Consider the following 115,343-nt stretch of genomic DNA (forward strand, 5'->3'; position numbering starts at 1 on the left):
CGTCTCGTTCGTACGACCATTAATAATTTTCGCTCCATATGCTCTACTTACACCATCATATAAACCGTAAGTCTTCGGCACATCCTCGAAATTCGAATCAGCTTTCGGTAAATTTAAAGACCTTGCTATGAATGTAGCAAACTCTGCTCTTGTTACTAATTTATCAGGCGCATATACATTCTCACCATACCCCATTAAAACTCCTTTAGTAATAAGTGAGCGCATATGCGTCTCAAACATATGTCCTGTAATATCATCATTTGCCGCATAACTTGAAATAGGAGTTAAAAGTAATGATCCCGTTAATGCCACTGCTGTTATACCTTTTGAAAAAGTCTTCAAGGTTATCCTCCTCGTAATCTACGAATTTATTATCACAAATTTGATTATATAATAATCACAATCATTTTAGCATAATAAATAGGAATTAAAATAAAACGTTTTTATAATTATAATTTTCATTAAATTCAAAACAAAAGACACTTTACTTTTTTAATAAAGTGTCTTTTTCCATATGATCAATGAGTTTCTTTGTTGCCTGTTTGCCTTGCAACCGAAGCTCATCTATTATTAATTGTAACTCTTGCTCCACAGTTCCTTGTTGCATTAATTGCTTTTTCGCAATTTCATATAAATACTGCGCACTCCATTCGCCATCCACACTTCCTATAACTGGCTGATTCACTTGACTTAAAAACGAATCAATTTTCGGATCGTACGAAATCCCGACCATTGGAGTTTTGGCTACAGCAGAAAAAACAAGTGCATGAAGACGCATACCAATTAGTAATGAACATTGTGATAAAATGAATATTTTCTCGTCGATATCCATTTTATATGGAAGCATATACGTCTCTTCTCCCATTAAGTCTACTACTTCACGCGAAGCTTTTTGATCAAATGGCTCATGCATTGGAACAAATAGAATTTGGTATCCTTCTTGCTTTAATTTTTTTAATGCCGTAGCTAATTTTTTTACATAATCTTCTTTTGAATTCCAATAACGCACACTAACCGCGATTACTTTTCCATGTATCGAATGCTTTTGCAACCAATCCGATTGTTTTGTCCGTTTCCATGTTAAAACAGGGTCTGGAACAATTTCAATATCGTTTTTTATGCCAAGTTCTTTTAAATATAAAAACGAATCTTCATCTCGAACTGATACATAGGAAGCTTTTGACAAGTTCCATTTTACCAATAGACGATTATATCCTTTTGTAATTGGACCTATTCCTTGTGAATAAATATAATATGGCTTTTTTAATAATCGAGCGAGTCCCATAATACCCGTATAATATAGAATACTCTTCGTACTTGTCTGATCTTGAAGAAGGCTCCCGCCACCGCTAATAACTCCATCACTGTTTTTGATTGCATGATAAACAGCTTTTATATTCCAGCGATCTACCGATTCTACACCATACCTTTCCTTTGTATATTTAGAATCATTTGATAGTACTACTAGTTCTATATCCGGGTTCTCTTTACTTAACGATTCAATAATTGATTGTAGAATCGCCTCGTCTCCAACATTATAAAAACCATAATATCCTGATAAGACTAAACGCACCCTAAATCTCCTCCAAAACTAGGTAACCGTTTATTTCATCTAACATAAACTGGTACCCATTCCTTACCTAAACACTTAATACCCTACATAGTTTCCTCTTTATCAGCTCATATGAATTTTAATAAAAAATTAAATTTCTATATTTATCTTTTCAAAAATGGTATTTTTTTCATTGATATCCATTTTAATTTCAAAGCACATACACCATACAAAATGGTTGTAATACTTAATGCTATACCGCTGAATAATAACGTCATAATTCTTGAAGATGTAACATCTATCACATTACATAGTTCATACAATCCTAGTCCGAAAATACATGCTATTGCTAGCACACCGAAAAAGTTTTTGAAATGAATAGAATAGGCAATATAGCTTCGAATATACAAATGATTTACAATACAAATCAATACGTAAGTAATTAATGTACTATACGCCGCTCCATCTATGCCAAACTTCTGCACTAACATAATGTTTAACACGACTTTCACACAACTCGCGCCAATAACAATCCATGCAGCTTGTGCAGAACGATTAATCCCCTGTAAAACACCTATTGATAATACCATAACCGCAGTAAAATACGAACTGCCAATCATAACTGTTAACATACTACTGCCTTTTACGTCTGTGAACAATCCGACATTTAACGGTACTGTTAATGCCATCAACCATACTGTTAATGGTGCTGTCAAAACATGCGCTAGTCGATTTGTATTTTGAATTGTTATTTTCGCCAAATTTATATCTCTTTTGGCCAATGCGGAAGTTAAGAGTGGTATTAACGGAAATACAATTGCACTTGCAAAAATAACAATTATTTGCGTGAATGCAAAACCGCGACTGTATATTCCAAATTGTTCTTGAATTTCTGTTGATGATCCTTGTAATACATGCGGTATTGTAAGCGAGTCTACTAAATTTAAAAGCGGCATTGATAAAGCTCCGATAGCGATTGGGATCGATACCCGCAATATCTTTTTGCCGTTTTCTCTTAAATCTCGGAGCGAATAGGAATTGCTTTTATTGTAGTATGGACTTCTATTATATTTTATACGCAAATATATAAGCGAACTAATGACTCCAAGAAAAGAGCCAACCATCGCACCACTAGTAATAACAGTATTACTCTTATCCCACGATACTAGTATGTAAGCAATTATTAACATAAAAAACACACGGACAAATTGCTCAATGACTTGTGATACTCCTGTTGGTTTCATATCACCGAAACCTTGGAAATACCCTCTATACACCGCCATGTATGGCGCAATGAGTAATGCTAATGAAGTAATAAGCAACGGCATTCTAGTTTCTTGTCCACCGAGCATATTTGCAATTTCAATAGAAAATAATACAATGACTAAACAGCCGAAAACGCCAAATGCTATCCCTATAATTGACGCTGATTTAAATAATTTCGCAATTTCCTTTTGCTTATTTTTTTCGTTCAACTCTGCAATTAGTTTCGAAATTGCAAGTGGAACTCCGGCTACCGATAATGTAAGAGCAATCATATATACAGGAAAAACAAGGCGGAAAATACCTAGCACTTCATCTCCTGCAATATTTTGTAATGGAATTTGAAAAAAACTACCAAGCAATTTCGACAAAAAAGTTGTAATGGTTAAAATTGCTGCTCCTTTTACAAATGTTTTATTCATATTTTTTCTCTTTTCTTTTATACATATACTCTCAAACATATTGTTTTAAACGATAGGGATTCACTTTATCCCATTGGTTATCATAACAAATTTATTATAGGTTGAATACTTGGTTTTTTTTTCAAAATAGAAAACAGAACCAATTCAAACCTATCTCTTCACAATCTTTTTCTAATTCCTTCCATTATATATATGTACACATTATAACCGTTTCTGTTACGCAAAAAGAGCTCTTCCTCTCTATCACTGCGATACATATTACTAAAAACATTATAAGAATATCCCACAACTCTACATTATAATTTATGTAAAGTTGTGAGATATTCTAATTGCCATCTAAACACTTAAGATTTTCAATTGCTCTTTCTGTTCATCGCTTGCCATTACTACAATTGTTTTTTCAATACTTGGATGTACTTGCTCAAGCTTTACACTTGCCCCTACTTTATTTGATTGCTCAACAAAATTTAATAATGCCATAGCTCCTGATACATCCATATAACGCACATCTTTCATACGTAATACAACTGGTGACTTCACATCTTGTAAAGTAGAGAAAATACGATCTACTGATAGGAAAGAGAGCGGTCCTTGAATTGTATACGTTTCTTCTCTTTCTTTTACGATAGAAGTTTTACGTTCTTTACATTTCACCATATATATGATGAACGAAAGAATAATACCGAATGCAACGGCAATCATTAAATCGAACTTCACCGTTACAATCATCGTTACGAGCATAACAACGACATCACCTTTAGGAGCGACATGCATCTTTTTCATGCTTTCCCAATCGAACATTCCAATACCAGTTAAAATTAAAATACCTGATAATACAGCAAGTGGAATATATTGTACGACCGAACCAAGACCCATAATAAAAATAAATAAGATAACACTATGCATACATGCCGAAAGTGCCGTTTTACCACCACTTCTTATATTCACAATAGATCTTACAGTCGCACCTGCACCTGCTAATCCGCCAAACAATCCGCTCATCATATTACCGATACCTTGTCCAACAAGCTCTTTATTACTTTTATGACGCGTACCAGTCACATTATCCATTACGACCGATGTTAACAACGAGTCAATCGATCCTAATAAAGCAATACTAAGCGCTGGTAAAATAAGTGCTGCTATTCCTGTTCCACTTAAAGATGGAATATGAAGCGTAGGCATCGCTTCTGGAATGGTTCCAATCTTTTCAATTACTTTATTTAGTGAAAGATTTCCGATAATCGGTAACTTTACTGCAAGTCCTTCGAGTAGAGAAGAAAATAAAGGAAGCAAAGCTGTCACACCGACTAGTGCTACTAAACTAGACGGAATCGCCTTAATCCATTTGCCAGAAACAATCATTACAATAATCGTTAACACAACAAGTAGAAAACTATTTTGTACATGCTTTATTTCACCTAAAATAATGATTAATGCAATACCATTCATAAATCCTGAAACGACAGGATACGGAATATATCGAACGTAAGAACCGAGCTTACATACACCGAATAAAATTTGAAATAATCCTGCCATCATAAAGGCAATAAAACTTGCCTCTAACCCGTGCGTCGCAATAACTCCAGTTGCGATAACGGTAATTGGTCCAGTTGGCCCCGTTACTTGCCCAGGTGTCCCGCCAAATAACGCTGCGAATAAACCTGCAAAAATCGCACCATATAATCCAACAAGCGCTCCCTCAGACGTTCCTGTCGCGGCAATACCAAATGCAATCGCAAGTGGTAACGCAACAATCGCAACAGTAAATCCTGCTAAACATTCCTTTGCTATTTTTTGAAACATAAAAAAACCACCTTTGTATAAAGTCCATGTTCCATTGTACACCTAAAAAGATACATTCGTTAGCTCACTTTTTACATTCTCGTGACGTAAACGGATTTAATGAAAAGTTTCCCCCTTATCTTTGGAAACAATTGCAACTATGCTATAATGAACAAATTAAATCTTTTACTATATACTTGGAGGCACTATGCTAACTTTTGAAGAAAAATTATCGATTATTGAATCTTTCCCAGAACTAGAAAGAAAGAACGTATCATTAAAACGTGTAAACTTCCACTTTGAAGAAAGTCGTTTAGATAAAAAGAACGTTGTATTTCATTTACACCCAAATGGAAATGGATTTGTGTATGCAAGCGGTATTAAAGGTTACAAAACGGATGATAAAGGTATGGTTAACATCCGCGAGTTTTCAGCAGAAGAGTTACGTTCAGTAATTGAGAAATCAATTGACCTTCTATCACAAGAAGAAGTAGTAGCACCTGTAGAACCTGCGAAAGAAGAAGAATGGCAGAACGAAGATGGTCATATTCTTACTCTTATTTCAGAGGATGACATGTGGAACGTGTACGCTGGTGTAAACTTAGACGGTACATTCAACTCTTATCCAGAAGCTGCGGAATACCTTGATGAAGAAGGTTTTTCACGCAAATAAAAATAGAAACCTATTTCATTCAACGACTTTTATAGTAATCAAAAAAGACACTTAAGGTGTCTTTTTTTGTTATATAAACTCCTTTCTCACACTATCTCTATTAATTTTCATAAAATGATTCAGAGGAGGTTTATATGAATACAACTGCTAAATTAATAAATTGGAAAGAACATGGCGATATGATTATTCTAGAATGTGAATTAAATGGAAAACGCTTCGAGATATCAACATATAAACAACGAATATATAATGCACACCTTTTATCAGCTGACGTTTATATTCGTTTAGATTCATCTGATAATATAATTGGAATAAATATCTATAAAAAGTAAGAAAAGCCCCCTATTCCGTAAGCGGGCTTTATCTTTATTACAAAATGTTAGAGTATACTCTCTTTTTTTTCATACAGTTTATGTAATTATACATATTCATTAAAAAATACACTAAATGAATATTACATGTAGTAAAATATAACTTGTGGGCACGTTCTATAAAGCAGATTCTTTTAAAAGGCGTAACATATCAATTATTATAGGGGATGTGGCGTCACTTCGATATTGATCTCAAATCTCTTGTCTTTTGTGAACTAACAATCTAGTGTATATAGACGATTCTGCTTTATAGTGTGTGTTTACACTCATAACAAAGGGGTAATGGTAATACGGATAGATTCCGATTCGTATGAAATGAAATGGTTCAAGTCGGAGAGAGGCACCTTAAGGTGTCTTTTCTTTTTGGACATTACATCCATTTTGTTTTTCCACCTTATTTCAAATGCGCTAATTAACCTTCACCAAGAAGAAATGAGAATTAAGTAAATATAAAGTGATTGATATTTACTTAATTCCCAACCTCTACAAAAGAACAGGACATTTAAGAATTAACAAAGATATTGTTTCTTCTGTTTAATCTCTTACAGAAAAAGAGACGAAAACCCCATAGATATGGGGTATCCTTCATTTTCTATTTTTTCGCACCTTTCAGTGACTCCCTCAGCACAAACTTCTGCAACTTCCCGCTCGCATTACGAGGGAGTTCATCTACAAATAAATAATGACGCGGACGCTTATAATCTGCTAATTCGTCACTTTCTTTGCAATACGTTTCTAAATCAGCTTCTGTTATTGTTTCATCTTTCTTCACAATAACTGCCACCACACGCTCTCCCCATAATTCATCTGGCTCACCAAGTACCGCCACATCTAATATACCGTGATGACTATGAAGGAAATCTTCAATTTCACGAGGGTAAATATTTACACCACCGCTAATTACCATATCATCAACGCGATCTGCAACGAATAAATAACCATCTTTATCGAAGTATCCTAAATCACCAGAATGATACCATCCTTTATACATCGATTTTTTATTTGCCTCTTTGCGATTATGATAGCCAGCCATCATAGTTGGGCCACGTAAAATAATTTCTCCCACCTCATAAGGAGGTAATACATCATCTGGTTCTGCCGGTGCCTCCTCGTTCGGTTTCACAATACGAACTTCGTGGCTAAAGCATGGCGTGCCTGCTGAACCAGCTTTCGTAATTTGATCCTCCTCTACGAGAAACGCAACAACTGGTCCCATTTCTGTCATTCCGTATATTTGAACAAGGTCAATATAAAGACGTTCTTTACATTCCTTCACTAACGCCGGCGCCATTGCCGCTCCGCCATATATACCAATTTTCATTGAAGTTAAATCATACTGAGTTAAATCTTTTTGCAACAACATATTCCACATCGTCGGTGCTGCAAAGAACGTCGTAATCTTTTCTTCTTGAATCGTATGTAATACTGTTTCTGTATCAAAATGATGCAAAATAACATTCTTCCCGCCAACTTGAATGCGTGGTATGATTCCGGCATTTAATTCACCACAGTGATATAAAGGCGCAACAACAAGCCCCACACTATCTCTATTATATTTTAGGAAATACGTACAAATCATACTATGCTCAGCCATTTCACGATGACGATGTAACACACCTTTCGGATGACCTGTCGTACCGCTCGTATAAAGCATAGAACAAAAGTCCATTTCATCAATTTCGATATTTACTTTCTCAGGAGATGCTGCATTCACTTTTTCATGGTAGGAACTTGCATAGGAAGGTTTATCGTTTTCTATAGACCAAAAAGATGTATTTGGAAAATCTCGTTCAATGATAGCAACAGTTGACTCAACTGCTTTTTCAAAGACAACGACTTTCGAGGATGCGTCCTGAAGAATATAAGATACTTCTTTCGCCTTTAAACGAAAGTTAATTGGGTTAAAAATCGCACCAATTTTCGCACAAGCTAAGTAAACGTTTACAAATTCATGGCAGTTATATAAGTAAACAGATACCGTATCTCCCTTTCTTACTCCGTCTTCTAATAAAGCGTGTGCCGTTTTATTTATTTGTTCGTCCCACTGTTTATATGTCCAGCGAATATTTTTTTCAGGTTCCACTAACGCCTCTTTATTCGGATACTTACCAACAGATAAATCAAAAATTCTCCCTATCGTCATGTACATGCCAACAATTTCCCCCTTTTCTCTTTCATAAATCTATCATTTCGTCCATAAGTAGACATTGTCCTTCAATGTTTTGACTAATTTTTCTGATTATTATCGACATAGTTTTACAACACGTGCAAACCTTTGGTACATGAAATTATATTGGCGATTTTTCAAATATATCGACCGCAATTCAATTTATAGCAGCGATTTTTCGAATATATCGCCTTACTGACAAAAGCTGACAATATAAAAAAGAGAGTGTTCCGATTTGGAACACTCTCCTTCTTATACAAATAGCTCTTCTAAAATTTTCAGTTTATCTTCTGTATATTTTACAAAGCCATCGTTATATGATTTTGGATCTTTCGGATTTGCGAAGTGCGTAATTGCCCCCGTCTTCGGATGAACAAATTTACTTGATGCACCGCAACCAAGTCCGATAATTGATTGTACTTCTTCCATAATGACAATGTTGTAAATACTTTCTTGCGTCGGCATTGCATAACCAACGTTCTCTAAGTTACCTAAAATATTCTTTTGACGATATAGGTAATATGGTACGTAATTATGCTTTTGCGTCCATTCTTCTGCTTCGTGCATCATCGCTGTAATTTCTTCGCGACCTGCTACTTTATATTTACGTTTGTTTTGCGTCATTTCAGAAGCACGTTTAAATGATAACGTATGAACTGTTAATGATTCTGGCATTAACTTTTCTGTTTCATCTAACGTATGCTTGAAGATATCTAACCCTTCACCAGGAAGACCAATAATTAAGTCCATATTAATATTGTTCATTCCCATTTCACGAGCTAAATGGTATTTCTCAATTGTTTCTTCTACAGTATGGTGACGTCCAATTGCTTTTAGTGTCTCTTGATGATATGACTGCGGATTAATACTAATACGGTCAATGTTCCATTTATTTAACACTTCTAGCTTTGCTGGCGTGATCGTATCTGGACGACCTGCCTCAACTGTTACTTCACGTACATTTTTCACGTCTGGGAACGCTTCGTACATTTCTTCATACAGCATATCCATCTCTTCTGCTGTAATACTTGTAGGTGTACCGCCGCCATAATAAATCGTCGTAACTTTCACACCTTTTTCTTTTAAAAACTTACCAATTTCACGAACTTCATAATGTAAACCACCTAAGAACGAATCAACAGACCCTTGGCGTCCATTAATCGCATAAGCCGGGAATGTACAGTATGCACATTTCGTTGGGCAGAACGGAATACCGATATAAATACTTACTTCTTCTTTCAAACGGTATAAATCCGGAACAACTGCTAATTGGCAATCAACAATGCGCTGAAGAAGTTCAATTTTCTCTTCATGAATTAAATAACTTTCACGAAGTTCTTGATGCGCTTCTTCCTTTGACATACCATTTTGAAGCATTTTATGAAGAAGTTTCGTCGGACGTACTCCCGTTAAAATACCCCAGCTTTGTTCAAGTCCAGTTAACTGCTGAAGAACAGAAAGATATACATAAGAAACAACGTGCTTCACTTGCTTCATACGCTCTTTTTCATCTGTGAAAGCAGATAAATCTTTCGAGAATGTTTCTTCATACACATTTCCTGTGCTAACATCCGTTAATCGAGCGGATGCTTTCACATTATCCTCAATGTGTATATCAACGATCAGATTCGCTTCCTCTTGTTCAAATCCAATCGTACTATCTTCAAAAAATAAGCCGCCAATATTTTGTAGCGGACGTAAAAAACGATCATCTTGTAACGTTTTAATTGAAATTAACACATTATCACCTTTTCATTTGCAAACTCTCTTTAGTTTACTTGAAGGGCGTTTACAGGTCAATACAGAAGGTTTTACCTGTTTTTCTTACATTTTTTCAAATAATTCTTTTTATATGAATATCGCTCATGTATATAGACATCATGATTTTCTCTTGTTAAAATTTATTAGTGTTAAAATTGATACATAGTGAAAATACAATATAAAAAGGAGGAATGTTAACACTAGATTCCATAATCTAATGTGTTAAAAACAAATATGAAAAAGAAATTTTATAGTGTTTTAACTCTCTCTCTTGCATTACAAACTGTTCTTGCACCTACTTATTCATTTGCAGAGAGTGCTGAAAAATCCGCCGAAGTATATACGGAGGATCAAGTTTTTAAAAGTATTAAAGAGCATGTTAATGAGCATAGTACTCATGAAGAAGATATCGAGGTTACTGGTCAATTCCTACTATACACTTCAAAAAAACATTCATTATATACCGCGAATGATTTAAAAAACAAATCGAATATCGAGATTACAGAACAAGTCGTAACGGCGACAAAGAAAAAAGGAAATGCTTACTACATAACGACGTCAACTGGCGCTGGATGGATAGATAACAATGATAATAGCTTAGAAGTTCAAGAGATTCATAAACTATCTAACCAAAAATTAATCGTAAAAGAAGAAGCTTCCATACATGCACTTCCGTTCCAATCGTTTAACGAAGAAGGGAAACTACAGCCACAAGTCATTACTCCTACTGAACAAGCTGGAAATTGGTTTAAAGTCCAAATAAATGAAACAGCAAAATGGATTTATGCACCTTCTGCTACATTTGAAGGTACAAAAGCTTCATTATTAAAAAACAGTCGTACTGCTAAAAATAGTTTATTGAGAGCTCCGGAAGCTCTACAAACAAACAATATTTATGGCGTTACATTTAAAGAAATGATTGTCCCAAAAGGAAATGACGATATTCGCCCTGGCTACCCGATGGTACCTAAATATATTACGATTCACGAAACGGCTAATACAGCGAAAGGTGCCAATGCTCTAAATCATGCAAAATTCTTAGATAATCAAGCACGCGGAACAGCTGATCGCGCCGCATCTTGGCATTTCACAGTAGATGATAAAGAAATTTATCAACATCTTCCAGTAAATGAAGTTGGATGGCATGCTGGAAATAAAACTGGAAACTATGAATCTATCGGAATTGAAATTGCCGTTAATCAAGATGGAAACTATGAAAAAGCGGTAGAAAATGCCCGTAAATTGGCAGCTTATTTAATGAACGACTTAAATATTTCTCTAGATAAGGTCCAAAAACACCAATTTTGGTCAGGAAAAAACTGCCCTGCGTTTATGATTCAACGCGGACAATGGAATGCTTTCTTAAAAGGAACTGAAACATACTATAAGGAAAACCAAAAAAATCCCGTAACTGATGACATTACAGGTGGATGGTATGAACAAGACATTCGTCAATTAGCAGCTAGAGGCATTATGCAAGGAGAAGGGAACGGCAAGTACTTCCCAGAACGTCTTGTAACGCGTGCTGAATTTGCTACACTAATTACTCGTGCTTTACAATTACCAAGTGGAAACGCTAAGTTCACAGACTTAGAACAAGTACACCCATCTTTAAGAGACGGTATTAATCGTGCAGCAAGCGCAGGCATAATCCGCGGACGTGGTGATAATACATTTGATCCAAATACTACAATTACACGCGAAGAAGCTGTTATTATGATTGATCGTTCTCTAAAACACGCTGGTATTTTTGCAAAACAAGTTGAACTACCATTCGTAGACCAAAACTTAATTTACGCTAAAGAAGAAGTACAAAGAGTGTATGGATATGGAATTGTAAAAGGTAATGAATTTAATCAATTCGTACCAAAAGGACCATCACAACGTGCACACGCAGCTGCATTTATAAACAGAATGCTTAGCGTAATTGAAGCTTAAAATATTTATCTGTATTAATTTAAAAGGCATCAGAGATTGTATAATCTCTGATGCCTTTTATACATCTTTTAACTATTTTTAGCCATGAATCTTAAACGTATTCCTAGTAACAGAAGCATAAAACCGATGAATGGAACGTAATTCGTATTGTGTCCTGTAGCTGGAAGTTGTTGATTATTAGAAGAACCTTGTCCTTTTTCTGGTAAATTAGGTTTTTCTACTCCCTCACCTGGTTTTTCTGTTCCTTCACCCGGCTTCTCTGTTCCTTCACCTGGCTTCTCTGTTCCTTCACCCGGCTTCTCTGTTCCTTCATCTGGCTTTTCTGTTCCTTCACCTGGCTTCTCTGTTCCTTCACCTGGTTTCTCTGTTCCTTCACCTGGCTTCTCTGTTCCTTCACCTGGCTTCTCTGTTCCTTCACCTGGTTTTTCTGTTCCTTCACCTGGCTTCTCTGTTCCTTCACCTGGTTTTTCTGTTCCTTCACCCGGCTTTTCTGTTCCTTCACCTGGTTTTTCTGTTCCTTCACCCGGCTTTTCTGTTCCTTCACCTGGTTTTTCTGTTCCTTCACCCGGCTTTTCTGTTCCTTCACCTGGTTTTTCCGGACCTTTTTCTGTATCTTTTTTATTTGTAATTTGAAGCTTTACAATTTCAATTTTTTCATTAGAAATCGTAAATTTCATTTCCTTATTGGATAAAGTGTATCCTTCTGGCGCTTGGATTTCTTTTAAAGTGTAATCTCCTGGTTCTAACTTCTCAGAAGTCGCTTTACCGCTCTTGTTTGTTGTTAATGTGTCGATTTTTGTTCCGTCTTTCCAAATTTCAAACACTGCGCCTGCTAAAGTTTTATTTGTATTATTGGCATCTACCTTTGTAATTTCTAATTGACCTGTAATTTCTTCTTTCACTTTTTCATTCATAACTTCTTGTTTTACTACTTCGTTCGCTATAACATTTACTTCTACTGTTACTTCTAACGCCTTATAACCTTCTGGCGCTTTTGTTTCCTCTAACGTGTACTTTCCTGGCACTAAGTTTTCGAATTTCACAACACCTTCTTTATTCGTTGTTTTCGCTTCTTCAACTACTTGACCAGCTTCGTTCTTTAATTTAAATTCTGCACCCGCTAGAACTTTTGCACTCTCTGCATCCTTTTTGATTACTTGTAAGCTTCCTAGTTCTTTTGCGTTTTCTACTTGTACTTCTACTACTTTGTTTGCTTCCACAACGACTTCAATTTCTTCTTTTAACAACTTATATCCTAGTGGTGCTTTCGTTTCTTTTAATGTGTACTTTCCTGTTTCTAATTTCTGTGAAACTACTTTACCAGTTTTATCTGTTCGTAACGTATCTACTTTTTTACCATCTTTATACACTTCGAATTCTGCGTCTGATAATACTTTCGTTTTATCTTCCGCATCTACTTTTACAATTTCGAATTGACCAAGACTCTTACTGTTCGTTACTTTTACATCAACAACTTTTTCACCGTCAACTGTTACATGAATTATTTGTTTTGTTAACTCATAACCTTCTGGTGCTTTTGTTTCTTCTAACGTATATTCACCTGGCACAAGTCCGTCTACTTTAACCGTTCCAGACTTATCTGTTGTAATTCCTTCTTTTACAACATTTCCTTTCGCATCGTTCAATGTAAATTCTGCGCCTGCTAAGCGTTTCGTTTGATCTTTATCATCCATTTTAATAATTTGTAGAGAACCTAAGATTTTTTCGTTTTCTGCCTCTACTTTTACTACTTCTTTCTCGTTTTGAATTGTTACTTTCCATTCTTTATTTGAAAGCTTGTAGCCCGCTGGTGCTTTCTTTTCTTTCACTGTGTATTCACCTAGCGGTAATTTCGGTGACATCACTTTTCCACTCTCATCTGTTTTTAGTTCTGCTACCTTTTTACCATCTTTATACACTTCGAATTCTGCACCTGATAACAATTTCGTTTTATCATTCGCATCTACTTTCATGATTTCGAATTGACCCATTACTTTTTCATTCATGACTTCTTGTTTTACTACTTCGTTCGCTACAACGTTCACTTCTACTGTCACTTCTAGCGCTTTATAACCTTCCGGCGCTTTCGTTTCCTCTAACGTGTACTTTCCTGGCACTAAGTTTTCGAATTTCACAACACCGTCTTTATTCGTTGTTTTCGCTTCTCCAACTACTTGACCAGCTTCGTTCTTTAATTTAAATTCTGCACCTGCTAGAACTTTTCCACTCTCTGCATCCTTTTTGATTACTTGTAAGCTTCCTAGTTCTTTCGCATTTTCTATTTGTACTTCTACTACTTTGTCTGCTTCCACAACGACTTCAATTTCTTCTTTTAACAATTTATATCCTTGTGGTGCTTTCGTTTCTTTTAATGTGTATGTTCCTGGTTCTAATTTCTGAGAAACTACTTTACCAGTTTTATCTGTTCGTAACGTATCTACTTTTTTACCATCTTTATACACTTCGAATTCTGCATCTGATAATACTTTCGTTTTATCTTCCGCATCTACTTTCACGATTTCAAATTGACCCGTTACTTTTTCGGAGATCTTTTTATTCACCACATCTACAGTCACTACTTTATTAGCCTCTACATCAACAGAAACTGAACTAGATGATAATTCATATCCTTTCGGTGCTTCTACTTCTTTTAATGTATAGCTTCCAACTGGAAGTTGTTTCGATAAGGCTTCACCTTTATCATCTGTAACAATTGTTTCCACAACTTTCCCATCTTTATCGATAACATCAAATTTTGCACCTGGTAGAAGTTGACCAGATTCACTATCTTTTTTCAATAATTTAAATTGGCCATTCTCTACTTTTCTCGTATTCTTCATAACAAGTTCAATTACGTTTGTATTATCAATTGTTACTTTGACTGGTGTATCAACTTTTATATATCCTTCTGGTGCATTTATTTCTTTTACAAAATAGTCACCAAGTGGTAAATCTTTAACTTCCGCAATACCCTTTTCGTTTGTTGTAACAGTAGCCACAACGTTATTATCTTTGTCTATAACATCAAATTTTGCATCTTTTAAAACAATGTTTTCATCATTTTCATCAACTTTTTTAATTTGTAAATGTCCTTTTTCAGCTGCTGGCTTATTCCACTTTGGCCAGTTAAATTTAAAGTTATGAACCTCAAAACCATCTCTTTGGTGTAATCCTCCAACATAGGCTTGTCCATTAATAGAACCACCTTTTGTTTCTACAACTGCATTAGGTGCAAACACACTACCTACTACACCATAACCTTTAGTTGTTATCTTTGTAGCATTAGGAAATACCCAAATTACCTTACTAGCTAACTCAGTAAAAGATGAATTAGGATCGTATGCTTGAGATGTATTAATTAAATCCGTCGCCATCCCAGTATTTCTTGTATCATACAAAATTGCACCGCCACCAAAACTCACTTCTTCTGCATCTGAATAAATAACAATAAAGTCTTTATTCTCTACATTCGGAAGAAAAACGTCTTTTACATCAAATGTTTTCTTTCCAGTTTGGCCTGAAGAGACATAAATATTAGGGTTATTTACATCTTCACCGATGCCAAAGCTCATATTAGGTTTTGACTTATCAGTCTGTAGTTTACTTGCATCCCCGATTACACCATCAACGTCTTTTCTAAATTCTTTAAACTTAGCATCAATCTCCGCTTGCTCTTTATAAGAGATACGGTCATATGATGTTTTCATTGCGCCATCTGGGTCACCGTCTTTTGTCATCGCCACTGTTCCATCTTGAATAATTACTTGTCCTGCTCCCGCTTTCGTAAATTGACCGCCTAGTAATAATGATGGATATCCTTCATCTACCCAAGTTGCTCCAGCTAAGTTATTTGCTCCAGTTGCAGCCGCTACGACTGTATAACTTGATGCGTTCATATTTTTCTGAACAGCCATCGCACCTTCAATATCCGCACTCGTTGCACTATGATCTCCAAAAATGATGGCGTTGTAATAAGATACATCACCTAAACCCTTTAATTCTTTTGTAGCTGCCTCTGCTTTAAATGGTAAGTGGATTAAAAAATTCATACATATTAGTAATACAACTATCAAACTACTACTTAACTTTTTAATTTTTTGATTAAATGATTTCCTCAAGAAATTCATTCCCCCTTTTAAACTTCCTAAAACCACAAAAAGAAATACATATCATATGTACCAAACCTTACTCACATTAACTTAAAATAATCCATTTAAATAAAACAAAGAAACACTACAACTACTTAATAAGATTGCTACAATTCATTTTTGAAATAATACGTGAACTAAACTGTCATGCGGAAATACTTTTACGTATGGGAGCCCAATAAAATTAATCTGAAGAATATTTCATGTGGTGTAACTATTTTGGCAACATCATTCACTTTACATTAGTTTTCTAAAGGATTCAAGTGAATTGTATAGATTTCATACACAATTCATATTTTAAAACGCTTTCACTGTTTTTAATAAGATAAACAAAAAAACGTAGCCAAAAAGCTACGTTTTTCTGTCATCGTTTCGGTGTATTTTTATGATTCTTCAAAAACGGAAGCGGGAATTGCTTACGGAAATGCTCTTTAATCATATACTCTACACCGTTTTCACTATTTGAACGTGTGATCCAATCTGCTGCTTGCTTTAATTCTACAGGCGCGTTCCCCATCGCTACCCCAAGTCCCACGTTTTCAATAACCTCTAAATCTTCCATACTATCTCCAATCGCAACCATTTCATTTAGCGAAATATTTAAATGCTCTCCAAGCAATTGTAATCCACGTAACTTTGATACATTTTGCGGTAAAATTTCTATTCGTTTTGAATCACATTCAACATACTCTACATCTTGGAATGCTTTTCTTAATGTGTTCAGTCCTCTTTCTTTTTCACCTTTACTTTGGAAAAGAACATCAATTTTTGGCGCCGCTACCGGATGGTCCCGAAGCGCATCACCTAACGAATCTACAAATTGAACTGGATAAAATAACGGATCTGCGCTTGATAATACAGTGCGCGCAATTAAGTTTGGTGTATTTCTCTCACGATTTCCTATCGAAAACCGTTCATGAGAAATACGTACGTTACAATCAAAGTGCTCTAACACTTGCACAATGTTAAAAGTCTTCTCTTCAGACAATCTTCTTTGAACGTACGGCTTATCTAACGTTGCTGAAACGAAAGCACCACCATGTGTCACTAATATAGAATCTAATTTTAACGCCTTTGCTACTTTATGAGCGGATTGAAAATTACGACTCGTAAATAACGTAACGTATACATCTTTTCTTTTCACAAATTCAATTGTTTCTCGTAATCCTTTTGCAATTTTTCCATTGTTGTATAGTAGTGTCCCATCTATATTAAGAGCTAGTAAGCGATAAATCATGTCGCACTCCCCCTCTTCGCTGTTGTACTCTATCCATAATTTATGAAATAAACCCGATAAATAGAACGAGTTAGAATTACTACTGAAAATTTGGTTTACTATATACATATACACTTAGCAAAGGAGATAGTACAATGCAGGCACCTCCTTCTTTTTATGAAGGCGATACGTTAGAAGTCGCAAAAAAATTACTCGGACAAAAACTTGTTCATATTGTAGACGGAATAAAGCGAAGCGGAATCATTGTAGAAGTAGAAGCATATAAAGGCCCCGATGATAAGGCCGCACATAGTTACGGAGGCAGACGAACGGACCGCACAGAAGTTATGTTTGGTGCACCAGGGCATGCTTACGTATATTTAATTTACGGTATGTATCATTGTTTTAACGTTATTACAGCACCAGCGGGCACCCCGCAAGGTGTTCTCATTCGAGCCCTTGAGCCGGTAGATGGAATAGAAGAAATAAAACTAGCGCGCTACAACAAAACAGACATTACAAAAGCGCAATATAAAAACTTAACAAGCGGTCCTGGCAAACTATGCCGTGCACTCGGAATTACTTTAAAAGAACGAGGCTTATCATTACAAAGTGACACATTGCATATTGAACTGGTCCCAAAAGATGAACATATATCATCACAATATAAAATAGCAGCAGGACCTCGTATTAATATCGACTATGCAGAAGAAGCTGTACATTATCCGTGGCGTTTTTATTATGACGGGCATCCGTTTGTTTCAAAGAAATAAACATATGTAAAGGGAGAGACTATGAGAGGCAAACCTGAACTAAAAATAGAATCAGAAAAAGTATATAAAACGAAGAAAAATCCAAATGGAATGTTTATAGCAAGAATACTACAAATTCCGAAACAAGAAGATAAACTAGACTTTGTCCTTATTTTACAAAATAAAAAAACGAAAAATATTATTTATAACAAAGTTTTAGTAACAACAGATAACGACTATTATTCTTTCCGACTCGCTCGTGGGAATATTAAATGGTCATCCTTATATACTGTTACAGTATGGGATGGGCTTGGACATCAATTAGTAGAAGTATCAGCCTTAACTGGTAAAGAGAACTATTCTATTTCTGATGAGCATTATTCCGCATATCGGGAGTAACTCAAAATAAAAGAGAAGCCGAATTGGCTTCCCTTTTTACTCTGCACCTTCCGCAGTTGTAATATTATCCTCTAAATTTTCTCTTGATAATTCAGCCTCCATAAAATCTGCTGTTTCTGGAAGTGCTAAATGCATATGAGCTTTTTGACAAATTTGAATCGTGCAGTTTTCTACAACATAGTCGAAAACATGTCCGCCTCCGCTTCTTTCATCATCAATGTAATGTAAGTGGAATCCAGCTACCCCAATACCTTGTGCATAGTCCGGTGTCCAAAATCCAGCAAGCGTACCTTCTGTATTTTCAAACGAAAAGATTGGTTGCGATTTCGTCACTTCAACGAGTGGTGTATACGGTTTTTCTTGTCTTGGAACAGTTCTCGTTCTTACTTCACGGAACGTACCGTCCATTCGAATAGCGTAAAATAAGTTTTTACTTGGCATTAATTCATGTAATAACGCTTCAACTTCTTCACGATTCATCGGACGCTCTACCTTATAACTCATTTCTTTTTCAAAAAACGTTACAGTCGCAAATGGCGTTGTTTCTTCTGGCTCTACTTTTTCCGCTGAACCGTCTGAACGTAAATGATAAAATCCATTATCAAATGCAATCATTTCACCGTCTAATTGATCAAATGTGCCGATGCCGAAATCACCATGTTTTTTCAAATCTTCAAAGCTAATCACACCATCATATATACCATCTAATAGCGCAAGCATTGTAGATGTTTGATATACTTCATTACTCATTTTCGTTTTTTTTGCATCAATATCAATTAATTGCGCAACAGTCATCTCAAATCTGCCTCCATTAGTTTAGTTGGTTTGGTAATAATTTTTCGCTTAATTTAATGTTATCACGGTAGTCGATTGGAATATCAATAATGACAGGGCCGTCTGCTGCTAATGCGGATTTTAATACCCCTTCTAATTCATCAGGCGTGTTAACACGAAGACCTAACGCCCCGAAACTTTCCGCATATTTCACAAGATCAACATCGCCAAACTCTGTAGCTGATGTTCTGCCGTATTTCATCATTTGTTGGAATGCAACCATATCATATGTGCCGTCTCTCCAAACAAGATGGACGATTGGAGAATTTAAACGTACCGCCGTTTCTAACTCCATCGCTGAGAATAAGAAACCACCGTCACCTGATACGGAAACTACTTTTTTACCTGGTTCTACTAAAGTAGCTGCGATTGCCCAAGGAAGTGCAACACCTAACGTTTGCATGCCGTTACTAAATAATAATCTACGTGGTTCATAAGAACGGAAACATCTTGCCATCCAAATAGAATGGGAACCGATGTCACATGTAACGGTTGTATCGTCACTAATTAAAGAACGAAGTGTACGAATCACTTGAAGTGGATGCGTAACACCTTCTGCAGGACGATTTGGAACTTCTGCTTGTTCTGATAATTTCGCGCGTAATCGTTCTAATACCGCTTCTGATTTCGTACTTAATACAAGTTTCGGTAATTTCTCCGCGATGCTATTTACCGTTAAGGCAATATCACCAATTAATTCACGCTCTGGTTGGTAATCATGGTCGATATCTGCTTGATGGTCGTCAAGATGAATAATCGTTCTGTCGCCAAGTTTATTCCAGAACTTTGGATCATACTCGATTGGATCATAACCAATTGAAATAACAAGGTCTGCTTCTTCTAGTAAAATATCACCTGGTTGGTTACGGAATAATCCAACGCGGCCGAAGAAATGATCTTCTAACTCACGTGAAATCGCACCAGCTGCTTGATATGTTTCAACGACAGGAAGTTCTGTATCCGCAATTAATTTACGAACAGCTTTCGTCACTTCATTTGTGCTCGCTCTCATACCGAGTAAAATAACTGGTAATTTCGCTGATTTTATTTTTTCTACTACATATGTAATATCATGTGTGGGAGCGATTCCAAGCTGTGGCTTAGAAAGCGCACCGATAGACTCTACAGTTGTTTCCGCAGTCATAACGTCTTGCGGCAGACTTACTAAAGTAGCGCCTGGATTTGTGGAAGTTGCACTTCGGAATGCATTTGATAATGCTTCTGGCACATTATCAGGATGCTCTACTTCTACGCTATATTTTGTGATTGGTTCGAATAGTGCAGCATTATCCATAGATTGATGCGTACGTTTTAATCGATCCATACGAGGTACTGCACCAGCTAAAGCAACAACGGGATCACTCTCCGCATTCGCAGTAACAAGACCTGTCGCTAAATTTGATGTCCCTGGTCCTGAAGTTACAAGACATACGCCCGGTTTCCCTGTTAATCTACCAATAGCAGCTGCCATAAATGCTGCGTTTTGTTCATGACGACAAACGATTAACTCTGGTCCTCTTTCTTGCAATACATCAAATACAGAGTCAATCTTCGCTCCTGGAATACCGAAAACATGTGTAACACCTTGTTTAATTAAACAATCAACAACAAGATCTGCTCCTTTTGTTTTTGTCTTCACGTCGTTTGCTTTTACATCTGTACTCAAAACTAATCACCCTTTATTTCATAATGTGTGTAATAAAGATTTTAATTTCACCTAGTTAATTAATGTGGTGAAGTATCGTTATCATTATATTACAAATGCATTATTTTTCCAACAATATGAATTCAACATTATTTTGACAAGATTAAAAGAATGCGCTTACAACCTTTTGTTTATCTTAAAATAACATTTTTATATCTCTTCTAAAAATACGCAAAAATATTTCCATCCATTTATAATATTAAAAATTTTATAGTACCTTGCAAAGAACAATAGTAAGTGATATATTTGTAAATAATGGAATAACCATTATTTGGAATGTTATTCACAATCTATATCTCCTTTCAAAAAGGAGATATAGATTGTGTGTGCTGTTTAGAAAAAAGATAGGATTTTCAGCCATAATTCATCATTTTATAAAGGAAAGTGATTGTTATGAACAAAAGTGAATTTTTAGAGCAACTTAGTTCTTCCCTACGGAATATGCCTAATTTAGAAAAGGAGGATATTATCTCGGAGTACCAAACTCATTTTATTAGTGGTAAACAAGATGGAATTTCTGAAAAGGAAATTTCTAAAAAGCTAGGAAACCCTAAAACTATCGCTAAAGAACTTAATATTTCATATGTAATAAGTAACGCTGACAATAGGCGCAGCCTAAAAAATATTATGACAGCACTGTTTTCTGTTATGAGCTTAAGTGTTTTAAACTTTATATTTATCATTATCGCCTTTTTCGTATTACTCTTTCTATTACCGCTTCTTCTAGCACTTATAATTGCTACACCGTTATTAATTATTTCGCCTATATTATTAATAGGGTTAGGATTCTTTAAAGGGTTTCATCAAATCAGTTATTCCGATGTTTACAATGTATTCATAGCTTTTTGCATCGGCTTACTAATATCAGTCATATGTTATCAAATAATAAAACATCTATACGTAGCTTTAGTTAAGTATTTGAAATGGAATGTAGCTATTTTGCAACGACACTAATGCAAAAGGAGATTAAGATGAAAAATTATATTTTATACCCACTCACGTTACTTACAATGTTATTTCTATCAGCTTGTTCAAACAGTGCAGAACCTAAGGAAGAAAACGATGTACAATCTATTAAAGATGTTACGGTTAAAATTCCGGAAACTATATTCACTTCCTCAAAAAAGAATGAAACTATTAATGAAGATGAAATGAGAAAAAATATAAAAGATTATATAGATTATAGCTGGGAGTTATCTGAAAACATCATTCCACTTGCCTCAACAACTCCTGATAAGAATTTCACTGATTCCGATCGAAAAAAATTACAAAAACTAATCGATCTAGCGAAACAAAACGATATGAATTTCCATGAGTTTATTAGTAATAATAATTTACCTACTGATTATAAAAAACCTTCAAAAGAAATCTATGAATTTATGTCATCATCTACGGCTATTTTCGTAGAACTAGATCAAGAATTAAACAAACTCGCCCAAGATGGTAACTTATTCAAAGCCGATTTTTCTTTTACGAAGCACCTTGAGAAAGCTAATGGACGGAAGCAAAAAGAGATTGAAAAGTTTTTAAACGAAAAAAACATTAAAACTTCAATTAACAGCAATAAAAAGAATTAACGGATGTACTACATACCACTTTCAAAATAGCTATTTTGAAAGTGAGGTTTTGTGGTCTAACTATCAAATTCCCTAAACAAAAAAGACGCCCCTATACAGGAGCGTCTTCCACTATTACGCTTGTTGTTGCGCGCTATATAATTCTTCAAGTGGCTTCATGATAATTTTGTTAACGTCACCGATTACAACGTTTAGGCGTTGCTCAGTTTCCATTAATTTTGTAATTTTAGCATCTTGTTGAATGCGAGCTACAACTTCTTGTGCTTGTTGGTTGTCTTCTTCAGTGATTTCTTGGCCTTGCATCATTTTTTGTTGTAGGCTAAGTTGCATTGTACGGAACTCATCAAATAAGTTCTTTGAAGCCGCATCGGCTTGAACTGCTGCGTAGCTCTCTTTTAAAGTTTTGAAGTCTTCGTTTTCAGCGATTGCTTTTTGTAATTCATATGCAACATCATGAATGTTCTTTGTCATTTTATTTTTCCTCCTTTAGAAGGCTAGCGCTTTTCATACGCACTGCCTTTTCAGTGCATTTACATACGCACCTCTTCTTACCATATCAAACTATGCAAGAGATGTGAAGAAATTTCACTTTTATTTCTATGTACTCACCTTATTATCTAAGAAACAATAGTAACAATCCTTGTACGAGTCCGATTATTCCACCTAATAATGCTCCTAAATACGTAATCATTTTCAATTCATTTTTCGTAATAGACAGAACTAAGTCTTCTAATCTTTCTGTTGAGAATGTAGACACTTCTTGCTGGACAATTTCCGCAAGATGTAGATTGTTTAGTATACTCTCTACGTTTTCTGTTCCCCACTTCAAGCCTTTCGTTACTGTGCTTGGAACCACTTTTTCAATAATTGTTTCTCGAACTGGCTCACATACTTGCTGAACAGATTGATTTAAAAACTTACTCACTGTTTCCTCTACTTTAACTGCTGACAACACGGAGCTTACAATCATTTCTTTCTCTACAAACGATTCTAATTCTTTTACATCTCTTCCTTTTAACTTTTCCCACTCTTTTTGCAGTACGTCAGTTAAAAGCTGCTTTGTACCATCTTGCCCTAAAAACTTAATAACTTCTGGCTGCACACGATCCACTACACTTACATTTCCTAAAAACATTCCGACTAAGTTAAGTAGCGTTCCGCGAGAAGCAAAGAAATCATCAATCATTTTTGAAAGACGGCCTTTCCCTTCTTCACTTTCAAAAAAGCTAATTCCTCGCTCTAAAATAAACGCCGAGACATTCGGAATCGCATTCTCTACTTTTTCATTTACAGAATGAGGTAAAGCCTGTTCCCATGTATATGTATAATACTCAGCTAAAAATGCCTGTATTTTTTCTGTAATCACATGTTCAATTTTTTGAGTCACTTCTTCTTCTACATGCGCTACATTCCATTTTTCTAACATATGTCGCAGTGATTGTTCATTCTTAATTACTTTATCCACTTCCACTTGCGCCCAGTGGATTAAACCTTTTTGAAACTCTTCATTTGTTAGCTTTTTTCCGATTCCTTCCGGTGTTAACAAATGTTCTACGACCATTTTCCCTAATTGAACAGCAAGTTCATCACGACGTTTCGGAATTAATCCTGGTGTAAATGGAACTTGAAACTTTCCGATATAAATAGGGCGATGAGGACGAAATAACATTTTTATCGCTAAATGATTCGTGTATCCCCCAATAATTGCTCCGAGTCCTGTCGTCGTTAACATATTTAACCATATATTCATTACAATCAACCTTTCACTTCTCCAAAACTATAGCATATCATCATACGGACAAAAGTATAATGGTATAAAAACGTATTTGCAATATATAGCTTCGCCTATTATGCAAATAGTAGTAAAGGAGTGATTTCGTTGGTTCTCGGTCTTTTAGCTTCTAAACTTCATTATGAGCAAACATATTACACCGAAATCGCTAAACGCGCTCGGCTTTATCATAATGTCGTTGCCCAGTTTACGCCATTTTGTATTGATCCTAAAACAGACCTTGTTTCTGGTCTTATTTACGATACAGATACAGGAAAATGGAAAGAGCAAACATTCCCTATTCCTTCTTATATATATGATCGTTATTCTTTTCACGAGGAAACAGACTTTAAAAAAGCAAAATCAATTATTCACTCTTTGCACAATCGTCCTTCCACTACCTTTTTAAATAACACACTTATTAATTTAAGTGAACTACATGATTTATTTCTCACTAATAAGAAACTGTCTCCTTATATACCAAAATTTGAAATTGCAACGTTACAAAACATTTTCAAACTGTTGTTAAAAACTAAAGATATTATTATACGCCCCACTAATATACATTCTAAGGATAACTTATATCGAATTGCTTACAAAAATAAAACGTTTCATATCGATACAGTAAATGAAAAATACCATACTTCTATTACAATCAAACGGACAGACGAATTTATATCTTGGTGTAAATCTAACATACGTTCATCCCGTTACATAGCGCACACTATGCTACAACCACCAAATCAATTAACATATCCACTCCACATTCGAACCATTTTGCAAAAAAACAAAGAACAAACTTGGAATGTTATCGGTCAATTTATACAAAAAAGCTCATTTCCTAATCAACTTTTACCCTCAACAACGGACGATGATTCATTACATTCATTTTCAAAAATTAAATACGTACTATCTAGTACGGGTGTGCAACTATTGCAAGATGCTTTACACGACATTGTAAATGAAGTATTCCAAACACTAGATCAGTCTTATTCTTCGTTATTTGAACTAGAACTTTCCACAATTATGGATCAAAAAGGCGCAATTTGGCTTATGTATGTCAACACGATTCCCCCTTACGAACAATACATTCGTCATAGTGATTCATTAGCTGAAAAGATATTTCACGGACCACTTAAATTCAGTCGCTTTACACCATAATGAAAGGAGGTAAACCTATTTTGAAAGAACATATATATACATTAAACATTTCAGATGAACATCCAAATAGTATTACTTTACCTTACGTTTTTTCTATTACGCCACCTATTACATCCCTCTCCTTCGGTATACGTCACATTGCAAGTGAAGAGGTGAAAATTCATTATTCCTTTACTCGCGAAATTATTATCGGAAAACATATTGCTGAAAAACTTTTACTACCTCAATCAACCACTATTCATGCATTAACACAAAACCAAACAATTATTTTCGGACCATTAATCGGCATTTTCACAACTGGCTTTAACGATGATTCTTCTATCCCTTTAGGAAATCGTTCAATTGCCCTCAGTGAGTTGTTAACACCACCATTCTCATTACGACCGTTCGTATTCGTCTTTGGCGTTCAACATATAAACTGGGAAGAAGAAACGATTGAAGGATATTTCTTTCAAGAGAAACAATGGATAAAGAAAAAGGTTCCTTTACCAAATGTCATTTACGATCGATTACCAAATCGACAAGCAGAAAATTACAAACCAATCGTCAGAGCAAAAAGAAAGTTAGAACAAGACTACTCCATTCCATGGTTTAATCCAGGTTTTTTCAATAAATGGGAAGTTCATCAACTTCTTATGAAAGACGAATCAATTAGACCCTTATTACCAAACACAGAAGCATTTCAGCATTTTGAACAAGTAGAACGGTTTCTTGGCACGTATAAATCAGTGTACATGAAACCAATACACGGGAGCTTTGGTAGAAATATTCATCAAATATTTTATTCTCAAACAGAGAATTGCTACTACTGTCGTTATCGCGAAAATGAAGAAAATAAACTGAGAAAGTATCAATCATTAGAAACTCTTCTAAACCACGTATTAAAGGGACATGATTTAAAAAAGTTTATCGTACAGCAAGGTATTTCGTTACTTCGCTTCGATGGGCAACCTGTTGATTTCCGCATTCATACAAATAAAAATCATTTCGGTAATTGGATAGTTAGTGCAATCGTCGCCAAAATCGCCGGCAAAGGCAGTTTAACAACGCACGTAAATAGCGGCGGTGATACAAAATTGCTACAAGAGCTTTTTCCAGATTCAACGAAACAAGTTCAAATTGAAAACAAATTAAAACATACTGCCTTACAAATAAGTTACGCGCTCGATGAACAAGTAACCGGAAATATTGGAGAAATCGGTTTTGATATCGGTTTAGACACAAAGGAAAATCCGTGGCTCTTTGAAGCCAACTCTAAACCTGGGCGAACTGTATTCCAAGATGAAAAATTAAAAGAGCAAAGTGAAATGACGCGCCAGTTATTTTACGAATATGCCGTCTACTTAACTGAACATTCTTTACGTGATACAAAAGAAAAAATGTCTCAAATAAAATCAGGGGCTTCATCAAATACCGAACATATCCCTTCCCCTATGATTCACTCACAAATACAAAAACAAAAACTTCCACCTAGATAATAAGGTGGAAGTTTTCTATTTACACAAGTTTTACTACAACCTCTGTTTCCACGTTACATACTCCGCAATAAAAAATATGATTGCAATATTCATTTGAATTATTATGCGTTAAACCATCTACTGCACTTAATAATTCTTGATCCATATAGGCACTATAATCGTCTATGTAATCTACAGACTTCCCATAATCTTGGAGTATACTTTGGCAATTTTGACAAGAATATGTTTGTGATTCTAATGCGTTGCAAAGCGGGCAAATCCCCATCATGATTCCTCCATACGTTATCGTTTAAAGCCTCTCTTTTTTAGATTGAAGAGAGCACCTACCCATGCATAGGAGCGGTCACCCCATCCCTACTTAAAAATAGAACTATGAAGTTGCTACCGATTTCATTTTTATTTCAATAAATCATAAATAAGAAGCTAATAATTAGCCTACAAGTAGCAGGCTACAATGAGAAAATTATATTTAATATCCTCCTTAGTTTGGCCTGTTTTCTTAAAAATACAACGATTACTCTTATTTCATAATTTACGAAATCAATAAGTTTTTTTGACAAAATTTACAAATTATTATTTTGTATATCTTTCTAGGTAACATCCATACTATGAGTACAAACTTAATTACCGATGGATTAGCGCCAACCGGGGCGATAATCTGGTTCAACTCCAGCTAGTCCAACCAAAAAAACTTTTATAACTCTAAGGAGGATATATTCCTATGGCAAACCAAAATTCTTCAAATCAATTAGTAGTACCAGGTGCAACAGCTGCAATCGATCAAATGAAGTACGAAATCGCTCAAGAATTTGGTGTACAATTAGGAGCAGATTCTACGGCTCGCGCTAACGGTTCAGTTGGTGGAGAAATTACAAAACGTCTAGTTGCAATGGCTGAGCAAAGCCTTGGCGGATTCCACAAATAAATATATATGGCAAAAAGGTCTCAAGGCATATGCCTTGAGACCTTCCTTAATTTATTGCAACATTTGTAAAAACTTCTTCGTACGTTCTTCTTTTGGATTTGTAAATACATCTTCTGGTGTACCTTGTTCAACAACGACACCGCCATCCATGAAAATAACACGGTTCGCAATTTGATGTGCAAAACGCATTTCGTGCGTTACAATGACCATCGTCATACCTTCTTTAGCAAGTTCTTTCATTACTTTCAGAACTTCTTGAACAAGTTCAGGATCAAGTGCTGACGTCGGCTCATCAAATAGTAACACTTCCGGCTCCATCGCAAGCGCGCGCGCAATTCCAACACGCTGTTGTTGTCCGCCTGATAATTGAAATGGATATAAATCCACTTTATCTGCTAAACCAACTTTTTCAAGGAAGTAGTTTGCTTTTTTCTTCGCTTCTTCTTTCCCTACTTTTTTCACTGTAATGAGTCCTTCCATTACGTTTTGAAGTGCTGTCAAATGAGGGAATAAGTTATGGTGCTGGAATACCATACCTGTTTGCGTACGAAGATTTACAATATCTTTCTTCGATACTTTTTGAGCAAAATTAAGCTCTTTATTGCCGATGCGAATGCTACCGGCGTTTGGTGTTTCTAGTACGTTAAGACAACGTAAGAATGTCGTTTTACCAGATCCAGACGGTCCAATAATAACAACAACCTCGCCTTTCTCAACTGTTAAATCTATATGCTTTAGTACGGTATTATCTCCGAAACTTTTTTGTAAGTGCTGAATTGAAATCATAAAAACAAAAACTCCTTTTGTAAAAGGATTATTTTAATGTGTAGCGTTCTGAACGCTTCTCTAACATCTGTTGTACGATTGATAATAAGAAACAAATAACCCAATAAATAAGACCTGCTTCAAAATAAACAATTAAAAACTCGTAGTTCATCGCCGCAATCTCCTGCGCTTTTCGGAACATTTCTGTTACTAAAATTAATGATGCTAATGAAGTATCCTTCACTAAGCTAATAAATGTATTCGAAAGCGGTGGAATTGATACGCGCGTTGCTTGTGGTAAAATAACACGTTTTAATGCTTGTGGATATGTCATCCCAATTGTGTAAGCTGCTTCCCACTGCCCTTTCGGAATGGAAAGGATAGAAGCACGAATAATTTCAGATGCATATGCACCGACATTTAATGAAAATCCAACAACTGCTGCTGTATATGGCTCAACTTCAATATTAAGAGTTGGAAGACCATAGAAAATAATAAATAACTGTACAAGAAGTGGCGTTCCGCGAATGATAGATACATAGATACGAGCAATCCATTGTAAAATACGACTACCAGAAATACGTGCGAGCGCTGTTAACGTTGCCAGTATAATCCCGATAATAAATGTAATAAGCGTTAATGGAATTGTCGTAAAAACAGCTTCCTTCAGCATAGGCATGAAGGAAGACTGCATAATATCTATCCAAGTAGACAATCGATCTGAAACCAATGCACTACTTAGATACATTTTCACCGAACCATTTTTTCGTTATTTTGTCATACGTACCGTCTTTTTTCATATCTTCTAACGCTTTATCTACTTCTTGTACAAGCTTAGTGCTACCTTTACGGAATAAGAATCCACTTTCTGAAGCTTCTTTTTCAGTATCTACAATTTTAATTTTCGCATCTTTTTTCGTTTCTAAGTAGTTTAGTACTGATAACTTATCATTGATTGTGAAGTCAACGCGTCCTGAAGCTAATAATTCTGCTGCTTGGCTAAATCCTTCTACACCAATAATTTCCGCACCATTTTTCTTAGCGATATCTGCATAGTTACTCGTTAAAGATTGTGCTCCTTTTAGTCCTTTTACATCAGCAAATGTAGCAGGCTTATCTTTATCTTTTGCAATAACTAATGCCGCTGAAGATGAAACGTATGGCTTAGAGAAATCGTATTTCTTTTGACGATCTTCACGAATACCAACTTCGTTTGCAACCATATCGAAACGTTTTGCATCAAGACCAGCAAGTAAGCTATCCCATTGTGTTTCTTTAAATACAGGTTTTACACCTAAACGTTTTGCAACTTCTTCTGCTAATTCAACATCGAATCCAGTTAATTTATTGCTTGAATCGTGGAACGTAAATGGTGGGTATGTACCTTCTGTACCAATTACAAGTTCACCGCTTTGTTTAATCTTTTGTAACGCGTCTTGACTAGCTGTATCTTTTTTCTCTTCTTTACCGCAGCCGGCTACAATCCCGATCGCTAATGTAGTTACTGCAAGCACTGAAAATAATTTCTTCATGATTGTAATCCTCCAAGTATTCTGATAGGAATTTAAAAACTATATTGATTGTATGCAATCTTGAACAATTTTTCAATGAAAATGTTCTTATTTAGTTTATCCTTTTTCTTCATAATCAAACAAAAGGGAAAAATAACGCCACATACAAAAAATAAGTAACATTTTTTAATATAGCATTTATAAAGAAAAAGGTAAAACAATACTTCTTATTTAACTGTCGTAATTCGCTAAAGAGTCGACATGTTCATCAATAAAAAAGAACTTGTGAAAATCACAAGTTCTCCTCCATACCTATTAAGCACTCTGATTGCCTTCCATTTGCGTTTTATACATATCATAATAACGCCCACGCTTTTTCATGAGTTCATCATGAGACCCTTTTTCCAAAATCGTCCCTCTATCGAGCACAATAATTTGATCTGCGCTTTTAATTGTTGAAAGGCGGTGAGCGATAATAAACGTCGTTCTTCCTTTTTTCACAACTTCTAGTGCTTGTTGAATCATCGCCTCTGTTTCTGTATCAATACTAGACGTTGCTTCATCTAGTATTAAGATAGCTGGATCAAAAGCAAGCGCCCTAGCAAACGAAATAAGCTGACGTTCTCCAGTGGAAAGCGTACTTCCCTTTTCTGTAATTTCTTCATTTATATTGTTTGCAAATCTTTCAGCACCAACATCACGTAGCGCCTTTACAATGCGCTCTTTTGAAATTTTTTCGTTTTCTAAGCTTACGTTGGAAGCGACCGTCCCGCTAAAAAGAAACGGGTCTTGCAGTACGATTCCCATATGCTCACGAGTTGCTTGTTTCGGCATTTCTCTTACATCATGACCATCAATCGTAAGCTTTCCTTTTTCAAACTCATAAAATTGAAAGAGTACATTCATGATAGAACTTTTTCCTGATCCAGTATGACCGACAAGTGCCACTGTCTCGCCTTGTTTCGCTTCAAAAGAAATATTTTTTAACACTTCATCTTTTCCATTATAAGAAAATGATACATTATCAAATTTTACATTTCCTTTTAAACGAGGCATACGTTCTTCTTCTACCGCTTCTCCTTTTTCCTCTAACAATTCAAAGACACGTTCTGATGCAACGCGCGCTTGCTCTAAGTTTGCAAGCTGGTTCACCATATTCGTAATTGGCGAGAATAATCGTGTTAAATAATCGACGAACGCATACAGTACCCCAAGTGAAATAATACCTGTAGCACTTAATGACGCACCGCCGAAATACCAAATCACTCCTGTGAAAGCGATATTTCTTAATACAGCTACTAAGTTATGCGAAGTTGCTGCATTTAAATTTAAAATTTTATTTTGATACTTAAAATAATCGCCGTTTAATTCTTCAAATTCTTTTTTCGTTTCACGCTCTTGACGGAACGCTTGAATAATTGGCATCCCTTGAATGGATTCATTCACTGTTCCGTTAATATCGGATAAACGTGAACGCATTTTATGATTATATACAGACGCATATTTTCTATAAAGAATCGCCCAAACAATTAAAATTGGGATAATTAATAAACATAATGAAGCGAGCTTCACATCTAATAAAAATAGCGCAGCGAATATCCCAATAATATAAATGATACTAGAAACGAATGTTGCAAGTACAGTTACATATAAATCACGAATGGCCTCTGTATCATTCGTCACACGCGAAACAATTTTCCCTGCCGGTAAATGATCGAAATAACGAATCGGCAACGTTTGAATATGAGAAAACACATCTTCCCTCATAATTTGAATAATTTTGTTCGCTGCCTTCTGCAAGAAGAACTGCTTTCCGTATGCAAATAATGATACGACTACTAATAAAGCGAAATAGCCACCACCAAGTAATAATAGACGGTTTATTTCTGGTTTATAAAATGCAAACACTTCTTCTTTCGTTAATGCCTTCGCTTTATACACTTGCACCGCCTTACCATTTTGAACGGTAATCATATCACCTTTTACAGTACGTGACCCTTCAATACTCACTTTATTCGGTACAAAATAATATTGAAAACCGACTTGCATCACACGTACTTCTTTACCTTTTGTCTCGCCTTGTTCAAAGCGATCACTTCGCTTATAAAAAGCGCCATTATATGAAACAGCTTCTTCACTCTTTTCTGTTTCATACCAAGGTTTCTCTATCCCGACGATATGATCATCAATCATCGTTTTAGCGACGAAAGGACCAGCAAGCTCTGCAATGACGAAAATAAATAACATTAGCATCGCTGCAAAAATCGTCCCCTTCACTTTCATCGCATATTGAAACAATCGTTTTGAAACGCTCATATTTTCACCCCACTATCCGCACTTTCACTTTCACCTTGTTGTCTTTCAAACTGCTCAGCATACCAGCCTCCGCTCTGGATAAGCTGAGCATGTGTACCTTCTTCCATTACTTGCCCCTCATCCATAACGAGAATCCAATCCGCATGTTGCACTGCAGATAAACGGTGCGTCGTAATAATCGTCGTCTTTCCGCTTCTTTCTGTTCTTATATTTTCAATGATCGCTGCTTCCGTACGAGCATCTACAGCTGATAAAGAATCGTCCAAAATTAAAATTTCTGGATTTTGAATAACAGCTCGCGCAATCGAGATCCTTTGTTTTTGCCCTCCTGATAAAGAAACACCTTTTTCTCCAACGAGCGTTTCTAATCCTTCTGGTAAAAACTCTAAGTCTTTTTTAAACGCAGCAATTTCAATTGCTTTCTCAAGTTCTTCTTCCGTCGCTTCCCTATTTCCGAATAAAATATTTTCTCTCGCTGTTTTTGAGAACAAAATATGTTCCTGAGGTACATACCCAATCCATCCGAGTACATTTTCATTCGTTATTTTATCTAATGTCACATCAGAGACCGCAATATCTCCATCTCCAAGCGGATATTGACGAAGAAGCTGACGTACAAGCGTCGTTTTCCCGCTTCCTGTTTTTCCGACAACCCCTAGCGTTTCTCCTTGCTTTAATGTGAAAGAAACCTTTTTTAAATTTTCTTCAGTTGATGAAGGGTATGAGAAAGACACATCATCAAACTGAATATAATCCGGATCTTGCACAAGCTTTGGATGTTTTGGATTCTTTACATCTGGCTCATACGCTAACGTTTCATTCACACGGTCAAGCGAAGCATTTCCTCTTTGCATAACATTGATTAATTCACCAATTGCAAACATCGGCCAAATCATCATCCCTAAATACACGTTAAAAGAAACGAGTTCACCAAGCGTCACCTTTGACTGGAACACAAGGTATGCACCGTACACTAAGCCGATTAAATAACTAAGACCGACAAGCATTTTCACAGTTGGTTGGAATAATGCATCAATTCTTGCTACCTTCATATTTTTTTCGTAGACGTCATCTCCTAAATGATGAAATCTTTCCTCGTCTGCATTCTCTTGTACGTATGCACGAATAACACGCACACCAGCAATCGATTCAAGTACTTTATCATTCATATCTCCGAACGCATCTTGCGCGACTGTAAATCTCTCATGCAATTTCTTTCCATATATGTTCATCGCATACGCCATAATCGGAAGCGGTATAAGCGCCGCAACTGTAAGCTCCCAACTAATTGTAAATCCCATCATAAAGACAATCGTAAGCATATATAAACTCGAATCCACGAGCGTTAATATACCGAAACCAGCTGTCATAGCAATTGCTTTTAAATCATTTGTCGCTCTCGCCATTAAATCACCCGTACGATTTTTATGATAAAACGTCGGTGTCATTTTAAGTAAATGCCCCATAAATTTAGAGCGCATCGTTTTCTCCAGTACGAATGCTCCCCCAAACAGCTGGTGTTGCCAAACGAAAGTAAGACCATATCCAATTACCGTAACCCCTATTAAAATGAGAATAAATTGCATAATCTCCGCATTCGTTAACGTTCCTGTTTTTATATTATCTATCGTAACCCCTAACACTTTCGGGGGAATGACTTCAACTATATTTACAATTAAAAGAGCTCCAATAGCGATACTATATCTCTTCCAATGCTCTTTAAAAAACCATTTTAGCTTTAGTAATACTGATAACAATGTAACCTCTCCCTTCTCGTTCTCGTTTAACTCTCACTTCTTTATCCACTATCCAGACCCATCACATTTACATTTCGTAACCCATACAATCTCATCACATTTTTCCACCTTCCAAAATTTTCATCGTAACCATACAAGGAAAAATAAACAAAAAAAAGCATACCGCCGCTTGACGATATGCACAAAAATGCATAAAAAGCGTACGTTACGATATACGCAACGTACGCTTCTTATAAGACAGAGAATGCCTTATATATCCGCACGGGTTGCGTAATGATATGAATGTTTTCTGCCATTTAACAGAGCTAAGCCCATTACATTTACGATTACAATCATTACGCACACCCCTTTCATTTATTTTCCATTTATAATCTTACAACTTTATTGAGTATTCTGTCAATTATTTTTTTACAAACTGAATAAAAATATACGCTACATCATTTTGAAATAAGAGAATATTCCGTAAGAAAGGGCATACAAAATAAAAAAAGAATAAGAAATCGTTTTCACAAACATTTCATTTGAAAAATGTTATCAAACCCCCTACAATCACCTTATACTCACTCTTACAAGTTGCTATTTTAGGAGGACTAATCATGACAACTAGCAATACGTACAAATTTTATTTAAACGGAGAATGGAGAGAAAGCTCTTCAGGAGAAACAATCGAAATTCCATCTCCATACTTACACGAAGTAATTGGACAAGTACAAGCAATTACTCGCGGAGAAGTAGATGAAGCAATTGCATCTGCAAAAGAAGCTCAAAAATCATGGGCTGAAGCTTCCCTACAAGATCGCGCAAAATACTTATATAAATGGGCTGATGAGCTCGTAAATATGCAGGATGAAATTGCCGATATCATTATGAAAGAAGTCGGTAAAGGCTATAAAGATGCGAAGAAAGAAGTTGTTCGTACAGCTGACTTCATTCGTTACACGATCGAAGAAGCTTTACATATGCACGGAGAAAGCATGATGGGCGATAGCTTCCCGGGCGGAACGAAATCTAAACTTGCGATTATCCAACGTGCACCACTTGGTGTTGTATTAGCAATCGCACCATTTAACTACCCAGTAAACTTATCTGCTGCAAAACTTGCACCAGCATTAATTATGGGTAACGCTGTTATTTTCAAACCAGCTACTCAAGGTGCAATTAGTGGTATTAAAATGGTGGAAGCACTTCACAAAGCTGGCCTTCCAAAAGGTCTTGTAAACGTAGCTACAGGACGCGGTTCTGTAATTGGTGACTACTTAGTAGAACACGAAGGCATCAATATGGTATCGTTCACAGGTGGTACAAACACAGGTAAACATTTAGCGAAAAAAGCTTCAATGATTCCACTTGTATTAGAACTTGGTGGTAAAGATCCTGGTATCGTTCGTGAAGATGCTGACTTACAAGATGCTGCAAACCATATCGTAAGCGGTGCATTCTCTTACTCTGGTCAACGTTGTACAGCTATTAAACGTGTACTTGTACACGAAAACGTAGCGGACGAGCTTGTTAGCTTATTAAAAGCGCAAGTAGCTGAACTATCAGTTGGATCTCCAGAACAAGACAGCACAATCGTTCCATTAATCGACGACAAGTCTGCTGACTTCGTTCAAGGCTTAGTTGACGATGCTGTTGAAAAAGGTGCTACAATCGTTATCGGTAACAAACGTGAGCGTAACTTAATTTACCCAACATTAATCGACCACGTAACAGAAGAAATGAAAGTTGCTTGGGAAGAGCCATTCGGCCCAATCCTTCCAATCATCCGTGTTTCTTCAGATGAGCAAGCAATTGAGATTGCTAACAAATCAGAGTTCGGTCTGCAAGCAAGTGTCTTCACAAAAGACATTAACAAAGCATTTGCAATTGCTAACAAAATCGAAACTGGTTCTGTTCAAATTAACGGACGCACAGAGCGCGGTCCTGACCACTTCCCATTCATTGGTGTAAAAGGTTCAGGTATGGGCGCACAAGGTATTCGTAAGAGCCTTGAGTCTATGACACGTGAAAAAGTAACAGTATTAAACTTAGTTTAATTTTATATGTAGAAGCTGATCTAGTTTAGATCGGCTTCTTTTTATATCAAATAATTATTCATTCCTAATCACAAACTCTTCTCTATAATCTGATTATTACTATATCCATTGACGTATAAAAATTCATTTGTTACTCTTAAAGACGTTAATTTAATATTTAAATCCTCATTCGTATCTCGGTGAGGTAGAGGTTGCAATCATTAAGAGTATCATTTCAGGAGATGTAGTGGCATTGATGAAGAAATGAGAAAGGAATGGTTGCCGAAGTAAGTCGTGTCCACCATGCACACTTGCTGGGTCTGCATTTAATAAGTGCAGAACTGTCACAAACGTTTCGTTTGTGGAGAGCTATCGAGAGATATGTCGTGGGTTTCTTATAAGATAGAAAGCATGTAGCGGCAGATTACGTGCTTTTTTTGTTTTGTTTGGGACTTCTCTTCTCTACTAAGAAGACATACATATCTCCTCGCTTGACTTGGTTATACTAACTTTGGAGGTATTTTCTATGCAACAAAAAAAATGGGGCTTTTGGGTACTAACAGCTTTCGTTGTCGGTAACATGGTTGGCGCTGGTATTTTCATGGTGCCAAGTACGTTGGCACAAACAGCAAGCCCACTCGGTGTCACTTTAGCTTGGTTAACTACAGGGTTTGGTGTTTTAATGCTAGCTCTTGTTTTCGGTAATTTAGCAATTCGTCGTCCTGATTTAACGACAGGGCCACAAAGTCATGCATATGCTTTATTCTCAACACCAAAAAAGAAAAAAATGGCTGGCTTCAGTATGGTATGGGGATATTGGGTTGCAAACTGGGCAAGTAACGTTGCCATCATTACATCATTTGCGGGATATTTATCACTCTTCTTCCCAATTATGAAAGATACGCGACTACTATTTTCAATCGGTTCTTTTAACATAGAAGTCGGAAAACTAATTACATTTACGATTTGTTCCATCTTACTTTGGGGAACTCATATTATATTAACAAATGGTGTAAGCGGAGCTGGAAAGCTAAACTTCTTAGCAACAACAACGAAAGTAACTGGATTCCTTTTATTCATCGTCGTTACGTTATTTGCATTCGAAGCTTCTAAGTTTGGACAATGGTACACGCCGATGATTGATAAATCAGGTGTATCACATGGTCTTCTTTCACAAGTAAATTTAGCTGCTCTTACAACGCTTTGGGCGTTTATCGGAATTGAATCAGCCGTTCTTTTATCAAACCGTGCTGTTTCCCCAAAAACGGTAAAACGTGCAACAGTTGCGGGATTACTTATTACAGTTGCGATTTACTTAGGAATTACAATTTTAACAATGGGTGTACTTCATGTTGATAAATTACAAGCTTCGGAACGTCCATTAGCAGATGCACTAAACGCTGCAATGGGTCATGGCGGCGGGAAACTTATGGCATTACTTGCTCTTACTTCCCTGTTCGGTTCTATCTTAGGCTGGATTTTATTAAGCTCAGAAGTACCTTATCAAGCAGCAAAAGAAGGTTTCTTCCCTTCCTTCTTCACGAAAACAAATAAAAAAGGAAGTCCAATTTACTCATTACGATTAACAAACATTATGTCGCAAGTATTCCTATTCTCAACATTATCAGGAACTATTGCGGAAGCTTATACATTCGTTATTACCGTATCAACACTGGCCTACCTCATTCCATATCTCGTTTCACCAATCTTCCAGTTAAAACTAGTCGCAACTGGTGAAACATATAAAAATGAAATGCGGGCAAGAATTACAGATGGTATAGTCGCAGTGATCGCACTTTGCTACGCACTATGGGTTATTAAAACCGGCGCATCCGATATAAAAACGTTCCTTCTCGGAATTGGTTTATTCGTAATTGGATTTGCTTTCTATCCATTAATGAATCGTGATCAGAAAAAAAATAACGAAAAGAAAAACGGGCAAGTTGCATAACGCAATTTGCTCGTTTTTTCTTTTGTAAAACATATATAATAGAACAAAGAGGTGAAAAACATGTCAATCGAATCGCTATGGAGCAGTCGCTTCCAACAACATATTCAAAATATCATTACATACTTTGCACGTATGATTAACGGTTTACTATATAGCTTTATCTTTATTTCATGCGTTGGTGCATATTATTATGCTCAGTTTCTAAAAGCATCTCCTTCTAAAGGAATATCTTTAATAATTATAACGATTGTACTTACGTTCATTATAACGAGATGCCCTATCCGTACATTTATTCAAAAACCTGATGCTGTCTATTTGCTTGCATTAGAAGAGAAACTAACATCCTATTTCAAAAAATCTCTTCTATATAATTACATCATTCAGCTTTTCCCATTATTATTTACGTTCCTTATTCTCGTACCACTTGCTATGCAATCATTACAATTAACTGTACCTTTTTTATGTACAATCTTTATCGTGTTAATGATTACGAAAGCCTGGAACATGTACATACATTGGATGTGGCGTGATAGTCACGAAAAAAATATATGGCTGATCATTCGTATTACTTGTAACGCCCTAATCATTTACATGCTGTTTTATTCCGCAAATGTTCTCATATTGGGCGGACTACTCTTACTACTTGCTTTCCTACTTCTATATACGAAAAAACAGCCTACAAAACGAATACCGTGGGATTACATAATCGAGCAAGAAGAAAAAATGAACGTTCGTTTTTATCAATTTGCTAGCATTTTCACAGATGTTCCGCAACTGAATAAACAAGTAAATAAAAGAAAATGGCTTACAAATTGGATTGAACCTTTATTACATAAAAAACGAGCAACTTTCTTCTACTTACATACACTAGCATTTTTACGTGGAAATGATTATTTCGGTATATATATTCGCTTAGGATTGATCGGTGCTTTCGCCTTATATTTCATACCAAATATATACGTAAAAGGTGCTATCACTTACATCGTTCTATATATGATCTCTATCCAGCTTCGTTCACTATGGAAATATTTTTCGGGAAATATTATTGCAGCATTATATCCAATCCATACTGAAGAAAGAATGAAACAATTTCTTAGCTTAATCTTTATATTGCTAAGTATTCAACTCATTTTATTTTCGAGTGTTATACTCATTGCTACAGGTCAATTTTTACATAGCCTTATCATTATGATTGTCGGGTTACTCTGGATCAAATTTATTATTGTACCAAAAACGAAGCAACGCGTTTCTTCGTTTTAACGAAAAGAAATCTCTTAAACGCCAAGGAGAAAATAAATTATCCTTGGCTTTTTTATTTTGCTTCCTCAAACAAGAATCACTGAAACAACCGATATTTTATGATTTTTACATACAAAAACGATAATACATGTTTACGACCTAATAAAAAGGGTATTTATTAAATTAACAGGGCAAAGGAACTGGAGGGAATGAAAAAATATGAATTAAAGTTTCACTTTATAAAAGGTATTGCTCAAGGAAGATTCTGGAACCGATAATATAATGTAAGGAGCGGATTAGAATGAGTAAAAAAATTGCTATTTTAATAACGGATTATTTCGAGGATACAGAATACACAGAGCCAGTAGAAGCTTTTAAACAAAAGGGATATGAATTCACAACTATTGAAATGGAAAAAGGAAAAACGGTACACGGTAAGCAAGGAAAAAGTGAAGTCGTGATTGATAAAAGTATTGATGATGTTTCTCCAGAGAACTTTGATGCCCTCTTCATACCGGGTGGATTTTCTCCAGATATACTTCGTGCCGATGAACGTTTTGTTCGCTTTAGTAAAGCATTTATGGATGCGGAAAAACCTGTTTTCGCTATTTGTCACGGACCTCAGCTACTCATCACTGCACAAACACTTGAAGGACGTGATGTAACTGGATATAAATCTATTGAAGTCGATTTGAAAAATGCCGGCGGGAACTTTCATGACAAAGAGGTTGTCGTATGTCAAAATCAGCTAGTAACAAGTAGACAGCCAGAGGACATCCCAGCGTTTATTGAAGAATCGTTGCGTATATTAGGATAACTACTTCGGTTAACTAACCTCCTTTTATTTACATGAAAATAATTAATCAGTGGGGTTTTATTCATCCCCCACTGATTAATTATCCCTCACCAACTGGTCGTTTGCAGGAAATCCGACCACCACAAATAGCAGGATAAATAAAAAAGGGGGGAATCCAAAAGTTCAGTTTTAATAATCTTTTGGATTCCCCCCTTTTCTCGCCCCAAAATTCCTTTTCACTTTTCATAGGCATTTCTCATATAGTGAAAATGACTATATAATTCCTATCCATAAGTTAAATAATGATTTCGCACATATATAAATACAAAAGATGGGAGCCTTATTTATGAATAACAATCCGCCTTCAACGCCCCAAGACAACTCCGAAAACAATAGCCGTGATATTACACTGCAAACATTAAGGGTCATCGGACTCGTCGTCCTTATTAGTGGTTATATCCTCGTTGCGCTCTCTGAAGTAGGTGAGCTGAAAACCTTATTAACAAATCCGAATGCTAACCCTGATTTGGCTGAAGTTGATCCGTTTTAAAAAGAATAACATATCACCCTTCCTAAAAAAACGTAACAACTGATTCATTCGGCTGGGCAAATTTTGCGAAGTTATGGATAGAGTCATCCCCGCATTAAATACGGGGATGACTCTAATTATTGAATGACTTCTTCTAAATGATTCTTCAAGTTCCCTAAATACTTCTCTATATCCGGATTCTTCACCACATCATAACAAGCAAAACTCTTTAACGGACTCATACCGAGAAACTTCTGCACGCGGTGTAAATGACTAAGCGCTGATTCTAAACTTTCTCCTTCAAAGAACTTCGTCTTATCTCCAAATGCTTTTTCAGGTGCATTCCAAGTTGTAGAGAACATATACTCTTTCTCTTTTAATAAACCACCTGTTCCATATTCATCAGCACCTTTAAAGAACAAACCGTATTCATATACTTCATCCATATACGTTTTAAATAAGCCCGGTACACTAAACCAGTAAATCGGCGTTTGATAAATCACAACATCAGCCCATAAAAACTTCTCTTGTTCTTCTTTAATACTATAGCCATCTTGAATCGTTGTTGTTTTCACATGATGCTTCTCACTTAATACCGTTACCATATAATCTACTAACGTTTTATTTAATCGTCCTTCCTTTGTACCGTATTTTTCATGTCCATTTATAATAAATATATTTTTCATCGTTTTTCTCTCCCCTATATGATCTACTCTTCAGCTATTAAGCCGAGTTGCTGCTGTAGTGTAAGATTATCTTCTAAATGCCAATCCTCCGTTATCTTTCCGTCTTTCACATGTAAAATATCAATTGCAAAAAAATTAATTTTCTTACCATTATGTGTTCCTGTAAAAGAAAGACGGGCTGTTACTTTATCACCAACAACTAATAAGTCTTCAATCTCGCAATGTATATCAGGCACAACTTTACGAAAATTTTGCGCTGCAAACTTTAATCCTTCAATGCCTTGTGGTCGCCCTTTCGGCAATGTATTATCGAAGAAATCCTTAGTAACAGTCTGCGGAATAAGTTCCTCCTTACCTGTATCCCAAAATGCATAAAAACGCTGCGCCGCATGAACCATTTCTGTCGCTTCTTTTTTACTTAGTGAGGGATCAATTGTCATTGCTTTTGGCTTTGGCATTTCTTTTAATAACTGAACTTCAGTTTTTTGTTCCACACCACATGCTACAAGCACAATACAAATAACAAACAAACTAAGAAATCCAAATAACTTTTTTATCCCCATGGAAATCACCACCTCCTTATATAAATCCTTTTTGTTTCGTATTGCTATTGTATATGCACTAACTTCCTTTATGGAAGTAGTGATATTTTTTTCATATAGTTACCAAAAGTATAGTTTTGTGATACTATAAAGCAAATTCATCCAAAAAAAATTTTATGGAGGCTAGTTCCATGAACGATATAAATCCAGTTGAATTAACGAAAGGTTTACCTGGCATACCTTGTCCCATCGCTAAAACGCTTGATGTTATTAGTACAAAATGGACATTTTTAATCATTCGTGATCTTCTTATCGAAGGAACATTACGCTTTAGTGATTTACAAAAATCAATGGATGGGATTAGTCCAAAAACATTATCACTTCGACTAAAAGAATTAGAGTCTCAAGGCATTATAACGAGAAAAGTATATCCAGAAGTTCCGCCTCGTGTAGAGTACACATTAACGAATAAAGGAAAGCAATTAGAGGGGATTTTTATTGAATTAAAACGGTTTGGATTAAGCTTATAAAACAAAAAAGCCTTACCGTTAAAGTGAAGTGAACCCGAATAGTGGTACATGAAAAAAATAAGAGTTCATTACCCAGAAGAAGTAAAGTGGAAAGTGATTGAAATGAAAAAGGATGGGTATTCCAATTGGACCATTATGGAGAAACTCGGAATTAAAAATGTTTCCCAAATTAAGATATAGATGAAATGGTATCGTACAGATCAAACGTATCAGTTTCAACAACCTGTAGGAAAACAATATTCTTATGGAAAAAGACCAAAAGAGCTCAGTGAATTAGAATAGCTACGTATAGAAAATAAACACCTAAAAACAAAATTACTTGTATGGGGAAATTATCTGGAAATCGAAAGGGGCTGAAATCAGAAACTGTAGTTACTTTATGGAAAAATTTAAAAACAAAAATAACGGTAAAAGAATTGCGTAACGTATTAGAATTACCCCTTCCACATTTTATCGTTAATTACAACGAACGGAAGATCTGAAAGATGATATAGGGGTACAGACACATCGCCATCAAGCTAACAGAACAGATTGTCCCTAAACGAAAATTTTGTAGCTTTTTTAGCACGGAAGTTCATTATTATCGTTTTTTATGTTTCTTAACTTGATAGAGGTGTGGTGGATCCCTTTTTTAGAAGTAAATACTTCTAACACCTTGTAGTATTTGAAGATCAATTTTATCTGCTTTTGTCCTTTGAATTATAAAATCTAATCCATTTTTAGTATTGTCCGCATATTTAGGCATTGCTTCAAGTGTATCTGTCAATGGTTTGGTGAAATCGTCCCAGTGTATTGGAATAACAAGCTTCGGTTGTACTTTTCGTACAGCTTGCTCGTAATACATATTTTGGAAAATACTTTCCTGCTTTCCTAATCCCCCTATTCCTAAAAACAGGACATCAGCTCGAATATCATCTAATACACCTTCTATATAGTTAGCACTTGGTTTAACAAGGAAAGTTTTATTATTATACGTAATCAAGTAATCATATGAAGAGTCTTCATGATAATCTAGTGCTTTAGTTGGTTGTTTAAGTGGCTTTTTTATTTTTTCTCCTTCATCAAAGGTTGGTGAATGTTTCGATGGAAGGACAGTAACAGTAAAATCACCAAACTTCATAGCCTTATTTACTTCATATACAGACATCTGGTTCTTATTTATATCACCACCAATACCTATGTTAATTGCTGACTCTGAACCATATACATGTGTTCCAGTTCGTTTAGCTATGTAAGCTAAATCAAACGCATGATCATAATGTGTATGTGCAATAAATAATCCCTTAAGTTTATTATTATCAGCCCCTATTTGATTAAAAATTTTATCTACAGTATCTTCGTCTGTTTTTATATTGCTGAACAACATTTTTGGTAAGGATGGCCTAGAAATAAAACCATCAATCATTACTTGCGTATTTCCATCATCAAATAGTAAAGATGATGTTCCTAAGAATGTGACCTTTACCTCACCGTGATTCAATACTTTTTGTGTTGTTTTTGGAGCATAATATGCCTTGTATTGTTGAATATCTGCTGAAGGTGCTAAAAACTTATAATACACGAAAATAGAAGCGATTAGTACTAGTACTAATAATCCTATAAAAAACACCCTTAATTTATATTTCAAAAAACATTCTCCTTTCTAGACAAAAGATATTATTATTTGACTGTGCTAAATCCTCCTACTTGAGGTTACCACAAAGTATCTATAAAATTAAAAAAACACCATCCTTTCCTATGATTCTACAGAAAGAATAGCGTATTTTTTCATTTTAGGAGGAATTTTGTTTTGTTAGCCTGATAGCGATGTGGCGGTACCCCATATAGAAAAAACCGATTCCCTACACGTTAAGGATATCGGCTTTTGTTCATTCCATTATTCTTTACCAATTAAAACTTAGTAAATTTTAATTCAAACATTAAAATTATTTATTACTTATACACAACTTTAAAATAAGAATAAACCGTTAATACATAATACCCAAAATAGATTATGCAATATACACCACTACCAATTAATATAGGAATTATAATAGTATATTTAGGCATATTTGTTAGTATTGGTATAGCAAATAAGCTATGAGTTAGTCCGATTATCACAGGTAAAATAAAACTAAAGCTAACTTGTTTTGAAATTGACTTTCTTACTTCTTTTTTCGTAACACCAATTTTACGAAGTGTCTCATAATATCTCTGATTTGCATATGCTTCAGATAATTGCTTATAGTAGATAATAGAGCCTGTTTCCAGCACAAATACAGCCCCTAAAAAGATACCAATAAATAATATGAGCCCATACATCTCCATAACATCTAAATTTGTTTTATAGAAAGTATTGATTTTAAAAACATCATCATCAGGTACTATTTTTAATAAACCTTCAGTCAATTCTTTACTATCCTTTTGTTGTGCTACATCAATATTTTTCACGATATAGGTCTTATGTGTTTGCTTAACTATTTCATAGAGCTCATCAGGTACAACGACAACCAATTCTCCTAAATTTGTTAGTTTACGAATTTTGACGTCCTGCATGACAAATATTTTCGGCTCAACTTCAAGGGGTAATTGAATTCTATTTCCCTTTTCAAAATTCTTATCTTCATGTAGATTATATATAAATACTTCTCCCGGATTTAAGTTGAATTTTTTCACTCCCATATTTTTAGCGTTTCTATTCAACATAGATTGGGACATAAGCTGAAAATCATACGGTATTTTAAAAGGTGAATTGGGTAAAGCTGTACTTTCTTTTTCCTCAAAAGGACCTCCCTTAATCGTTACCATTTCAACTTCAAAATCACGGATAATTGAATTTTTTTTCTTGTTCTCTTCGAAAAGAGTCTGTATGCGCCTTTCAATCGCATTCTCTTGTTTTTTATATGAAAAACTGTACGGTGCCTCGCCTTTTGCTTCCAATTGTCCTTCGAAATACCCTGATACAACAGTACTAATTGCTGTTAAAGCTACAGCACTTAATAGAGCAATGATTGCAAGTAACTTTGCGTTTCCTTTTATCCGATATAACAACTGTGAAATATTTAGTATGTTCATACCATTGTAAAGTATGTTTCTTTTACTTCTTATTTTCTTTAATACAATTACTGTGTAAGATGAGAATAGAAAGTATGTTCCAAGAACAATTGCAATCAAAATAATAACCGGGACATACACAGGATCTTCCATAGGTCTCTTCACAAACTTTACGACTTCATTAAAATAAAAGGCTAAAACATAACCTATTCCTATTAAAATAATACTCATGTACGCCAACATTCTAGATCCTTTTGGCATACTTTCTCCTTTATGATCGGCTTGAAACATCTCAATTAAAGAAAATTGATAAATTATACGAGAACTTTTCCATGCAGTATATAATAAAATAGCTAAAAAGATGACAGATGTATCTATCAGCGATTTTATAGAAAACTCAAAATAAACAGGTGCATTTAATTTCATCAAGTTTGTTAGCAATTCTAAAGCTAATTTAGAACCTAAACTACCAATTAGTACTCCAATTACTAAAGCCACGCTCCCCATAATAATAGTTTCCCAAAATAGCATTGTACTGATTTGTTTTTTAGTTATACCTAATAAAGAGTACAATCCTACCTCTTTTTTGCGCTTCCTCATAAAAAAATTAGTAGAGTAAATAATAAATATCGCTATAAAAAGGATGAGAATTACTTTGGATGATTGAAGAACACTATTAACCATCACACTATCAACCATTACTTTTTTGATTTGAGCACTATAGCGAAGTGAGGCAAATATAAAATAGATAACCATACTCACAGTTAGGGAAACAAAATAGAGTATATACTCTTTAAAATTACGTCGTATATTACATTGAACGATATCAAATAACGTCATCCATTACACCTCCGGAAATGGATGACATTACGTCAACCACTTGTTGAAAGAACTGTTTACGTGTTAATTTCCTGCGATGTAATTCTTTACATAACTCACCATCTTTAATAAAAATAACTCGTTTACAGTAACTTGCTGCAAACGCGTCATGCGTTACCATTAGAATTGTTGAATTATCCTGTTCATTTAATGACTTCATACTTTCTAATAAGTCTGTGGCTGACTTAGAATCAAGCGCTCCTGTTGGCTCGTCTCCAAAGACCATACTTGGATTGGTAATAATTGCACGAGATGCTGCGCAGCGTTGCTTCTGTCCCCCAGATACTTGGTATGGAAATTGATTTAAAATATGCTCAATTTCAAACTTCTTCGCAATTTCCAAAACGCGTCGATCAATTTCGCTCGCTTCCACTTTTGATAACGCAAGCGGAAGGGCAATATTCTCTTTCACTATTAGCGTATCTAATAAATTATAATCTTGGAAAATGAAACCTAAATGGTTACGTCGAAATAATGCCAACGTATCATCATTCATCTTTACAATATCTTTTCCATCAATTAAAATCTCACCGCTAGTCACATTATCGATTGTAGAAAGAACATTTAATAGCGTCGTCTTACCTGAACCAGAAGGTCCCATAATTCCAACGAATTCACCTTCTTTTACTTGTAAGTTAATACCTTTCAACGCCTCAAGTGCATTTCCCCCTGTTTCATATACTTTTATTATATTTTTTGTTTCTAATACTGTTTTCATTTTTATATTCCTCTCTTCTCTTCATATCTATAGCCAAAAAAATCTATATAAAATTAGAAATAAGATTGCTTAACTTTTGGGTTACCTCAGGAAAGTCCTTATTTAAAAAGAGAAAATACACATGGGGGTATTCACCCTTTTTAGAACATCTTTCCTTTCACCTACACTATTATTCATAACGAAGACAATCAACTGGATCCAATTTAGATGCTTTATTAGCTGGAAGTATACCAGCGGCAATTCCGATTGATATTGATATTCCAACAGATAGTAGACCGAGATTTACAGAAATAATAAGTGGCCAGCCACCTATGAGTGCAGCTATCCAGGCAAAGATAATACCTAATCCAAAACCAATCGCTCCGCCCAATGCTGTTAAAATACAAGCTTCAATGAGAAATTGCATTAGTATTTCCCCTCTTGTTGCACCAAGTGCTTTTCGAACACCAATTTCACGCGTGCGCTCTGTAACGGATATAAGCATGATATTCATCACACCAGCACCACCTACCATTAAAGACATCCCAGCGATACAAGCGAACACCATTTTCAACTCTCGGGATGTTTCTTCTAGTCCTTGACTATTTGTTCCCGTATCCACCGCCGTAAATGGATGCTCAAATTCCGGTGATTTCAATTCATTTAATACAGATAAAGCTTGTTTCTCTACAGTTTCTCTTTCACTAGGAGAAGATAACTTAATTTGCACTGTATCATACTCCTCAATCCCTGAAATCAGCGGTACATTATCAATCGGTGTATACCCTACATAAGATTTAAATTGCCGGTTCAAACTATCCTCATGTTTGTACACCCCAGCAACCTTATATGGTTTTCCTTTTATATCTATATACAAATCATCTTTCCAAGTATCAAATACCTTTATAAATAAATCTTCATGGAGAATTACAATAGGAGTTGGTTTTTTTAGCTCATCCTCTGTTAACTCACGTCCATGTACCATTTTTATTTTACGATCCTGCATAAAATTACCTGTTCCCGCAAACAAATTAAAAGCAACATCTTGTGAACCCGTATATGCTTTTACGTTCATACTCACATCTGGATACACATCTTTTACACCAGGTATCATTTGTAATTGCTTTACCATATCTGATGTAATTTTCGCTTTCTCTAATGGGAAATCTGGATTGTTATACTCTATATTAATTTCATCCATATGGTTGTTCTTCTCAAACTCTTTTTGCATCTTTGCAGTTTGCCCATCACCCATTGCGAGAATCGTAATAATCGCAATGATTCCAATAATAAGTCCCAGCATCGTTAAAATGGATCGCATTTTATGTGCAAAGATAGAAGATATAGCCATACGTATATTTTCATGTATATTCAAATTTATTCTCTCCAATCCTGAACAATGTTTCCGTCACGAATAACAATTTGCCGTGCTGCAGCTTCCCCGATTTCACGATCATGAGTAATCATAATAATGGTTGAGCCTTGCTTGTTTAATTCGTAAAATAGATTTACAATTTGTTCACTTGTTTTCGTGTCTAGTGCACCTGTTGGTTCATCTGCCAAAATAAATTTCGGGTTATTTACAATTGCGCGTGCAACTGCAACACGCTGTTTTTGTCCACCTGACAATTCATTTGGAAGATGGGTAGCGTGACTAGCTAAACCAACTTTTGTTAAAGCTGCTAATGAACGCTCTTGCCTTTCTTTTTTATCGACTCCTGCATAAATAAGTGGTAATTCAATGTTTTGCAACGCTGTAAGTCGTGGCAATAACATGAAGTTTTGAAATACAAATCCAATCTCTTTATTACGAACATGCGCAAGTTCAGTTTCAGACATGTTTGAAATATTTTGCCCAGCTAATTCATACGTACCTGTCGTAGGCTTATCTAAGCACCCAATAATATTCATTAATGTTGATTTACCAGAACCAGAAGGCCCCATGATAGAAGTGAATTCTCCTTGATTTAGCGTTACATCAATTCCGTGCAATATTTGAATGGATTCTTCACCATTTTGAAAAGATTTTTTAATGCCTTGTAAGTTAATCATTGCGTGGAAACCTCCATACCGTCTTTTAGATTTACAGTAGGTCTAGAGATAATTTTTTCTCCTTTTTTCACTCCGGAAATTTTTGCTTCATTACCTGTTTCAAATTCAACCGTAACAACTTGTTCTTTTGCTTTTCCGTCTTTTACAACAAAGACAACATTTTTATCACCTTTTTTTAAAATACTGGTCTTTGGAATGACTGTACCCGTTGCTTCACCTGATTTAGTTTCTACGTATACGTGGAAACCATTTTGTAAGCCTTCACTATTGTCTAATGTCACAGTAAATGGATAACTAGAAACTGTTTTGTTTTCATCCATACTTTTTAATGGTGTAGAACCAATTTCTGTTACTTTTCCTGTCCATGTTTTACCCGCTACAGTTTTTGATGAAACTATTATTTCTTGTCCAATTTTTACATTAGCAAGTTCAAATTCAGACATTTGACCTGCTACTTTAAATGGACCTGCATGGCGAAGTGTAATTCCGCTCATACCGTTTCTTTCATTAGAAGCTGTAATAATATCATCAATTACACCGTCAGCAGGACTCATAACAGAAAGTGTGTTTACTTTCTCTTTTGCTACTTTAATCATTTCATCCGCTTTTTCTACTTCAAACTTCTTCATTTCAAGCTGTGATTCTAATTGTTGAATTTCAATCTCTGACGCTTTTACTGCTTCTGCAGGAAGACCAGCATTTTTATCTTTTTGTAGCTTTTGTTTTGCTGCATCAATTTGTTTTTGTTGTAATGTTACTTCTTTTTGTGCAATTTTCTTTTGCATTTCCACTTCTGTTACACCTTGTTTAACAGTTGGATCATTGTATTTAAACAGAAGCTGTCCTTTCTTTACTTCATCGCCTTTTTTAACAGCTAGTTCATTCGTACCTTTTGTTGGATCAAATGAAATGATCTCCATTCCATTTGGAATCACTTCACCAGCAAACTTTTGCTGATTTTCGATTTGTTTTTCTAGTACTTCAGATGTTTTATAGGTCATAACTGGTTCAGAACTTCCGGCAAAAGTCATATAAGCCCCAGCTCCTATACCAACTGTTAATACACCAACAATGACTACCTTATTTACTGTCTTCATATTATCCTCACTATTTCTTGTACTTTATTTTTGGAGACCATTATTTCCGTTTGTATAATTAGTTAACATTTTTAGAAATTATATATAAATTAGATTTCAAAGTATTAACATATCTCTTTTAAAATCAAATTGTGATAAAAATCTAGGCCTATACTTTTCGCAATATAAAAAGCCCCACCTTTTATTAGTAATTTCTCTTTGGCCTAACCTATAAATAGGATAGAAGAAATTAATTAAATAAAAAGTGGGGTAATAATTAAATATTTATTAAATTTTTCAATTCTCTTCTTTTGGTAATCTTACTTCAAAAATTGTTCTCACTACATTACTTTCTGCAGAAATCTTCCCATTATGTTTCTCAACAATATTTTTAGCAATAAATAATCCAAGACCCGTACTATTTTTCTGTACTGTTCTTGCTTTATCACCTGTATAAAACATATCAAAAAGATAGGGTAACTCTTCTTCTGAAATACTTTCTCCATAATTAATAATCTGTACAACAACGTCTCCATCTTCACTGTATCCATTCATATCAACAAACTTCCCATTATTTCCATATCGAACCGCATTTGTTAGAAGATTTTCAAATACTCGTGCTAACAAATTCCCGTCACCGTTGATAGTTAAATTTGGTGCAACATGTAATCTAGCCTCTAATTGATTTTTCTCTAATAATGGATATAATTCCAAATCTAATTGCACGAGCAATTCACTTATATTAATGTTTTTTTTATCTATTTGTTGTACACCATAGTCCATTCGTGTAATTTCAAATAACTCATCAATTAAACTTTCAAGTCGTTGTGATTTTGCGAATGCAATTGTAGAATAATATTTAATTTGTTCCGCAGTTAAGTTTTTCTCATTGAGAATTAAATCTAAATAACCTAGGACAGATGTTAATGGTGTTCTTAAATCATGAGCTAAGTTAACAACAAGTTGATCTTTACTACTTTCTGCAAAGTCTCCTCGTTCAACCGCCTCTTTTAATTTTTCACTTGCAATATTAATTGCGCGTGCAATATCGCTGAATTCATCATTTGATGAAATATAAACTTTATGTGTGAAATCTCCTTTAGAGAGATGATGAATGCCATTAGAAATTTCATCAAAATACCTTAAATAAGGTTTCGTTAAAAAGAAAAAGAATAAAATAGATAGCAAAGTGAAGGAAAGGAAAGAAAAATAAATACTTCCCCCAACCACTCTATTTGCTACATAGTCTTCATGACTAACCATCATTCTAAAAGAGAACCCTAATGTTTTATAAATTATATATGTTCCGAAAGCTGCTAACATCATACTTAGTGCAAACAAGGCAATCATTTTAAACCTAAAACTTTTTATTATTTTAGCCATTGAAAGTATAACCTACTCCCCATATCGTTTTTATTAACTTGTTCTTCCTTTTATCTTCTCCAAGTTTCTTTCGTAAAGTACGAATATGCACCGTAACTGTATTATTGTTATCATCATAATAATCATTTGTCCATATCTGCTGAAAAATATTTTCAAGGCTATATACTTTTTTCGGATGACTTGCCAATAAATATAAAATCTCAAACTCTTTTGGTGTCAAATCAATTCGTTCTCCGTATACATGTACCGTTCTTTTCTCAAAATCAATAACAACGCCTCCAGCCTCTAAAACAGATGTTTCTTCTACTTTCGGTTGATTTAACGTAAGAAATCGGCGAAGTTGAGCATTCACACGTGCAACTAATTCAATTGGTGTAAAAGGTTTCGTCATATAATCATCTGCACCTAGTACAAGACCCGTCACTTTATCAAAATCAGATGTTTTCGCACTTAAGAAAATAATTGGCATATTTTGTTTGGTACGGATTTGACGCGTCACCTCATAACCATCCATTTTTGGCATCATGATGTCTAAAACCACTAAATCAATTGCCTGCGATTGAATAATTTCAATTGCGTCTTCTCCATCAGTTGCTTTTACAACCTGGTATCCTTCTTTTTTTAAATGTATTTCAATTAATTCAGCAATCTTCAAGTCATCATCAGCTATTAGAATTGTAATCTGCTTCATTTTATCCTACCTCTTCTTTTTCTTCCTCATATTCAAATACAAAATTGATTACTCTATTAATTTCATCTGCAAAATTACTAATGTGTAATTCATTCTTTTTGAAAATAGTTTGAATTCCTATCATTCCTAAAAAAAAAACATTCTTTTAGTATTTTTTGAATGGCTATAAAATTCCACGTTTCTACATTGAAATCTTATCATTTTCAGAAGGAAAGTGCAGAATGTCTCTAATAAAGCATATTTTTAAATACCTTACTAGCATCATTCTAATATTTTCCCTCATTGAAAATGTAGCTCCATTATGAATAGAACTTATCGCATACAGTCAAGTTTGGAATAAAGTATCATTGACTAGATAACAAGCAAAACCAGCTCGTATTCCATTACATACATATCAAATATATATAATATCTAGATTGCTTTTTAGCCATACATCTAAAGTTCCTTTATCAATCCATAGTTTCTTCTATAATTTTGAAGGCATCCTCCTTTTTTTTTATACGTACATACTTTTTCTACCCATGGAAAATAAATTATTAATTTGTCTTTATCTTGTACCATTTTTTGTTTTTGAGTAAAATTGTTTCCATAATCAATATTTATCCATTTATTATCAAGCCAAGTGTATGTCCCTGCATTTTTATATTCATTTGCTATTTTTTGAGTATGCATCTCTATTAACCATATAGTTTTCTTTTTTTATTTTCTGGATTAACTTCGATTTTCTTATCAAACTGGTAAGAAACCGGACAAGTAGTGTCATTATCCGCTAATCTCCAATTCCCATTCAATTCTTTACCGCTACATCCAATTAGCAATAAACTAAGGCTAATTGGAACAATTAACTTTTTTATTTTTTTCATTATACATTTACCTTTCATTATCACTTTTTTATCTAATGCGTAGCTCAGTACAATTCCTTCTTTAACAGAAAGGTATTATATGAATTCCAACATGTATAAGATAGAGAAAATTAATTAAATAAAATGTAGGGCAAATATAAAATTTTCATTAAATTTTTAAACTCTCTGCATTTTGCAATCTTATTTTAAATATTGCTCTTAGTTCATTACTTCCAGCAAGCCTTGTTCACTTATGCTATTTAAAGATACCTTTAAGCAAAATAAATGTGCTTAAAAATATCTTCCTATAAAAGATTAATTGCTTTTAAGATTTTAATATTAAAACGGATTATTGGGAAATCAACATTAGTTTGTAGAGGTATAATTATGGTAGCAAATGTAAAGAGATAATTTTATATGCAAAATATTTACAGAAGAAATTTATCCAAGGTAGAAAAATAGAGAAATAACAGGAGTTAAGTTTATGAAACTATTAAAACTGAAGAAAAATAATTTTATAAAATAGTGAAAGAATATGAAGCACACAAAGTAACAACTAACCTATAACGAATTAGAGCCGAAAATTTCTTAGAGTAGAAAAATCGGCTTTTTTTATGTCAAAATTTGCTTAGCGTATACTTTCGTTAAAATGCGGGTGGTATCCCATCGCCATCAAGCTAAGCTTATATAAGTTTAATTTCACGTGAAATTTTTTCGTTTTTCTAAAGACCAATGTAAGTTCTTTAAAGATTTGCATGCCAAATAAACCCTATCAGGTTTCAGTTTTTTGGATTACGCTACATGACTGTGAGACATAGAAAAGTTGTATACGACGCCTAAGATATCAAAGACTGTTTTCTTCTCATACCTATGGGATTTTCGTCCGTTTTTCTGTAAGAGATTGAACAGACGAAAGAGAATCTTTGTTAATTCCTGGGTGTCTTTTTGTAAAGATTGATAAATAAGTGGAAAATAATCTTTGATGATATAAATTGCTTTATATTCACTTAATTCTCGTTTCTTCTTGATGAGGAGTAATTGGCGCATTTGAAACATGGTGGAGGAACAAAGAAGGATACTTATTAATTGTCCGTATAAGTGACATTCTAGTCGTTCTAATTTTACAGAATTACAGTGATGAATACGAAAAAATGATTTCCATGTTTTAAAAATAAGTTCAATTTGCCAGCGTAAGGAGTAAAAATTGTATACTTGTTCCTTTGGTAGATATTCTAAAGGAATATTTGTAATGTAAAAGTTAATTGCACTAAGCCTCTTACTACGTTCTTTATAGGTAATTTGCTTCTTATGTTCTTTAGATGCTAAATCCTTTTGCCTACGTTTCATTTGTGTTTCAGTTAATTTGTACAGAATGAGTCTTGCAGGAAGTTTTTGATACATTCCAATATAAATTTCAGGAATTTCATATGTTTCACCTGACTGTAATTGGTCAATGAATTGCTCCATATCTAATTGGATGTACTCAGAGTGCTTTTTTATTGTTCCATTTTGAAAGTATTCAGGCTCATTATTCTTTTGATATATACGTGTATTGAGCTTTAATCTTGAAATAAAATAAGCATTACACTCTTCTATAGTATGTAAGTCTTTTAGGTCGAAGTATCCTAAATCACGTATACATACATCGTTCGGTTGAAGGGACGCTAAACAAGTAGAACCATACGTTTTATCATTGTGCCTTCCCGATCCTACATGAACATGAAGAAATTGACCACTTAGTAAATCATACTCTAGTTGAATTTTCACACCAGCATTTTGACCACTACCACCTGAACCTTGATATATAGAAGTGAATTTATCCGGAATCTGAAAATGTGTAGAATCCAATACACGAATACGTCGAAAATAGTTTGTATACAAAGTTGGAATCTTGTTAGAAGAACAAAATTGTTGGTGAAGTAAATGTGCTAAGAGTTGTTGTAAAAACTGAACAGCCTGAGAATTAAAACGTTGATTGAGTCCTTCTGGACTCATAGAAATGCCTGTGTTAGCTTCTAATCGACTACATAATTGTACCAATGAAGTATGGGCTATATTTTGACTTAACCAAATACATAGAGCCACTAAATCTTGTGCGCGGTATTTACTTTTTCGTTTAACAAATCCTACATTTTTAGCTAATTGCTCTAAAGCATCAGGTGACATATATCGTTGCAATTCTTTAGAAAACAATTCTAATTCATCAGAAATCGATAAATTCATACTAAAACGCCATCCTTTCCTATGATTCTATAGAAAGAATAGCGTATTTTTTCATTTTAGGGGGAATTTTGTTTTATTAGCTTGATAGCGATGTGGTGGGACCCCTGATTCTATTGTTTCTGCCCGAAAAAGATAAAATGTTAGACTGACTTTAATGTAAAACCAGCGATAGTCTTTGACAAAAATAAAGTCCTAGACTGCTGCTGGTTTATTGGACTAGCGTAATTAATTGTCACTTATCATTATTGGCTACTTTCATTTTGTCTTCCATACCGTTATCCCGAGTATCGGCATAAGCGACACAACTGTATCCTATTTTTCTCATTCTTAGCTCCGTTTTATGTTTAGTCTGCCCCTCTCTCTTTGACGAACAACCATAATCCAATTGCAAAGAAAAGCAAAATATAGGCGATATCTATCGCTAACGACATAGGTAAGCCAACTAATTCTGATTTATATTGTGACGTGCTCCAATAGACACTTAAATCATCATGATGAATGAATAGAATGTGTGTCCATGATGTAGATAAGAGACTACCTCCAAATATCATTTGTAAAAAGTATAGCACTAAGCTACTGCCTACTGCGATAGCAGCTGATCTCGTCCACACGCCAATCAAGGATGCTAGACTTGCATATAGGCAACATTGCAATACGATTGCTCCGATAGAGTATATAACATCCATCATGTCACCCCATTGTATATTTGTGGGAGCCATCAGAGGATTCACTAACAAAGAAACAATGAATATATTAACAGCACCCGTAATGATGAGCAAAATCATCGCAGCAATTTTTGCAACATACAACCTCGAGCGCGAGGACGTATGCAGGAACAGTTGTTTCAGAGTACCATATTGATATTCATCCGTCCAAATAAGAGGTGACAAAACAATCGCCCAAGGTAGAATAACAAGCATTCCCGATAGGCCAAGCAAAGCATTTACCATTTGAGCCACCGTATCATCAGCCTTGAGATTACTGGTGTATGCCCAAGAGAACAGTACTGTCATCACAATAAAACCAATGTGTGAAAGAATAAAGATTCTTTTATTCACTATCTTCAAACATTCATTCCATAACAATTTAACTCACCTCACCGCGCGCAGTTGTCCATTTTAAAAACTTATCCTCTAAACTCGTATGTGCCGACAACACCCGATGAACTTCCACCCCAGCATCACACAATGCTCGAATCAGCTTTGGAACTTGACCTTCATCAATAGCTACTATCATAGTATGCAAACCGTTAGATAATTTCTCTGTCTGCATATAATCCAATGCATGATGATCATCCCCAAACAAGTTAACCACAACTTCGCTTGTAAGCTCAACATTATCAATGTGAAGTGTGATACAGAATTCCCCATCATTTAACCCATCATCAATCCGCTGCTCTGTCACTAAGCAGCCATTCTGCATAATAACCACTCGGCGTGCCATCTGCTCAATCTCAGACAGTTGATGACTGGAAATCACAATTGCTACGCCCAACTCTGCCGCAATTCTATTTAAATAGTTCCGGGTTTCACGGACACCAGCAGGATCAAGTGCATTCATCGGCTCATCTAACACAAGCAACTTTGGCTTTCCCAGTAGCGCTTGTGCAATTCCCAAGCGTTGTTTCATTCCCATGGAGTACGTGCCTACTCGCTGCTCAAGTGCATGTTCTATACCGGTTAGACTGGCTACCTCCAGCAACCAATCCTTACTCACATTTTTGTGCAAACGCTGATATTGACGTAAATTTTCGTACCCACTCAAATAAGGATAGAATGCAGGTGCTTCAATCACTGCCCCTACATTGAAGAGTGCTTTAGAAAACTGACTTTTAATACTGTAGCCTGCAATCTGCACGTCCCCGGCACTTATTGTGCTTAGACCAACTATCATCTTCATTGTGGTTGTCTTGCCCGCTCCGTTCGCACCAAGTAGTCCAATAATCTCTCCCTCTACCACATCGAACGATATGTCTTGCACAATCAACTTGCCCTTGATTTCTTTCGTTAGGTGTTGCACCGATAGTACCGTTTTCAATTTCCCCACTCCTTACAATATAAGTACAGCCTCATTTCATGAATTCATTAAGAACAGCCTGTAAAGAAAAATCAGCTATGAACTCATTTCTCTATAGTAATATTGATAATAACTTGAAGTATGTAACAACTGACTGTGATTTCCTACATCGTAAACCTTCCCATTCTCCAAAACAATGATCATGTCGCTATTCATCACCGTCGATAACCGATGGGCCATCACTATTCGTTTACAATTAATACTTGGTAAATATTCATCTGCCCGCGCTTCACTTATATGATTCAAAGCGCTCGTTGCTTCACCCAATACTAGTACGGTAGGATTATTAAGTAGTGCCCTGGCCAAAGCTATTCGTTGTCTTTGTCCTCCTGAAATATTCCTGCCCATTTCAGCTAAAAATGTCTGATATTGCATCGGCATCGCCATCAACTTAAGAAATTGATTGTTCCCCAAAACGGAAAAAATGAGCCGAATTCTCATAAATAATTGTGAAAAGGTAAAATTCTCGTTAGCGGAAGTAATATATTGATAGGTCAATACTTACAAATCTTTTATATGTTTTCTAATATCTGCGGCTACTTTGGTAGGATCATCAATCTCAAAAAAGACATACTTATATTTTTCATGACCTTTTAATTCAATCATTACGAGAGGGACTCTATTTTCACAAGAGAGAAAGTACCATTCATCAGCATATTTAAAACTTCCTTCAAAAATATTGAGAGGAGAAATTGATGTTGCAGGCATACGAAGCATCCATTGTGGAGGATCAAAATAGTCAACATACACGCTCTTAATCGTGTTATAAGGCATTTTTAATTTTAGTTTTAATGCAAGTAATCCTGTTATCCCATTTAGTTTTAGAATCAGACCTTCATTATCAAATAATATTTCTTTCCCCATAATTCCCCCACTTTTCACGTTAACTTTTATACTTGTATACTCAAAATCCCTTTGATTTGTTTTTGGATGGTAAAACATGTTTCTCTACTCTTTCATATAGAGTAAGCAATTGCTTGATAAAAGAAAATTTCGGTACTAACCAATACGAAAATAACGCTGAAACACATCCTATTAAAGCCCCTATTACAACATCAAAAGGATAATGAACTCCTACCCAAATACGAGAGATCGCTACACAAAATGCAAGTATAAGCCATAACCATCCAGTCTTTTTACGAACAAGCCAAAATGAAAAACAAATCGAAAAAAAGAGAATCGTATGGTCACTAGGAAATGAATTATCTACAGCATGGTCGACAAGTTTATTAACATCAGGCAATACTGCAAACGGTTGATAATTCAAATGAAATTTCCCTGCTATTTTTCCAATCATCTCAGCAATCACAAAAGCAACCATCGCTTGAATAACCATCATCCTACTTTTTCTAGACCCGGTAAACCAATAAGCTATAATAATTAAACCAAGAATATATACCATATATTCTGCCAAAAATATCATGGCTGAATTTAGGAATGAATATTGTTTACCTAAATCATTAATTGCTCGAAAAATATCAATATTGAATTGAGAAAAAGACATTTTCAAATTCCTCCTTCTTTTTTCACTATAATAAAAAAAGAAAAAGGAAAACATCGAACTTTCTTACAAACATTCGTGCATTCTTACAGTTTTGTCATTTTTCTCGTCATTTTGTAAATGTATTCATAGCCTTACCTTTTGCTATTTTCTTTGGGAAACATGGTAAATTACGAGAAAGAGCGCTAAGATAACTTAACAATAAGAAGTCGATTATCTCTTTGCGTACAGGAAATCGGTTTTTCTTTATGAAATTTTGCTTAGCGTACGAAGTTTACGCTTTGTTGGTGCTAGCCCATTGCCATCAACCTAAGAAAACAGGTCACCCCCAAAACAATAAATAAGCTTTTTCGTTACAAGAAAGCCTAAAAATTTCGTTCTGGGGGTGTAATAAAATTTTAGCTTGATGGGTATGGGGTGGTATCCCATTTAGAAGAGAAAGTAAAGAACGTCAAAAAAAGAAATATATCAATGGTGCGGAACCAATGGTAGCCCCTCATCGATTGGAGCGCCAATTCGATGCATCCAAACCAAATGAAAAGTGGTTTACGGATGTGACGTATCTCTTATTTAGAGAGCGTACCTTGTATTTATCAACGATCATGGATGCCTTTAATCGTGAAATTATTAGTTGTGTCATCAGCGAATCACAAACACTGACATTAGCGATGAAAACATTGAAACAAGCAATGAGAGGGCGAAAAGTAAAAGATGTCCTTCTTCACTCGGATCAAGGAAGTATTTATACAGCAAAAGAATTTCAAGCGTATGCCAAAGAAAACGGCATGATCACCAGCATGTCCCGGAGAGGAAATTGCCATGATAATGCCGTCATGGAAAGCTTCTTTGGTCATTTAAAAAGTGAAGCTTTCTATTCACAAAAGATAACAAAAGTATCCAACACAACTGTGCGAAAGATTGTGCTAGAATACATTCATTACTACAATTGTGTGCGAATTCAAGAAAAATTAAACCACCTATCCCCTAAAGAATTTAGGGAACAAGTGGTTTAGGTGTTTTGATTGGTGTCCCGTTTTCGGGATTCACTTCACGTCGTAAGGGGTTTTATTACTTCGCAAAACTTTCAGCCAACTGTTTCTCTCTCCACATAAATGTAATGCCGAGACCAACTATTAAAACAACGCCTGAAAATGCATATGGATAATGAATATTCATATCAAATAATATTCCGCCCATCGCTGGTCCTGCGATATTTCCTAAACTCGTATAAGTCGAGTTCATACCAGCGACGAATCCTTGCTCTTTTCCGGCTGCTTTTGATAAAAACGTCGTTAAAGCTGGACGAAGTAAATCAAATGCTAAGAAAATGAAGCAAGTAACGAGAAGTACAATCCAATAATTAAAGACTACAGTCGAGACGAATGCTAATACTGCCCCTACAATTAAACATATTTGGATTAATACTTTCTCACCGAACATGTCTACCAATTTGCCAAACATAAATACCTGTACAACTACCCCAAAGATTGAACTAATTGTAATAATGGCTGCAATATCTTTCGGCGAGAAACCAAATTTATGATCAGAGAACAAGCTAAACACTGTTTCATACGCTGATAATCCGAATGCGAGTACAAATACAATAATAAATGCAATTGCATACATTGGATGTAATGATTTTTTTAAATCACCAATAAAACTTGATTCCTTCGTATTAGAAGAAATCTCTGCAAGTTCTTCTTTCGTTAACGGTTCTTTTAAAATAAAGATCGAAATCACACATGCTATAAAGGCAATTGCTGCTGCAACGAAAAACGGCACACGTATACCGTATTCTGCAATAAATCCGCCGATTCCAGGCCCTATAATGAATCCAGTACTAATCGCTGCAGATAAGTATCCCATCGCCTTTGGACGTTCCTGAATAGATGTAATATCCGCAACATATGCCGTAACACCAGGCATAATAAACGCAGCACTAATTCCGCCTAATACCCTTGCTACATAAAGCATCCATACATCTTTTCCTAATCCAAAAAGAAGTTCTGAAACACCAAAAATAAATAAGCCAATGATGATCATTTTCTTCCTACCGTAAAGGTCAACCCATCGGCCTGTAATAGGTGAAGTAATGAGCTGGGCCATTGCAAATACTGCAACGAGATATCCCATCGTCTTCCCTGTTAAATGCATGTCATTCATAAAGGACGGCATAACCGGAATGATTAATCCAATCCCTAAAAAAGCGATAAATATATTACTCAAAAGAATGACTAATACCATCTTTTGTTCTTTTATCGGTTTCTTCACTTTTAACACCTCTTCCCGTAAGCTCCTCTCAAAAAATAATGCCCAAGAAGCTTTTTCTTTATCCTGCTATTTGTGGGCTAATCATGAGTAGAGATGCCTCCACTCATTAGAATTTCACTCTATCCTTCCACACATACATAAATATTAGGTGAATGACTATCATTCATTTCCCCTCAAAAATAAACCTACCTTTTCAGACAGGTTCATCTCACTATTTCTTTATATGTAGTGCATGTGTTAAAAAATCTAGTACTTCTGCCTTTTGTAGCTCGACCTGCTCATCATCTTTATGATCATATAAATAAACTTGTTCCGCTGCTGATTCAACAAGAGCAATAAATAACTTCGCTGTTCGCTCTGCGTGAACCGAATCACGAATTTCACCGGCTTCTTTCGCCCCACTTAAAAATTCACTTAGCCACATATAAAGAGGCTCATACACAGCTTCCCATTCTTTTATATGTTCCGTAGATGCAAGACCTGCATACATTAAAGCTTGTATTTCACGATATTCCTCTATAAAGTGAAACACCGCATCGATTACTTGTGCCACTTTATTTGAAAAAGGTACATCTTTTTGTACTTTTTCTTTCACTGCAAGTATCATCTTTTCAACCATCACTTCTGCTATTGCAGGCATAACAGATAGCTTAGAAGGAAAATATAAATAGAAAGTTCCTTGCGCAATGCCAGCTAATTTCACGATATCAGAAATCTTCGTTTTTTCGACGCCCTTTTCCTGAAACACTTCAATAGCTGCATAGACAATTTTCTCTTTTTTATTCATCATCTAAACCCTTTCACACTCATATTGAATGACTGTCACTCATTTTATAAGATAATCGATTGTACTGTCAATGATAGTGAACTCTAAGAGGAAATCATTTTTTTATAATAAAATCTCCTAATAAACAATTAGGAGATAAAAATACAATATATCTTTAAGAAAGTGCCTTTAATCCTGTCACTCCACATACAATAAGAAACACACTAATGATACGCGCTTTACTTTTCGACTCACCAAACAAGAACATGTTTAACAAAACTGCACCTGCTGTTCCGATACCAATCCAAACCGCATACGCGACACTTACTTGTAAAAATAAGAAGGAAGTATACAAAAATGCGAAGGATGTAGCAAACCCACCTATATAAATCGCACCATTGGCTAATGTCTTATCTTTACTATACATTTTAAGTCCTATCACACCGACTATTTCACTAATTGCAGCACAAAATACGAAAAACCAACCCATTTTTAAGCAGCTCCTTCCACAGTTTCTTCTTTATTGTCAGCTAACTTTAAACCGATAACACCGGCTACTACCATAAGAATGAAGAATAGTTTCCCTGCGCTGAAACTTCCACCGAAAAGAAATACATCCATTAAGAAAGTACCTACCGTACCAGCTCCGGCGAAAATAGCATATACAGTTCCTGTTGCAAGATGTTCACACGCTTTAGAAAGGAAGTGAAAATCAACAGCGATAACTCCTAAAATAATAATCCAATGCCACCAAGTATTAGCCGTATTAAAACCAAACACCCAAAAAATTTCAAAGATACATGTTAATATGACATATAACCAAGCTCTATTTTTCATACCTCTCACCTCTTATGACTGACTATCAGTCATTTTTATTTTAAAAAAATATACTCTTTCATCAATACTATATAAAAACAAATATCATCCTCATTTATCATTGTATTTGTTCCATTTCTAAGCTAACTGCATCCTGCCATATAAAAATGACTGAATGTCATTCATATGTATTGTACATGAACATTTTAAAAACTGTCAATACCGAAATTTTAAATAAAATTTCTTTCATCCGATTTGTATATTTCCTAATAATCTGTCAATAATGCTAGTAACATAATATTTTCTCCACTCCCCCTTGGAGAGATCCCTTGAATGGAGCAGTTAGCTTTTGCTAGCTGCTCTTTTTTCCTTTTACTTCATCCAACATACCGAACCATCGCCACTTCATCACAATAATCAACCTTTGGACAATGTCTACAATCAATCCATACTTTCTCTGGTAACGCCTCTCTATTCACAAAATCAAACCCGCACTTTTGAAAAAATTCCGTTTCATATGTTAAAGAAATGACTCTATTCACTTTTATTTTCGCTGCTTCATTTATTACATGGTTCACTAACATACGCCCTATCCCTTTTCCTGCATATGTATGCGAAACTACTAACGATCGTATTTCTGCAAGATCTTCCCCCAATACATGCAATCCAGCAACTCCAACAATTTTCTCGTCCTCTTTCATAACATATAAACATTGCAAATATTGATAAAGAGACAAAAGAGAACGTGGTAAAACAACTCCCTCTTTTGCATAAACCTCAATAAGACTATAAATTTCTTTCACATCACTCGTCACCGCATTACAGATTTTCATATTACATCCCCTTGCCCTCGATATTAATATTTATAACTTAAAATGAATTTTAATTCATAATTTTATATAATAATACATCTCTCTTTTCTCCTCGTCAATCAATTTATACAAACAAAAAACCAAGCAATCTAATCGATGCTCGGTTCCTCATTTCGTATCGGCAATACTGTCGAATATTTAATTTCACGAAGTGCTAAACTTGTCTGTATCCTTGTAATACCAAGCTTATTCAGCTTTCTAATAAACTGCTCTAGTTCTTTACGATCACGATTTGCAACCTTTAATAAATAATCGTACTCTCCTGTTAAACAGTGACATTCTAACACTTCCGGCATCGATTCTAATTCTTTCTCCAACACTTCCAACTTGTCAAATTGATGAATATTCGTACTCATAAAAATAAAACATAATAAATCAAACCCAAGCTTTTCTTGATTTAAAATCGCGACTTGCTTATCGATGAAACCTTCCCCATCCAATCTTTTTATTCTTGCATGCATCGCAGCCGGTGATAAATTAACGCGACGTGCCAGCTCTGCATTACTTACTTGTGACTCCTTCTGCAATATATCTAAAATTTGTACATCCAAATCATCCAACACTTTAATAACAGACGACTCCATTACAATTCCCCCTTTTTTCTTACCGATGATTATTCGAAAAAACACCTTATACCTTACACAAAACTGAATATCATTCCGTAAATACCATTCATAACTAAAGATTTTATCGAGTTTTCATTATTATACAAAAGAATATATTACACAATAAAGAAAAATGCTAAAATTATTTACAATTCGTATTGATTACAAAAAAGGGGATTTTAGCATGCCTTATTTTTACGTCTTTTTACTATTACTAACGAGCTTATTATGGGGAGGAAATTTTGTCGTTGGAAAATCACTCGTCGATCATGCATCGCCGATGACACTGACAAATTTAAGATGGATGATTGCGATTGTTTGTTTATTACCAATGGTATGGTTTAAAGAAAAGAAAATCCTTCCACCACGTACCGCAATACTTCCGTTAATATTGATGGGAATTTCAGGGGTCGCTCTTTTTAACATCTTTCAATTTTTAGCATTAGAAAAAACATCCGCTACGAATGTAGGTCTTATCTCTACTTTGAATGCAATTTCAATTGCATTATTTTCAGTATTATTTCTAAAAGAAAAAGTAAATACACTCCAAATCCTATCCATGATTCTTTCATTCTTCGGGGTTATCCTCGTCCTATTAAAAGGTGATTTCTCGCTTTTATTTTCACTACATTTTAATAGTGGCGATTTATGGATGATTGCAGCAGTTTGTATTTGGGGAATCTATTCTGTTTGTAGTAAATGGGCAACAAAAACAACTACACCACTTATGGCAACGTTGTACTCTGGTATTTTCGGCGTTATTTTATTACTACCGTTTAACATAGGTAGCTTCACTGTTTCAAATATAAATACTTCTTTCATCACATCACTTTTATATACTGGGCTTATTTCGACAGTTCTTTGTATGGTATTTTGGAATATTGGCGTACAAAAATTAGGCGCAACTACATCAGGTATTTTTCTAAACTTCAATCCAATTTTCACAGCCATTTTAGCATTCATATTCCTCGGAGAAGAATTAACGTGGATACAAATTTTAGGAACAATTGTCGTTGTAACAGGATGTTATTTATTTTCTCATTTCAAAACTGTCGCTGTTCAGCCTGTTAGACCTTTAATGCGAAAACATCCTTAATGAAAAAACATCGTCATCTGGGTTGGCGATGTTTTTATTTACTCTTCATTTCTTTTATATACTGCTTTTCCTCTTCTGGCGATAAACGTTCCGTCGCCTTGCCAGTATCTCCACCTTGAAGGCTCCATAAAAAGTTATGCTCCTCAACAGTTTGAGAAAAATCTCCTTTTTCCCATCTATTTATAATAGAAAATAACTTCATTTTATATTGAAAACCTGTACTATTTTCAATATCTCTTTTTACATTAGAAATTTCCTTTTTTGTCATCTCTACAAATCCCCATTTTTCAGAGGATTTTACCTTTTGGTGCACCATTTTATGCATGGTAGAAATAATTTCACCTTCACTAATTTGCGGGGCTTCTTCTGCAGCTTTTTTCTCTTTTTCGTTTGCCGCTCGCTCGGTTTGAATATTTGTATTTTCTTTTTCCACATATGCAAGCAATTTCTTTCCGCCAACTATAGAAGAGATGATTACCATAATGGTAATACATATACCTACAATCCATTTAAAAAGCATTAGCTCTTCATCGCTTCCCTAACAATATGACTATCTACATATTGCTTAAACTTCACGATTTTTCCATCTTCAAGCTGCCATACATGAACAAATTCTGCTTCAAATGATTTTCCTGTTTCTTTATAAACTCCAGAATACATACCTTCTGCAATAATTACATCTTTTCCGTCTACCTCATGATATGTATTTACACTTGCTTTATAATCATCCCAGTCTGATCCTAAACGGCTAAATACATTTTCCATTATAGCTTCTACGCCTTTATATGTTCCGCCGTATGGGAAACCTTCTGCCTCTGTCCATTCCACTTTTTCAGAGAAGGCTTCTGCTAAATGCTTTGCATTCGAAGAAGCTGATCCTTCATACGTGCTTTGAATAATTTCTAAATTTGATTTAGGCATATTACTTCCTCCCGTTTATTTATTTTTACACAAGACGTAACCAATGTAGTTACACCTTGTGTAAAAAAATATTTAAATTGTTTCATTCGTAATTCATTAGTTGTAATCATTATAGTTACAATAATTCTTCAAGTCAACAATTTATAAATAAAATTTACTTCGTTTTCATTACTTTCTCTTTTAAGAAACGATCTACATATCCTTCTGCTTTTACTACGAATAAATACGCACCCATTGATAATAATGCAAGATCTAATTCATATCCTGGATTCTTTCCATCTCCTAATAAACCTGCTGCTCCATTTACCTTTACGATAGCTCCAGCTAAAATAAGAGCGAATAACAATCCTACATATCGTACACCTAAACCGATAATTAATAATATACCACCAACTAATTCTACAGTTGCTACGCCGTATGCAAGGCCACCTGGTAAACCGATGCTTGTAAACCATCCTGCTACATTATCGATACCTGATTGAAACTTTGCTAAACCGTGTGCAAAGAACGTAACTCCTAACACGATACGAATAATTAAATTCCCAATATATTGATTCATTTTGAACTCTCCTTTTTGTTTTGTTATGGTGAACTTTTATTTACAAGTCAAAACAATACGGTATTTTATTTCATTCGTCAAATACTTTTTTAAAGAAAACAAAAAACATTATCCGTTTTACGGATAATGTTTTCCTACAAAATAGCGCTAATTCAAGCTTTTATTCTATCGCATAGAAAAAGTTGAAACATTTTTCCAGCGCCAATATAAGGCAGTAAAGACACGTCCTCTTCCACAACCATTCCCACAACATTCACTTTCTCATCTACAGGTAAATCATGTGTAGCAACTTGCATCTCCCCTGCATATCTACCGTACAATTCATTATCAATTGTAATGCTGCCTTTCTTTCTTACAATTGTATGCATCGGCTGTAAAACCACTCTATTTCCTTCCCTTGATTCTACAGATCGAATAACATCACGAGCCGGATCTAGTCTATTTGTATGCACTTGCTCCACCACTTTTAATACTTCTTTATCAGTTATAAATGATTTGTAACGCAATGGAATAATCCCTCTACTTGCACTAGCTACTTCTTGCATACTTTCCAAACTCGCGCTTATATCTCCAATCAACACTTTATCAACACCACAATCTTGAACAAGTTCTACGTACGCTTCAAGCGGGCGCATATTGCGATGTTTTTCTAACGTTGGTAACCCTTCATATAACGGACCACGTTTTTCACCATCTCCTGGAATAAATGCCATTGTCTTTATTCCGCACTTCTGTAAATATTGATTTTGTTTTTGTAAGAAGGACTTTGCTAGTCCTGTCTCTGGGCGCGGGTAAAAATTATGCCATGCTTCTACATTCTCTACTCTTATATGTTCTGTAAGTAATTCTTTCCAAAATGACTTTGTAATCGTACTCGCATTTAAAGCTACTTTCATCTTATGAGATACGCTTGCAATTTCTTTTGGCGCAATGCCGTAATCCATTCTTAAACCGGTAATACCCCAGTCCAATAGCTCTTCCACATTTTCATATGTTAGCCCTAAATGGTGTAACGATTTTGGAGAAACATCAACCATTAGCTCCATTTCATGTGCAAAAGCTTGTTTCCCTAATATTTGAATTAACTCTTTATACGTATTTGGATCATCTTCTGGAATGTGCAGTGATGTAAAAATAGATGTAAACCCATGTTCCTTCGCTACTTTTAGCCACTCTTCTTGTTTCTCTACTCGTTCTTTTGAAAGATAAATGGAAACTCCGATCATATAAATCTCCCTCTCTATTAATAGAAAAAGAGAAAGGAATCCCTTTCTCTATATGTTTTCTGCCATTTCTTCTTTAAATCCGAAGAAGTACGTAAAGATAAATCCGAAAGCATATGCAATTACTAAACCTAAGAAATATAGTAAATATTTATTGTCAGCAATTAACGGAATTAAAGATAGCCCTGATACGCCAATTCCAAGAGAAGCTGTTTGCATAACTGCTTGGAATGCACCACCGACAGCCGCTCCTAAACAAGCAGTAATAAACGGTTTCCCAAGTGGTAATGTAACCCCGTATAATAGCGGCTCACCAATTCCTAAAAAGCCAACTGGCAATCCACCTTTAATTACATTTCGAAGTCGTTTGTTTTTTGTTTTCACATAAATCGCAATTGCTGCGCCCACTTGGCCAGCACCAGCCATTGCGAGTACTGGTAATAAAGGTGTTACGTGTGTTTGATTAATAAATTCCATATGAATTGGTGTTAAACCGTGATGCAATCCGACCATAACGAGAGGTAAAAATGTTCCCGCAAGTACTGCGCCAGCAAATGCTCCGCCAATATTTAAAATCGCATTAATTCCGCTCGTAATACCATCTGATAAGAAACCTGCTAATGGCTGAATGGCTAACATTGTTACAATACTTACAACTAATACAGTAATGAGTGGTGTCACGATAATATCAACTGCATTCGGCACTGCTTTTCGAACTTGTCTTTCCACTACAACCATAAGCCATGCTGCAAAAATAACTGCGAACAATCCGCCACGTCCGGGCACTAATGCTTCACCAAACAATTTTACGTTTGCCATCGCTGGGTTGAAAATTAAAATGCCAGCAATTGCCCCAAGAACCGGTGTCCCGCCGAACTCTTTCGCTGTATTCCAACCGACTAAAATTCCTAAGAATGTAAAGATACCGCCGCCAATGAGTAGTAACATTTGTAACCACGTTGCATTTGGATCAGCACCAGCGTTTTTCGCAAAGTTAGCAACCCCGTTTATAATTCCTGACGCAACAAGTCCTGGAATTAACGGAATGAAAATACTTCCTATTTTTCGTAAAAAGTTTTTCACCGGTGTATTATTTTTCTTCTTAATCTCTGATTTCATCTCTTGCCCAATATCTTCAAGGTGATGATCTGCTACCTCACCAATTCGTAGTCCTGTTAAGCCTTCCATTTCAGCTGCTACTTTATTTACTGTTCCTGGACCAACGACAACTTGAAGCGTCTCATCTTCTATAACACCCATAACGCCTTCAACTTTTTTTAAAAGGTCCATATTTACTTTACTTTCATCATGAAGCGTTAATCGTAGTCTCGTCATACAATGAGCAATACTACGAATATTTTTTATTCCTCCAAGTTGCTCCGAAATTTCCTTGGCCATTCTCTCTTCTTTCTTCATAATAGAATCCCCCTCCCTATTATTTTATAGTGCTTTCTTCACAAACCCTTTAGCGTATTTTAGTTTCTCCAGTGCTTCCCCATATTCACACTGCAACAACACCATAACAATGGCAGCTTTTACGTTACGTTCTGCCTTTTCATAATACTCTGCCGCTACTTCATAACTAGCGCCTGTTGCTTCCACAATAATTCGTTTTGACCGTTCTACTAACTTTTCATTTGTGGATTGAACATCTACCATTAAGTTTTTATATACTTTTCCTACACCAATCATCGAAGCTGTTGAAATCATATTCAACACTAATTTTTGTGCTGTACCAGCTTTTAAACGCGTTGATCCTGTTAATATTTCTGCACCTGTCTCTACTTCCACATTTAACTTTGCATATTTACTTATTTCAGCATTTTTATTACAAGAAATACTCGCTGTACTCGCTCCTACACTCTGTGCGTATTTCAAGCCGCCAATTACGTAAGGAGTTCTGCCACTTGCAGCAATTCCAATCACTGTATCTTTCTCATTTAATCCAATACTTTTTAAATCTTCTTCTGCTAACTCTTCGCGATCTTCGGCACCTTCCACCGCTTTAGTAAACGCTTTCAATCCACCTGCTATAAATCCTTGCACCATTTTATCATCCGTGCCAAATGTCGGCGGACATTCCACTGCATCTAGAATACCTAAACGACCACTCGTACCAGCACCAATGTAAATTAAACGTCCCTCTTCTTCAAAAGATTTAATAACAGTCTGTACAACCTTTTCAATTTGTTCTATCTCTTTTTCAACTGCTAACGCAACAGTTCGATCTTCTTCATTCATACTTTGCAACACTTCTTTTATGCTCATCTCATCCAAATTCATTGTTTTCTCATTACGATGTTCTGTCGATAAATTTTCTAACATATTGCCACCCTCTTTGAAATTATATTTCACACTTTTATTATAACTTTAAGAAACTAAAAATCAATATCCCTTTCTTATTTTATGAAATAAAATTTCACAACATGACATATTTGTGTCAAAGATAATAAAAAAGATGAGTCTCCTCATCTTTTCTTCTACTTTAACTTCCGTAACCGCAACGCTTCTTCTCGCGTCTCCATAAATTGATCCAATACTTTATTACCAATTCGGTTGAAAGTAATCACATATAAAGCATCAATCATATTCAGTTGCGTCATTCTCGACGCAATACTTGCAATACGATGATCTTGTTCTACATCTGGCATACAAAGACGAATGTCCGCTTCTTTATATAAGGGGGATGATTGATCTAGCTTCGTAATTCCAATAACAGTTGCACCTTGTCTCTTTGCATACTGCGCCATTTCAAGCACATCTCTCGTTCGACCAGATGTTGAAATCGCAACAAATATATCGCCTTCTTTTAAATTCGTCACAAGCGGCAACATCATATGAAAATCAGATAGCATCATCGCTGTAAATCCAAGCCGTGTAAATTTATACGCCCCATCCATTGCTGGCGTAGCTGATCCACCTACGCCGTAAAATATAATTTTACCCGCATTGACAATACGATCTGCAGCTTTCTCAAGTTCCTTCTTATCTATCGCAGTAACGCTCGCCTCAATTGCAGCTTTATTCACATAAGTGACTTTATTAAACAAATCGTACGGTCCATCTTCCGTATTCATCACTGAAAAATCGTTAATATTATAATCAGCAATCGTTAATTCACGAACGAGTGCTATCTTAAATGCTTTAAAACTTCCGATCCCAATCGACTTACAAAAACGAACGACACTCGCCTCACTTGCGCCTGCATTCGTTGACACTTCTTTCGTCGTTAAGTTCGGAACAATCTCTGCATTCTCCATTATGTACATGGCAACCTTCTTTTCAGCTGGTGAAAATTGATCCATATTACTTTCAATTTTAAATAGTAATGTTGAAGCTTTCACTATTTAACCTCCACTTCTTACGGTTGCGTTCACTTATTTTCTCTTGCTTCAAGAAGGTAAAAACCATCATCGCCAGGAGGATGAAACACATTTACAATGCGATTCCCTTTTTGATAAACAGTTCTTTCTCCTTCTGTCCACTTCTCTTTCCAACCGTTCATCCAAATCGCAACATCAGGTAAAAAAGCAGTATATTTCAGCTTCTGACCGTACTCACCATCTGCTTCTTCCGAAAAAATAGAAACCGGAAAATCTTTCACTTTTGATTCTTTCCATGCAGTAAATGGTATACATACTGCAATAAGTACGATTACACCGATAACCTTCTCCTTCGTAATCTTCACACTTCCCTCTCCTTGTCATATCACATACATAGATTTTACCATAATTACAAACCCTTCATGCTATATGACCATTGCTTTTTGGAATAAAAAAAGAGCTTACCTACATCAGATAAGCCCTTCCTCTCTATACAAAATATTTCTTCAAAAGTGGCGGTGTAATAATCGTCGTCAATATAACCACAATAACAATCGCTGTGAAATTTTCTTTCGCTAATAAATTCGCCGTAAGTCCATTTGCTGCGATGATAAGTGCTACTTCACCACGTGATACCATCCCCGCGCCAATACTAATAGAAGATTGGAGATTAAAACCTGTCAATCTCGCTCCTAACCCTGATCCAATTAACTTTGTGAAAATCGCAATGAGGGTCATAATAATAATGAACCAAAGCTGGCTTCCAATGCCTTGAAATGTAATTTCCATTCCGATACTTACGAAGAATACTGGAACAAATATTGCATAAGCAATCGGTTCAATTTTATGTTCCACTTCATGCTTATACTCTGTTTGAGAAATAGCAATTCCTGCTGCAAATGCTCCAATAATGCCTGCAATTCCCATCATTTCACTGTAATAAGAAAAAGAGAAGCAAATAATAAGAGCCGCGCTAATTAACGCTTCTGTTACACGAAGCGGGACAAGCATTTTCATAATCCAAGGAACGACTTTCCAAGCAATAAAAACAATACTTACAAAGAAAATAATTTTCTTTGCAATGACAAGTGTTATATTTACATCTTGTGTTCCTAAAAAACTCATTACAAATGCCAATAAAATAACGACAATGACATCATCAAATACGGCAGCACCTAAAATTGTTGTACTTTCTCTCGTATTCATTTTTCCTAAATCACGTAGCGTCTGCACCGTAATACTAACCGATGTTGCGCAAAGTAATAATCCTAAAAAAATGGCATGGGACTGCATTAATCCAAACAGCAATCCTGTTACATAACCACCGATGAAAGGAAAAATAATTCCACCAGCCGCTACTGCAAATGACGATTTCAAATTCCGATTTAACTCTTCTAAATCTGTTTCAAGTCCCGCCATAAACATAAGTAACAAAACACCAATCTCACTCAGTTCATCAATTAGTTCAGAACTATTAATAATACCGAGTACAGCTGGACCGATAATAATACCGACAATTAACTTACCAAGTACAGAAGGCTGACCAAGTCTCACGCTAATGTCACCAGCTAATTTCGTACAAAGTAAAATGACGACAAGTTCAAAATAAAATAACATAGCATCTGCTCCTACTTTAACTTTAATCAGTGGGTCGTTAACCCCCGTTCATTTCTGCAAGTAGTTTCCCCTATTGATCCGAATTTTATTTTTCATATTTTTATTTGACAAAATATTCTGAATTATATTAAGATTAATCCAGCAATTTTAAAAAACTACATACCATAACTGTACCTCCATTTCCTTACATACTCTTTTTTAATGGGCTCATACTATAGTCGCAGTTATGGAAATGAAAAAACGGGGGGAGAGTCCAAAGTGAAGTCATTATTACGAAAAAAAGCGCTTAGTACTGAATCACCAAAGCAGCTAGATAGAACATTAACTGCACTCGATTTAACGTTTTTAGGGATCGGCGCCGTAATTGGGACAGGGATCTTTGTATTAACAGGTATTGTTGCAGCAAAACATTCTGGTCCTGGTATTATGCTATCATTCCTTATTGCTGCATTTACTTGTGCTTGTGTAGCCTTTTGTTATGCTGAATTTGCTTCTTCTATTCCTGTCTCAGGAAGTGTGTATACTTACGCATACATGACAGTCGGAGAAGTCGTCGCCTTCATCGTCGGATGGTGTTTAATGCTCGAATATTTACTTGCCGTTGCAGCAGTAGCTGTCGGTTGGTCTGGTTATTTGCAATCATTACTACAAGGGTTCAATATACACCTACCCGCCATAATCGCCTCGGCCCCCGGCGTAGGAAAAGGTGGTCTCATCGATTTACCAGCTGTCTGCATTTTACTTCTTATTACTGGTCTTTTAAGTTTTGGTATACGTGAAAGTGCACGCATTAATAATATTATGGTTCTTATTAAACTAGCTGTTATCATTGCCTTTATCGTAGCAGGCGCAAAATATGTAAAACCTGAAAACTGGACACCGTTCATTCCATTCGGATACGACGGTATTATTACCGGAGCTGCCACTGTATTCTTCGCCTTTTTAGGTTTTGATGCAATCGCAACCGCTGCAGAAGAAACGAAAAAACCGCAGCGTGACTTACCAATTGGTATTATCGGTTCTCTTCTTATTTGTACTGTTTTATATATGATCGTATCTTTCGTTTTAACAGGTATGGTTCCTTATACGCAATTAGACGTTTCTGATCCAGTTGCATTTGCATTGCATTTCGTTGGTGAGGATGCAATTGCAGGACTACTCGCTGTTGGAGCGATGACTGGAATGACAACCGTTCTCTTAGTCGTTATGTATGGACAAGTTCGAGTTTCGTATGCGATGAGCCGTGACGGTCTACTTCCAAAAGCGTTAGCACGTGTAAATAAAAGAGTAAAAATCCCTTTATTAAATACGTGGATTACTGGCGTTATTGCCGCTTTATTAGCAGGACTTTTAGATTTACATTTGCTAGCAAATTTAGTAAACATCGGTACGTTAACAGCCTTTACATTCGTTTGCTGCGCGGTACTTATTTTACGAAAAACACATCCTGATTTAAAACGTGGATTCCGTACACCTTTCGTACCTGTATTACCAGTTGTCGCGATTCTTTGCTGTTTATATTTGATGGCTAATTTATCTAAAACGACATGGATTAGCTTTATAGCTTGGCTTATAGTCGGTTTATGCTTCTATTTCTTCTACTCTAGAAAGCATAGCCATTTAGCTACCGAAAAAACGAATGATGAACAGAAAAAAGCATAACAAAATAGCTCGCCGTTTTAGCGGCGAGCTATCTTTCTGTACAATTATATTTTTTCGTTAACGATTGTAAAATGAAAAATATGCCGATGCAAGCTGTAAACCACGCCCAATTTCCTATTGGTGTAGAATATTTAAAAACGCCAATACCTACAAGCACTATGAAAATGATTACTTGATATATGAGCTTCCACTTTTGCATATATTCCCTCCTTTACTTCGTTCCCTTCTTTTTATTCTTCCAGGCATTCAAACTATCAAAGAAAAAGTTAATAAATAACGTTCCTAGTCCTGCTAATAAGAAAGTCATTAAAAATAAAACCCAAATACTTTTCTCTTTTAAGAAATAATATCCTACAAGGAGCACAACCGCGATCCATACATATTCAAGAATTCTTTTTAGCTTTTTCTGTTCCAAATTATTCGCTCCTTCTTTCTATGCTACTTTTAGTATAACAAAAAAGAAGCCTATCATGATAAGCTTCTTTTCTTCTCTCTTATTTGTTCATACTTTTTTCAACGAGTGAAATCGCATATTCTAATGTACGATTCATCGTTTCTACCTGTGCATCTTTTACCTTCGCATCTTTTAATACAGCTTCTGCAACTGTAATTTTTTGTTGCAATGATTTCACTGAACCATCTGTTACATTTACAGCTTGCGCTTTCTTCACTACTGCTTTTGCAGATTCAATATTGATCTGTAATTTTTCTTTCGGTGTTTTTGGTTGTTCTTCTGCCACTTTTGATTGTACGAATGTTACATTAGCTGTTTTTAATTCGTTATATGTTTGAATAATTTGTTCCCCAGTACTTCCTACATTTTCAAATGCTTGCTTAGCAGTGTTATAGCTTTTTTCTAGTTCTTGAAATGCTTCCTTTGAATATTGACCTGGCTTACCACCAAACTCATACGTACCATCTAACACTTCCTTTACTTTTCCTAGCTCCTCATATAATGCGTTGACTTGCTCTAACTTCGTACGGTTAGAAAATTCATTGTACGCTGCTAATACTTCTGAAGAACTTAACGCTTTACTATATAATTTTGCAAGCGCGATTTGACCGTTTAATGGAATGCCGCCATTTCCATTGCTATCAGGATCCGCTCCAAATGCAAATGGTACGTTCGGGTTATAAACTTTCCCTTGAGCTAACTGACTATTTACTTTTTTACCATCTACGTAAATTGCCACTTCGCTTCCGTTATATGTTCCTGTTAAATGATACGTTTTGTTCGCTTCCAATTGAACGCCAACACGTTTGTAGCTACCGCCAATGTGAGCCCATAATTCAACATATCCACTTCCTGTAGACTCAAAACCAATTCCGCCGCTCTCTGTATTTTGCAAAATACCTTGTCCGCGAATTTCATTCATTGAAAACACAGTTTCTAACGTAAACGTATTTGCTATTTTCTCTTTTTGTGCTGCTGAAAATGGAATATATCCAAATGTATTAGCTTTTCCATTTAACTTCATAACATTCTTTTTCAATGCTTTATCATATTCAATAGTCACATTACCCTTCAATTCACCTTTTGTACCAAATGGTGAATTGTCTTTAAATGTACCATCTGAGAAATTCACATCAAAAATATCAGCCTTTGGTACTTTCACATTCGGATCAATGTTATCTTTTTTCGTAGTAATTTCTGCCGTTAACGGTTGCACACTTTCATTACCAAATGAATCAATCGCGACTACTTCAAACGTATATGTTCTCCCGCCATCTAATCCTGCAAGTGTAAATGTCAGTTCTTTCGGCACTGGGTCACGATAAAACTCTGAAAATGCTAGTAATTTATTTTTTATTTCTCCAGTTTGCTTATCTCTAGCTTGTACGCGATAAGAATGAACAAGAAGGTTGTCCAATGCTTACATGAATGTTACTGTTGCTGCATTTTCTGTTACATTCGATACTGATAACTTTGCATCTTTTGCAAAAGATGGCTTTTCTTTATCACGATCTTCTACATGTGTAAAAGTTTCTTTCTTTGATGGCAACTGAATTTTCCATGGCTCGCCTGTCCAAGAATTCGTATGGAAATCGCGTCGATTAATCGTTACTTCTTTATCGTCTACTTCTACTAATAAACCTTGGCTTAATGCACGCGATTCTGAAGGAATATTCCCTTGCACTTTGCCACCCTCTACCTCCATATAGCTTACAGAAGAGGTACCAACAGATGTAAAGTCCTTTTGATGAATCGATCTTGGATCGTCTAATGGATAATGTGAATGACCTGAAAACGTAATGACTTGTGGATATTCTTTTAATACTGCATTAATTTTTGCACTATCCTTTGTTCCCCATTCTTGGCTACCGTACACTGTATCTTTAATATGTTGATGTAAAAATACAAAAATCGGTTTTTCTGGATCATCTTTTTGCGCCTTTGCCATTTCTTCTTTTAACCAATTAATTTGTTTGTCCGAATAATACCCATGTGTCGTTTCATTTTCTGGAGACATTACGATAAAATGATACCCTTTTACCACTTTATGATAATAAATTGATTCCATTCCTGTTTTTTCTAAGAAACGCTTCTGTGCTCCCTCTACTGATAAACCGTTCCAATAATCATGATTACCTAGAGAATTCATTCGTACCGCATCTTTATTTGCATTGTCATTATACACTTGCATGAAACGATCATATTGCTGCACAGACCCTGAATCAGTAAAATCACCTACAATAACAAAAGCATCTTGCTTTGGTGCGATTGAATTAAATTGCTCAATTGCTCGTTTCCAGCGAAACATATCATCTGTTCCACTATTTTTAATATGAACATCACTTACAACGGGGAAAACTATTTTCTTCTCACTTGGTGCCTTTTCTTGCTTTTTCTCTTCCGCTTTGACTGATGTACTCCACGGAAATGATACAAATGCTAATACAAAAACCATCAATAATCCAATAAGACCTTTTACTTTTCGTAAAGCAATTCTTTCCACGTGAATCCTCCTCATAATAATTGATTCATTACAAGGGCTATTTTATCTAATACATGTTAATGTCGTTTAAATAACAAATGAACTTTATTAGATTTTTGTAAATATACAGTTAATTAGAAATTAAGTCCAACATTCCTCGTACTATTGTATACAACCACCTTTTGTCTAAAAGAGTCTGATCATTCTTTTCCTATGACTATTCACATATAATCTTTTCTATAACACTAATGATAAGTTAAGGTTTAAGCCTATTAGACAATCTTAATTTTTAATATTTCCTTCTTTTTTTAACACATCGGCCATGCTTTTACATTTAATAGTAGTAAAAGACCACTTAAAAGGAGGGGTTGTATTGAAGAATAAAAAAAATATCGGCTGTTTCGCTCCTTTATCTATTATTTGTCCAGCCCCTTGTCCACCGCCCCCTCCTCCAAATCCAAATTGCGAGCGAGTAACAAATGAATTTGCAGGGAATTTCCTTATAACTAATAACACCATTCCTTCTACCAAAGATGCATCACAATCAATGATACTGTGGCAAAGTGATGGGATACTACTTATATCAGGTACTGTTTCGGTTTACAATAGTACTAGCAGCACAGAATCAATTACAATTCAAATCGTTGGAGCCGCAACCAATATTTTCACTGTGTTTCCTGGTAATACAATATCGTACACAGGAAAAAACTTACAGTCAGTCAGTATTATCAATATAACAAGTAATCCTTCACTATATTTAGAAGGCAAGTACTGTTGCGAATTTACATGTTGCTTATAGAATACCAATTTCATTACTTTCTCAAAAAAAAGCATACCGTTCACGGTATGCTTTTTATGAGATTGGATAACGTACTGTAATACAAAACTCACCTTGATTAACAGTCGTTCCTGTCGTAGTAATTCGGACAGTAGTAAAATATCGGACAGTGAAAGTACCACTACTTTGTGGTTGTACAGTAATTGTATCAACTACTGTTGCCCCTACTAAAAAATCAACTGTAATCGGGTTGGCTCCCACATCGTATTTCACGTAACCTGAACCATATACTTCTTGCGTGATATTATTTGTATATACAATTTGAGTACCAGCACCTGTAATAGACCAGTCTGTACATACTTGGTCTTGCACAAGTGTTTTATTAGAACAACAAGACAAACTGGAACTTCTCATTCCCATTTTGAACCTCTCCTATTCTGCTATGAAAGTGGATAACGTGTTGTAATACAAAATTCTCCCTGATACGTTCCAGCAGGTGTTGCAGGTAACACAACTTGTATACTATCAAAGCGGCGATACGTAAAAGCAATACTCGTTCCTGGGTTTAATGTTTGTGTATCAATTGTACCCCCAGCAGAATCAAGTACCTCTACAGTAATTGGGCCTGGTCCAACATCATATTTAACAAAACCAGTACCAACTACGTTTTGGTTAATATTATTTGTATAGAGAACATTATCAATTGCTGTTGCAACTACAGTAGCAGACCACGGACTACACACTTTATCTTGCACATAATTTTTATCTGGACAACAAGTTAATGCTGACCCTGAGCACTCACAAGACATAGTTGTTTCCCCTCTCTCTTTTATATTCCCTATATGTGTATGTCCCTCAGAGTCTTTTGCCTGTACTATTCATCTATTTTCAAAAAATATTCAAATGACTAGATAGATTCCGTTTTATTTCTTTTCTTCATATATTTATAGACAAAGATACTAGCAACGATAAGAATAACGCCTCCTAATATCGGTAGCATATATTGCCCAACAACGTCCGCTGCTTTTTCCCAATGAGGACCTAATTTCATTCCAAAATAAACATATAAAGTCGTTAATGGGAACATTGCTACAAATGTATATATACTAAATTTCCATATGTTCATTTTCGCCATACCACACGGAACAGAAATAAGCGTTCGAACTCCTGGCACAAAGCGTCCAACAAATGCTACAACCGGTCCATATTTCTCAAAGAAATCATCTGCTTTTTGAATTTGTTCTTCTTTAATGAAGAAGTATTTCCCATATTTTATTAATAGAGGACGACCGCCGTAATAACCGAGTGCATATAACGTTAAAGGTCCTGTCGTTCCGCCGAGGGTTCCGGCTAGTACAGCAAGCCAAAAATTCATATCTCCCTCGTACACCCAATAACCAACCATGGGCAAAACTACTTCTGCTGGAATAAATTCAAACGTTAATGCTAACACAACTCCAAAATAAGAAAACTGCTTTAAAAACTCGATTATATCTAAAATAATTTGCTCCATATTTTTAACTCCTATCCTACGTTTACGTTATGCTTTTCTTGTAATTGAACTGGCGCCATTTTTACAATTCGGTTCAAAATAAATAACACAATTCCAATATCATCTAAAATACCGATAAACGGTAAGAAGTCTGGAATTAAATCGAGCGGCATCGCAACATAACCAACTAAAAACGCAATAGATAAAATTTTCTTCTTTATTGAAACCTCTTTTGAAGTGAAAAAGTCAAATAGAAATGGAACAAATCGGCGAACATGAAATACAACTCTTAATCTACTAATAAGTTTTTTCATTTTTATATCTCCTCTCTTTGTATACAAAAAGGACCCTACCAAACATGGTAAGGGTCCTAAAAAAGACAATAAGGGGCCTTTACCATTGCTGGTAAAGGTCTCACTAACAACGGAACGTTGCCAATAAAGCCGAGGGTTTCTCCCTGTAATGACGACTTTACTGTAATAAGTTACTCCCCTTTATAGACAATTTTATACACTCACATTAAAATATTTCGAAGGGCTTGTCAATATATTTTATATCTCAGGTTCTCCCGCTTACTCTTCACTAAAAAAGCAAATAAACGTATAGGAAATTTCTTACTATCTCATAATATACATAATCATTTGTAAGGAAAGGAGAGACTTCATTTGCATACCGTATGGAAAGGTGCACTCTCACTTGGATTATTAAATATAGGAATTAAACTATATAGTGCTGTAGAAGAAAACGATATAAAATTTTTAAGTCTCCATAAAGAATGCTTAACACCTATTAAATATAAAAAATTTGCTCCCGATTGCACGGATGAAGAAATCGATGATACAGATATTGTAAAAGCCTATGAATACGCACCTCATAAATACATTATTATAGATGAAAAAGAATTGGCTGAATTACAAAAAGCTCACGAACCACGCTCCATTCGTATTATATCTTTTGTCCAAAATAACGAAATCGATTCTGTTCTTTATGACCGTTCTTATTTTATAGGCCCTACCCCAGGACATGAAAAATCATATTTATTATTAAAAGAGGCTCTTGAACGTACAAATAAACTTGGGCTTATTCATATTTCTATTAGAAAAAAACAACATTTAGCTATTATCCGTAACTTTGAAGATGGGCTTATGTTACAAACTATTCACTATCCTAATGAAATTCGCGATATAACAAATACACCTAACTTACCAAGTAATGAAAATTATCCTATTCAAAAACAAGAACTCACAGCAGCAATTAATTTAATCCACCACCTTACAAATCCTTTTGAACAAGAAATGTATACAGATGAGTATAAAGAAGCACTTACCGAACTAATCGAAAACAAAATTGAACAACAGGAAAAAACCGAAACAATCTCTCCAACTCCAAACATCATCAATATTATGGAGACATTACAGGCAAGTATTGAACAAGCGAAAATAAAAAGAGAAAATAAAACAGAAAAAGAGGCCAAATAAAATTGGCCTCTTTTTTCTTTAAAGCGGATTACATTTTGGTATCTCAAGTCCAGATGATTGCGCTAATTTTAATAAGTAATAACATTCTTCTCTTGCCATATGATCCGCCATTCTAGCAGATAATGTACTTAATATTTCATTCGATAACTCTAGCTCTTCAACTTCATGGAGAAAATGTGAAAATAATTTTAACTCAAGTGAAACATCTTTTGTAAACTTCTTTAATGCAGGAAAATGATGAAGCTCTGTCCGTAAATACCCTGTCATCTCAACTGCCTTTAAGTAAAATTTTTCAAAGTGCTTCGTGAATTCTTCACTTTTCTCTTTTAATCTTTTTTCAACAAGATCTAGTCCACCAGAAATAGATCCTGCATGACCAGCCGCATCTGTTAACCAAACGAGGTGATAATGTAATTCATGAAAAACAGGCGGAACTTCTCCTTTCTTTAAAAATTCTAACACTGTTATATACTCTTCTACTTCGTTTACCATATGATTGATGAAAGTTGGCGTAAAATGAATAGTGATTTTTCCCTCGAGTTGTTTCTGTATAATACTTAATTTAAACATTCTTATTTCCTTTGCGGCTCGTTCTGCCTCTTTTGAAAATGTAATGAGATTCACATTATGTACTTTATTTAAAAGATTCGTAAATGTTTCAAGAAAATAAGCGGCCTTCTTTATATCCTCTTTTTCCTTCGGAGCTAATGCATCAAGTAAAAATTGCGAATGATCAGTAAGCACCTTTAGCCAAAATTGATGCTCAAACAACGCACTTTCTTCATAATTTCTCTCCACTAAATCCCCTCCTTTTATTCGGCCTTCTCTATCACTTGAAGTTTGTATCCATCTGGGTCTTGTACTACAATACTCTTCTCACTTTTGTTTTCCGTATATAAAATTTCATAAAACGCTAGCTTCTTTTTTAACTTCTCTATGTTAGAAATCGAAAATGTTAAACCATCGCATGAATTCGTAACACTCTTCTCTCTTCCTCCTAACATGCGATTCATAACAAAACTAATTCTCGTTGAATCGGCATCATACCAAACACCTGTAATATCTAATTGTGGTCTTTCTGAACTAGGTGTTATTCCTAAAATTCCTTCGTAAAAATACAGAGTTTCCTTTAAGTTCTTTACTTCTAACACAATTAAATTTTTTACATTCTCCACATTCATTCCCCCTGCACTTATTACTTTTTTATATGTGTCATAAAGGCCTATTATGTCTGAATACAATACGTAGTAATGAACATTTAAGGAGGTTTATTCGTGAATAAATATATGAGATCATTCGTGCCCTATCATAGTCCTCTCGATCCTTGTCCTCCTATCGGAAAAAAATATTATTCTACTCCTCCTAATTTATTTTTAGGCTTTCAACCGCCAAACTTACCGCAATTCACGCCAAAAGAAGCACTACAAAAAGGGACTTTATGGCCTGTTTTTTATGACTATTATGAAAATCCTTATAAAAAAGGGCGGTGACTACTGACGTGACTCAATCGCTACCAGAAGAATACTATCAGCTTTTACTGGAGCTTCAAGAACTGGACTTTGTACTAGTTGAACTCACTCTTTATTTAGATACACATCCAGATGACACCGCTGCGATTAATCAATTTAATGATTTTTCCTATAAACGGAGAGTATTAAAACAAAAGATGGAAGAAAAATACGGACCACTCCAACAGTTTGGAAACAGCTATTCTAATGCCCCTTGGGAATGGAGCAAAGGTCCTTGGCCATGGCAAATATAAAGGAGAGAAACTATGTGGATTTATGAAAAGAAATTACAATACCCAGTTAAAGTGGGAACTTGCAATCCAGCACTTGCAAAATTATTAATTGAGCAATACGGCGGTGCAGATGGCGAGTTAGCTGCTGCACTACGTTACTTAAATCAACGTTATACAATTCCTGATAAAGTCATTGGCCTTCTTACTGATATTGGCACAGAAGAATTTGCTCACCTTGAAATGATTGCTACGATGGTTTATAAGCTGACGAAAGATGCGACTCCTGAACAGATGAAGGCAGCTGGTCTTGACCCTCATTACGTCGACCATGACAGCGCTCTTCATTACCATAACGCTGCTGGTGTTCCATTTACTGCAACCTATATACAGGCTAAAGGTGATCCAATTGCCGATCTATACGAGGATATTGCAGCTGAAGAAAAAGCACGCGCAACATATCAATGGCTCATTAACTTATCAGATGATCCAGATATAAATGACAGCCTACGCTTTTTACGCGAACGAGAAATTGTCCATTCACAACGTTTCCGAGAAGCAGTTGAAATTTTAAAAGAAGAACGTGATAAAAAAATATTTTTTTAAAACATGTATCCTAGCGGTATGTGTTTTTTTATGTTAAAAGTTAAATCCTTCCTATTAAACATATAAATAGTATATTTATTCGATTTAATGCATTATTTTTTAATATTTTCAAAATTCCCTATTGCTTTCTAATCATCAGACCTTTAAAATAATAACAGTTACTCGACAAATTATTTGAATTTTCGACAAAAAATACTCATTAGGAGGATTTTCTTTATATGCGTACAACTTTAAAACCAGCGCAAATACTTTCGATTAGTTTATTACTATTCGCAGTTTTCTTCGGTGCTGGTAATATGATTTTCCCGCCCCTTCTTGGTCTTTCTTCCGGAGAAAATATGTGGGTTTCCATTACAGGGTTTATTATTACAGACGTCGGTTTATCTTTACTTGCTATCGTTGCTGTTGCCCTTGCTGGTGGTAGTTTTAACACTTTAGCGAGCCGTGTTCATCCAAAATTCGCAGCAGTATTCGCTATCATTATTTATCTTTCAATCGGCCCACTATTTGTTATTCCACGAACTGGATCTGTATCTTATGAAATTGGGATTGTACCACTTTTCCCAGATCAATGGTATTCTATGTTAGTTTTTAGTGCGATTTTCTTTACAGTCGTTTACTTCTTATCATTAAATCCATCCAAGCTAGTAGATCATATCGGTAAAATATTAACGCCAATTTTACTTGTAATTATTGCAATTATGGCAACAAAAGCGATTCTTTCACCAGGAACGTTTGCAGAACCTATCGGTGACTATAAAGACATCCCGTTTTTCAAAGGATTTCTTGAAGGATTTTTAACGTTAGATGCAATTGGGGCTCTCGTACTATCAACAATTGTTGTAAATGCAATTCGTCAAAATGGTATACAAGAGAAGAAATCTATCGCAAAATATACAATCATTTGCGGAAGTATCGCTGCTCTATTCTTAACAATTGTTTACTTCTTACTCGGTTATATTGGAGCTTCAAACGGAAACTTAGGACAATTCGAAAACGGTGGGCAGCTATTAGCTACTGTTATGTATCAATTCTTTGGGACAAGCGGTAATATTTTATTAAGTATCGCCATTATCTTCGCTTGTTTAACAACGGCAATTGGTGTTGTGAGTGCATTTGCAAATTACTTCACAACAGTGCTAACAAATGTTTCATACAAAAAGCTTGTACTATACGTTTGTATCTTTAGTTTCGTTATTTCAAACTTAGGATTAAGCTTATTAATTAAAATCACATTACCTGTATTAATTATTTTGTACCCAATTACGATCATTTTAGTTTTCGTATCATTTATCGATAAATATACGAAACGTAAACCTTCTGTCTACATTGGAGCGATGATCGCAGCGTTTATTATTAGCTGTATTCATGCACTTGATAATGTGGAAATGATACCAGATTTTATCGCTAATATCGTACACACCATTCCTTTTTATAACTTAGGAATTGGCTGGATCATTCCAGCAATAATCGGTGGTATAATTGGATACTTTATTCCGCAAACAGAAGCTGCAGGTGAAGTTTCTACAAAATAAAAAAAAGAAGCAAGCATGAAATCCATGCTTGCTTCTTTTTCTCTTCACATCGTATGTTTAAAAGTAAATAAATCTTCTTTTGACTGCACAACAGATTGTTCCGCTTCTACTACGTCCTTCTTTATCTCTCCTCCTAATCTTACTTTCAACATCGCCTCTTCTATACTTTTTACAATCATATTTCCTGAAAAAATAGTAAGTCCAAAAAATGTAATCGGAACGAGAGGGATCCACGGATTCACTGTTAATGATCTAAAATAGACTCCAATTAAGCCTGACCATTCATGTGTGTATGATTCTATTTCTTCTATCGGTCCTAAAAACTGAACTGTTCCGCCAAAGAATATTTCTAGTAACCCTAAGTGCAGTAAAATAGTAAGAGTTTGCGTAAACTGCTGAAAAAATACAAGTATAAACGTCATATAGAGATGCGGGAAAATATGCTTTATAACAATATGCCTTCTCGATCCACCTAATATGCACGCAGCTTCAATAAATTCTTCGGTTCTCAACTTACGGACTTCCTTCGCAACATACAGTGCAATAACTGGCATCACAAGCATTACAAGTAATAAAACTTGAAACGAAGCCCTTTCAAAAAAGGTTGTTGTTTCCTCTCCACTCCCAAATGCATTTGCAAAGTGAAGAAAAAAGTACGCAATCATAACTGTTGGAATAACTGTAAAACTATCAAAGAAAGCCTCAATTTTTGAAAACCCTCTTTTTACATATGTTCCAAGCACAACACCAAAAAACACACCTATCACCATTCTAAGTGCCGCAATTAAAATAGATATACCAATCGTCCACTTCGCACCTTCAATGACTAAATGTAACAGGTCGTATCCTTTCCGGTCTGTCCCGAGTAAAAATTGTAATGAAGGTGAAAACGGTGGCACTTGTGGATTTTCATCTGCATCATATTGCAATGTAACTTGCCTAATGTGTCCATCATTCCATAACGTATTTCCGATGCTCAAAAGAACTAATATGAGAAGAAAACCAATACTTATCCAAAATCTTTTATCGCGTTTTATATACATCCACATATTATAATCTCTCCTTCATCGCAGTTGGAATGAAATAATGAAACAGCTTGAATAAAATAAATATCGGGATATATATAAGCAGCATACTAACGATGAAAACCTCAACTCTAATACCCTCATACGATTTCAAAAACATAAAAATACCACCCGTATTAAAAATCCATTCTATAATATATAAATTAGATAACATAAAAAAGATATTCGTTTTCGCAAAGAATAATGTACTAAGCAACACATTTCGTAAAATATGACGATTTAAAATATGAAAACGCCCCAGCCCTTTCGCCTTAGCAAATAGTACATAATCTTTTTCTAGTTCATTTTCAAAACGAATCACTACCATTTTTACAAACATAATCGTAGTCGGGATGCTCAAACACAATATTGGCAACCCTCTAATCGACTCGCCTCCAATTGACTCAATTTGAAAAGGTAAAAAACCTGTTTGTTTAAAAAACCATAAAACTAAGATTTGTGATACTAAAATAAGAAGAATATCTGGAATGGATTCTAGGAAGATAAGAAATGATTTAATTCGATGTTGTATACGCGGTGAACTACTCATAATTACATAAACAATGCAAAATGCTACAAATAATGAAATGAAAAAAGCAGCCAAAAAAATAATAATCGTTTCTTTATAATGGACGAACAACTGTGGAAATAAAAATTTACCTCTCACATATTGCAAATTGGAAATATCCATTAAGTTCACAAACACTTCTTTTAAAGTCTGTATGTACTTTGATACATCCACCTTAAATCCATAAAATAATTTCGGCAAAGCCCCTAAAATAATAATCCCCAAAATCGAAATAAGAAATTGAATCGTCACTTCCATTCCATTTAGAAAAACTTTTTTGACCACATTTTCCCTTCTCTCTATATATAATTTACCCCCTAATTTTATTCTTAATTTTCAGAATTATAAATATTTTAAAGATAAAAAATCACTAGGCTATGATCCTAGTGATTCTTTATGCGCATGCCTCTCTCTTTTCGCAAACGGCATATACAAAGTGTAACATCCAATAAGCGCAGCTATTTCTAATGAAATAATATAGTAAGGATGCGGCCCTAACATATCGAGTAATGAAGCAGTTTCTGGCTTATGAGCTAAAAACATATAATTACCGCCTGTTTTGTAATTTACAAACGAAACAATCAGAATCAATATGTTTAAAAATATCATCGTACGTTTAATAGATTGTAATGTAGGACGATACCCTTCTACCCAAGTCATAAAGAGCGGTGCCCAAATGAGCAATACATGTGCGATGAAATATTCAATGAAACGAAAATGTGGAAAAGTATACTGCAAGTTCGGCGTTAAAATGGCTTGTGATGCACCAATAATTCCTGTAAAAAATACAATCTCATATATGCGGTAACTTTTCGTTACAATCATAATCGACGCTAATAATAAACTAATCGTACATAACTCAAACGGTAATGAAGTAGCTAGCTCAAAAATCCCCGCTTTCCACTCCCACATATAGAGCCCAATTTCACTACCTATAAATAAAAATGCAATCGCATATCGAACCGTTATATTCCACTCACTTTGACGCAATAAATCTTGGTATTGATACAGAAAAAATATCCCCACCAACATAATAAATAATATAAGGACGTGTTGTCTTGAGTATGGAATAAACGATTTTAATGGATGCGCACTAAAATAAGCTTCCATCTTCCTTCCTCCTCTCCTTCATACAATATTATTGTAAGAAAGAAACAACGAGTCAATTCATTTGCTTATACTAGGACAACCTCTACCTTACATTTACATATTCATACCTTACAAAACTGTAAGGTTATTGTAAGCTAAAACGATTTGTCAGATTCTTCACCTCTTCTATACTTAATGTAGATACTAAAACGAACGAAAAGGTGATAAATAGATGAAAAAGAAAAATAAAGTGTTAATTACTAGTGTAGTAGCAATTGGAATTGCAGCTGGATCATACTTTGCATTTGCTGGTGGTGGCGGTTCAGAAGTAGCAATGGCATATAGCGGATATAAAGTAACTGAAAAACAAATCCAAAACGCGCAAAAATTTGGTGGCGAAGTTATTCCAAACGGAATTGAAACTATTTCATTCGATCCAACAAAAGGAACATATGAATTAGCTGTAAAAAAAGGCGATGAAGTGAAAAAAGGTCAGCTTCTGTTTAAATACAATGACCCTACTGCTAAACAAGGTGTAACAGAAGCAGAAATGCAAAAGAAAATCGCACAAAAAGAAGTAACGTTGTTTCAAAAACAAATTGATGCAGCGAAACAAAAATTACAAAAAGATAAAAATGCAGGCCTTCCTTCTGAAGCATTAAAAGCATCAGAAGTTGAAGTTGGGCAATTAGAATCACAACTTGAAATGAAAAAGTTTGAAGTTGAAAAAGCTGATGAAATGATTAAAGCAGCAAAAGAAAAAGTAAACACACTTTCTGTAACAAGTCCTGCTGATGGCGTAATTGATGATATCGTGAAAACTGCTGACGAAAAAACAGGTATGAGCGGAATTACTCTTCGTCACGCTGGTCAATTCAAGGTAAAAGGTCAACTTTCTGAATATGAGCTTGCTAGTATGAAAGTTGGGCAAGAAGTAACTGTTTCCTCAAAAACTGTCGCTGGTAAGACTTGGACAGGAAAAGTAACAGAAATCGGTTCTACACCATTAAAGAGCATGGATGAAAATAAAACTGTTTCTAACTATCAATTCACTGTCACATTAGATAATAGTGACGAACTACAAAACGGCTTCCACGTATACGTAACAAGTAAATCTGGCGAAGCAACTGGTACAATTGTTCCGAAAAGCAGTATCGTGAAAAAAGGTGACAAAAATGTTGTCTTCGTTGTAAAAGACGGTAAAGCGAAAGAACAAGCAGTTACTGTTGAATTCGAGACTGATAGCGAATCAAAAGTTTCTGGAGTGAAAAAAGGAGAGGAAGTTATCTCTAAACCTGAAAAAGACTTAAAAGATGGTATGGAGGTTGTCGCCCAGTGATTAACTTAAAAGGCATCACGAAATCCTTCCAAAATGGTGCAGAATCCGTTCAAATATTACACGGAATTGACGTAACACTGAATCAAGGAGAATTCACTTCTATTATGGGACCTTCTGGTTCTGGTAAATCAACATTAATGAACATTATTGGTTGCTTAGATAAACCGACGACGGGTACGTACGAACTAGCTGGACAAAACATTTCAAACATGTCTGAAACAGAACTTGCACATGTTCGTAATAAAGAAATCGGATTCGTATTCCAAAACTTCATGTTATTACCGAGACTTACAGCACTTCAAAATGTAGAGCTACCTCTTATTTACGCTGGAGTTGATAAAAAAGAAAGACGCGAACGCTCATTAGCCGCTTTAACAAAAGTCGGTTTAGCTGATCGCGCTACTCACTTACCAAACGAATTATCCGGTGGTCAAAAGCAACGTGTCGCCGTTGCCCGCGCAATCGTAAATAACCCAAAATTCATTTTAGCCGATGAACCGACGGGAGCACTTGATACGAAAACAAGTACACAAATTATGGACCTCTTTTACGAATTAAATAAACAAGGCTCAACAATCATTATGATTACCCATGACCGTGAAATCGGGGAAGCTGCAGCACGTCAAATTGTAATTCGTGACGGAAATGTCGTCCAAGATTGGAGAGGTTAATTTTGAATACGAGTGAAAATATACGCATGGCCCTTTCCTCTATCTTTGCTCATAAAATGCGTTCCATCTTAACGATGCTAGGTATTATTATCGGTATTAGTGCCATTATTACTATCATTTCAATGGGTGATGGTACAAACGCAAAGTTTAAAAAAGAATTAGGCCAAGGAAAAGATAACGAAGTAACGATTTACTACAACAATCCTGATTACGGAACAGATAGTGCCAAAATCACACCTGATATGCTAAACCGTCTGCAAACTGTACCAGGCGTTAAAGATGTATATCCAGACGTAAGTATGAAAGTAAAAGCATCTGCTGGTTCAAAAGATGTAAATCTTGATTTAAAAGGTGGAACAGGCGCCTTTATGAAAGATTCGAAAATAAAATTAGTTCACGGTCGTGAATTAAATGACAGTGAACTAAACCAAGCAATCCCTGCTGTTATATTAAATGAAGAAGCTTTCAACAAATTATTTAGTGGTTGGGAATCAAACCAATACACAGATATAAAAGGAAAGCCTTATAAAATAGTCGGTGTATACGAAACGAAAAACGACTTTGGAATGCCTATGCCTGAAGGTTATACATCACTTGAAAATGCACCTGTAATTTCAGGAGTAAATGAGTATGACTCCGTAAGATTAACAATGACCTCTCCGACAGAACGTAAAAGTGTAGAAAAACAAGCCGTTTCTGTCTTAAACGAACTGAAAGCTCCTAAATTTGAGCACAAATTCGAAGCACAAGACTTAGGTGAATTTACGAAACAACTAGACGAATCAATCGGTATGATGAAAATGGTATTCGGTGGTATTGCTGCTATCTCCTTACTTGTTGGTGGTATCGGTGTAATGAACATCATGCTCGTATCTGTAACAGAACGTACACGTGAGATTGGTATTCGTAAAGCTCTTGGTGCAACACGTGGTAAAGTATTAACACAATTCTTAATCGAATCTTGTATTTTAACAGGACTTGGTGGTTTCATCGGATTCATGCTCGGTATTTTCTTCGCTTGGATCGTCTCAATCTTTGCTGGATGGCCACTCGTTGTCTCAAAAGAACTTGGACTTCTTGCAGTAGGTATTTCAATGCTGATCGGTATTGCATTCGGACTACTACCAGCTAACAAAGCTGCAAAACTTGATCCAATTGAATGTTTACGATATGAATAAACAAAAACGTAGGAGTTTACACTCCTGCGTTTTTTATTTACCTATTAAATCGAGTTTCTTCTATTATATAAGTTTCACGTTACAACTATCATTCTATTACTCTTCATTATTTATAGGTACTAAGGCTATTATCTAATCCTATTATTGCAAAAATACTATGTAACAGACGAAAATCAAGGCGTAATTTTTTCCATACATCGACTGATTTTGTAACAATTATATCGATATTTTATTAAATTTCACCTCGTTTATATGTTTTCACACCTAAAAACATTATCATTTCATAACTAATTTTTCATTCAAACAGTAAAATACATCATTCTTGTAACACTATAGACATTCAAGAGAAACATTACTGTAATATTATTAATATTACAGTAATTGAAATGCTACTCATTTTGTGTTTTATATGCCCTGATACGCCAAAAAACAACAAGGAAGCGCTATCAGGATATTTATGGAATTGTTACAGAATATTAATGCTCCGTTACGAAAGCTTTGTAATTATATGTTTTTCACAAATAAGAAAATAATGGTTGCTATAATGAGGACAACGAAAACAAATGCAATGGAGGCTATTATGAAAAAATTTATGGGTATAGCAACAGCAGCGGTTTTTGGTCTTGGGATTTTCACAACATCTGCTAAAGCAGAAACAATCGTAACGACTGACGTACTAAACGTACGAGAAAACCCAACTACTGAATCAAAAGTTGTAGGAAAATTATTAGATGGATATAAAGTAAATGTTTTACATACAGAAAATGGTTGGTCAAAAGTTCAATTGAATAGCGGTAAAGAAGCTTTCATAAGCGCTGACTATACAAAAGACACTTACTACGTAACAGCAAACGTATTAAACGTACGTGCTGGTGCAAACACAGATTCAGAGATTCTTGGTAAGTTGAAAAAAGATGATATAATCGAAACAACACACCAAGTACAAAATGATTGGATTCAATTTGAATATAACGGAAAAACAGCTTATGTTCATGTTCCTTACTTAACAGGTAAAGCTCCAATTAAAGTTCAGCCAGTAGTTAAAGTTGAAAAAACAACTACAGTTCAAGATACAGCTAAAGTTCGTGAAGCAGTTAAAGCTCAAGAAGTAGCTGAAACTCAAGAAGTAGCTGAAACTCAAGCAAAAGCTAAGGCCGCGGAAGCAACTAAAGCTCGCGAAGCAGCTGAAGCTCAAGCAGAAGTTAAGGCTCAAGAAGCGGCTAAAGCTCGTGAAGCAGCTAAGGCTCAAGAAGCAGCTAAAGCTCAGGCAGATGCTGAAGCTCAAGCAGAAGCTAAAGCTCAAGAGGCGGCTAAAGCTCGTGAAGCAGCTAAAGCTCAAGCAGATGCTGAAGCTCAAGCAGCGGCTAAAGCTCAAGAAGCAGCTGAAGCTCGTGAAGCAGCTAAGGCTCAAGAAGCAGCTGAAGCTCGTGAAGCGGCTAAGGCTCAAGAAGCAGCTAAAGCTCGTGAAGCGGCTAAAGCTCAAAAACCAGCTACACAACAACCTGCTGCAAAAGAAACTGAAACAAGTACACCATCATCTTCTCGTGAGTTACGTGTTGTAGCAACAGCTTACACAGCAGATCCACTTGAAAATGGTTATAAAGCAGGCGACCAAGTAAAATCAGCTATGGGTCATAACTTAACAGCTAATCCAAACATGAAACTAATTGCAGTTGATCCAAGTGTCATTCCATTAGGTTCAAAAGTATGGGTTGAAGGTTACGGAGTAGCAATCGCTGGTGATACTGGTGGGGCTATTAAAGGTAATAAAATCGACGTTTTAATGCCAGATAAAGGCACATCAAGTAGCTGGGGACGTAAAACAGTTACAGTTAAAGTATTAAACTAGTTATAAAAAAGAGTCAGTCTCATCGTTGAGGCTGGCTCTTTTTTATGATTCTTACATGCTTTCTTTCTCTTGAAAGTAAGTAATATTATCTCGAAGCCACTCCCTCTCCGACATAAACAAGTTTCCACGTTTTTTGTACACTTTATCAAATATCTTTAAAACTTCTTCATGATTAGCAAACTTATGTAAGAAACGAAGAGCAATGATAATCTCTGCTTCATCCGTAGGCTCTACTTCATTTTTACGTCTTCTAGCAACAATTTTATTCACACGTTCGCAAATTGCTCTCATTGCCATTTCGTCGCCATACGTATAAATAGCTCGAACAGCTTCATATTTCACCATCACATTTCTATCATGTAAAGCTTCAATATAAACTATTTGTAAGTCCGATCCCCCTATTTTTGCTAAAACCTCAATAACGGTTGAGCGAACATAGACACTATTACTATATAAAAGCTTTGTTAACGGCAGAATCGATTGCTTCGTTCCAATCTCAAGCAATGTATAACAAATATGTGTAATCTCATCTTTATTTTCTTCAGTATCCAGCAACTTTAGCAACGCACTTTCCGCTTCTAACGATTTATATAACTTTAAGGAAGCAACTGCCCAATAACGAACACTATCGTTTTTATGATAAATATAAGGAATAATTTTATTTGTACTACTTACTACTGGTAATGTATAAATATTACTAAGCAATTCACTTAACAAAGTCGGACTGTCTTCATATTCCAAACAATCTATAAGATAATCTGCAATACAAATTTCTTTCGTATTAATAGCAAGTTTCGTCATTAAATAATAAATATCTTTCTTCATAGATACCTTTTTTGCTTTGCTTAACTTCCCCTGTAAATAAGGAAAAATTAATAAGTCATTTAACGCTTTTGCTTCATCATACGCACGATGCCATATATCTGTCTCTTCATCAGCTATCCGCCTTAATAAATCATCTATATACCCTTCCATCTCCTTCTCTCCCGTCTAAATTAAATCTATCTCTTTGCATTCTATATACGAGAGATTACTATTTCAACAGAAAAAAGAGGATGTCATAGCATCCTCTCCTTCTCTTCTCTATTCCACACAAGTAAACTGCGTCCAAGCTCCTACATAATTTAGTAAGAATAACTCCTCTTCCGCAATTGTACCGACGATATTTTTCCGTTCATCTATCGGCATTTCTTTTAAAATGATTTGCAGTTCACCTTTATACTTTCCGAATGAGTTATTACCAATTACAACTTGCCCTCTTTCCTGTAGCACACTTTCGCGCACTGGGAAGTCATAGTCTTTATATTTTTTACGCACTTCTGTAGAACGTATCATATACTCTGTTATGTCGCCGCGTCTTACATGTAATTCTTGCAGCGTAGCTCTCTTCTCTACTTCAGTCGCTTCGTCTACAAAGTGCACTTTTAGCTGTAACATGTAGCGATTTAAATTTCCTAGTTTTTCTAACTCCTCTTCACTTGCATAAGCATTTCCGATAATGACATCATCAATTAGCCCTGTTGCCCATAAATGCTTCGCTTGTACTTCAATTGGTAAATTACGATGCTCTTCTAACGTACATAATCCGTCGTTAATATCCCATGGACCGATGTTTGCGGCATGTGATGTAATAAAGGCTGCACTGCGAATACCATGCTTTTTAAAGCGTTCACTACAGCGAATGAAATAATCGTACGGAAGACCAGTGAATTTTTGCGGATAAAAATTATGGCAACCAATTAAAGCTGATTTATTCGCTTGATGCGAAAGAATATTTTCTAAGTACGCAATATCGTTACTTACATTTAACTCGATTTTTAAACCGTACGGATTATTCGTCATTTTCGCTTCCGTCAATCCGTCAAAGCCTACATCTAATCGAATACCATCTGCACCTAACTCTGCGAAAAATGATAGATCACTATAACTAATACCAAGCTGATCAAACACAGCTGGAGCTACATCTAAAATAACTTCCATATTGTTATCTTTCGCATGATTAATAATCTCTTTAAATTCAGCTATAATTTCTTCTTTCGGACGATTCACAGATAACAAACAAGTAAATATTCTTGAAAAACCGTGTCGTGCCGCTGACGAAATATAAGCCATATCTTTTTCTTTCGTTGAATGTTCTGGATAAAGTGAAATCCCTAATTTACGCTCCATGCTTTTGCATCTCCTTCACACGTTGTATTAATGCCATGCTCGTAAATCTATATTTTGCAGATAAACATGTTGCACATAAAATTGTCGGTACAATAATTACGTACGGTGAGTGTAGACCTAACATTACATATGCACCCATTGAACAACCGATAAATAAAACTGATACTAGTAGTAACACTAATAAGGATTTACTTTGTACCCATTTCGAATAATGGGCAATACACTGTCCGATCACAAATGTAATTAAGATGATAATTGCTCCGAGCATTCTGTTTTCTCCTCTCCTGCTAATTGTTGTTTCTCATACATTTTGAAGAATGGATAGTAAATAACGAATGAGATTACAAAGTTAACAAGTACAAGTACACCAGCCATAATTGTCCAGTCCGTACTAATCACCGCTGCAATTGGTGCTAACATCGTAAATGGCAATTTCGCCATCATGAGTGGAATCATACCTGAAACAACTGCGAAATATGATACTGTCGTTGTCACTAACGGTGTAATAACGAACGGAATAATTAAGATTGGGTTCATTACAATTGGTGCCCCGAAAATAATTGGCTCGTTAATATTGAATAAACCTGGTACGAATGATAATCTACCTAACTCTTTTAGGAACTTAGATTTAGAGAACATAAACATAATTACTAAAGCTAACGTTGAGCCAGATCCGCCAATCCATACGAACCATTGAATGAACTGCTCTGTAAATAAGTTTGGTAACTGATGTGCATTTCCTGTAGCCGTGAACACTTCCATATTTTCAAGAATTGCGGAATCCCACATCGGACGAATGATTGGTCCTAAAATTGCCGGTCCATGTATACCAAATGACCAGAAGAACACGATTAAGAATACTGTTAATAAACCACCGAATAAGTTATTTCCTACTAGTACTGATTTTAATGGTGCGATTAAGTATGTAATTGTTGTATTTACATCGAATTTCAAACCGTAGCGAATGCCCCAGAATAAAAGAATAACTACTAATGTTGGAATTAATGCTGCAAACGAATTTGAAACTGCTGGTGGTACACTGTCTGGTAATTTTATTGAGATATTATGCTTAATCATAAAATGATAAATTTCCACTGCAATTAATGCTGTCACAATTGCGCCGAATAAAGACGTTGCACTTAATGTTCCTACTGAAATATATCGACCTGCATCAATAACACCTGGTACAGCTTTCGTAATTTGAATTGGTTCAACTGATGCTAGTAAAAAGGCGAGTACAGATAGTAGCCCTGCACTTAATTGATTGAGCTGATAAAAGTTCGCGAGCGAAGCCCCTACTCCAAACGCTGCGTATAAGGCCATTAGTCCTACTGTAAATCGGAATGGAATATCTAAAATATGGCGAAACGGTGCAATCCATTCCATATATGCATCAATTGGTAAATTTAAAAAGATAACGAAAAATGACCCGACGATCGTTAACGGTAATGTAGAAATAACCCCATTTCGAATTGCCAATAAATGTCGTTGTCCTGCAATCTTTTGCGTTGTTGGCATAATCTTTTGTTCCATAAAACTCATAAACCCATTCATCAATAGCCCTCCTCTTTCTCTCTACTATAAAAGAATGAAATAAACTTTATAACATTATAATGTTTATATTTAAAAAGATATAATTATGCTAAAACTAATTGTTCTGCTTGCCTAAGCACTTTCAAACCATCACACATGCCATAATCTCGTTGGTCTATAATTGCAACTGGTATGTTGTATGAGTTTGCAAGAAACTCTACAGCTGGAAATAAATATTTCACTTGTGGACCGATTAAAACGACATCGGCTTCTTTTATTTCAAGTTTCACAAGTTCTGAATCAACCGCCTTAATTTTATAATTCTTCCCCTGTTTCTTTGCCTCTTCTTGCATTTTTCTTACGACCATACTCGTTGACATGCCTGCTGCACAACATAATAAAATATACATCTTATACTGTCACTTTCTCTTCTACTCGTTTATGAAGAGTAATAAATTCTTCAGCTAGTTCTTTCACTGTAATTGCATTCATTAAATGGTCTTGTGCGTGCACTAACAGTAAACTGATTTCTGCATGATTTCCTCTTGCCTCTTCTTGAATTAAATCCGTTTGAATACGATGTGCTGCTGAAATTTCCTCACTAGCAAGTTTCATCTTTTCACCCGCATTCTCAAAATCTCCTTGTCTTGCAAAAGCGATTGCTTCAAGCGCTGCACTTCTCGCATTGCCACCATGTAAAATTAATGCAAATGGAGTTTGCATATCAGCCATTTTAAATTCCCCCAAGCTATATGTTTTCTATATTTTTATATTATTATGAAAACGCATACAATTAAACATAAAAAACTTCCGTTATGTAACGGAAGTTTTTATATACTTTTTCAAAATGATAATAAAATCTCTTGAAAATCTTCAATTACCTCGGTCTGAGTAAGTTTCTCTATCGTAGTTTGACTAGACATAATATCATATAAAAAATCATAAAGCCTTTGCAAATCTTCATTATTACTGCGCTTTACACTAAATAAAATAATTACTTGTACTTTTTTATCTCCCCAATCAACAGCCTTTTCAAGTGTGCAAAACATCAAAAAAGTTTCCTCACTTAATAACTGCATCGGATGCGGGATTGCAACTGAATTCCCAACCGCTGTCGGAGACGTATTTTCTCTTTCCATAACAGAAGCATAAAAGTTTTCTTGTACATAATGTTTCTCAGCAGCTTTCTCACATAAAAACTGAATAACATCCTCTTTCGTAGAAGCACTATGATTTAAAAAAATTAAATCTTCCTTAATATAAGGCTGCACACTATTATTCACATGCGTAAACAACCGCTGACCAATCGATTTAATCTCTTTATCATCAAATATTGAATTCACTTTTATAACTGGAACAGGCAAGCCACTCGGTATATGAATCGTACTAATAATACAATCTATTTTTTCTTTATAAAGATCTTCTACTTTCAATTGATAATAGCCTGTAATACCTACAATCTCTAATTTATCTCGGAACTGTGATAAAATTTTATATTTTAATAGTTGTGCACTTCCTTGACCAGTCGCACAAACTAATAAGCATCTTTTCTTTTGATTCTGCTCCTGCAAACGGCTCATCGCTCCGCCGAAGTGAATTGCAATATAACCAATTTCACTTTCAGGAATCGATTCACCCATATATTCACCAATGATATCTCCAACAAGAACCGCAACTTCAAAAGCATACGGATAATTCTTTTTCACTTCTGCCAAAAGAGGATTCCTCGTATTTAACTTATACTTCAAACGATTTAATAACGTTTTTAAATGAATACCAAATCCAAATAATAATTCTTCATCATAATAAAAAATAAGATTCCGTTCTTCCGCTACTTTAAAAAGAATATGTTGCATAAATGCATATATATCTTTTCCTAATAGCTCTTCTACATTTTCATAGCGATCTCTCGTTGTAACAGCAGTACTTAATAAATGCATCGTCACATATAATACTTCTTCTTCTGGAAATGAAAATTTCAACTCTTTCTCTAAATCTCCTAAAATCTGCTTCGCAATTGTATATTCTTTCTTTATTATAAGTTCTGATTGCTCCGTATGCAGTTCTTTCATATAATGTTGACTTTGACAACGCTTTAATGCGATTGCAATATGAATGACTAAATTATCAATTTCTATATCAGATAAATATATTGTTCCACCTTCAATATACTTTAATATAATTGAACGGATGTGTGATATATAAGGTAGCGATAAATATGTCTCCGTCTGCTCAAATTGCTCATGAAACGGAGTATGGTCATAACGCGGTAAACCATATTGTGATAAACAAGAACGAATATTAAATTCCTCTCCAACAATACGTATACCATAATACGGTCTCTTCTCAATTTGTAATTTATAGCGACCACATATATCTGTAACATCTTTCATAATTAAATTAACCGTTGATTTGCTCACATAAATCTCTTCCGCTAATTCTGAAAGCTTCACATATCCCTCTGCCGTTAAAACACGCTGCAGAATGTACGCTATTCTTTCTTCATAAGAAGTTGGGATCTTTTCCGTCTGTTTTTGAAATAGACTCACACAAAAGTCTTCAAATTTCTTCTTTTGTATAATTTCTAATTCGTACCCATTCCCTCTTTGCGATTCGATTTTCGCTCCGTTTTCTTCCAATATATCATTTAATAATTTTATATCCTTTTGAATCGTCTTCGTTGATACATGTAAACGGCCCGCTAAAAAAGCTCGATTTAACATCGATTTCTCTTCTAAAAATTCCTCTAAAATAGAAATTAATCGCTGATGCACCTTTGTCATAGCTCTTCCTCTCGCTCTTTATATATAAAGGGGGAAACGCTGCTGAAATCAGTAGTTTTTCCCCTTTATATTCTCTCTATTTCTTTAATGTGAATCCGAATTTATCCCATGCTTGTAAATAGTCTAGTAAGAAAATCTCTTCTTCTACAATTCGACCAACTACATTTGTTTTTCCTGTATTCACCATATCTTTTAATGCAATTTGTAATTCACCTTTATACTGGCCATATTGCTCATTGTCAATTAATAAATCTCCACGCTTAATTTCGCGCGTATTATGAGGTTTAAACTCTTCTTTTTTATATTTCACACGACTTTGTGTAGAACGAATCATATATTCAGATACATCTCCTCGATAAAAATGTGGTTCGTCTAATACGATAATTCTTTCTAGTTCTGTCGTTGTATCATATAGTTCTATATCAAATGCTTGTTTTTCTTTATTTAATGCACCTAGTGCTTGTAATTCTTCTTCTGACGCATATGCGTTTGCAATAATAACATCATCAATTAATTCCGTCGCGAATAAATGCTTCGCCTGTGTTGTCATCGGTAATTCACGATGCTGCTCTAATGTACATAACCCTTCTGTTACTGGCCAAGGTCCGTATGTTGCATCAAATGATGAAATAAAAGCAGCCGTTCTCATACCGTAATCTTTAAATTGTTTCGAGCATTTAATGAAATGATCGTATGATAACCCTGAATAACGATGCGGATAAAAATTATGACAACCAATTAAATTTTCACGATTTGGTCTATGACTCATAATGTTATCTACATACTTCGTACCATTACTCATATTAATCTCAATTTTCAAACCATACGGATTATAAGTCATAATTGATTCTTCTAATCCTGAGAAACCGACATCTAAACGAATACCGTACGCACCTAATTCATGGAAGAATGATAAATCATTATACGAAATACCTAATTGTTCAAAAACAGATGGACTAATATCAACTAATACTTGGAACCCTAATGCATTCGCATGAGAGATCGTTTCTTTAAATTCTTCTATAATTTTCTCTTTTTCTCCATCCACAGATAATAAACATGTGAACACACGTGTAAATCCATATTTACTTGCTAATGTTAAATACTCCTTATCTTTCTCTACTGTTGAATGTTCTGGATAAATAGAAATACCTAATCGTCTCATATGTACACGCCTCTTTCTTCATCATATTGTAAACCTTTTCAAATATATGTAGTGAAAAAGTATATATCCCCTTCTTGTTCACTACTCTTTTGAATCCGCTTTCTTTAAAGAAAAAATAATTTCTATCATTCTTAACACCTACAAGTCTATACATCTATACTTTACATCTTTTTTTCTTAGTTGTGTAGCTTTTACACAAATTTGTCAGTTTTTCATCTTAAAAATTGTTATCCGTTTTCAAGACACCTTCCTTGACTGTTTCATTGGCCAATACATATACTCGAAAGAAAAGAGATAAAGTGAAACTTTAATCAGTGAGGGGGGTGTTCATCCCCCACTGATTATTAGTTGAACCAATCGGGCTTTTACGGGCAGTTGATCTCCCACCTAACTTCTTTGCTCCAGTCCGATTTTGAGGTGGGAGTTTTACTGCCCGTTAATAGCGGAAAAATTTTATATAGGGGATGAATATATGGGAGAAGCAATACTCGTAAAACGAGAGCCGTTATGGACAAAAGAGTTTGTTGCTTTAATTTTTGCAAACTTATGTATGTTTTTAGGGTTTCAAATGTTAATTCCAACCTTACCTGTTTATGTGAAAGAAATTGGTGGCACAAGTTCCAATATCGGATTTGTTGTCGGCATGTTTACCGTTGCGGCACTTTTTGTTAGACCGCTAACTGGGAACGCCTTGCAAAAATTTAATAAAAAAATCATTTTAATGATCGGTACTGCTATTTGTTTACTCGCTATGGGCAGTTACCTTTTCGCCTCAACAATCTTTCTCTTGCTTGCTGTTCGTATTTTACACGGAGCTGGTTTCGGTATTACAACGACTACATATGGAACTGTCGTTTCTGATTTAATTCCCTCAGCTCGCCGCGGAGAAGGCATGGGATATTTTGGCCTTTCTGGAACAATTGCAATGGCCCTCGGTCCACTTATCGGACTATGGCTCATGCAAACATATAACTTCACAATTCTTTTTTTATGTGCACTATCGTGCACAATTGTTTCATTAATATTAACGAAACTACTTCAAATCCAAAAAACGAAACAGCCGCCACAACAATCATCTAGTACTTTTCTCGATGGATTTATTGAGCGTAAAGCTTTACTTCCTTCATTATTAATATTATGTATTACATTAATGTACGGAGGAATTGGAAGTTTTATCACACTATTTGCTACAGAAGTCGGCATAGCTGATATTAGCCTCTTCTTTTTATGTAATGCACTAGCAATTGCTGTAACTCGTCCATTCTCTGGAAGGCTATATGATGCGAAAGGCCATACATTCGTCATCATTCCGGGAGTTATTATAACGTTTACAGGCATTATTTTATTGTCGTATACGACGACAATTCCGAGCTTAATTATTGCTGCAGCATGTTACGGAAGTGGTTTTGGAGCGATCCAACCTGCACTACAAGCATGGATGATTGACCGCGTAGCACCGCATCGACGCGGCGTAGCAACAGCTACATTCTTCTCCGCATTTGACCTTGGAATCGGCGCTGGAGCGATTATATTTGGATTTATTGCTCATTTTACAAACTATGCAACTGTATATCGTTACTCCTCTCTATTACTTATTGCTTTTCTCTTCATTTACATTACAAGCATAAGAAAACAAAAGTATGGCGATAAAAACACGGAAAAAGCTGCTGGATAATTCAGTGGCTTTTTTATCGTGTTAAAAAAATTGTTTTCTCTCGTTTTGCTGTTATAAAACTACATGCATTTTCCTACATATTTTTTTAACTTTCATCAAAAAATATACGATGAACTCGCAGACGCTTTCCTTGATATTCAACTGAACAATACTATTCTAAAAAGTATGATTTCTTTACAAAATTAAGATTTATACAAGATGAAAACCAATAAAATACAGCTATTTCTTTAAGGTATTGTAAACTTTTCTACCCTTTGTAAATTTAGTGTAAATTTTACTAGCAAACCGTTTACAGTGACTCAAGGTTCAGTTAATAATTACATCGTACATGAAATTTAAGGAGTGGAATGCGTGGAATATAATGTTCAAGATATGATCTTCCAGTTCATTGGTGGATTAGGTATTTTCTTATTCGGGATTAAATACATGGGCGATGGACTGCAACAAGCAGCTGGAGATCGTCTTCGTGATATTCTAGATCGTTTTACAACAAACCCACTCATGGGTGTACTAGCAGGTATGTTAGTTACGGTATTAATCCAATCAAGCTCAGGAACAACCGCTTTAACAGTCGGACTTGTAAGCGCAGGATTTATGACATTAAGACAAGCAATCGGTGTTATTATGGGTGCAAACATCGGTACGACAGTTACTGCATTTATTATCGGAATTAAAATCGGAGAATACGCTCTCCCAATTATGGCAGTTGGAGCTATCTTATTATTCTTCTTTAAAAATAAAAAAGTACATTCTTTAGGTCAAGTTATATTCGGCTTTGGTATGTTATTCTTCGGTTTGGAATTAATGAGCGCAGGTATGAAACCTCTTCGCTCTTTAGAATCATTCCAAGAATTAACGGTTAGTATGAGTGATAACCCAATTTTAGGAGTTGTTGTCGGTACAGTCTTCACTTTAATTGTACAAAGCTCAAGCGCAACAATCGGTATTTTGCAAGAATTATTCGGTCAAGGTGCAATCGATTTACAAGCTGCCCTTCCTGTATTATTCGGTGATAACATCGGTACAACAATTACAGCTGTATTAGCAGCAATCGGTACTTCTATTGCCGCAAGACGTGCAGCATTAGTTCACGTTATCTTTAATATCGTCGGTACAATTATATTTACGATTTTATTAGTACCATTTACAAGCTTAATTCAATATTTCCAAACATCATTAAACTTAAATCCAGAAATGACAATTGCATTTGCACACGGAACATTTAACGTAACAAATGCAGTTATTCAATTCCCATTCATCGCTGTATTAGCATGGATTGTAACAAAACTTATTCGCGGTGAAGACTCTGCTATTGATTTCAAACCGCAACATTTAAACCCAATCTTTATTGAGCAATCTCCAGCTATCGCTTTAACAGAAGCTCAAAAAGAAATTATCCGTATGGCTGAGTTTTCATTACATGGATTAAAAGAAGCAAACCAATTTTTAAATACACAAGACAAAAAACACGCTGACATGGCTACTCAATTAGAAGGAGCTATTAACAATTTAGATAAAAAAATTACCGAGTATTTAGTTCTACTATCTGAAAAGCCGCTTTCACCTACGGATTCTGAAAAACATTCCGTTTTAGCAGGTGTTGTTGGAGATATTGAACGTGTTGGTGATCATGTAGAAAACCTTGTAGAACTTGTAGATTTCCAAATTTCAAATCGTGTTTCACTATCAGACGAAGCATTAGGTGAATTAAACGAAATGCTGGAATTAACGATTTCAACACTGCAAGACTCAGTTGAAGCTTTAACAAACTTCGATACCGAACTAGCTCAAACTGTTATTGCAAAAGAACGCAAAATCGACCAAATGGAACGTGTTCTTCGTAAACGTCACGTATTACGTCTAAACGAGCGTAGCTGTTCAGGTGATGCAAGTATCATCTTCGTCGATATGGTAAGTAACTTAGAACGCATTGGCGATCACGCTGTAAATATCGCTGACGGTGTTTTAGGTGAACAAGGAAAAATCAATTTAAAACAATCATTATAATGAAGAAAAGAGACGCTACATTAAGCGTCTCTTTTTTCACTTTATTTTAACAACTGTTCTTCCTTTTAACTTTCCTTGCAATATAAGTGCAAACTTCTCATCTAATTCTTCTAATGTACATTCTTCTGTATAAGACGCTAACTTTGAATTTTCCCATTCATCCGCTAACAATGTCCACACATCTCTTCTCACATCCACCGGGCATTGCACGGAATCTATCCCTAAAAGGCTTATGCCTCGTAAAATAAACGGATATACCGTTGTATGTAATTCCTGTCCTGCCACATTACCGCATGTCGTTACACAACCACCATACTTTACTGTTTTTAAAGCTGTTTCTAACATATGTCCACCTACAGTATCGATAACTCCGGCGTATATCCCTTTTAACATTGGTCTTCCTGATTCATCATTCAATTCCGCGCGATGAATCACTTTTTTCGCTCCTAGACGTAGTAGCATCTGTTCCTCTTCCATTTTCCCTGTCGCTCCTACTACATTAAACCCTAACTTACTTAAAATACTAACAGCTACACTCCCTACGCCGCCTGTAGCACCAGTTACTAGAACGTCTCCCATACCAGGATTAATTCCTGCTCCAATAAGCTTATATACCGACAAAGCAGCAGTAAAACCTGCTGTCCCATACATCATACTTTCCTTTAATGACATTCCTTCTGGTAAAGGCACGACCCAAGATGATGGGACGCGAATATATTCTCCGAAACCACCAGAGGTATTCATACCTAAGTCATATCCCGTTACAATAACTTGATCTCCTACATTAAAGGAGTTATCTTCACTTCTCACAACTTCTCCTGCGGCATCAATTCCTGGCGTATGAGGATACGTTCTCGTAACACCTTTATTACCAGTAGCTGAAAGGGCATCTTTGTAATTTAATGAAGAATAATGAACTTGTATGAATACGTCTCCCTCAGGTAAACTACTTACTTCTCTCTCAACAACTTTTCTTACAAACTGATGATTTTCCGTTTCGTTCACAACGATTGCTCGGAATGATGTATGATTCATTATGCTCTCTCCTTTATCCGTCAAATTCTTCTTTATTATATAGAAGAATTAAGTAAGCTTACTCATTTCTTCTTGGCTATATTTCAACAAATCTTACTTCCCTATCACTTTCTCATAATATATATTTTCATTTCTACCAAAAGCCCTTATACTTATTCTACATCTAAAAAAGAATATATAGAAAATCTGACTTTTTATAAATAAATTGAATTTTTACGAAATGTAAATGATTTGTAATGTTTTTTTTCGCTAAATTTCATTATAATAAGTGGATATGAGTGTCGTATTTCAATCCAAATGAAGGAGTACAGGAAATGGAGCAAAACCCATCTTTGCAAGAAAATACACGCAGTAAACCGAACAAAAATAAGAAAAAAATAAAAATTATTATAAGCGCTATACTATTCGTTTTATTAATAGGTGGCGGTTATACTTGGTTTTTAGTAAATAAAGCATCTTCTGCTGTTCGAAATGCCGCACACGATTTAGCACGCGGTGATAAATCAGATTTACGAGATAAAGCTGTTAAACCTATTACAAATAACGTCTCTGTTTTAATAATGGGTGTTGATGAAAGCGATGTCCGAGGAAAAGAATATGGTGAAGCTATAAGAACAGACGCGCTTTTACTTGCAACATTTAATAAAGATAGCAAAACTGTTAAACTATTAAGTATCCCACGTGACACATATACTTATATTCCAATAGAAAAGAAAAAAGATAAAATTACACATGCTCATGCATTCGGTTCTGCTAAAAACGGAAAAAATGGTGGACCACAAGCAAGCATTGATGCAGTTGAAAAATTAATGAATGTTCCTGTCGATTATTTTGTGAAATTTAACTTTAAATCATTTATAAAAATCGTCGATGACTTGGGCGGTGTTGAAGTTGATGTACCAGTTGAATTTACTGAGCAAGATAGCAATGATAATGCTGAGGCAATTCACCTAGAAAAAGGTGTTCAAAAGTTAAATGGCGAAGAAGCTCTTGCTCTTGCTAGAACAAGACACATCGATAGTGATGCAATGCGTGGACAACGTCAACAACTCGTTATCGAAGCTATTTTAAAGAAACTAACAAGTGTTGGTTCTGTAACAAAAGTTGGCAACATCATTGATGATATTAACGGACAATTCGTTACAAACTTAACATTTGATGATATGCTTTCATTCTATAAATATGGATCGGATTCGGAAATTGAGAAATTACAAATCCAAGGTGATGATTGCTATATGGCAAAAGGTGACGATACATGTAGCAAATCTGCTGGTGGTGGTCGAACTTACTACTACAATCCAGATAAAAAAGAATTAGCTAATGTTACAAATGAACTTCGTACTCATCTTGGGCTACCTGCATATACAAAGTCTGACTCAGACTCTGATTCGAAAAAGACAAAAGAATCTAAGTCTGAAAATTCAAGTGAACGCGAATCAAGTAACAATGAAGTGAAAAATAAGAACAAAAATAGCAGTGAAGATACAGAAACATCGTCTAACGACAATGAATAGTAAAGAAGCAGTACTCTATGGAGGTAGAGTACTGCTTCTTTTTATTTCGTCAGAATCAAAAATCAGAACTTTCTAACTATCTTTTTTAATATTTTTAAATTATAATAAATAGTAGCAATCTATTCCAATTATCAGGGGGCTCATACATATGAAAGCTGCAGTAAAACATAACATCTCAGATTTTAAAGACTACTTAAAATCCAACGATATATACATGGAAGAAAATATAGATGAAAATGATGGCTCTGTTCATTTTTCAGTAGGATTAGAGACAGAAGCTGGCGCAAAAATTCAACTTATCGCTGCTTTCCAAAACGAACATCCTACGGTGGATATATACTGCTTCAATGTTGCTCACGTGCCTGATGCAACATCAACAAATAATATTTTACATGTCATTAATGAATTAAACACATCTTATCGCTTTGCAAAATTCACATTAAACAAGCAAAATGCAATTGATATTTCAGCATCTCTTGCATTCTCAGAACCAAACTTTAATCCAGCACTTGTCTTTGAACATACGAGAATGCTATATAAATTAGCAAATGACGAATATAAAAACTTAATGAAAGTTATTTGGGCATAAATAAAAGGATGGGCTACAAGCAGCCCATCCTTTTATTTCGATATCATATCAATCCACATTTTAACAGCAGTGCCTACAATCAAAATCGATAACATATATTGCAGTGCTTTTTGATTGATCCTCTTCCCGACTCGCACTCCAAGCGGCGCAGCAAAGATACTTGCAACCGCAATAATAAGAGCTGGAATTACAACTACTTGACCAGTTATCACTTTTCCAGTCGTAATCCCTACTGAGGAAATAAACGTAATAGCGATAGATGTTGCTATTGTTGTACGTATCGGCAATTTTAAAATAACTAACATAATCGGTACTAATAAGAAAGAACCGCCAGCACCTATAATGCCTGATGCTCCTCCTACAATAAACGCTAACAAGCTTGCTAACCATTTATTATATTTCACTTCACCACTATTATTTCGTTTCGGTACGAACATCATAATAGCAGCAATTGTTGCTAACGCTGCATAAACAACATTGACCGTATGTTCCTCTAATACGTTAGCACCAAAGCTCCCTATGAAACTTCCTATTAAAATACTAGCTCCCATATACACAACTAACGTTTTATCCATATCATTACTTTTCCGATAAGCCCATGCGCCTGCAAAAGTTGCAAAGAATACTTGTACCGCTGTAATACCACTCACTTCATGTGACGTATAACCAGTAAATCCTAAAAATACTGGAATGTATAAGATCATCGGATAATTAATAATCGCACCGCCAATTCCAACCATTCCTGATATAAACGATCCTATAAACCCAATTATAAAAAGTAATAATACTAAACTCACCTTACATCCCCCTCCTTCTAAAAAGAAGGTGATTTAAATGAATAAGTTTACATTCCCATCCGAAGCATCTGCTAAATATGCCCCTACGCCTGCAAACTCTACCCCTTCCATAATCTCTTCCTCTTTTAACCCTAATAAATCTACTGTCATTTGACAAGCTACAAGTTTAATTCCTTGTTCTTTCGCCAAATCAATTAAATCTGGCAAAGGCATTGCGTTATGTTTTTTCATAATGCCTTTAATCATCTTTGGCCCCATGCCAGCAAAATTCATTTTGGATAATCCCATCTTATCGGCACCGCGTGGCATCATTTTTCCAAATACTTTTTCTATAAATGTTTTCTTTACATTCACATGTTCATCTTTCCTTAAAGCATTTAATCCCCAGAAAGTATGAAAAATAGTTACCTCTTGGTCATACGCCGCTGCACCATTTGCAATAATATAAGCAGCCATTGCTTTATCGTAATCTCCGCTAAATAACACGATTGTCGTTTTCTTCTGTTGTTCCATATTGTTCCTCCTTCAAATTACCTATAGGGGTATTTAATTATTTTTAAAAAGTCTCAAATCTTTTATCTCTATGCTATATGACTTTACCTTCCCAAGCTAACATACCACCTACCATATTGATTGCTCGAAAACCGTAACCTTCTAAAAATTGAACGGCTCTTGCACTTCTCGCGCCAGAGCGACAAACGATAATATATTCTTTCTTTTTATTCAACTCATGCATACGAAACTCTAATATCCTTAGCGGAATATTACATGCTTCTGGAATTTTTCCTTCAGCTACTTCTTCTACTTCACGGACATCCACAATATTTACTGCTTCTTTACGTAATAATTTTTCTTCTAATTCTTTTGCTGTCATTTCTTTCATTTTAAAGTCCTCCTCACAAACCATTCATACCACCTGAAACATTGATAAGGTGCTGGAATCCTAATTTCTTTAATACCTTTGCCGCTTGCTTACTTCTCATCCCGCTCTGACAAATAACGATTACTTCCGCATTTTTATCTAATTGATTTGCTTTACTAGCTAACTCATTTAACGGGATATTTCGAAATCCCTTCATATGATTCCCTCTATATTCACCTACTGTACGAACATCGATAAATTGCTTCCCCTTTTTCCCCACTATACTCTTTAATTCTTTTCCACTTATATTTCGAACACCTTTTACCGGTAAAAAACGTGAAATAACAAATCCTGCAGCAAGTACAATGAAAAGCGTACTTAATATTGTGTTCATATAACTCCCCCTCTATATTTATAAAATTATTTCTTTACTACGCCTTCTTAATCCAAAACTTTAGTACATCGCCTTCTTCTTCATGCTTTACAATGTCATGACCACTTTTATTTGCCCACGCTGGAATATCCTTAACTGACCCTTTATCCGTTACATGTATTTCTAACACTTCTCCAGTGTCTAAAGCATCCATTGCTCTCTTTGTTCTTACAATCGGCATTGGACATGCTAAACCTTTCGCATCTAATACTTGTTTTATATTCATGATCAATTCCTCCAATTTGTTATTTTTATAATGACTCATGCACTGCACAACGATTTGGGCCAATCTCCATTTCTCGCTCTTCTTCCACACTCGGATGAATTTTCCCCATATTCGTTTGACGAATTTCTTCATATGCATTTGGTTGTGGCGGTAAGTTCTCTGTCACAGCTTTACGAAACTCTATTTCATCAGCAATATTTAACCCTACATTCTCTTTAAATAAATCTTGTAAGCTCGCACTCACAACGCCTCTTTCATCCATTTCACTTATTTTTGAATAATGGGCTGGTAAAACAATTAAATCTTGAGACAGTTCCTTATAAAGTGTATATAACGTATTTCTTAAATCACTCACCCAATCTTCAGCCTTACCAGCAAGATCAGGACGCCCGATTGAATCTACAAATAAAATATCGCCTGATAATAAATAAGAATCATCTACAATGAATGACGTACTTCCAATCGTATGCCCTGGTGAGTATAATGCGTCAATTACAATTTTAGTACCCCCCACCGTAATAACAGATCCTTCAACAAGCGGTTCGTATGAGAAAACAACTTCCTCGGCATCTTTTGGCGGTAACCAATACGTACCACCTACCTTTTCAGCTAACTTACGTCCACCAGAAATATGGTCTGCATGTAAATGTGTATCCATTACATTCGTAATCGTAACGCCATGCTCTTTCGCAAACTCTTCATATGCCTCGGCTGTCCTTACCGCATCAATAACTGCTGCTTCACCGTTAGAAACAACCATATAAGATAAACAGCCTTTTCCAAGACGATTAAATTGATATATACTCCCTCCGCCCTGTACATCCCCTACTTTTAACGGCTTCACATATTCACTCCAAGCTTTCATTCCACCAGCTAAATAATAAATATTTTGTAATCCCGCTTCTGTTAATTGCTCTGCCACAAATATAGAAGACCCTTCTTTTGCACATACTACTAAAACATCTTTATCTTTAGGTAATTCACTTACAATATGATCTACACCATCTAACAAGTCAAAGTAAGGTTTATTAATAGAAAAAACTTGTTTCCCTTCAATTTTCCAATCTTCATAATCCGTCTCATTACGAACATCTAAAATGAATAACTCTCCGAATAAAACTTTCTCTGCAACATCTTTTGCTTGTAACATCTTAATGTCCATTTAATTACCCCCATAGGTATATTTCTGTTTAAAAAATTTTATTTCTCCACATTTCCTTGCCACCCTAACATACCAGGAATGACATTTTTCACATTTGAAAAACCTTTCTCTTTCAACATTTGGCAAGCTACATCACTGCGGTTACCAGTTCGACAAATAACATAAATTTGCTTCGTCTGATCTAACACTGCGCTGTCTAATTCACCTAATGGCACCGAAATGGCAGATGGAATATGGCCAAAAGCAAATTCCGCTGCTTCGCGAACATCTAATACAATGCTCTCTTCCCCATGAGACAATATAGACTGTAATTCTGCATTCGTAATTGTATGTGGATATTTCACAGCTTCATTCACTTCATGCTCGTTTGCTTTCCTAACATAATGCACCAATACATCACCCTCGTGTTTCGTCCCGATATATTGATGTCCTACTTTACTCGCCCAACTTTTTATATCTACCGTAGATCCTTTATCTGTTGCCTTAACTTCAATCACCTGCCCTGGTGTTAACCCTTCTATCGCCTTCTTCGTTTTCACAATAGGCATCGGACAAGCCAAACCTTTACAATCTAAACTCATATCCACTTTTATACTCATAATCGATTCCTCCACAATTTATATACATATACCTGCAGGGGTATATTAAAATGTTTTTGAAAATCTGTCAACACTTACGTTTGACAGATTATCGGCTTTTTACAAGTAATTGAACAGCTTCTTTAATTAACTCTTCATTTGAACCATTGCCACTTTCAAACTGTTCACGTAAACAATGCTCTAAATTCGTTCCAACAACAAGTCCAATTGTACGATCAAGTGCAGAACGAGATGCCGTTAACTGTGTAATAACTTCTCGGCAATCTTTTCCTTCTTCCATCATACGAAGCACACCACGAACTTGACCTTCAATACGTTTCAATCTATTTTTCATATCTTGATTGTATTCCACTATAGACCACCTCCGTAATTGTAAATATATTATACATTACTTTATAACTTTGTATAATATCATATACCCTTCAGGGTATATTGTAAAGTTTTTAATCTTTAGACTGAAATTTATACTTACTTCACACTTTTTCTGAATCATATAAAAATAGGCCGAATCAACCATATGATTGGTTTCGGCCTATTTTTATTAATTTACGTTAATCATTATTAATTTAGCTACATTTCTATCATTAATCACAATCTCTTTTTTCTCATTATTCGGCAATAAAATTATATACTTTCCTTTTCTAGGAATCTTCCAAATCAATTTTCCTTCTTGATTAGTTTTCCCTATCGAAATCACGATTTCTTTACTAGGCTGAGGTAATTCATCTTTTATAAGCATAATTTCAAAGTCTTTTATCTGTTGTTTCTCTTTATTTTGAACATAGAAAGTTATAGGATTAACAACTTTACTAACATTCTCTTCGTTATTTACTATATAACTAGACATCATGATTATGACCAATATACAATACAAAATCCAAATAGAATTACTATATTTATTCAGACCATTTTTTAATATTATTAAACACATCGTCTGTTATCCGATTTCCAAAATTCATATTTTTATTTCCTCTTGTATGAATGGCTATTATTTTGATAGCGGTATCGAAATACTGATATACAGGTGATCCACTTTGCCCCTCATAAGTATCAATCTTGTATGTTAACATTCTAGGAGAAACTCCCTCAATTGGACCATAGTCTCTCCACATTGTGTAACGTTCATTTCCTATTTTATCAGCGGGATATCCAGGAATCGCCGCAAGTAAACCTTTTGGTGATTCTACATAGGTAGTTCTATATCCCAACCAGCCAGTATAATCTCCTGGAGACCCATTTAATTTAATCGTTCCATAATCATAATCTGAATTTTCATTATCAGTCCATCCACTTACTGAATAGAGTTTTGTCCAACTATAAGGTAAATACGGTGCTTGGTTTCCATTTCTACCAGGGGTCACAATAACATTTGTCGCCCATCCACCAATTTCTTTATTGTAAATACAATGTCCAGCTGTAAGCACTGTATCTTTACTAATTAGTGCTCCTGTACACCCATAAACTTCTCCACTATTATACTGAGTCGCAACATGGACTATAGCGCTATACGGATATGAAGTTGTATCATTAACCCGTATTCGATCATCGCTTCCTATAACAGAATAGGTAAGAATATTAGGTGAATAATTTAACGTACTATTTTCCAAATATGCTCCCCAATCTTCCCCACCATGTTTTCGCCCTTCAAATGAGGGCGAAACAAGATCTTCTCCCCTTCGATCATTACTATACAATGATTGTTCTTGAAACAGTTCACGTTCTCCCTCATTTGAGACCGATGTCCACGGTACATCTTCTGCATACACCTTCTGATGCACCAAAAATACTATGCAAAAAAATATAAAAAGAACACCAAAACGATAAAGAGCCAACCTGCATCTTATAGAAATAAAGCTATCCAACATAACTTACCTCCTATACAAGTGATAGCAAACAATTGAGGATCCCTTTATAAATTCTAGTTTTTCTTTTTTTAGAAGTCAATGTAATTAACAATGATAATCATTGTTAATTACATTGACTTAATAAACTCAAACAATTATTTATATTCTTTACTCTGCTTTCAAAAATCTGTCTTATTAAAGCTTCACTTTATTACATAAGCCCGTAACCTTCTTCACAATCAGCTCCGCAGTATTTTTCTCCGGTGGCATCAATAAATTCGTAACAGGCCCATATACAACAGGATTTAATTCTACTTCATATCCACCATATGTAAACTCTTCCCTTGTCGGTAAATAACCAATATATCCATTCGTATATCCACCAAGAAAGGCTATTTCATTTTGAAGACTCTCTTTCACTTCTAACGCGGTTTCTGAAAAAGGTTCCATCGGTATACCAAAGAACATTCCATCATTAACTTGAAACAGTTGAACTTCTAAATCAATACGTAACTGCCGAATACCTTGCTTATATTTCTCTAAAACGATAGTAAGCCACTCGTCCGTGTTCACACCCCACTGCTTCTCCGCCAATTGAGCCATGCTTCGTATCTCATTCATTTCAGGAATATCTTTCAACTTCATTTGCATCATACTCGAAACTGTTCTTAAATTTACAATTGGACTATATGTAACTATTGGCAATATTGTTAATACATGTCCACTAAGTGTGTAAGCCATTTGTTTTACTGCTTCCCTTGAACCGCGATACTTCGCATTTACATTACCAGCAGCTCCTTGCACAATAATAACAGGGCAATTTACGATTTTCTCAAGAATCTCCCTCGTCATTCCAGGATAATCCGCTGATAATACATCGCTATCACCTTTTAAAACATTCGGATGCGCAGTACAAAATACAATAATCCCAGATAGCTCCTTCGTTTCAGCATTTCTTATTGCTAACATGCCAATTCGTTTATCTACAACACCCTCTATATTTGTTCCCATCTTTGCTCTTCCATCAGATATTCTCTCTCTTCGGTTTATCCCAATATCACCTGTCGTAACACTCCAGCCAACTTCACATAGCCCCAAGTTATTATTTGCAGTAACAGCACCGTGCACTACATTATTTACTAAACTCGTTTTATACGACTTTACTAAAGCTTGCTCACCAACAGTTTCCGGACCAGAATGTGTATGTGTATAAACAACTGTTATTCGCTCAAATGGCACATGAAGCCTGCTAGCTACGCGCTCACGAATAATATTCGTATCTTCTACTAACATCCCAATATTATCAATGCTTATAAACACAGTTTTCATTTCATCTTTTTCAAATACAAAAACTGTCCCATAAATATGCTCTTCAATATTATTTATTCCTGTCTCTCTATGGTATCCAACAAAATCAATACCGACAGGCGGCGTAATATCTACCTTGCATACCCCTATTTTGCTCATTTGAATCGCTCCATTTCTCTATATAACTCCCTTTCTTCAAGAATAGCATATTTAACTTTGCCCCAAATAAAAAAGAACGGACATAGCATTCTATGTCCATTCTTTTCATCACACATACTTCCGATGCACCATCTTCCCATCATAAGAAAACACAACGCCCTTACTTTCCACAATCGACTCCATATGCACCGTTCTTCCCCATAACTGATGAATGTATGGCAGTACTTTTTCTAAGTATTTTAAATCGAGCTCAATTCCTTCGTAACTATGTTTAATGTACAACTCTCCGTTCTTTAAGTAGTCACCATCTTCTACTACTAAGTACGGGAAGCCACCATTTGTACGCATATTTACGAGCTGATCACGTACATGTTCCCACTCTTTATCTATTACCTTATATTCTTTTCCTTGGCGTTGGAATAAGTACATATCTTCTCTCATTA

Annotated in this window: 116 protein-coding genes, 3 pseudogenes and 1 riboswitch (2 of these 120 running past the window's edge); of the genes and pseudogenes, 34 read left to right on the forward strand and 85 right to left on the reverse strand. The window is 35.3% G+C overall.

The genetic code is table 11. From position 1 onward, the window contains the following. The 4 genes from N2V92_RS02955 to N2V92_RS02970 all read right to left on the reverse strand — a co-directional run. Positions 1-342 carry the 5' portion of an S-layer homology domain-containing protein gene (locus N2V92_RS02955; RefSeq protein WP_000847500.1) on the reverse strand. Its footprint begins 1,521 nt before the window's first position, so the window shows 342 of its 1,863 coding nt (coding positions 1-342); it begins with the start codon at positions 340-342; its stop codon lies beyond the left edge, outside the window. A 142-nt stretch (positions 343-484) separates the two neighbouring features. Further along, positions 485-1,573: a polysaccharide pyruvyl transferase CsaB gene (csaB, locus tag N2V92_RS02960; protein ID WP_001241600.1), complete on the reverse strand. Its 1,089-nt coding sequence runs from the start codon at positions 1,571-1,573 to the stop codon at positions 485-487. Positions 1,574-1,716: 143 nt separating this feature from the next. Next, on the reverse strand, positions 1,717-3,237 hold the full coding sequence (locus N2V92_RS02965) for a putative polysaccharide biosynthesis protein (RefSeq protein WP_001044005.1): 1,521 nt from the start codon (positions 3,235-3,237) through the stop codon (positions 1,717-1,719). 336 nt (positions 3,238-3,573) lie between these two features. Then, entirely contained in the window at positions 3,574-5,043 is a 1,470-nt protein-coding gene (locus N2V92_RS02970) for a SulP family inorganic anion transporter (RefSeq protein ID WP_000486648.1), read from the reverse strand. 187 nt (positions 5,044-5,230) lie between these two features. Between N2V92_RS02970 and N2V92_RS02975 the strand changes: the two genes are divergently transcribed. Together N2V92_RS02975 and N2V92_RS02980 are read left to right on the forward strand one after the other, a co-directional pair. Further along, positions 5,231-5,695, forward strand: coding sequence for a hypothetical protein (locus N2V92_RS02975; RefSeq protein WP_000954998.1), 465 nt, complete (start codon positions 5,231-5,233; stop codon positions 5,693-5,695). A 134-nt stretch (positions 5,696-5,829) separates the two neighbouring features. Then, on the forward strand, positions 5,830-6,027 hold the full coding sequence (locus tag N2V92_RS02980; protein ID WP_001098258.1) for a hypothetical protein: 198 nt from the start codon (positions 5,830-5,832) through the stop codon (positions 6,025-6,027). A 631-nt stretch (positions 6,028-6,658) separates the two neighbouring features. On the opposite strand, the gene N2V92_RS02985 is transcribed toward N2V92_RS02980, so the two are convergent. Further along, positions 6,659-8,215, reverse strand: coding sequence for a fatty acid--CoA ligase (locus tag N2V92_RS02985; protein WP_000281976.1), 1,557 nt, complete (start codon positions 8,213-8,215; stop codon positions 6,659-6,661). A gap of 270 nt (positions 8,216-8,485) precedes the next feature. Next, on the reverse strand, positions 8,486-9,973 hold the full coding sequence (locus tag N2V92_RS02990) for a coproporphyrinogen III oxidase (protein ID WP_000908777.1): 1,488 nt from the start codon (positions 9,971-9,973) through the stop codon (positions 8,486-8,488). A 255-nt stretch (positions 9,974-10,228) separates the two neighbouring features. Here N2V92_RS02990 and N2V92_RS02995 point away from each other — a divergent pair, with 255 nt between their 5' ends. Then, complete coding sequence (locus N2V92_RS02995; RefSeq protein ID WP_016078053.1) at positions 10,229-11,932, forward strand: S-layer homology domain-containing protein; 1,704 nt, start codon at positions 10,229-10,231, stop codon at positions 11,930-11,932. 68 nt (positions 11,933-12,000) lie between these two features. Here the strand turns inward: N2V92_RS02995 and N2V92_RS03000 are convergent, their stop codons facing one another. Both N2V92_RS03000 and N2V92_RS03005 read right to left on the reverse strand, forming a co-directional pair. Next, positions 12,001-16,059 carry a SpaA isopeptide-forming pilin-related protein gene (locus tag N2V92_RS03000; protein WP_042597201.1) on the reverse strand — a complete coding sequence of 1,353 codons (4,059 nt, stop codon included), beginning with the start codon at positions 16,057-16,059 and terminating at the stop codon, positions 12,001-12,003. Between the two features lie 385 nt (positions 16,060-16,444). Then, positions 16,445-17,317, reverse strand: coding sequence for a Cof-type HAD-IIB family hydrolase (locus N2V92_RS03005; RefSeq protein ID WP_000640419.1), 873 nt, complete (start codon positions 17,315-17,317; stop codon positions 16,445-16,447). 134 nt (positions 17,318-17,451) lie between these two features. On the opposite strand from N2V92_RS03005, the gene N2V92_RS03010 reads away from it, so the two are divergent. After that, entirely contained in the window at positions 17,452-18,069 is a 618-nt protein-coding gene (locus tag N2V92_RS03010) for a DNA-3-methyladenine glycosylase (RefSeq protein WP_016078056.1), read from the forward strand. Between the two features lie 21 nt (positions 18,070-18,090). Next, positions 18,091-18,447: a hypothetical protein gene (locus N2V92_RS03015; RefSeq protein ID WP_001214381.1), complete on the forward strand. Its 357-nt coding sequence runs from the start codon at positions 18,091-18,093 to the stop codon at positions 18,445-18,447. Between the two features lie 36 nt (positions 18,448-18,483). On the opposite strand, the gene alsD is transcribed toward N2V92_RS03015, so the two are convergent. Then, positions 18,484-19,242 carry an alpha-acetolactate decarboxylase gene (gene alsD, locus N2V92_RS03020; protein WP_016078057.1) on the reverse strand — a complete coding sequence of 253 codons (759 nt, stop codon included), beginning with the start codon at positions 19,240-19,242 and terminating at the stop codon, positions 18,484-18,486. A gap of 16 nt (positions 19,243-19,258) precedes the next feature. Then, positions 19,259-20,947 (reverse strand): acetolactate synthase AlsS, encoded by a 1,689-nt coding sequence (alsS, locus tag N2V92_RS03025; protein ID WP_016078058.1) that lies wholly within the window; start codon positions 20,945-20,947, stop codon positions 19,259-19,261. A gap of 432 nt (positions 20,948-21,379) precedes the next feature. Here alsS and N2V92_RS03030 point away from each other — a divergent pair, with 432 nt between their 5' ends. Next, positions 21,380-21,940, forward strand: a complete 561-nt coding sequence (locus N2V92_RS03030; protein WP_016078059.1) for an HAAS signaling domain-containing protein — start codon at positions 21,380-21,382, stop codon at positions 21,938-21,940. Between the two features lie 17 nt (positions 21,941-21,957). Continuing rightward, positions 21,958-22,563, forward strand: a complete 606-nt coding sequence (locus tag N2V92_RS03035) for an NDxxF motif lipoprotein (protein WP_016078060.1) — start codon at positions 21,958-21,960, stop codon at positions 22,561-22,563. Between the two features lie 114 nt (positions 22,564-22,677). On the opposite strand, the gene N2V92_RS03040 is transcribed toward N2V92_RS03035, so the two are convergent. Next, positions 22,678-23,034: a YlbF/YmcA family competence regulator gene (locus tag N2V92_RS03040; RefSeq protein WP_000164612.1), complete on the reverse strand. Its 357-nt coding sequence runs from the start codon at positions 23,032-23,034 to the stop codon at positions 22,678-22,680. Positions 23,035-23,176: 142 nt separating this feature from the next. Further along, positions 23,177-24,313, reverse strand: a complete 1,137-nt coding sequence (locus N2V92_RS03045) for a DUF445 domain-containing protein (RefSeq protein ID WP_003281617.1) — start codon at positions 24,311-24,313, stop codon at positions 23,177-23,179. A 129-nt stretch (positions 24,314-24,442) separates the two neighbouring features. Between N2V92_RS03045 and N2V92_RS03050 the strand changes: the two genes are divergently transcribed. Together N2V92_RS03050 and N2V92_RS03055 are read left to right on the forward strand one after the other, a co-directional pair. Beyond that, positions 24,443-25,495 (forward strand): YheC/YheD family endospore coat-associated protein, encoded by a 1,053-nt coding sequence (locus tag N2V92_RS03050; protein WP_000242803.1) that lies wholly within the window; start codon positions 24,443-24,445, stop codon positions 25,493-25,495. 20 nt (positions 25,496-25,515) lie between these two features. Next, positions 25,516-26,973 carry a YheC/YheD family endospore coat-associated protein gene (locus N2V92_RS03055; RefSeq protein WP_033668911.1) on the forward strand — a complete coding sequence of 486 codons (1,458 nt, stop codon included), beginning with the start codon at positions 25,516-25,518 and terminating at the stop codon, positions 26,971-26,973. Positions 26,974-26,992: 19 nt separating this feature from the next. Here the strand turns inward: N2V92_RS03055 and N2V92_RS03060 are convergent, their stop codons facing one another. Next, entirely contained in the window at positions 26,993-27,238 is a 246-nt protein-coding gene (locus N2V92_RS03060) for a hypothetical protein (protein ID WP_000510474.1), read from the reverse strand. A gap of 456 nt (positions 27,239-27,694) precedes the next feature. Here N2V92_RS03060 and sasP point away from each other — a divergent pair, with 456 nt between their 5' ends. Continuing rightward, positions 27,695-27,898 carry a small acid-soluble spore protein, SasP family gene (gene sasP / locus N2V92_RS03065; RefSeq protein ID WP_000013338.1) on the forward strand — a complete coding sequence of 68 codons (204 nt, stop codon included), beginning with the start codon at positions 27,695-27,697 and terminating at the stop codon, positions 27,896-27,898. Between the two features lie 51 nt (positions 27,899-27,949). Here sasP and N2V92_RS03070 read toward each other — a convergent pair whose 3' ends face one another. The 5 genes from N2V92_RS03070 to N2V92_RS03090 all read right to left on the reverse strand — a co-directional run bounded on the left by N2V92_RS03070 (position 27,950) and on the right by N2V92_RS03090 (position 34,247). Further along, entirely contained in the window at positions 27,950-28,684 is a 735-nt protein-coding gene (locus tag N2V92_RS03070; protein WP_000623613.1) for an amino acid ABC transporter ATP-binding protein, read from the reverse strand. A gap of 28 nt (positions 28,685-28,712) precedes the next feature. Next, positions 28,713-29,411, reverse strand: a complete 699-nt coding sequence (locus tag N2V92_RS03075; RefSeq protein WP_000281496.1) for an amino acid ABC transporter permease — start codon at positions 29,409-29,411, stop codon at positions 28,713-28,715. Then, positions 29,398-30,195 (reverse strand): amino acid ABC transporter substrate-binding protein, encoded by a 798-nt coding sequence (locus tag N2V92_RS03080; protein WP_000732844.1) that lies wholly within the window; start codon positions 30,193-30,195, stop codon positions 29,398-29,400. Before N2V92_RS03080 ends, N2V92_RS03075 begins: the two co-directional genes overlap by 14 nt. 294 nt (positions 30,196-30,489) lie before the next feature. Next, positions 30,490-32,490 (reverse strand): ABC transporter ATP-binding protein, encoded by a 2,001-nt coding sequence (locus N2V92_RS03085; RefSeq protein ID WP_016078062.1) that lies wholly within the window; start codon positions 32,488-32,490, stop codon positions 30,490-30,492. Continuing rightward, entirely contained in the window at positions 32,487-34,247 is a 1,761-nt protein-coding gene (locus N2V92_RS03090) for an ABC transporter ATP-binding protein (RefSeq protein WP_000953778.1), read from the reverse strand. The genes N2V92_RS03085 and N2V92_RS03090 overlap by 4 nt, the downstream gene beginning before the upstream one ends. Before the next feature lie 596 nt (positions 34,248-34,843). Here N2V92_RS03090 and gapN point away from each other — a divergent pair. The 5 genes from gapN to N2V92_RS03115 all read left to right on the forward strand — a co-directional run bounded on the left by gapN (position 34,844) and on the right by N2V92_RS03115 (position 40,798). Next, positions 34,844-36,283: an NADP-dependent glyceraldehyde-3-phosphate dehydrogenase gene (gene gapN, locus N2V92_RS03095; protein WP_000213634.1), complete on the forward strand. Its 1,440-nt coding sequence runs from the start codon at positions 34,844-34,846 to the stop codon at positions 36,281-36,283. A 177-nt stretch (positions 36,284-36,460) separates the two neighbouring features. Next, positions 36,461-36,642, forward strand: a riboswitch (Lysine riboswitch). Between the two features lie 146 nt (positions 36,643-36,788). Next, positions 36,789-38,213 (forward strand): amino acid permease, encoded by a 1,425-nt coding sequence (locus tag N2V92_RS03100; protein ID WP_001186292.1) that lies wholly within the window; start codon positions 36,789-36,791, stop codon positions 38,211-38,213. Positions 38,214-38,273: 60 nt separating this feature from the next. Then, a complete protein-coding gene (locus N2V92_RS03105; RefSeq protein ID WP_016078063.1) occupies positions 38,274-39,473 on the forward strand; it encodes an ABC transporter permease in 1,200 nt (399 codons plus the stop codon). Between the two features lie 280 nt (positions 39,474-39,753). After that, positions 39,754-40,269, forward strand: coding sequence for a type 1 glutamine amidotransferase domain-containing protein (locus tag N2V92_RS03110; protein WP_000037532.1), 516 nt, complete (start codon positions 39,754-39,756; stop codon positions 40,267-40,269). A 325-nt stretch (positions 40,270-40,594) separates the two neighbouring features. Then, complete coding sequence (locus tag N2V92_RS03115; protein WP_016078064.1) at positions 40,595-40,798, forward strand: hypothetical protein; 204 nt, start codon at positions 40,595-40,597, stop codon at positions 40,796-40,798. A gap of 116 nt (positions 40,799-40,914) precedes the next feature. Here the strand turns inward: N2V92_RS03115 and N2V92_RS03120 are convergent, their stop codons facing one another. Together N2V92_RS03120 and N2V92_RS03125 are read right to left on the reverse strand one after the other, a co-directional pair. After that, positions 40,915-41,463, reverse strand: coding sequence for an NAD(P)H-dependent oxidoreductase (locus N2V92_RS03120; RefSeq protein ID WP_016078065.1), 549 nt, complete (start codon positions 41,461-41,463; stop codon positions 40,915-40,917). A 23-nt stretch (positions 41,464-41,486) separates the two neighbouring features. Further along, the gene (locus tag N2V92_RS03125; RefSeq protein WP_000511560.1) at positions 41,487-42,026 is read right to left on the reverse strand and encodes an ester cyclase; all 540 of its coding nucleotides are present in this window, start codon (positions 42,024-42,026) and stop codon (positions 41,487-41,489) included. A 170-nt stretch (positions 42,027-42,196) separates the two neighbouring features. Between N2V92_RS03125 and N2V92_RS03130 the strand changes: the two genes are divergently transcribed. After that, complete coding sequence (locus tag N2V92_RS03130) at positions 42,197-42,535, forward strand: winged helix-turn-helix transcriptional regulator (RefSeq protein ID WP_016078066.1); 339 nt, start codon at positions 42,197-42,199, stop codon at positions 42,533-42,535. Between the two features lie 48 nt (positions 42,536-42,583). Further along, a pseudogene (locus N2V92_RS03135) lies at positions 42,584-42,992 on the forward strand (IS3-like element ISBt2 family transposase); the annotation flags it as partial. Between the two features lie 174 nt (positions 42,993-43,166). Here the strand turns inward: N2V92_RS03135 and N2V92_RS03140 are convergent. The 16 genes from N2V92_RS03140 to N2V92_RS03215 form a co-directional block, all read right to left on the reverse strand. Continuing rightward, a complete protein-coding gene (locus N2V92_RS03140; protein ID WP_016078067.1) occupies positions 43,167-44,162 on the reverse strand; it encodes an MBL fold metallo-hydrolase in 996 nt (331 codons plus the stop codon). A 305-nt stretch (positions 44,163-44,467) separates the two neighbouring features. Further along, positions 44,468-46,408 carry an ABC transporter permease gene (locus tag N2V92_RS03145; RefSeq protein ID WP_016078068.1) on the reverse strand — a complete coding sequence of 647 codons (1,941 nt, stop codon included), beginning with the start codon at positions 46,406-46,408 and terminating at the stop codon, positions 44,468-44,470. Next, positions 46,395-47,165 (reverse strand): ABC transporter ATP-binding protein, encoded by a 771-nt coding sequence (locus N2V92_RS03150; RefSeq protein ID WP_016078069.1) that lies wholly within the window; start codon positions 47,163-47,165, stop codon positions 46,395-46,397. The genes N2V92_RS03145 and N2V92_RS03150 overlap by 14 nt, the downstream gene beginning before the upstream one ends. Positions 47,166-47,334: 169 nt before the next feature. Beyond that, positions 47,335-48,519, reverse strand: coding sequence for an ABC transporter permease (locus N2V92_RS03155; protein ID WP_016078070.1), 1,185 nt, complete (start codon positions 48,517-48,519; stop codon positions 47,335-47,337). 2 nt (positions 48,520-48,521) lie between these two features. Then, positions 48,522-49,196, reverse strand: a complete 675-nt coding sequence (locus N2V92_RS03160) for an ABC transporter ATP-binding protein (protein WP_016078071.1) — start codon at positions 49,194-49,196, stop codon at positions 48,522-48,524. Then, positions 49,193-50,293, reverse strand: a complete 1,101-nt coding sequence (locus N2V92_RS03165) for an efflux RND transporter periplasmic adaptor subunit (RefSeq protein ID WP_016078072.1) — start codon at positions 50,291-50,293, stop codon at positions 49,193-49,195. Before N2V92_RS03165 ends, N2V92_RS03160 begins: the two co-directional genes overlap by 4 nt. Positions 50,294-50,569: 276 nt before the next feature. Next, on the reverse strand, positions 50,570-51,655 hold the full coding sequence (locus N2V92_RS03170; RefSeq protein WP_016078073.1) for a HAMP domain-containing sensor histidine kinase: 1,086 nt from the start codon (positions 51,653-51,655) through the stop codon (positions 50,570-50,572). After that, positions 51,648-52,346 carry a response regulator transcription factor gene (locus N2V92_RS03175; RefSeq protein WP_016078074.1) on the reverse strand — a complete coding sequence of 233 codons (699 nt, stop codon included), beginning with the start codon at positions 52,344-52,346 and terminating at the stop codon, positions 51,648-51,650. The genes N2V92_RS03170 and N2V92_RS03175 overlap by 8 nt, the downstream gene beginning before the upstream one ends. A 435-nt stretch (positions 52,347-52,781) precedes the next feature. Beyond that, a complete protein-coding gene (locus N2V92_RS03180; RefSeq protein ID WP_016078075.1) occupies positions 52,782-53,018 on the reverse strand; it encodes a hypothetical protein in 237 nt (78 codons plus the stop codon). A gap of 5 nt (positions 53,019-53,023) precedes the next feature. After that, complete coding sequence (locus N2V92_RS03185; protein ID WP_016078076.1) at positions 53,024-53,209, reverse strand: hypothetical protein; 186 nt, start codon at positions 53,207-53,209, stop codon at positions 53,024-53,026. 771 nt (positions 53,210-53,980) lie between these two features. After that, positions 53,981-55,411, reverse strand: a complete 1,431-nt coding sequence (locus N2V92_RS03190; RefSeq protein WP_016078077.1) for an IS4 family transposase — start codon at positions 55,409-55,411, stop codon at positions 53,981-53,983. Between the two features lie 344 nt (positions 55,412-55,755). Continuing rightward, complete coding sequence (locus N2V92_RS03195; RefSeq protein ID WP_016078078.1) at positions 55,756-56,496, reverse strand: ABC transporter permease; 741 nt, start codon at positions 56,494-56,496, stop codon at positions 55,756-55,758. Between the two features lies 1 nt (position 56,497). Further along, the gene (locus N2V92_RS03200; protein ID WP_016078079.1) at positions 56,498-57,448 is read right to left on the reverse strand and encodes an ABC transporter ATP-binding protein; all 951 of its coding nucleotides are present in this window, start codon (positions 57,446-57,448) and stop codon (positions 56,498-56,500) included. 75 nt (positions 57,449-57,523) lie between these two features. Beyond that, positions 57,524-57,862 (reverse strand): ATP-binding cassette domain-containing protein, encoded by a 339-nt coding sequence (locus N2V92_RS03205; protein ID WP_229172953.1) that lies wholly within the window; start codon positions 57,860-57,862, stop codon positions 57,524-57,526. A 126-nt stretch (positions 57,863-57,988) separates the two neighbouring features. Further along, entirely contained in the window at positions 57,989-58,351 is a 363-nt protein-coding gene (locus tag N2V92_RS03210) for a hypothetical protein (RefSeq protein WP_033668989.1), read from the reverse strand. Between the two features lie 40 nt (positions 58,352-58,391). Beyond that, complete coding sequence (locus tag N2V92_RS03215; protein WP_016078081.1) at positions 58,392-58,991, reverse strand: undecaprenyl-diphosphatase; 600 nt, start codon at positions 58,989-58,991, stop codon at positions 58,392-58,394. A gap of 446 nt (positions 58,992-59,437) precedes the next feature. On the opposite strand from N2V92_RS03215, the pseudogene N2V92_RS03220 reads away from it, so the two are divergent. Continuing rightward, a pseudogene (locus N2V92_RS03220) lies at positions 59,438-60,001 on the forward strand (IS3-like element ISBt2 family transposase); the annotation flags it as partial. Between the two features lie 55 nt (positions 60,002-60,056). Here N2V92_RS03220 and N2V92_RS03225 read toward each other — a convergent pair. From N2V92_RS03225 to N2V92_RS03250, 6 genes are all read right to left on the reverse strand, one after another. Continuing rightward, positions 60,057-61,259 (reverse strand): MFS transporter, encoded by a 1,203-nt coding sequence (locus N2V92_RS03225; RefSeq protein WP_000742953.1) that lies wholly within the window; start codon positions 61,257-61,259, stop codon positions 60,057-60,059. A 211-nt stretch (positions 61,260-61,470) separates the two neighbouring features. Further along, positions 61,471-62,049, reverse strand: coding sequence for a TetR family transcriptional regulator (locus N2V92_RS03230; protein ID WP_002162922.1), 579 nt, complete (start codon positions 62,047-62,049; stop codon positions 61,471-61,473). Between the two features lie 151 nt (positions 62,050-62,200). Further along, positions 62,201-62,515, reverse strand: a complete 315-nt coding sequence (locus N2V92_RS03235; protein ID WP_000539671.1) for a DMT family transporter — start codon at positions 62,513-62,515, stop codon at positions 62,201-62,203. A 2-nt stretch (positions 62,516-62,517) separates the two neighbouring features. Further along, complete coding sequence (locus N2V92_RS03240; RefSeq protein ID WP_000796018.1) at positions 62,518-62,862, reverse strand: DMT family transporter; 345 nt, start codon at positions 62,860-62,862, stop codon at positions 62,518-62,520. Positions 62,863-63,218: 356 nt separating this feature from the next. Then, positions 63,219-63,674 (reverse strand): N-acetyltransferase, encoded by a 456-nt coding sequence (locus tag N2V92_RS03245; protein ID WP_000686659.1) that lies wholly within the window; start codon positions 63,672-63,674, stop codon positions 63,219-63,221. A gap of 128 nt (positions 63,675-63,802) precedes the next feature. Next, positions 63,803-64,297 carry an Lrp/AsnC family transcriptional regulator gene (locus N2V92_RS03250; RefSeq protein WP_000446097.1) on the reverse strand — a complete coding sequence of 165 codons (495 nt, stop codon included), beginning with the start codon at positions 64,295-64,297 and terminating at the stop codon, positions 63,803-63,805. Between the two features lie 205 nt (positions 64,298-64,502). On the opposite strand from N2V92_RS03250, the gene N2V92_RS03255 reads away from it, so the two are divergent. Beyond that, positions 64,503-65,414 (forward strand): DMT family transporter, encoded by a 912-nt coding sequence (locus N2V92_RS03255; protein WP_001146241.1) that lies wholly within the window; start codon positions 64,503-64,505, stop codon positions 65,412-65,414. 34 nt (positions 65,415-65,448) lie between these two features. On the opposite strand, the gene N2V92_RS03260 is transcribed toward N2V92_RS03255, so the two are convergent. The 9 genes from N2V92_RS03260 to N2V92_RS03300 all read right to left on the reverse strand — a co-directional run bounded on the left by N2V92_RS03260 (position 65,449) and on the right by N2V92_RS03300 (position 73,057). Further along, positions 65,449-65,934: a PRK06770 family protein gene (locus N2V92_RS03260; protein ID WP_000897996.1), complete on the reverse strand. Its 486-nt coding sequence runs from the start codon at positions 65,932-65,934 to the stop codon at positions 65,449-65,451. Then, positions 65,934-66,335, reverse strand: coding sequence for a nuclear transport factor 2 family protein (locus tag N2V92_RS03265; protein ID WP_001126695.1), 402 nt, complete (start codon positions 66,333-66,335; stop codon positions 65,934-65,936). Before N2V92_RS03265 ends, N2V92_RS03260 begins: the two co-directional genes overlap by 1 nt. Positions 66,336-66,489: 154 nt before the next feature. Continuing rightward, complete coding sequence (locus N2V92_RS03270) at positions 66,490-66,894, reverse strand: DoxX family protein (RefSeq protein WP_001077751.1); 405 nt, start codon at positions 66,892-66,894, stop codon at positions 66,490-66,492. Positions 66,895-67,046: 152 nt separating this feature from the next. After that, positions 67,047-68,120: a DUF871 domain-containing protein gene (locus N2V92_RS03275; protein ID WP_016078084.1), complete on the reverse strand. Its 1,074-nt coding sequence runs from the start codon at positions 68,118-68,120 to the stop codon at positions 67,047-67,049. A 48-nt stretch (positions 68,121-68,168) separates the two neighbouring features. Further along, positions 68,169-69,533 (reverse strand): PTS transporter subunit EIIC, encoded by a 1,365-nt coding sequence (locus tag N2V92_RS03280; protein WP_000711293.1) that lies wholly within the window; start codon positions 69,531-69,533, stop codon positions 68,169-68,171. 24 nt (positions 69,534-69,557) lie between these two features. Beyond that, positions 69,558-70,442, reverse strand: a complete 885-nt coding sequence (gene murQ / locus N2V92_RS03285; protein WP_000892345.1) for an N-acetylmuramic acid 6-phosphate etherase — start codon at positions 70,440-70,442, stop codon at positions 69,558-69,560. Between the two features lie 155 nt (positions 70,443-70,597). Continuing rightward, positions 70,598-71,461, reverse strand: a complete 864-nt coding sequence (locus N2V92_RS03290; RefSeq protein WP_000648168.1) for a MurR/RpiR family transcriptional regulator — start codon at positions 71,459-71,461, stop codon at positions 70,598-70,600. Between the two features lie 29 nt (positions 71,462-71,490). Continuing rightward, positions 71,491-71,805, reverse strand: coding sequence for a hypothetical protein (locus tag N2V92_RS03295; protein WP_000704960.1), 315 nt, complete (start codon positions 71,803-71,805; stop codon positions 71,491-71,493). Between the two features lie 124 nt (positions 71,806-71,929). Continuing rightward, positions 71,930-73,057: a cation:proton antiporter gene (locus N2V92_RS03300; RefSeq protein WP_000899807.1), complete on the reverse strand. Its 1,128-nt coding sequence runs from the start codon at positions 73,055-73,057 to the stop codon at positions 71,930-71,932. A gap of 201 nt (positions 73,058-73,258) precedes the next feature. On the opposite strand from N2V92_RS03300, the gene N2V92_RS03305 reads away from it, so the two are divergent. Beyond that, positions 73,259-74,719, forward strand: coding sequence for an amino acid permease (locus N2V92_RS03305; RefSeq protein ID WP_003276830.1), 1,461 nt, complete (start codon positions 73,259-73,261; stop codon positions 74,717-74,719). A 28-nt stretch (positions 74,720-74,747) separates the two neighbouring features. On the opposite strand, the gene N2V92_RS03310 is transcribed toward N2V92_RS03305, so the two are convergent. The 4 genes and pseudogenes from N2V92_RS03310 to N2V92_RS03325 all read right to left on the reverse strand — a co-directional run bounded on the left by N2V92_RS03310 (position 74,748) and on the right by N2V92_RS03325 (position 78,186). Then, complete coding sequence (locus tag N2V92_RS03310) at positions 74,748-74,918, reverse strand: hypothetical protein (protein ID WP_001174833.1); 171 nt, start codon at positions 74,916-74,918, stop codon at positions 74,748-74,750. 12 nt (positions 74,919-74,930) lie between these two features. After that, the gene (locus N2V92_RS03315) at positions 74,931-75,134 is read right to left on the reverse strand and encodes a hypothetical protein (protein ID WP_000435797.1); all 204 of its coding nucleotides are present in this window, start codon (positions 75,132-75,134) and stop codon (positions 74,931-74,933) included. Positions 75,135-75,213: 79 nt separating this feature from the next. Continuing rightward, a pseudogene (locus tag N2V92_RS03320) lies at positions 75,214-77,676 on the reverse strand (LamG-like jellyroll fold domain-containing protein). A gap of 261 nt (positions 77,677-77,937) precedes the next feature. Continuing rightward, complete coding sequence (locus N2V92_RS03325) at positions 77,938-78,186, reverse strand: hypothetical protein (protein WP_003276823.1); 249 nt, start codon at positions 78,184-78,186, stop codon at positions 77,938-77,940. Here N2V92_RS03325 and N2V92_RS03330 point away from each other — a divergent pair. Further along, positions 78,074-78,454 (forward strand): S-Ena type endospore appendage, encoded by a 381-nt coding sequence (locus N2V92_RS03330; RefSeq protein WP_229172956.1) that lies wholly within the window; start codon positions 78,074-78,076, stop codon positions 78,452-78,454. The genes N2V92_RS03325 and N2V92_RS03330 overlap by 113 nt on opposite strands. A gap of 54 nt (positions 78,455-78,508) precedes the next feature. On the opposite strand, the gene N2V92_RS03335 is transcribed toward N2V92_RS03330, so the two are convergent. The 4 genes from N2V92_RS03335 to N2V92_RS03350 form a co-directional block, all read right to left on the reverse strand. After that, entirely contained in the window at positions 78,509-78,853 is a 345-nt protein-coding gene (locus tag N2V92_RS03335) for a DUF3992 domain-containing protein (protein ID WP_000525819.1), read from the reverse strand. A gap of 20 nt (positions 78,854-78,873) precedes the next feature. Then, positions 78,874-79,242: a DUF3992 domain-containing protein gene (locus N2V92_RS03340; RefSeq protein WP_001277542.1), complete on the reverse strand. Its 369-nt coding sequence runs from the start codon at positions 79,240-79,242 to the stop codon at positions 78,874-78,876. A 98-nt stretch (positions 79,243-79,340) separates the two neighbouring features. Next, positions 79,341-79,946: a DedA family protein gene (locus N2V92_RS03345; protein ID WP_000435017.1), complete on the reverse strand. Its 606-nt coding sequence runs from the start codon at positions 79,944-79,946 to the stop codon at positions 79,341-79,343. A gap of 11 nt (positions 79,947-79,957) precedes the next feature. Beyond that, entirely contained in the window at positions 79,958-80,239 is a 282-nt protein-coding gene (locus tag N2V92_RS03350; RefSeq protein WP_000733844.1) for a YkvA family protein, read from the reverse strand. 351 nt (positions 80,240-80,590) lie between these two features. Between N2V92_RS03350 and ku the strand changes: the two genes are divergently transcribed. After that, positions 80,591-81,403: a non-homologous end joining protein Ku gene (gene ku / locus N2V92_RS03355; protein WP_000557750.1), complete on the forward strand. Its 813-nt coding sequence runs from the start codon at positions 80,591-80,593 to the stop codon at positions 81,401-81,403. A gap of 18 nt (positions 81,404-81,421) precedes the next feature. Here the strand turns inward: ku and N2V92_RS03360 are convergent, their stop codons facing one another. Together N2V92_RS03360 and N2V92_RS03365 are read right to left on the reverse strand one after the other, a co-directional pair. Then, positions 81,422-82,201 carry a DUF2935 domain-containing protein gene (locus tag N2V92_RS03360; protein ID WP_000440984.1) on the reverse strand — a complete coding sequence of 260 codons (780 nt, stop codon included), beginning with the start codon at positions 82,199-82,201 and terminating at the stop codon, positions 81,422-81,424. A 14-nt stretch (positions 82,202-82,215) separates the two neighbouring features. Then, positions 82,216-82,584: a VOC family protein gene (locus tag N2V92_RS03365; protein ID WP_003276813.1), complete on the reverse strand. Its 369-nt coding sequence runs from the start codon at positions 82,582-82,584 to the stop codon at positions 82,216-82,218. 93 nt (positions 82,585-82,677) lie between these two features. On the opposite strand from N2V92_RS03365, the gene N2V92_RS03370 reads away from it, so the two are divergent. The 4 genes from N2V92_RS03370 to brnQ2 all read left to right on the forward strand — a co-directional run bounded on the left by N2V92_RS03370 (position 82,678) and on the right by brnQ2 (position 85,282). Continuing rightward, entirely contained in the window at positions 82,678-82,893 is a 216-nt protein-coding gene (locus tag N2V92_RS03370) for a spore coat associated protein CotJA (protein ID WP_001046257.1), read from the forward strand. A gap of 8 nt (positions 82,894-82,901) precedes the next feature. Beyond that, positions 82,902-83,165 carry a spore coat protein CotJB gene (locus N2V92_RS03375; protein WP_000194492.1) on the forward strand — a complete coding sequence of 88 codons (264 nt, stop codon included), beginning with the start codon at positions 82,902-82,904 and terminating at the stop codon, positions 83,163-83,165. 12 nt (positions 83,166-83,177) lie between these two features. Continuing rightward, positions 83,178-83,747: a spore coat protein CotJC gene (gene cotJC / locus N2V92_RS03380; RefSeq protein WP_000265275.1), complete on the forward strand. Its 570-nt coding sequence runs from the start codon at positions 83,178-83,180 to the stop codon at positions 83,745-83,747. Positions 83,748-83,965: 218 nt separating this feature from the next. Then, positions 83,966-85,282 (forward strand): branched-chain amino acid transport system II carrier protein BrnQ2, encoded by a 1,317-nt coding sequence (gene brnQ2, locus N2V92_RS03385; RefSeq protein WP_001260941.1) that lies wholly within the window; start codon positions 83,966-83,968, stop codon positions 85,280-85,282. 44 nt (positions 85,283-85,326) lie between these two features. On the opposite strand, the gene N2V92_RS03390 is transcribed toward brnQ2, so the two are convergent. The 3 genes from N2V92_RS03390 to N2V92_RS03400 all read right to left on the reverse strand — a co-directional run bounded on the left by N2V92_RS03390 (position 85,327) and on the right by N2V92_RS03400 (position 88,024). After that, positions 85,327-86,331: an ABC transporter permease gene (locus N2V92_RS03390; protein ID WP_000266973.1), complete on the reverse strand. Its 1,005-nt coding sequence runs from the start codon at positions 86,329-86,331 to the stop codon at positions 85,327-85,329. Position 86,332: 1 nt separating this feature from the next. Further along, positions 86,333-87,199 carry an ABC transporter permease subunit gene (locus tag N2V92_RS03395; protein ID WP_042597190.1) on the reverse strand — a complete coding sequence of 289 codons (867 nt, stop codon included), beginning with the start codon at positions 87,197-87,199 and terminating at the stop codon, positions 86,333-86,335. Between the two features lie 90 nt (positions 87,200-87,289). Continuing rightward, positions 87,290-88,024: a YwaF family protein gene (locus tag N2V92_RS03400; protein WP_000388716.1), complete on the reverse strand. Its 735-nt coding sequence runs from the start codon at positions 88,022-88,024 to the stop codon at positions 87,290-87,292. Between the two features lie 211 nt (positions 88,025-88,235). Here N2V92_RS03400 and N2V92_RS03405 point away from each other — a divergent pair, with 211 nt between their 5' ends. From N2V92_RS03405 to entC, 4 genes are all read left to right on the forward strand, one after another. Next, positions 88,236-89,342 carry an efflux RND transporter periplasmic adaptor subunit gene (locus N2V92_RS03405; RefSeq protein ID WP_000728803.1) on the forward strand — a complete coding sequence of 369 codons (1,107 nt, stop codon included), beginning with the start codon at positions 88,236-88,238 and terminating at the stop codon, positions 89,340-89,342. Beyond that, positions 89,339-90,013 carry an ABC transporter ATP-binding protein gene (locus N2V92_RS03410; protein ID WP_000609101.1) on the forward strand — a complete coding sequence of 225 codons (675 nt, stop codon included), beginning with the start codon at positions 89,339-89,341 and terminating at the stop codon, positions 90,011-90,013. Before N2V92_RS03405 ends, N2V92_RS03410 begins: the two co-directional genes overlap by 4 nt. 26 nt (positions 90,014-90,039) lie before the next feature. After that, the gene (locus N2V92_RS03415) at positions 90,040-91,191 is read left to right on the forward strand and encodes an ABC transporter permease (protein ID WP_003309116.1); all 1,152 of its coding nucleotides are present in this window, start codon (positions 90,040-90,042) and stop codon (positions 91,189-91,191) included. 457 nt (positions 91,192-91,648) lie between these two features. Next, positions 91,649-93,040, forward strand: coding sequence for a cell wall-binding protein EntC (gene entC, locus N2V92_RS03420; RefSeq protein ID WP_062804260.1), 1,392 nt, complete (start codon positions 91,649-91,651; stop codon positions 93,038-93,040). 51 nt (positions 93,041-93,091) lie between these two features. Here entC and N2V92_RS03425 read toward each other — a convergent pair whose 3' ends face one another. From N2V92_RS03425 to N2V92_RS03460, 8 genes are all read right to left on the reverse strand, one after another. Further along, positions 93,092-94,015, reverse strand: coding sequence for a HEAT repeat domain-containing protein (locus tag N2V92_RS03425; protein ID WP_016078087.1), 924 nt, complete (start codon positions 94,013-94,015; stop codon positions 93,092-93,094). Between the two features lie 108 nt (positions 94,016-94,123). Continuing rightward, entirely contained in the window at positions 94,124-95,209 is a 1,086-nt protein-coding gene (locus tag N2V92_RS03430; protein WP_000440072.1) for a DUF871 domain-containing protein, read from the reverse strand. After that, positions 95,199-95,477: a hypothetical protein gene (locus N2V92_RS03435; RefSeq protein WP_000900039.1), complete on the reverse strand. Its 279-nt coding sequence runs from the start codon at positions 95,475-95,477 to the stop codon at positions 95,199-95,201. The genes N2V92_RS03430 and N2V92_RS03435 overlap by 11 nt, the downstream gene beginning before the upstream one ends. Then, the gene (locus N2V92_RS03440) at positions 95,453-96,763 is read right to left on the reverse strand and encodes a PTS sugar transporter subunit IIC (RefSeq protein ID WP_001013060.1); all 1,311 of its coding nucleotides are present in this window, start codon (positions 96,761-96,763) and stop codon (positions 95,453-95,455) included. Before N2V92_RS03440 ends, N2V92_RS03435 begins: the two co-directional genes overlap by 25 nt. 83 nt (positions 96,764-96,846) lie before the next feature. Further along, on the reverse strand, positions 96,847-97,152 hold the full coding sequence (locus N2V92_RS03445; RefSeq protein WP_000275645.1) for a PTS sugar transporter subunit IIB: 306 nt from the start codon (positions 97,150-97,152) through the stop codon (positions 96,847-96,849). Position 97,153: 1 nt separating this feature from the next. Further along, positions 97,154-97,474 carry a PTS lactose/cellobiose transporter subunit IIA gene (locus N2V92_RS03450; RefSeq protein WP_000774623.1) on the reverse strand — a complete coding sequence of 107 codons (321 nt, stop codon included), beginning with the start codon at positions 97,472-97,474 and terminating at the stop codon, positions 97,154-97,156. A gap of 110 nt (positions 97,475-97,584) precedes the next feature. Then, a complete protein-coding gene (locus N2V92_RS03455; RefSeq protein WP_016078088.1) occupies positions 97,585-99,525 on the reverse strand; it encodes a BglG family transcription antiterminator in 1,941 nt (646 codons plus the stop codon). A gap of 76 nt (positions 99,526-99,601) precedes the next feature. Then, positions 99,602-100,690 carry a DUF871 domain-containing protein gene (locus N2V92_RS03460; protein ID WP_016078089.1) on the reverse strand — a complete coding sequence of 363 codons (1,089 nt, stop codon included), beginning with the start codon at positions 100,688-100,690 and terminating at the stop codon, positions 99,602-99,604. Between the two features lie 472 nt (positions 100,691-101,162). Between N2V92_RS03460 and N2V92_RS03465 the strand changes: the two genes are divergently transcribed. Continuing rightward, complete coding sequence (locus N2V92_RS03465; protein WP_000503241.1) at positions 101,163-102,365, forward strand: MFS transporter; 1,203 nt, start codon at positions 101,163-101,165, stop codon at positions 102,363-102,365. 351 nt (positions 102,366-102,716) lie between these two features. After that, the gene (locus N2V92_RS03470; protein WP_000456251.1) at positions 102,717-104,372 is read left to right on the forward strand and encodes a Na/Pi cotransporter family protein; all 1,656 of its coding nucleotides are present in this window, start codon (positions 102,717-102,719) and stop codon (positions 104,370-104,372) included. 36 nt (positions 104,373-104,408) lie between these two features. Here N2V92_RS03470 and N2V92_RS03475 read toward each other — a convergent pair whose 3' ends face one another. After that, positions 104,409-105,446 carry a YhdH/YhfP family quinone oxidoreductase gene (locus tag N2V92_RS03475; RefSeq protein ID WP_223697953.1) on the reverse strand — a complete coding sequence of 346 codons (1,038 nt, stop codon included), beginning with the start codon at positions 105,444-105,446 and terminating at the stop codon, positions 104,409-104,411. 275 nt (positions 105,447-105,721) lie between these two features. Between N2V92_RS03475 and N2V92_RS03480 the strand changes: the two genes are divergently transcribed. Both N2V92_RS03480 and N2V92_RS03485 read left to right on the forward strand, forming a co-directional pair. Next, on the forward strand, positions 105,722-106,921 hold the full coding sequence (locus N2V92_RS03480; protein ID WP_000437428.1) for an LCP family protein: 1,200 nt from the start codon (positions 105,722-105,724) through the stop codon (positions 106,919-106,921). A gap of 148 nt (positions 106,922-107,069) precedes the next feature. Next, positions 107,070-107,510, forward strand: a complete 441-nt coding sequence (locus tag N2V92_RS03485; RefSeq protein ID WP_000642364.1) for a hypothetical protein — start codon at positions 107,070-107,072, stop codon at positions 107,508-107,510. 32 nt (positions 107,511-107,542) lie between these two features. Here the strand turns inward: N2V92_RS03485 and N2V92_RS03490 are convergent, their stop codons facing one another. The 12 genes from N2V92_RS03490 to spoVR form a co-directional block, all read right to left on the reverse strand. Further along, positions 107,543-108,307: a sulfite exporter TauE/SafE family protein gene (locus N2V92_RS03490; RefSeq protein WP_000060621.1), complete on the reverse strand. Its 765-nt coding sequence runs from the start codon at positions 108,305-108,307 to the stop codon at positions 107,543-107,545. A 33-nt stretch (positions 108,308-108,340) separates the two neighbouring features. Continuing rightward, positions 108,341-108,820 carry a DsrE/DsrF/DrsH-like family protein gene (locus N2V92_RS03495; protein ID WP_000437741.1) on the reverse strand — a complete coding sequence of 160 codons (480 nt, stop codon included), beginning with the start codon at positions 108,818-108,820 and terminating at the stop codon, positions 108,341-108,343. A gap of 73 nt (positions 108,821-108,893) precedes the next feature. Beyond that, positions 108,894-109,190, reverse strand: coding sequence for a rhodanese-like domain-containing protein (locus N2V92_RS03500; RefSeq protein ID WP_000661799.1), 297 nt, complete (start codon positions 109,188-109,190; stop codon positions 108,894-108,896). A gap of 13 nt (positions 109,191-109,203) precedes the next feature. Beyond that, entirely contained in the window at positions 109,204-109,563 is a 360-nt protein-coding gene (locus tag N2V92_RS03505; RefSeq protein WP_001092313.1) for a rhodanese-like domain-containing protein, read from the reverse strand. Between the two features lie 37 nt (positions 109,564-109,600). Then, on the reverse strand, positions 109,601-109,828 hold the full coding sequence (locus N2V92_RS03510; RefSeq protein WP_001022560.1) for a sulfurtransferase TusA family protein: 228 nt from the start codon (positions 109,826-109,828) through the stop codon (positions 109,601-109,603). A 25-nt stretch (positions 109,829-109,853) separates the two neighbouring features. Further along, positions 109,854-110,990, reverse strand: coding sequence for an MBL fold metallo-hydrolase (locus N2V92_RS03515; protein ID WP_044797853.1), 1,137 nt, complete (start codon positions 110,988-110,990; stop codon positions 109,854-109,856). 38 nt (positions 110,991-111,028) lie between these two features. Then, entirely contained in the window at positions 111,029-111,589 is a 561-nt protein-coding gene (locus tag N2V92_RS03520) for a sulfurtransferase TusA family protein (RefSeq protein WP_000023975.1), read from the reverse strand. Between the two features lie 88 nt (positions 111,590-111,677). Beyond that, positions 111,678-111,941 carry a metal-sensitive transcriptional regulator gene (locus tag N2V92_RS03525; protein ID WP_000456202.1) on the reverse strand — a complete coding sequence of 88 codons (264 nt, stop codon included), beginning with the start codon at positions 111,939-111,941 and terminating at the stop codon, positions 111,678-111,680. Positions 111,942-112,130: 189 nt separating this feature from the next. Next, positions 112,131-112,520 carry a DUF2606 family protein gene (locus N2V92_RS03530; RefSeq protein ID WP_000335660.1) on the reverse strand — a complete coding sequence of 130 codons (390 nt, stop codon included), beginning with the start codon at positions 112,518-112,520 and terminating at the stop codon, positions 112,131-112,133. Then, positions 112,486-113,454, reverse strand: coding sequence for a trypsin-like serine peptidase (locus N2V92_RS03535; protein ID WP_042597185.1), 969 nt, complete (start codon positions 113,452-113,454; stop codon positions 112,486-112,488). Before N2V92_RS03535 ends, N2V92_RS03530 begins: the two co-directional genes overlap by 35 nt. Before the next feature lie 174 nt (positions 113,455-113,628). After that, complete coding sequence (locus N2V92_RS03540; protein WP_017762805.1) at positions 113,629-114,900, reverse strand: neutral/alkaline non-lysosomal ceramidase N-terminal domain-containing protein; 1,272 nt, start codon at positions 114,898-114,900, stop codon at positions 113,629-113,631. A gap of 108 nt (positions 114,901-115,008) precedes the next feature. Continuing rightward, on the reverse strand, positions 115,009-115,343 hold the end of the coding sequence (gene spoVR, locus N2V92_RS03545; protein WP_001202690.1) for a stage V sporulation protein SpoVR. It continues 1,081 nt past the right edge of the window; 335 of the gene's 1,416 nt are visible here — the last part of the coding sequence; the start codon falls outside the window, past its right edge; it ends in the stop codon at positions 115,009-115,011.

This window comes from Bacillus sp. CH_48, assembly GCF_038008465.1.
GTDB lineage: Bacteria > Bacillota > Bacilli > Bacillales > Bacillaceae_G > Bacillus_A > Bacillus_A thuringiensis_S.

Bases quoted from the DNA above. Each gene is read 5' to 3' on its own strand.
- N2V92_RS03100 (WP_001186292.1), top strand. From the start codon at position 36,789: ATGCAACAAAAAAAATGGGGCTTTTGGGTACTAACAGCTTTCGTTGTC.
- N2V92_RS03455 (WP_016078088.1), bottom strand. From the start codon at position 99,525: ATGACAAAGGTGCATCAGCGATTAATTTCTATTTTAGAGGAATTTTTA.
- N2V92_RS02980 (WP_001098258.1), top strand. From the start codon at position 5,830: ATGAATACAACTGCTAAATTAATAAATTGGAAAGAACATGGCGATATG.
- N2V92_RS03160 (WP_016078071.1), bottom strand. From the start codon at position 49,196: ATGATTAACTTACAAGGCATTAAAAAATCTTTTCAAAATGGTGAAGAA.
- N2V92_RS03115 (WP_016078064.1), top strand. From the start codon at position 40,595: ATGAATAACAATCCGCCTTCAACGCCCCAAGACAACTCCGAAAACAAT.
- N2V92_RS03305 (WP_003276830.1), top strand. From the start codon at position 73,259: ATGGGCTCATACTATAGTCGCAGTTATGGAAATGAAAAAACGGGGGGA.
- N2V92_RS03175 (WP_016078074.1), bottom strand. From the start codon at position 52,346: ATGAAGCAGATTACAATTCTAATAGCTGATGATGACTTGAAGATTGCT.
- N2V92_RS03280 (WP_000711293.1), bottom strand. From the start codon at position 69,533: ATGAAGAAAGAAGAGAGAATGGCCAAGGAAATTTCGGAGCAACTTGGA.
- N2V92_RS03260 (WP_000897996.1), bottom strand. From the start codon at position 65,934: ATGCTTTTTAAATGGATTGTAGGTATATGTATTACCATTATGGTAATC.
- N2V92_RS02975 (WP_000954998.1), top strand. From the start codon at position 5,231: ATGCTAACTTTTGAAGAAAAATTATCGATTATTGAATCTTTCCCAGAA.
- N2V92_RS03105 (WP_016078063.1), top strand. From the start codon at position 38,274: ATGTCAATCGAATCGCTATGGAGCAGTCGCTTCCAACAACATATTCAA.
- N2V92_RS03390 (WP_000266973.1), bottom strand. From the start codon at position 86,331: ATGTGGATGTATATAAAACGCGATAAAAGATTTTGGATAAGTATTGGT.
- N2V92_RS03435 (WP_000900039.1), bottom strand. From the start codon at position 95,477: ATGCTCGGAGCAATTATCATCTTAATTACATTTGTGATCGGACAGTGT.
- murQ (WP_000892345.1), bottom strand. From the start codon at position 70,442: ATGTTAGAAAATTTATCGACAGAACATCGTAATGAGAAAACAATGAAT.
- N2V92_RS03530 (WP_000335660.1), bottom strand. From the start codon at position 112,520: ATGTGTTTAATAATATTAAAAAATGGTCTGAATAAATATAGTAATTCT.
- N2V92_RS03045 (WP_003281617.1), bottom strand. From the start codon at position 24,313: ATGAATATATGGTTAAATATGTTAACGACGACAGGACTCGGAGCAATT.
- N2V92_RS03250 (WP_000446097.1), bottom strand. From the start codon at position 64,297: ATGGAGTCGTCTGTTATTAAAGTGTTGGATGATTTGGATGTACAAATT.
- N2V92_RS03505 (WP_001092313.1), bottom strand. From the start codon at position 109,563: ATGAACACAATATTAAGTACGCTTTTCATTGTACTTGCTGCAGGATTT.
- N2V92_RS03510 (WP_001022560.1), bottom strand. From the start codon at position 109,828: ATGAATATAAAACAAGTATTAGATGCGAAAGGTTTAGCATGTCCAATG.
- N2V92_RS03495 (WP_000437741.1), bottom strand. From the start codon at position 108,820: ATGGAACAACAGAAGAAAACGACAATCGTGTTATTTAGCGGAGATTAC.
- N2V92_RS03540 (WP_017762805.1), bottom strand. From the start codon at position 114,900: ATGAGCAAAATAGGGGTATGCAAGGTAGATATTACGCCGCCTGTCGGT.
- N2V92_RS03350 (WP_000733844.1), bottom strand. From the start codon at position 80,239: ATGAAAAAACTTATTAGTAGATTAAGAGTTGTATTTCATGTTCGCCGA.
- N2V92_RS03245 (WP_000686659.1), bottom strand. From the start codon at position 63,674: ATGAAAATCTGTAATGCGGTGACGAGTGATGTGAAAGAAATTTATAGT.
- N2V92_RS03500 (WP_000661799.1), bottom strand. From the start codon at position 109,190: ATGAAAGAAATGACAGCAAAAGAATTAGAAGAAAAATTATTACGTAAA.
- N2V92_RS03085 (WP_016078062.1), bottom strand. From the start codon at position 32,490: ATGAGCGTTTCAAAACGATTGTTTCAATATGCGATGAAAGTGAAGGGG.
- N2V92_RS03515 (WP_044797853.1), bottom strand. From the start codon at position 110,990: ATGGACATTAAGATGTTACAAGCAAAAGATGTTGCAGAGAAAGTTTTA.
- N2V92_RS03125 (WP_000511560.1), bottom strand. From the start codon at position 42,026: ATGGGGATAAAAAAGTTATTTGGATTTCTTAGTTTGTTTGTTATTTGT.
- N2V92_RS03400 (WP_000388716.1), bottom strand. From the start codon at position 88,024: ATGGAAGCTTATTTTAGTGCGCATCCATTAAAATCGTTTATTCCATAC.
- N2V92_RS03450 (WP_000774623.1), bottom strand. From the start codon at position 97,474: ATGGCTGATATGCAAACTCCATTTGCATTAATTTTACATGGTGGCAAT.
- N2V92_RS03440 (WP_001013060.1), bottom strand. From the start codon at position 96,763: ATGAATGGGTTTATGAGTTTTATGGAACAAAAGATTATGCCAACAACG.
- N2V92_RS03520 (WP_000023975.1), bottom strand. From the start codon at position 111,589: ATGAGTATAAAAGTGGATATGAGTTTAGATTGTAAAGGTTTGGCTTGT.
- N2V92_RS03205 (WP_229172953.1), bottom strand. From the start codon at position 57,862: ATGCAATATCAGACATTTTTAGCTGAAATGGGCAGGAATATTTCAGGA.
- N2V92_RS03240 (WP_000796018.1), bottom strand. From the start codon at position 62,862: ATGAAAAATAGAGCTTGGTTATATGTCATATTAACATGTATCTTTGAA.
- alsD (WP_016078057.1), bottom strand. From the start codon at position 19,242: ATGACTGTTGCGCAATTAATTGATATTGATGCAAAAAAAACGAAAATG.
- N2V92_RS03145 (WP_016078068.1), bottom strand. From the start codon at position 46,408: ATGACGTTATTTGATATCGTTCAATGTAATATACGACGTAATTTTAAA.
- N2V92_RS03405 (WP_000728803.1), top strand. From the start codon at position 88,236: ATGAAAAAGAAAAATAAAGTGTTAATTACTAGTGTAGTAGCAATTGGA.
- N2V92_RS03300 (WP_000899807.1), bottom strand. From the start codon at position 73,057: ATGTTATTTTATTTTGAACTTGTCGTCATTTTACTTTGTACGAAATTA.
- N2V92_RS03165 (WP_016078072.1), bottom strand. From the start codon at position 50,293: ATGAAGACAGTAAATAAGGTAGTCATTGTTGGTGTATTAACAGTTGGT.
- N2V92_RS03190 (WP_016078077.1), bottom strand. From the start codon at position 55,411: ATGAATTTATCGATTTCTGATGAATTAGAATTGTTTTCTAAAGAATTG.
- N2V92_RS03275 (WP_016078084.1), bottom strand. From the start codon at position 68,120: ATGATCGGAGTTTCCATTTATCTTTCAAAAGAACGAGTAGAGAAACAA.
- N2V92_RS02995 (WP_016078053.1), top strand. From the start codon at position 10,229: ATGAAAAAGAAATTTTATAGTGTTTTAACTCTCTCTCTTGCATTACAA.
- N2V92_RS03485 (WP_000642364.1), top strand. From the start codon at position 107,070: ATGAAAGCTGCAGTAAAACATAACATCTCAGATTTTAAAGACTACTTA.
- N2V92_RS03120 (WP_016078065.1), bottom strand. From the start codon at position 41,463: ATGAAAAATATATTTATTATAAATGGACATGAAAAATACGGTACAAAG.
- gapN (WP_000213634.1), top strand. From the start codon at position 34,844: ATGACAACTAGCAATACGTACAAATTTTATTTAAACGGAGAATGGAGA.
- N2V92_RS03425 (WP_016078087.1), bottom strand. From the start codon at position 94,015: ATGGAAGGGTATATAGATGATTTATTAAGGCGGATAGCTGATGAAGAG.
- entC (WP_062804260.1), top strand. From the start codon at position 91,649: ATGGAATTGTTACAGAATATTAATGCTCCGTTACGAAAGCTTTGTAAT.
- brnQ2 (WP_001260941.1), top strand. From the start codon at position 83,966: ATGCGTACAACTTTAAAACCAGCGCAAATACTTTCGATTAGTTTATTA.
- N2V92_RS03465 (WP_000503241.1), top strand. From the start codon at position 101,163: ATGGGAGAAGCAATACTCGTAAAACGAGAGCCGTTATGGACAAAAGAG.
- N2V92_RS03130 (WP_016078066.1), top strand. From the start codon at position 42,197: ATGAACGATATAAATCCAGTTGAATTAACGAAAGGTTTACCTGGCATA.
- N2V92_RS03040 (WP_000164612.1), bottom strand. From the start codon at position 23,034: ATGACAAAGAACATTCATGATGTTGCATATGAATTACAAAAAGCAATC.
- N2V92_RS03180 (WP_016078075.1), bottom strand. From the start codon at position 53,018: ATGCATACTCAAAAAATAGCAAATGAATATAAAAATGCAGGGACATAC.
- N2V92_RS03210 (WP_033668989.1), bottom strand. From the start codon at position 58,351: ATGGGGAAAGAAATATTATTTGATAATGAAGGTCTGATTCTAAAACTA.
- N2V92_RS03270 (WP_001077751.1), bottom strand. From the start codon at position 66,894: ATGAATCAATATATTGGGAATTTAATTATTCGTATCGTGTTAGGAGTT.
- N2V92_RS03340 (WP_001277542.1), bottom strand. From the start codon at position 79,242: ATGTCTTGTGAGTGCTCAGGGTCAGCATTAACTTGTTGTCCAGATAAA.
- N2V92_RS03030 (WP_016078059.1), top strand. From the start codon at position 21,380: ATGAACAAAAGTGAATTTTTAGAGCAACTTAGTTCTTCCCTACGGAAT.
- N2V92_RS03335 (WP_000525819.1), bottom strand. From the start codon at position 78,853: ATGGGAATGAGAAGTTCCAGTTTGTCTTGTTGTTCTAATAAAACACTT.
- N2V92_RS03310 (WP_001174833.1), bottom strand. From the start codon at position 74,918: ATGCAAAAGTGGAAGCTCATATATCAAGTAATCATTTTCATAGTGCTT.
- N2V92_RS03255 (WP_001146241.1), top strand. From the start codon at position 64,503: ATGCCTTATTTTTACGTCTTTTTACTATTACTAACGAGCTTATTATGG.
- N2V92_RS02985 (WP_000281976.1), bottom strand. From the start codon at position 8,215: ATGTACATGACGATAGGGAGAATTTTTGATTTATCTGTTGGTAAGTAT.
- N2V92_RS03110 (WP_000037532.1), top strand. From the start codon at position 39,754: ATGAGTAAAAAAATTGCTATTTTAATAACGGATTATTTCGAGGATACA.
- N2V92_RS03035 (WP_016078060.1), top strand. From the start codon at position 21,958: ATGAAAAATTATATTTTATACCCACTCACGTTACTTACAATGTTATTT.
- N2V92_RS03070 (WP_000623613.1), bottom strand. From the start codon at position 28,684: ATGATTTCAATTCAGCACTTACAAAAAAGTTTCGGAGATAATACCGTA.
- N2V92_RS03005 (WP_000640419.1), bottom strand. From the start codon at position 17,317: ATGATTTATCGCTTACTAGCTCTTAATATAGATGGGACACTACTATAC.
- N2V92_RS03230 (WP_002162922.1), bottom strand. From the start codon at position 62,049: ATGATGAATAAAAAAGAGAAAATTGTCTATGCAGCTATTGAAGTGTTT.
- N2V92_RS03080 (WP_000732844.1), bottom strand. From the start codon at position 30,195: ATGAAGAAATTATTTTCAGTGCTTGCAGTAACTACATTAGCGATCGGG.
- N2V92_RS03060 (WP_000510474.1), bottom strand. From the start codon at position 27,238: ATGGGGATTTGCCCGCTTTGCAACGCATTAGAATCACAAACATATTCT.
- N2V92_RS03215 (WP_016078081.1), bottom strand. From the start codon at position 58,991: ATGTCTTTTTCTCAATTCAATATTGATATTTTTCGAGCAATTAATGAT.
- N2V92_RS03170 (WP_016078073.1), bottom strand. From the start codon at position 51,655: ATGGCTAAAATAATAAAAAGTTTTAGGTTTAAAATGATTGCCTTGTTT.
- N2V92_RS03185 (WP_016078076.1), bottom strand. From the start codon at position 53,209: ATGAAAAAAATAAAAAAGTTAATTGTTCCAATTAGCCTTAGTTTATTG.
- N2V92_RS03235 (WP_000539671.1), bottom strand. From the start codon at position 62,515: ATGGGTTGGTTTTTCGTATTTTGTGCTGCAATTAGTGAAATAGTCGGT.
- N2V92_RS03150 (WP_016078069.1), bottom strand. From the start codon at position 47,165: ATGAAAACAGTATTAGAAACAAAAAATATAATAAAAGTATATGAAACA.
- N2V92_RS03445 (WP_000275645.1), bottom strand. From the start codon at position 97,152: ATGTATATTTTATTATGTTGTGCAGCAGGCATGTCAACGAGTATGGTC.
- N2V92_RS02970 (WP_000486648.1), bottom strand. From the start codon at position 5,043: ATGTTTCAAAAAATAGCAAAGGAATGTTTAGCAGGATTTACTGTTGCG.
- N2V92_RS03075 (WP_000281496.1), bottom strand. From the start codon at position 29,411: ATGTATCTAAGTAGTGCATTGGTTTCAGATCGATTGTCTACTTGGATA.
- N2V92_RS03015 (WP_001214381.1), top strand. From the start codon at position 18,091: ATGAGAGGCAAACCTGAACTAAAAATAGAATCAGAAAAAGTATATAAA.
- N2V92_RS03265 (WP_001126695.1), bottom strand. From the start codon at position 66,335: ATGCCTAAATCAAATTTAGAAATTATTCAAAGCACGTATGAAGGATCA.
- N2V92_RS03460 (WP_016078089.1), bottom strand. From the start codon at position 100,690: ATGAGACGATTAGGTATTTCTATTTATCCAGAACATTCAACAGTAGAG.
- N2V92_RS03345 (WP_000435017.1), bottom strand. From the start codon at position 79,946: ATGGAGCAAATTATTTTAGATATAATCGAGTTTTTAAAGCAGTTTTCT.
- N2V92_RS03000 (WP_042597201.1), bottom strand. From the start codon at position 16,059: ATGAATTTCTTGAGGAAATCATTTAATCAAAAAATTAAAAAGTTAAGT.
- N2V92_RS03365 (WP_003276813.1), bottom strand. From the start codon at position 82,584: ATGAATGTGGAGAATGTAAAAAATTTAATTGTGTTAGAAGTAAAGAAC.
- sasP (WP_000013338.1), top strand. From the start codon at position 27,695: ATGGCAAACCAAAATTCTTCAAATCAATTAGTAGTACCAGGTGCAACA.
- N2V92_RS03430 (WP_000440072.1), bottom strand. From the start codon at position 95,209: ATGGAGCGTAAATTAGGGATTTCACTTTATCCAGAACATTCAACGAAA.
- N2V92_RS03010 (WP_016078056.1), top strand. From the start codon at position 17,452: ATGCAGGCACCTCCTTCTTTTTATGAAGGCGATACGTTAGAAGTCGCA.
- N2V92_RS03480 (WP_000437428.1), top strand. From the start codon at position 105,722: ATGGAGCAAAACCCATCTTTGCAAGAAAATACACGCAGTAAACCGAAC.
- N2V92_RS03415 (WP_003309116.1), top strand. From the start codon at position 90,040: ATGGCCCTTTCCTCTATCTTTGCTCATAAAATGCGTTCCATCTTAACG.
- N2V92_RS03535 (WP_042597185.1), bottom strand. From the start codon at position 113,454: ATGTTGGATAGCTTTATTTCTATAAGATGCAGGTTGGCTCTTTATCGT.
- N2V92_RS02965 (WP_001044005.1), bottom strand. From the start codon at position 3,237: ATGAATAAAACATTTGTAAAAGGAGCAGCAATTTTAACCATTACAACT.
- cotJC (WP_000265275.1), top strand. From the start codon at position 83,178: ATGTGGATTTATGAAAAGAAATTACAATACCCAGTTAAAGTGGGAACT.